At 48.9% G+C, this 87,194-nt stretch carries 88 protein-coding genes, 5 tRNA genes, 5 pseudogenes and 1 other annotated feature (1 of these 99 cut by a window edge); of the genes and pseudogenes, 66 read left to right on the forward strand and 32 right to left on the reverse strand.

Going from position 1 to position 87,194, the window contains the following annotated elements; all coding sequences use genetic code 11:
• The 5 genes from jag to rpmH form a co-directional block, all read right to left on the reverse strand.
• Positions 1 to 18 carry the 5' portion of an RNA-binding cell elongation regulator Jag/EloR gene (gene jag / locus Pmgp_RS00575; RefSeq protein WP_134212020.1) on the reverse strand. Its footprint begins 603 nt before the window's first position, so 18 of the gene's 621 nt are visible here — the first part of the coding sequence; the start codon lies at positions 16 to 18; its stop codon lies off the left edge, out of view.
• Complete coding sequence (locus Pmgp_RS00580) at positions 15 to 683, reverse strand: YidC/Oxa1 family membrane protein insertase (RefSeq protein WP_427909994.1); 669 nt, start codon at positions 681 to 683, stop codon at positions 15 to 17. Before Pmgp_RS00580 ends, jag begins: the two co-directional genes overlap by 4 nt.
• 47 nt (positions 684 to 730) lie before the next feature.
• A complete protein-coding gene (gene yidD, locus Pmgp_RS00585) occupies positions 731 to 937 on the reverse strand; it encodes a membrane protein insertion efficiency factor YidD (RefSeq protein WP_134212021.1) in 207 nt (68 codons plus the stop codon).
• Positions 938 to 944: 7 nt separating this feature from the next.
• A complete protein-coding gene (rnpA, locus tag Pmgp_RS00590) occupies positions 945 to 1,277 on the reverse strand; it encodes a ribonuclease P protein component (RefSeq protein ID WP_134212022.1) in 333 nt (110 codons plus the stop codon).
• Between the two features lie 163 nt (positions 1,278 to 1,440).
• On the reverse strand, positions 1,441 to 1,575 hold the full coding sequence (gene rpmH, locus Pmgp_RS00595) for a 50S ribosomal protein L34 (protein WP_134212023.1): 135 nt from the start codon (positions 1,573 to 1,575) through the stop codon (positions 1,441 to 1,443).
• A 333-nt stretch (positions 1,576 to 1,908) separates the two neighbouring features.
• On the opposite strand from rpmH, the gene dnaA reads away from it, so the two are divergent.
• The 18 genes from dnaA (at position 1,909) to Pmgp_RS00670 (ending at position 18,952) form a co-directional block, all read left to right on the forward strand.
• Positions 1,909 to 3,267 carry a chromosomal replication initiator protein DnaA gene (gene dnaA, locus Pmgp_RS00600; protein WP_134212024.1) on the forward strand — a complete coding sequence of 453 codons (1,359 nt, stop codon included), beginning with the start codon at positions 1,909 to 1,911 and terminating at the stop codon, positions 3,265 to 3,267.
• Between the two features lie 223 nt (positions 3,268 to 3,490).
• Positions 3,491 to 4,600 carry a DNA polymerase III subunit beta gene (gene dnaN / locus Pmgp_RS00605; RefSeq protein ID WP_134212025.1) on the forward strand — a complete coding sequence of 370 codons (1,110 nt, stop codon included), beginning with the start codon at positions 3,491 to 3,493 and terminating at the stop codon, positions 4,598 to 4,600.
• A gap of 22 nt (positions 4,601 to 4,622) precedes the next feature.
• Complete coding sequence (locus tag Pmgp_RS00610; RefSeq protein ID WP_427909995.1) at positions 4,623 to 4,886, forward strand: RNA-binding S4 domain-containing protein; 264 nt, start codon at positions 4,623 to 4,625, stop codon at positions 4,884 to 4,886.
• Between the two features lie 2 nt (positions 4,887 to 4,888).
• Positions 4,889 to 5,995: a DNA replication/repair protein RecF gene (gene recF, locus Pmgp_RS00615; RefSeq protein WP_192902704.1), complete on the forward strand. Its 1,107-nt coding sequence runs from the start codon at positions 4,889 to 4,891 to the stop codon at positions 5,993 to 5,995.
• Positions 5,996 to 6,005: 10 nt separating this feature from the next.
• Positions 6,006 to 6,254 carry an extracellular matrix regulator RemB gene (gene remB, locus Pmgp_RS00620; RefSeq protein ID WP_134212027.1) on the forward strand — a complete coding sequence of 83 codons (249 nt, stop codon included), beginning with the start codon at positions 6,006 to 6,008 and terminating at the stop codon, positions 6,252 to 6,254.
• 55 nt (positions 6,255 to 6,309) lie between these two features.
• Positions 6,310 to 8,223 (forward strand): DNA topoisomerase (ATP-hydrolyzing) subunit B, encoded by a 1,914-nt coding sequence (gene gyrB / locus Pmgp_RS00625; protein ID WP_134212028.1) that lies wholly within the window; start codon positions 6,310 to 6,312, stop codon positions 8,221 to 8,223.
• A gap of 375 nt (positions 8,224 to 8,598) precedes the next feature.
• Positions 8,599 to 8,892: a hypothetical protein gene (locus Pmgp_RS00630; RefSeq protein ID WP_134212029.1), complete on the forward strand. Its 294-nt coding sequence runs from the start codon at positions 8,599 to 8,601 to the stop codon at positions 8,890 to 8,892.
• Between the two features lie 30 nt (positions 8,893 to 8,922).
• Complete coding sequence (locus Pmgp_RS19535; RefSeq protein ID WP_192902705.1) at positions 8,923 to 9,081, forward strand: hypothetical protein; 159 nt, start codon at positions 8,923 to 8,925, stop codon at positions 9,079 to 9,081.
• Between the two features lie 62 nt (positions 9,082 to 9,143).
• Positions 9,144 to 9,284: a hypothetical protein gene (locus tag Pmgp_RS19540; RefSeq protein ID WP_192902706.1), complete on the forward strand. Its 141-nt coding sequence runs from the start codon at positions 9,144 to 9,146 to the stop codon at positions 9,282 to 9,284.
• Positions 9,285 to 9,416: 132 nt separating this feature from the next.
• On the forward strand, positions 9,417 to 11,846 hold the full coding sequence (gene gyrA / locus Pmgp_RS00635; protein WP_134212030.1) for a DNA gyrase subunit A: 2,430 nt from the start codon (positions 9,417 to 9,419) through the stop codon (positions 11,844 to 11,846).
• A 153-nt stretch (positions 11,847 to 11,999) separates the two neighbouring features.
• Positions 12,000 to 12,125, forward strand: a complete 126-nt coding sequence (locus Pmgp_RS20465) for a hypothetical protein (protein WP_282432848.1) — start codon at positions 12,000 to 12,002, stop codon at positions 12,123 to 12,125.
• 116 nt (positions 12,126 to 12,241) lie between these two features.
• Positions 12,242 to 13,126 (forward strand): pyridoxal 5'-phosphate synthase lyase subunit PdxS, encoded by an 885-nt coding sequence (gene pdxS / locus Pmgp_RS00640; protein ID WP_134212031.1) that lies wholly within the window; start codon positions 12,242 to 12,244, stop codon positions 13,124 to 13,126.
• Between the two features lie 261 nt (positions 13,127 to 13,387).
• Positions 13,388 to 13,954 (forward strand): pyridoxal 5'-phosphate synthase glutaminase subunit PdxT, encoded by a 567-nt coding sequence (gene pdxT, locus Pmgp_RS00645; protein WP_134212032.1) that lies wholly within the window; start codon positions 13,388 to 13,390, stop codon positions 13,952 to 13,954.
• A 132-nt stretch (positions 13,955 to 14,086) separates the two neighbouring features.
• Positions 14,087 to 14,308, forward strand: a binding site (T-box leader).
• A gap of 80 nt (positions 14,309 to 14,388) precedes the next feature.
• Positions 14,389 to 15,534 (forward strand): pyridoxal-phosphate-dependent aminotransferase family protein, encoded by a 1,146-nt coding sequence (locus Pmgp_RS00650; RefSeq protein WP_192902711.1) that lies wholly within the window; start codon positions 14,389 to 14,391, stop codon positions 15,532 to 15,534.
• A 6-nt stretch (positions 15,535 to 15,540) separates the two neighbouring features.
• Positions 15,541 to 17,121, forward strand: coding sequence for a phosphoglycerate dehydrogenase (gene serA / locus Pmgp_RS00655; protein ID WP_192902707.1), 1,581 nt, complete (start codon positions 15,541 to 15,543; stop codon positions 17,119 to 17,121).
• A gap of 166 nt (positions 17,122 to 17,287) precedes the next feature.
• A complete protein-coding gene (gene serS / locus Pmgp_RS00660) occupies positions 17,288 to 18,556 on the forward strand; it encodes a serine--tRNA ligase (protein WP_134212035.1) in 1,269 nt (422 codons plus the stop codon).
• A 173-nt stretch (positions 18,557 to 18,729) separates the two neighbouring features.
• Positions 18,730 to 18,819, forward strand: a tRNA-Ser gene (locus Pmgp_RS00665).
• A 38-nt stretch (positions 18,820 to 18,857) separates the two neighbouring features.
• Positions 18,858 to 18,952: transfer RNA gene (locus Pmgp_RS00670), tRNA-Ser, on the forward strand.
• 50 nt (positions 18,953 to 19,002) lie between these two features.
• Here the strand turns inward: Pmgp_RS00670 and Pmgp_RS00675 are convergent.
• Positions 19,003 to 19,911 carry a glycosyltransferase gene (locus tag Pmgp_RS00675; protein ID WP_134212036.1) on the reverse strand — a complete coding sequence of 303 codons (909 nt, stop codon included), beginning with the start codon at positions 19,909 to 19,911 and terminating at the stop codon, positions 19,003 to 19,005.
• Between the two features lie 188 nt (positions 19,912 to 20,099).
• Between Pmgp_RS00675 and Pmgp_RS00680 the strand changes: the two genes are divergently transcribed.
• From Pmgp_RS00680 to Pmgp_RS20470, 5 genes are all read left to right on the forward strand, one after another.
• Positions 20,100 to 20,176 (forward strand) — tRNA-Arg (locus Pmgp_RS00680).
• A 473-nt stretch (positions 20,177 to 20,649) separates the two neighbouring features.
• Positions 20,650 to 20,937 (forward strand): hypothetical protein, encoded by a 288-nt coding sequence (locus Pmgp_RS00685; RefSeq protein WP_134212037.1) that lies wholly within the window; start codon positions 20,650 to 20,652, stop codon positions 20,935 to 20,937.
• Between the two features lie 41 nt (positions 20,938 to 20,978).
• Positions 20,979 to 21,332, forward strand: coding sequence for a DUF433 domain-containing protein (locus tag Pmgp_RS00690; protein WP_243119666.1), 354 nt, complete (start codon positions 20,979 to 20,981; stop codon positions 21,330 to 21,332).
• Positions 21,333 to 21,345: 13 nt separating this feature from the next.
• On the forward strand, positions 21,346 to 21,702 hold the full coding sequence (locus Pmgp_RS00695; protein ID WP_134212038.1) for a DUF5615 family PIN-like protein: 357 nt from the start codon (positions 21,346 to 21,348) through the stop codon (positions 21,700 to 21,702).
• A 243-nt stretch (positions 21,703 to 21,945) separates the two neighbouring features.
• The gene (locus Pmgp_RS20470) at positions 21,946 to 22,068 is read left to right on the forward strand and encodes a hypothetical protein (protein WP_282432849.1); all 123 of its coding nucleotides are present in this window, start codon (positions 21,946 to 21,948) and stop codon (positions 22,066 to 22,068) included.
• A 334-nt stretch (positions 22,069 to 22,402) separates the two neighbouring features.
• Here Pmgp_RS20470 and Pmgp_RS00700 read toward each other — a convergent pair whose 3' ends face one another.
• Entirely contained in the window at positions 22,403 to 24,037 is a 1,635-nt protein-coding gene (locus tag Pmgp_RS00700) for a class I adenylate-forming enzyme family protein (protein ID WP_134212039.1), read from the reverse strand.
• 161 nt (positions 24,038 to 24,198) lie between these two features.
• A complete protein-coding gene (locus Pmgp_RS19545; RefSeq protein WP_192902708.1) occupies positions 24,199 to 24,348 on the reverse strand; it encodes a hypothetical protein in 150 nt (49 codons plus the stop codon).
• 182 nt (positions 24,349 to 24,530) lie between these two features.
• Between Pmgp_RS19545 and Pmgp_RS00705 the strand changes: the two genes are divergently transcribed.
• Together Pmgp_RS00705 and Pmgp_RS00710 are read left to right on the forward strand one after the other, a co-directional pair.
• On the forward strand, positions 24,531 to 25,160 hold the full coding sequence (locus Pmgp_RS00705) for an SLBB domain-containing protein (RefSeq protein ID WP_134212040.1): 630 nt from the start codon (positions 24,531 to 24,533) through the stop codon (positions 25,158 to 25,160).
• 403 nt (positions 25,161 to 25,563) lie between these two features.
• Positions 25,564 to 25,640, forward strand: a tRNA-Arg gene (locus tag Pmgp_RS00710).
• 126 nt (positions 25,641 to 25,766) lie between these two features.
• Here Pmgp_RS00710 and Pmgp_RS00715 read toward each other — a convergent pair.
• Positions 25,767 to 25,946 carry a hypothetical protein gene (locus tag Pmgp_RS00715; protein WP_134212041.1) on the reverse strand — a complete coding sequence of 60 codons (180 nt, stop codon included), beginning with the start codon at positions 25,944 to 25,946 and terminating at the stop codon, positions 25,767 to 25,769.
• Between the two features lie 20 nt (positions 25,947 to 25,966).
• On the opposite strand from Pmgp_RS00715, the pseudogene Pmgp_RS20750 reads away from it, so the two are divergent.
• A pseudogene (locus tag Pmgp_RS20750) lies at positions 25,967 to 26,152 on the forward strand (cold-shock protein); the annotation flags it as partial.
• Positions 26,152 to 26,277 (forward strand): hypothetical protein, encoded by a 126-nt coding sequence (locus tag Pmgp_RS20475; RefSeq protein WP_282432850.1) that lies wholly within the window; start codon positions 26,152 to 26,154, stop codon positions 26,275 to 26,277. The pseudogene Pmgp_RS20750 and the gene Pmgp_RS20475, both read left to right, overlap by 1 nt.
• Before the next feature lie 235 nt (positions 26,278 to 26,512).
• Here Pmgp_RS20475 and Pmgp_RS00725 read toward each other — a convergent pair whose 3' ends face one another.
• Entirely contained in the window at positions 26,513 to 26,833 is a 321-nt protein-coding gene (locus Pmgp_RS00725; protein WP_134212042.1) for a hypothetical protein, read from the reverse strand.
• A gap of 228 nt (positions 26,834 to 27,061) precedes the next feature.
• Here Pmgp_RS00725 and Pmgp_RS00730 point away from each other — a divergent pair, with 228 nt between their 5' ends.
• On the forward strand, positions 27,062 to 27,247 hold the full coding sequence (locus tag Pmgp_RS00730; RefSeq protein ID WP_134212043.1) for a hypothetical protein: 186 nt from the start codon (positions 27,062 to 27,064) through the stop codon (positions 27,245 to 27,247).
• A gap of 24 nt (positions 27,248 to 27,271) precedes the next feature.
• Here Pmgp_RS00730 and Pmgp_RS00735 read toward each other — a convergent pair whose 3' ends face one another.
• From Pmgp_RS00735 to Pmgp_RS19555, 4 genes are all read right to left on the reverse strand, one after another.
• Positions 27,272 to 27,613, reverse strand: a complete 342-nt coding sequence (locus tag Pmgp_RS00735) for a hypothetical protein (RefSeq protein ID WP_134212044.1) — start codon at positions 27,611 to 27,613, stop codon at positions 27,272 to 27,274.
• Between the two features lie 119 nt (positions 27,614 to 27,732).
• Positions 27,733 to 28,383 (reverse strand): PAQR family membrane homeostasis protein TrhA, encoded by a 651-nt coding sequence (gene trhA / locus Pmgp_RS00740; RefSeq protein ID WP_134212045.1) that lies wholly within the window; start codon positions 28,381 to 28,383, stop codon positions 27,733 to 27,735.
• 86 nt (positions 28,384 to 28,469) lie between these two features.
• Positions 28,470 to 28,622: a hypothetical protein gene (locus Pmgp_RS19550; protein ID WP_192902709.1), complete on the reverse strand. Its 153-nt coding sequence runs from the start codon at positions 28,620 to 28,622 to the stop codon at positions 28,470 to 28,472.
• Between the two features lie 27 nt (positions 28,623 to 28,649).
• Positions 28,650 to 28,799, reverse strand: a complete 150-nt coding sequence (locus Pmgp_RS19555; RefSeq protein WP_192902710.1) for a hypothetical protein — start codon at positions 28,797 to 28,799, stop codon at positions 28,650 to 28,652.
• A gap of 184 nt (positions 28,800 to 28,983) precedes the next feature.
• Between Pmgp_RS19555 and tadA the strand changes: the two genes are divergently transcribed.
• The 4 genes from tadA (at position 28,984) to Pmgp_RS00760 (ending at position 31,488) form a co-directional block, all read left to right on the forward strand.
• A complete protein-coding gene (gene tadA / locus Pmgp_RS00745; RefSeq protein WP_207670217.1) occupies positions 28,984 to 29,490 on the forward strand; it encodes a tRNA adenosine(34) deaminase TadA in 507 nt (168 codons plus the stop codon).
• Positions 29,443 to 29,536, forward strand: a tRNA-Ser gene (locus Pmgp_RS00750). The genes tadA and Pmgp_RS00750 overlap by 48 nt, the downstream gene beginning before the upstream one ends.
• Positions 29,537 to 30,044: 508 nt before the next feature.
• Positions 30,045 to 30,926, forward strand: a complete 882-nt coding sequence (locus Pmgp_RS00755) for a helix-turn-helix domain-containing protein (RefSeq protein WP_134212046.1) — start codon at positions 30,045 to 30,047, stop codon at positions 30,924 to 30,926.
• Positions 30,927 to 31,071: 145 nt separating this feature from the next.
• Positions 31,072 to 31,488 carry a fibronectin type III domain-containing protein gene (locus Pmgp_RS00760; protein WP_134212047.1) on the forward strand — a complete coding sequence of 139 codons (417 nt, stop codon included), beginning with the start codon at positions 31,072 to 31,074 and terminating at the stop codon, positions 31,486 to 31,488.
• Between the two features lie 71 nt (positions 31,489 to 31,559).
• Here the strand turns inward: Pmgp_RS00760 and Pmgp_RS00765 are convergent, their stop codons facing one another.
• Entirely contained in the window at positions 31,560 to 31,709 is a 150-nt protein-coding gene (locus tag Pmgp_RS00765) for an aspartyl-phosphate phosphatase Spo0E family protein (RefSeq protein ID WP_134212048.1), read from the reverse strand.
• Positions 31,710 to 31,912: 203 nt separating this feature from the next.
• On the opposite strand from Pmgp_RS00765, the gene Pmgp_RS00770 reads away from it, so the two are divergent.
• The 13 genes and pseudogenes from Pmgp_RS00770 to Pmgp_RS00830 all read left to right on the forward strand — a co-directional run bounded on the left by Pmgp_RS00770 (position 31,913) and on the right by Pmgp_RS00830 (position 44,671).
• Positions 31,913 to 32,596, forward strand: a complete 684-nt coding sequence (locus tag Pmgp_RS00770; RefSeq protein WP_134212049.1) for a response regulator transcription factor — start codon at positions 31,913 to 31,915, stop codon at positions 32,594 to 32,596.
• Positions 32,593 to 34,059 carry a sensor histidine kinase gene (locus tag Pmgp_RS00775; RefSeq protein ID WP_134212050.1) on the forward strand — a complete coding sequence of 489 codons (1,467 nt, stop codon included), beginning with the start codon at positions 32,593 to 32,595 and terminating at the stop codon, positions 34,057 to 34,059. Before Pmgp_RS00770 ends, Pmgp_RS00775 begins: the two co-directional genes overlap by 4 nt.
• Positions 34,060 to 34,317: 258 nt before the next feature.
• Positions 34,318 to 35,721, forward strand: a complete 1,404-nt coding sequence (locus Pmgp_RS00780) for an efflux RND transporter periplasmic adaptor subunit (RefSeq protein ID WP_134212051.1) — start codon at positions 34,318 to 34,320, stop codon at positions 35,719 to 35,721.
• 55 nt (positions 35,722 to 35,776) lie between these two features.
• Positions 35,777 to 36,532 carry an ABC transporter ATP-binding protein gene (locus Pmgp_RS00785; protein ID WP_134212052.1) on the forward strand — a complete coding sequence of 252 codons (756 nt, stop codon included), beginning with the start codon at positions 35,777 to 35,779 and terminating at the stop codon, positions 36,530 to 36,532.
• Positions 36,529 to 37,746: an ABC transporter permease gene (locus Pmgp_RS00790; protein WP_134212053.1), complete on the forward strand. Its 1,218-nt coding sequence runs from the start codon at positions 36,529 to 36,531 to the stop codon at positions 37,744 to 37,746. The genes Pmgp_RS00785 and Pmgp_RS00790 overlap by 4 nt, the downstream gene beginning before the upstream one ends.
• A 320-nt stretch (positions 37,747 to 38,066) precedes the next feature.
• Positions 38,067 to 40,265, forward strand: a complete 2,199-nt coding sequence (locus Pmgp_RS00795) for an ArnT family glycosyltransferase (RefSeq protein ID WP_427909996.1) — start codon at positions 38,067 to 38,069, stop codon at positions 40,263 to 40,265.
• Between the two features lie 119 nt (positions 40,266 to 40,384).
• On the forward strand, positions 40,385 to 40,690 hold the full coding sequence (locus Pmgp_RS00800) for a hypothetical protein (protein WP_134212055.1): 306 nt from the start codon (positions 40,385 to 40,387) through the stop codon (positions 40,688 to 40,690).
• The gene (locus Pmgp_RS00805) at positions 40,680 to 41,093 is read left to right on the forward strand and encodes a GtrA family protein (protein WP_205077896.1); all 414 of its coding nucleotides are present in this window, start codon (positions 40,680 to 40,682) and stop codon (positions 41,091 to 41,093) included. Before Pmgp_RS00800 ends, Pmgp_RS00805 begins: the two co-directional genes overlap by 11 nt.
• A pseudogene (locus Pmgp_RS00810) lies at positions 41,093 to 41,182 on the forward strand (UTP--glucose-1-phosphate uridylyltransferase); the annotation flags it as partial. The gene Pmgp_RS00805 and the pseudogene Pmgp_RS00810, both read left to right, overlap by 1 nt.
• Positions 41,183 to 41,312: 130 nt before the next feature.
• Positions 41,313 to 41,717: a PepSY-associated TM helix domain-containing protein gene (locus tag Pmgp_RS00815; RefSeq protein ID WP_134212056.1), complete on the forward strand. Its 405-nt coding sequence runs from the start codon at positions 41,313 to 41,315 to the stop codon at positions 41,715 to 41,717.
• A gap of 41 nt (positions 41,718 to 41,758) precedes the next feature.
• Complete coding sequence (locus tag Pmgp_RS00820; protein ID WP_134212057.1) at positions 41,759 to 43,414, forward strand: glycosyltransferase 87 family protein; 1,656 nt, start codon at positions 41,759 to 41,761, stop codon at positions 43,412 to 43,414.
• Between the two features lie 110 nt (positions 43,415 to 43,524).
• Entirely contained in the window at positions 43,525 to 43,938 is a 414-nt protein-coding gene (locus Pmgp_RS00825) for a hypothetical protein (protein WP_134212058.1), read from the forward strand.
• Positions 43,939 to 44,080: 142 nt separating this feature from the next.
• Positions 44,081 to 44,671, forward strand: a complete 591-nt coding sequence (locus Pmgp_RS00830; RefSeq protein ID WP_134212059.1) for a hypothetical protein — start codon at positions 44,081 to 44,083, stop codon at positions 44,669 to 44,671.
• Here the strand turns inward: Pmgp_RS00830 and hcp are convergent.
• Both hcp and Pmgp_RS00840 read right to left on the reverse strand, forming a co-directional pair.
• A complete protein-coding gene (hcp, locus tag Pmgp_RS00835) occupies positions 44,582 to 46,135 on the reverse strand; it encodes a hydroxylamine reductase (protein ID WP_134212060.1) in 1,554 nt (517 codons plus the stop codon). The two genes, Pmgp_RS00830 and hcp, sit on opposite strands and share 90 nt — an antisense overlap.
• Positions 46,136 to 46,182: 47 nt before the next feature.
• A complete protein-coding gene (locus Pmgp_RS00840) occupies positions 46,183 to 46,896 on the reverse strand; it encodes an ATP-binding protein (RefSeq protein ID WP_134212061.1) in 714 nt (237 codons plus the stop codon).
• A 111-nt stretch (positions 46,897 to 47,007) separates the two neighbouring features.
• On the opposite strand from Pmgp_RS00840, the gene Pmgp_RS00845 reads away from it, so the two are divergent.
• The 6 genes and pseudogenes from Pmgp_RS00845 (at position 47,008) to Pmgp_RS00870 (ending at position 51,577) form a co-directional block, all read left to right on the forward strand.
• Positions 47,008 to 47,700 (forward strand): Crp/Fnr family transcriptional regulator, encoded by a 693-nt coding sequence (locus tag Pmgp_RS00845; protein WP_134212062.1) that lies wholly within the window; start codon positions 47,008 to 47,010, stop codon positions 47,698 to 47,700.
• A 165-nt stretch (positions 47,701 to 47,865) separates the two neighbouring features.
• On the forward strand, positions 47,866 to 48,240 hold the full coding sequence (locus Pmgp_RS00850; RefSeq protein ID WP_134212063.1) for a GntR family transcriptional regulator: 375 nt from the start codon (positions 47,866 to 47,868) through the stop codon (positions 48,238 to 48,240).
• Positions 48,241 to 48,244: 4 nt separating this feature from the next.
• Positions 48,245 to 48,490, forward strand: a pseudogene (locus Pmgp_RS00855) (ATP-binding cassette domain-containing protein); the annotation flags it as partial.
• Positions 48,491 to 49,010: 520 nt separating this feature from the next.
• Positions 49,011 to 50,465 carry an IS200/IS605 family element transposase accessory protein TnpB gene (locus Pmgp_RS00860; RefSeq protein WP_134212064.1) on the forward strand — a complete coding sequence of 485 codons (1,455 nt, stop codon included), beginning with the start codon at positions 49,011 to 49,013 and terminating at the stop codon, positions 50,463 to 50,465.
• Between the two features lie 367 nt (positions 50,466 to 50,832).
• A complete protein-coding gene (locus Pmgp_RS00865; RefSeq protein ID WP_134212065.1) occupies positions 50,833 to 51,105 on the forward strand; it encodes a hypothetical protein in 273 nt (90 codons plus the stop codon).
• A gap of 259 nt (positions 51,106 to 51,364) precedes the next feature.
• A complete protein-coding gene (locus Pmgp_RS00870; RefSeq protein WP_134212066.1) occupies positions 51,365 to 51,577 on the forward strand; it encodes a YjfB family protein in 213 nt (70 codons plus the stop codon).
• A gap of 88 nt (positions 51,578 to 51,665) precedes the next feature.
• On the opposite strand, the gene Pmgp_RS00875 is transcribed toward Pmgp_RS00870, so the two are convergent.
• The 6 genes from Pmgp_RS00875 to Pmgp_RS00900 form a co-directional block, all read right to left on the reverse strand.
• On the reverse strand, positions 51,666 to 52,373 hold the full coding sequence (locus Pmgp_RS00875; RefSeq protein WP_134212067.1) for an ABC transporter ATP-binding protein: 708 nt from the start codon (positions 52,371 to 52,373) through the stop codon (positions 51,666 to 51,668).
• Between the two features lie 2 nt (positions 52,374 to 52,375).
• Entirely contained in the window at positions 52,376 to 53,143 is a 768-nt protein-coding gene (locus tag Pmgp_RS00880) for an ABC transporter ATP-binding protein (protein ID WP_134212068.1), read from the reverse strand.
• Between the two features lie 26 nt (positions 53,144 to 53,169).
• Positions 53,170 to 54,069, reverse strand: a complete 900-nt coding sequence (locus Pmgp_RS00885) for a branched-chain amino acid ABC transporter permease (protein ID WP_134212069.1) — start codon at positions 54,067 to 54,069, stop codon at positions 53,170 to 53,172.
• A gap of 4 nt (positions 54,070 to 54,073) precedes the next feature.
• Complete coding sequence (locus tag Pmgp_RS00890) at positions 54,074 to 54,949, reverse strand: branched-chain amino acid ABC transporter permease (RefSeq protein WP_134212070.1); 876 nt, start codon at positions 54,947 to 54,949, stop codon at positions 54,074 to 54,076.
• Between the two features lie 111 nt (positions 54,950 to 55,060).
• A complete protein-coding gene (locus Pmgp_RS00895) occupies positions 55,061 to 56,233 on the reverse strand; it encodes an ABC transporter substrate-binding protein (RefSeq protein ID WP_134212071.1) in 1,173 nt (390 codons plus the stop codon).
• A gap of 189 nt (positions 56,234 to 56,422) precedes the next feature.
• Positions 56,423 to 57,304: a DMT family transporter gene (locus Pmgp_RS00900; protein ID WP_427909997.1), complete on the reverse strand. Its 882-nt coding sequence runs from the start codon at positions 57,302 to 57,304 to the stop codon at positions 56,423 to 56,425.
• A 147-nt stretch (positions 57,305 to 57,451) separates the two neighbouring features.
• Between Pmgp_RS00900 and Pmgp_RS00905 the strand changes: the two genes are divergently transcribed.
• Complete coding sequence (locus tag Pmgp_RS00905) at positions 57,452 to 58,210, forward strand: epoxyqueuosine reductase (protein ID WP_134212073.1); 759 nt, start codon at positions 57,452 to 57,454, stop codon at positions 58,208 to 58,210.
• A 7-nt stretch (positions 58,211 to 58,217) separates the two neighbouring features.
• Here Pmgp_RS00905 and Pmgp_RS00910 read toward each other — a convergent pair whose 3' ends face one another.
• Both Pmgp_RS00910 and Pmgp_RS00915 read right to left on the reverse strand, forming a co-directional pair.
• The gene (locus tag Pmgp_RS00910) at positions 58,218 to 59,459 is read right to left on the reverse strand and encodes a multidrug effflux MFS transporter (RefSeq protein WP_134212074.1); all 1,242 of its coding nucleotides are present in this window, start codon (positions 59,457 to 59,459) and stop codon (positions 58,218 to 58,220) included.
• A 60-nt stretch (positions 59,460 to 59,519) separates the two neighbouring features.
• A pseudogene (locus Pmgp_RS00915) lies at positions 59,520 to 59,705 on the reverse strand (PEP-utilizing enzyme); the annotation flags it as partial.
• Between the two features lie 5 nt (positions 59,706 to 59,710).
• Between Pmgp_RS00915 and Pmgp_RS00920 the strand changes: the two are divergent.
• On the forward strand, positions 59,711 to 60,712 hold the full coding sequence (locus Pmgp_RS00920) for an HRDC domain-containing protein (protein WP_134212075.1): 1,002 nt from the start codon (positions 59,711 to 59,713) through the stop codon (positions 60,710 to 60,712).
• A 187-nt stretch (positions 60,713 to 60,899) separates the two neighbouring features.
• Positions 60,900 to 60,992, forward strand: a complete 93-nt coding sequence (locus Pmgp_RS20755; RefSeq protein ID WP_134212107.1) for an SEC-C metal-binding domain-containing protein — start codon at positions 60,900 to 60,902, stop codon at positions 60,990 to 60,992.
• Between the two features lie 37 nt (positions 60,993 to 61,029).
• On the opposite strand, the gene Pmgp_RS00930 is transcribed toward Pmgp_RS20755, so the two are convergent.
• From Pmgp_RS00930 to Pmgp_RS00950, 5 genes are all read right to left on the reverse strand, one after another.
• Positions 61,030 to 62,946: an SWIM zinc finger family protein gene (locus tag Pmgp_RS00930; RefSeq protein WP_134212076.1), complete on the reverse strand. Its 1,917-nt coding sequence runs from the start codon at positions 62,944 to 62,946 to the stop codon at positions 61,030 to 61,032.
• Positions 62,946 to 63,263 carry a TipAS antibiotic-recognition domain-containing protein gene (locus Pmgp_RS00935; RefSeq protein WP_134212077.1) on the reverse strand — a complete coding sequence of 106 codons (318 nt, stop codon included), beginning with the start codon at positions 63,261 to 63,263 and terminating at the stop codon, positions 62,946 to 62,948. Before Pmgp_RS00935 ends, Pmgp_RS00930 begins: the two co-directional genes overlap by 1 nt.
• A gap of 71 nt (positions 63,264 to 63,334) precedes the next feature.
• Complete coding sequence (locus tag Pmgp_RS00940; RefSeq protein WP_243119667.1) at positions 63,335 to 63,622, reverse strand: type II toxin-antitoxin system RelE/ParE family toxin; 288 nt, start codon at positions 63,620 to 63,622, stop codon at positions 63,335 to 63,337.
• 1 nt (position 63,623) lies between these two features.
• The gene (locus tag Pmgp_RS00945) at positions 63,624 to 63,896 is read right to left on the reverse strand and encodes a type II toxin-antitoxin system Phd/YefM family antitoxin (protein WP_134212079.1); all 273 of its coding nucleotides are present in this window, start codon (positions 63,894 to 63,896) and stop codon (positions 63,624 to 63,626) included.
• Between the two features lie 159 nt (positions 63,897 to 64,055).
• Positions 64,056 to 66,713: a phosphoenolpyruvate synthase gene (locus Pmgp_RS00950; RefSeq protein ID WP_134212080.1), complete on the reverse strand. Its 2,658-nt coding sequence runs from the start codon at positions 66,711 to 66,713 to the stop codon at positions 64,056 to 64,058.
• A gap of 755 nt (positions 66,714 to 67,468) precedes the next feature.
• On the opposite strand from Pmgp_RS00950, the gene Pmgp_RS00955 reads away from it, so the two are divergent.
• The gene (locus tag Pmgp_RS00955) at positions 67,469 to 68,749 is read left to right on the forward strand and encodes an AAA family ATPase (RefSeq protein ID WP_134212081.1); all 1,281 of its coding nucleotides are present in this window, start codon (positions 67,469 to 67,471) and stop codon (positions 68,747 to 68,749) included.
• On the forward strand, positions 68,746 to 69,234 hold the full coding sequence (locus tag Pmgp_RS00960; RefSeq protein WP_134212082.1) for a hypothetical protein: 489 nt from the start codon (positions 68,746 to 68,748) through the stop codon (positions 69,232 to 69,234). The genes Pmgp_RS00955 and Pmgp_RS00960 overlap by 4 nt, the downstream gene beginning before the upstream one ends.
• Before the next feature lie 261 nt (positions 69,235 to 69,495).
• Here the strand turns inward: Pmgp_RS00960 and Pmgp_RS20150 are convergent, their stop codons facing one another.
• Both Pmgp_RS20150 and Pmgp_RS20155 read right to left on the reverse strand, forming a co-directional pair.
• Positions 69,496 to 70,401, reverse strand: coding sequence for a PEP-utilizing enzyme (locus Pmgp_RS20150; RefSeq protein ID WP_243119668.1), 906 nt, complete (start codon positions 70,399 to 70,401; stop codon positions 69,496 to 69,498).
• Positions 70,385 to 71,582: pseudogene (locus Pmgp_RS20155) on the reverse strand (PEP/pyruvate-binding domain-containing protein). The gene Pmgp_RS20150 and the pseudogene Pmgp_RS20155 overlap by 17 nt, the downstream one beginning before the upstream one ends.
• Positions 71,583 to 72,160: 578 nt before the next feature.
• On the opposite strand from Pmgp_RS20155, the gene Pmgp_RS00970 reads away from it, so the two are divergent.
• The 10 genes from Pmgp_RS00970 to Pmgp_RS01015 all read left to right on the forward strand — a co-directional run bounded on the left by Pmgp_RS00970 (position 72,161) and on the right by Pmgp_RS01015 (position 87,001).
• On the forward strand, positions 72,161 to 72,820 hold the full coding sequence (locus tag Pmgp_RS00970) for an RNA polymerase sigma factor region1.1 domain-containing protein (RefSeq protein WP_134212083.1): 660 nt from the start codon (positions 72,161 to 72,163) through the stop codon (positions 72,818 to 72,820).
• Between the two features lie 162 nt (positions 72,821 to 72,982).
• A complete protein-coding gene (locus Pmgp_RS00975; RefSeq protein WP_134212084.1) occupies positions 72,983 to 75,316 on the forward strand; it encodes a phosphoadenosine phosphosulfate reductase domain-containing protein in 2,334 nt (777 codons plus the stop codon).
• Positions 75,309 to 76,052, forward strand: coding sequence for a hypothetical protein (locus tag Pmgp_RS00980; RefSeq protein ID WP_134212085.1), 744 nt, complete (start codon positions 75,309 to 75,311; stop codon positions 76,050 to 76,052). The genes Pmgp_RS00975 and Pmgp_RS00980 overlap by 8 nt, the downstream gene beginning before the upstream one ends.
• A complete protein-coding gene (locus Pmgp_RS00985; RefSeq protein WP_134212086.1) occupies positions 76,022 to 80,149 on the forward strand; it encodes an ATP-binding protein in 4,128 nt (1,375 codons plus the stop codon). Before Pmgp_RS00980 ends, Pmgp_RS00985 begins: the two co-directional genes overlap by 31 nt.
• 24 nt (positions 80,150 to 80,173) lie before the next feature.
• Entirely contained in the window at positions 80,174 to 82,441 is a 2,268-nt protein-coding gene (gene pglZ / locus Pmgp_RS00990) for a BREX-4 system phosphatase PglZ (protein ID WP_134212087.1), read from the forward strand.
• Positions 82,442 to 82,506: 65 nt separating this feature from the next.
• Entirely contained in the window at positions 82,507 to 83,916 is a 1,410-nt protein-coding gene (brxL, locus tag Pmgp_RS00995) for a BREX system Lon protease-like protein BrxL (RefSeq protein WP_243119669.1), read from the forward strand.
• 506 nt (positions 83,917 to 84,422) lie between these two features.
• Positions 84,423 to 84,935: an NfeD family protein gene (locus Pmgp_RS01000; RefSeq protein ID WP_134212089.1), complete on the forward strand. Its 513-nt coding sequence runs from the start codon at positions 84,423 to 84,425 to the stop codon at positions 84,933 to 84,935.
• Positions 84,936 to 84,974: 39 nt separating this feature from the next.
• A complete protein-coding gene (gene floA / locus Pmgp_RS01005) occupies positions 84,975 to 85,967 on the forward strand; it encodes a flotillin-like protein FloA (RefSeq protein WP_427909998.1) in 993 nt (330 codons plus the stop codon).
• A gap of 18 nt (positions 85,968 to 85,985) precedes the next feature.
• On the forward strand, positions 85,986 to 86,447 hold the full coding sequence (locus tag Pmgp_RS01010) for a hypothetical protein (protein ID WP_134212091.1): 462 nt from the start codon (positions 85,986 to 85,988) through the stop codon (positions 86,445 to 86,447).
• Positions 86,448 to 86,545: 98 nt separating this feature from the next.
• Positions 86,546 to 87,001, forward strand: coding sequence for a hypothetical protein (locus Pmgp_RS01015; protein WP_134212092.1), 456 nt, complete (start codon positions 86,546 to 86,548; stop codon positions 86,999 to 87,001).
• Positions 87,002 to 87,194 lie beyond the last annotated feature (193 nt).

An 87,194-nucleotide genomic window follows, 5' to 3' on the forward strand; every position in this document is an offset into this window, starting at 1 on the left:
TTTTTCAACAATTTTCACTTCCCGCCAGCCTCCCCTTTAATGGCAACTGTTTGTTTGTTGACGAAATACTGCTGGACAGCACTAGCCACGTTAAACGTCGCCCAGTACAGCGCGAGCCCGGCCGGTACAGTGGCGGAAACCCAGGCGATAAAAACGGGCATAGTGTACAGCATCATCTTCTGGGTCGGGTCGTTTGATGATGTGGTCAGTTTGGACTGCAAGTAAGTGGTAACTCCGGCCAAAACCGGCAGAATGTAATAAGGGTCCTTGTCGCTTAAATTTTGGATCCAAAAAAAACTGGCGTGAGCTGCGTTGGTATATGGAAAACTAAAAAGCGAACGGTACAGGGCGATTAAAATCGGCATCTGAATTAAAAGCGGCAGGCACCCGGCGGCAGGGTTAACGTTGTTTTCTTTATAAAGCTGCATAACCTGTTCCTGCGCCTTTTTCGGGTCCTTGTTCTTCCATTTGTCCTGGATCTCTTTTATTTTCGGCTGGAGCTGCTGCATCGCCAGCATGGACTTCATCTGCTTTTGCGTTAACGGGTAAAGTATCAGTTTTATGAGTATGGTCAACAGTATGATCGCCAGCCCGTAATTGGGCAGACCTATAGCTACGGTAAGGCTGTACAACATTTCTAATAGCCAGGTCATTCCATTAACTATGGCATTAAATATCTCCAAACGGCTTCCCGCCTCCTTTTAAGGCCTTAAAGTCCCAGGGGTTATATTTATACCGGATCGTACCCTCCCGGGTGAAAAGGGTGGCATTTTGATATTCTGATCATTGCCAGCCACAAACCTTTAACAACGCCGTGTTTTTCCACAGCTTGCATGGCGTAATGAGAGCAGGTGGGATAAAAACGGCAGGAAGGTGTTTTGAGCGGTGATATAAACAACTGGTAGATCCTGATCAAGGCAATAAAAAATTTTTTCATTACAAAATCACCTGATAAAAACTTTTTTTAGCAGTTTTAACAAGCTTTCCTCAACCTGCCGGTATTTCAAACTTTCATTATGGCGGCGCGCCAGCAAAACTATATCATAACCTCCTGTAAACTGTTCTTTATTAATTCTGCACGCTTCCTTGAACAAACGCCTGATCCGGTTCCTTTTGACCGCGTTGCCGATTTTTCTGCTTACAGTAAAGCCCAGGCGGCAGTCAGACGAATTATTCGCTAAAAAATATAGCACCAGGTGACGGTCGGCTACCGACTTCCCCCGGCTATAAACATTTTTATAATCTTTATTTTTTTTAAGAACAGTCAGGGCGCTCATTTATTCCTCTTTAAAGGCTGCTTTTTTAACCCGCTTCACAGAATCAATGCTAGAACCTTTTCTAAAATATCTAGATTATCCCACTATAATATTTTTGCCCAAATTTAATACAGGATATACATTTTGCGGCACAATATTTATAAAGGCCACCTATTTAGCGGCCTCACGCGGACAACCTTTTTCTACCTTTTATTCTCCTTCTTTTAAGCACATTGCGGCCGCTACGGGTTGACATCCTTTTAAGGAATCCATGAACTTTTTTGTGTTTGCGCGCCTTTGGCTGGTAAGTCTGCTTCAAAAACTACACCTCCTTTTGTATCCGGGTAAAACGTGTAAAAAACACAGTAAATAGGCACACACAACCCATTATATAACAATCAATTTTCAACGTCAAGGAACAACTTCAGGAGCCTCAAACCCTTTATATTTGTACAAAAAGCCTGTTGATAACGTAAGTAAAATTTGGTATCATTTTATTGCTGATAACAGTTTTGTATTTTTTTTTGCACAGTTATTCCACAGGCATTTTAATAAAAAGTGATCTTACTTGTTAATATCTGCTACTAAAATACCCTCCAAGCAAAAGGAGGCTTTTTTAGGCGTATCAGCATTTTATTGCAGGGGGTTAACCATGGTTAGAAGTGAAGTCCTTATACTTTGGGAACAATCACTTAAAATACTGGAAAAAAAGCTTAATAAAAACTCTTTCGACACCTGGCTAAAACCCCTTAAACCTCTAGGTTATCACGACGGCACTATCATCATCGAGGTGCCGAACAATTTTTCCCGCGGCTGGCTGAGTGACCGCTACGCCCCTCTTTTAAAAAATGTTATGCAGGATATTATTAATCAGGATATTGGCGTGCAATTTCTCCTTTCCAGTGAAATTCCCAATATGGAAACCAACCTGCCCCAAAAAAATGTCGAAAAAACTTCCAGTGATAAGAATCAGGAGGAGTTTTCTTCTATTCCTTTAAACCCAAAATACACCTTTGACACATTTGTAGTGGGCAACAGCAACCGCTTCACCCACGCCGCCTGCCTGGCAGTCGCGGAATCACCGGCCAAAGCATATAACCCCTTGTTTATATACGGGGGCGTAGGTCTTGGCAAAACTCACCTGATGCACGCCATCGGCCAGCATATTTTGAAAACCATAAGTAAAATGAAAGTTTTCTACGTTACTTCAGAAAAATTTACAAACGAACTTATTAATGCTATCAGAGACGATAAGACTGTTGATTTCAGAAATAAATACCGCGGCATGGACATTCTGCTGGTGGATGACATACAGTTTCTCGCCGGAAAAGAACGCACCCAGGAGGAATTTTTCCACACTTTCAACACTTTGTATGAGGCAAATAAACAAATAATTATTTCCAGTGACCGCCCGCCCAAAGAAATACCAACGCTGGAAGACCGCCTGCGCTCCCGCTTTGAGTGGGGTCTGATTACCGACATTCAGCCGCCGGACCTCGAAACGAGGATCGCTATTCTGCGTAAAAAAGCACAGCAGGATAACCTTTCAGTGCCTGATGACACGCTGGTATATATAGCAAATAAAATTCAATCAAATATCCGCATCCTGGAAGGGGCCTTAAACAGGGTTATCGCCCGCGGTTATCTGAACGGAGAGGAAATAAACCCGGAAATGGCCGCGGAAGTTTTGAAAGACATCATTCCCACTAATAAGCCCAGGCCGGTTACGGTCGAATTGATCCAGGAAATTGTAGCTGACTTTTACAATATCCGGCTGGAAGATTTTAAGGCCAAAAAAAGGAACCGGGCTATCTCTTTTCCGCGCCAGATTGCCATGTACCTGTCAAGAGAACTGACGGACCAATCACTGCCGCAAATAGGAAAAGCTTTCGGCGGGCGTGATCACACAACGGTAATCCATGCTCATGACAAAATTAACAATGAATTAAATGAAAACAGTATCCTGCAGGAAACAATCAAAGATTTAATCGGTTTGATCAAAAAGAACTGACAGTAACCTGAATAAAAAGTTGTCTTATTTGTGGGTAACTTTTTTCCAATAAAAACTTTTCTTTAAAATTATTTTATTTCAACAAACTTATAAACAAACTTTTTGCTATAAAAAGTGCAGGGAAAACAGACGGCGGGACTGTTTATCAACATAACCACAGCCCTTACTATTATTACTGTTTAAAAGATCATAATAACAACAATGATGATAGGAGCAAGCAAAAATGAAATTTGCGTGCGACAAAGAAAGTTTATTAAATGCTGTTCAGATAGTGCAAAGGGCGGTTTCTCTAAAAAACCCCCTGCCCATACTGGGCGGTATCAAATTTGAGGCAGAAGATGAAAGAGTCTTTCTGTCAGCCACAGACCTTGAAATGGGAATCCGCTGCTCTTTTCCAGCCCAAGTAACACAAACAGGCAGTTCTATCCTTCCGGCGAAGGTTATCTCAGAGTTAATCAGGCGTCTGCCCGACCTGCCTATTTATATCGAATCAGACCCTTTGACCGGCAGCACCATGGTCAAGTACGGCCAGTCAGAGGCTAATATAAACGGCTATCCTGTTGAAGAATTTCCCGACTTTCCAATGCCGGAAAGTGAGATTAAGTTTATACTGCCGGGTGATGTGCTGCGGGAAATGGTGAGACAGGTTGTGTATGCCGCCGCCACAGATGAAAACAGGCCGGTTTTTACAGGTGTGCTGCTGGAAACAGGCAATGGTGAGATGAACATGGTGGCCACCGATACCCACCGTTTAGCCTGGCGCAAAATTAACCTGGAAAAATACCAGGATCTTAATATAAATTTAATCATTCCGGGCAAAACTCTTAATGAGCTGATCAAGATTTGTGGTTCCGCGGAACAAAATATAGAAATTACAGTAACTGATAATCAGGTGCTTTTCAATAATGGTGAAGTCTGCCTGATCTCACGCCTGATCGGCGGCCAGTTTCCCAATTACCGCCAGGTTATTCCAGGTGAATACATTTCGAGGATTAGGGTATCGACAAAAGAACTGGCGGAGGCGACGGAAAGGGCTGCCCTGCTGACCAGGGACGGCTCGCCGATAATAAGGCTGAAGATCAGCGACAACACTCTGGTGGTTTCAGTTAATACAGAAGCAGGGCGTGTAAGGGAAGAAATTGCTGTTTACCAGGAAGGTGAGCCGCTCCAGTTTGCTTTCAACGCCAGGTACCTGGGCGATGCGCTGAAAACCATCGGCAGCGAGGATGTGAACATCGAATTTACCGGCCCCTTAAGCCCTGGCATTTTAAGACCAGTCGCGGATATAGATTATCTTTCCCTTTTACTGCCGGTCCGTTTGCGCGACGAGTAATCTGAGATAACAGGGACAGGAGTTGCAGCGGCAGGATATGATTGATATGAACGCGCCAGACAGGTTGGTTAAGGTGCCGGTGCAAGGCGAAATAAGACTCGACCGTTTTTTAAAGTGGTCAAATATATCGGCAACGGGCGGTCACAGTAAAATCCTGATTATGAACGGCGAAATCAAAGTGAACGGCGAGGTTGAAACAAGAAGGGGAAGGATGCTCAGGCAGGGAGATATAATAGAATTCAAAGAAACTGAATATTTTGTTTTTTATTCCGGCGGGGAGTGCTAGTTTTGTACCTGAGGCGGTTGTCGTTAACCAATTTCAGAAACTACGAGCAGATGGACCTGGAGCCAGACCAGTTTTTAAACGTTATTTACGGCCCCAACGCCCAGGGCAAAACAAATATTCTCGAGTCTGTTTATTTTACCTGTACAGGAAAATCTTTTCGTACCCAGAGGGAAATTGAGATTATACGCTGGGAGAGCGGCTTCTCCTGTGTCAACAGTTTACTGGAGACACACAGCCGACAATTGGAAATAAGGATATTATTAAAACCCGGCAAGAAAATTATCGAGGTTAACGGCGTTCAAACACACGGACAGCCGCTGGGCTGGCCGGGAGTGGTTTTGTTCACTCCGGACGATCTGGTTATGATTAAGGGGTCGCCACAGGAAAGGCGGCGCTTTTTAGATCTGGAGATAGGCCCGTTTAACCCGCAGTACAGCCACAATCTCAGCCTCTATAACAGGGTGTTGTCCCAGCGCAATAACCTGCTCAGAGAAATAAAAGAAAAAAGAATAAAAACTGACGCTCTGGATGTATGGAATGAACAGCTTTGCCGCTACGGAGCAAAACTGCTTTTTATGAGACTTGAATTATTAAAAGCTCTCAGCCCTTACTTTAACAGTATTCACAGTGATATAACGGGGGGCAAAGAAAAACTTGAACTGAGGTATCTTTCCACTTTAAAGCTGGGCGGTACCGCTGTTGAAGAAGATATTTACGAGCAGTTTATCAGGGAACTCGCAGTTGTAAAAAATGAGGAAATCAGCCGGGCGCAATCGCTGATAGGCCCGCACAGGGACGACCTGTCGGTGCTGATCAACGGTGTGGACGCAAGGACTTACGGGTCCCAGGGACAACAGAGGACCGTGGTTTTATCCATCAAGATTTCCCTGATCATGAATTGGTACAGGGAGATGAATGAATACCCCGTATTGCTGCTGGACGATGTTTTATTCGAACTGGATCACAGCAGGCAGGAGGAACTTTTTAAGAGGATTAAAGGAGTGGTTCAGACTTTCGTCACATCAACCGGCAGGAACAAGCAGGAATTTGAAAATATTTTTGCCGGCCGGTACTTTGGCGTCAAGTCGGGTAAAATAATTACTTTCTAGGAGGAATAGCATGTTTCTGCATCTTGGAGGAGACGTGGTAGTTTCAAAAGAAGATATTATCGCTATTCTGGACGTGCGCACCAGGCAGGCGCCCATCACCAGGGAATTTATTGAAATTGCCCGGGACGAGGGGTTTATTAAAAACATTTATGATCAGGAGAAGGAGAAGTCTTTTGTTATTACCACTAGGGATATCTACATGTCCCCTATATCATGTGTAACTCTGAAAAAAAGAGCCGAGAGCTTTTTAGATTATTAAGGCAGTTTATGAATAAGTGATTAGGACGAAAATGGTAGTAAAGGGGTGATGGTGATTGTCTGCCGCAAATGACAACAACCGTTATGGAGCAGAAGAAATACAGGTTTTAGAAGGTCTTGAGGCTGTAAGAAGGCGCCCCAGCATGTATATTGGGAGCACCAGCACCAGGGGGCTGCACCACCTGGTGTATGAAGTGGTCGACAACAGCATTGATGAGGCCATGGCCGGCTTTTGCAACCGTATCGAAGTAGTTATAAACGAAGATAATTCTATAACTGTTATTGACAACGGCCGGGGCATACCTGTGGACATCCAGCCCCAGGTAGGCCGCCCCGCGGTGGAAGTGGTGCTGACCAAACTGCACGCCGGCGGCAAGTTTGGCGGGGGCGGTTACAAGGTTTCCGGCGGCCTGCACGGGGTGGGCATCTCCGTGGTCAATGCCCTTTCTGAATGGCTGGAAGTGGAGGTCAGGCGGAAAGGCAATGTTTACAGTCAGAAATACCAAAGAGGAGTACCTGTAACCGAGTTAGAAATCATCGGAAAAAGTAAAAGCAACGGGACTAAGATCAGCTTTAAACCCGACCCGGAAATTTTCGAGGAGCTGGAATTCAGCCAGGACACCCTGGCCCAGCGCCTGAGGGAGCTTTCTTTCCTTAATGCAGGTGTTAAAATTATACTCAAAGACAAACGGGCCGGCCTTGAAGTAATATACCAGCATGACGGCGGGATCAAGGATTATATCAAATATTTAAACAAAAACAGGACTCCGCTGCACAACAAACCGATTTACTTCCAGAAACAGCGGGAAGACGTTATGGTGGAAGTAGCCCTGCAGTACACCGACTCCTATAGCGTGGACAGCATTTTTTCTTACGCCAACAATATCAACACTGTTGACGGAGGAACCCACGAGGCTGGTTTTAAAGCAGCGCTGACCAGGGTTATTAATGATTACGGGAAAAAGTACAACCTGCTTAAGAACGGCGCCAGCAACCTGTCAGGCGAGGATATCAGGGAAGGTCTCACAGCTATAATCAGTGTAAAGGTACCCGAGCCCCAGTTCGAGGGACAGACCAAAACAAAGCTTGGCAACAGTGAAGTTAGAAGTATTGTTGATTCAGTCATGGGAGACGGGCTGGGCACATTTTTGGAGGAAAACCCGCCTGTGGCCAGGCGTATTCTGGAAAAGTCGCTCAACGCCTCCAGGGCGCGTGAGGCGGCGCGCAAGGCCAGGGAACTCACCAGGCGCAAAAGCGCCCTGGAAAGCTCAACTCTGCCGGGAAAACTGGCAGACTGTTCTGACCGTGACCCCTCGGTCTCTGAACTGTATCTGGTGGAGGGCGACTCGGCGGGCGGCTCCGCCAAGCAGGGACGTGACAGGCGCTTTCAGGCCATCCTGCCCCTGCGCGGCAAGATTTTAAACGTGGAAAAGGCACGCCTGGACAAGATCCTGGCCAATGAAGAGATCCGGGCTATGATCACAGCCCTGGGCACCGGTATCAGCGAAGAGTTCGATATATCCAAAGCAAGGTACCACAAGGTGATCCTGATGTCTGACGCGGACGTTGACGGCGCTCATATCAGGACGCTGCTGCTTACTTTCTTTTACCGTTACATGCGCCCGCTGGTGGAGGCAGGCTATGTTTTCATCGCCCAACCTCCTTTATACAGGGTGAAGAAAGGTAAAAGCGAAGTATATATTTATAACGACGCCGAGCTGGAAAAACATTTGAACAAGACCGGCAGGGAAGGGATAACTGTACAGCGTTACAAAGGCCTGGGTGAAATGGACGCAACCCAGCTCTGGGAAACAACAATGGACCCTGAGAGCAGGACGGTGATGCAGGTATCCCTGGAAGACGCTGTTGAAGCGGACGCCATCTTTTCCATGCTGATGGGGGACAGGGTGGAGCCGCGCCGGGATTTCATTCAGGAAAACGCCCGGGCCGTACGCAATTTAGATGTGTAAAATATAACTTTTTACAAGATCTTTATCATACACGACAGTTAGAGCAGCTATTCTAACTGTTTTTTTTAATTTTTTGGTCCCTGTTCTAAAAATTTAGAGAGATGAATGTATGAAGAGATTGGGGGAGATAATTTAGTTTAATAACCATATATTGCCAAAAACAGAGTTTGCATCGATGTGTTAGTATTTAAAGCAAAAACGCAGTGGTAATTTATGTAAAATAAAACCTAGCCCGGTTAACTATTAGCGGGGCGGGTAGCAAGATAAACATAAAGGGTTATGAAAGGGGGATCCCGGCGCACACAGGATATATTTTAAAGTTTTAAGAGTGACCGGCTCTTTTTGAATCACAGCAGGAGCGGGGAGAGATTTTAGATGAGAGCTATTACAGTATACAGGCCCAACAAAGCAAAAAAAGTGAAGTCACTATTTTTAATAGCGCTGCTTTTGGCGGCCGCCTTCCTGGCCGGCGCCATTGCGGAAAAAACAGCTCACTTTTTACAGGACGTTACCGCGGCGGCGCCTGTCGCCCTGGACAGGATGAAATCGTTTTTGCGGGAAAGGTTTATTTTTAAAATCAACACAGCGGCGGAACAGCTGAAATGGGCTGCTGTAATCATAATTACCATTGCTAATGAGACGGGTTCTCACGTTATCAGGGGGCCATAAAAGAAAAGCTGGGTTTAAGGAGGTGCTTGCTTGGCGGAAACAAAAATATTTATTGTTTCACGGCGCTGGCCGCAGACATTATTGTGCAGGTTCGGGCGAGGCTTAAGACTCGCCCCCGGCAAGGCAGGACAAAAGATCCTTCGTACGTACGAATTGATTAGAGAAAAACAAACTTACAAAAAAGGTTGAGGTGGTGCAGCTTGATTGTATGAACTTCCCCTCTGCATGGCACACACCGGGGGGGATGCCAGTTGAATAACGCTGCCGGCGCGGTAAAACGGCCTGTTTTTAAAAGGGGTAAAGAGCGCAATACCCCGGGGCGGCTGCCCATGAATTTTGCCTGGCCGCGGGAAAGCAGCTCAAGGAATATTACACAAAGTGTTTTAGATTAAAGCAGGCGTAAGGCCTGTTTTTTTTTAAAACTGATACTGTTCCGGCCTGAATTCATAAAATTGCTTTTACCTGATTATTTTGGTATAATGCCCCTTGGTAAAGGAGCTTTACATATTGGAGGTGACACACCATTGCCGTCCTCAACCGGGAAGGTAATACCTATTGACATAAATGTGGAAATGAAGCACTCCTACCTGGATTACGCCATGAGCGTGATTGTAGGGCGAGCGCTGCCGGACGTCAGGGACGGTCTGAAGCCGGTTCACCGCAGAATTCTTTACGCCATGCACTCTCTGGGTTTGTCGCCGGACAAATCACACCGTAAATCCGCCTACATTGTCGGGGAAGTTTTGGCCAAGTACCACCCCCATGGTGATGTTGCCGTCTATGACGCCCTGGTCCGGCTGGCCCAGGATTTTGCCTGCCGCTACCCGCTGGTGGACGGGCACGGCAACTTTGGCTCAGTGGACGGTGATTCCGCTGCGGCCATGCGTTATACCGAAGCCAGGATGGCCAAAATAACCCTGGAAATGCTGGCCGATATAGAAAAAGACACAGTGGACTTTATCCCCAACTATGATGAAAAGACAGAAGAACCGACTGTACTGCCTTCCCGCATACCAAACCTGCTGATCAACGGGTCGTCCGGCATTGCTGTCGGCATGGCCACCAATATCCCGCCGCACAACCTTGGTGAGGTAATCGACGGCGTGATCATGCTGATTGAAAATCCTGAAGCAGAAGTAAAAGACCTAATGACAGTAATCAAGGGCCCGGATTTTCCCACCGGCGGCAAAATCATGGGCAGGGAAGGTATCTGGAACGCTTACCGCACCGGCAGGGGCAGTATCAAGGTGCGCGCCCAGGTCACTATAGACAAGACTGACAACGGCAAGCAGTGTATCATTGTCAATGAAATCCCTTACCAGGTCAACAAGGCCAGGCTGATTGAAAAAATAGCGGAGCTGGTCAAAGATAAAAAAGTGGAAGGTATCAGCGACCTGCGCGACGAATCTGACCGCCGCGGCATGCGGATTATGATCGAACTGCGGCGGGACGCCAACCCCCAGGTCATTTTAAACCAGCTTTACAAGCACACCCAGATGCAGGAGAGCTTTGGTGTGAACATGCTGGCCCTGGTGGACGGCCAGCCCCAGACACTAGGCTTAAAACAGGTCCTGTTTTACTATCTGGAACACCAAAAAGATGTGATTGTGCGGCGTACCCGCTTCGAATTAAAAAAGGCGGAAGACCGCGCGCATATTGTGGAAGGCCTGCGCACAGCCATCGCCTACCTGGACGAAGTAATCAAAACTATCCGGGCTTCCAGAACTACTGATATCGCCAAGAAGTCCTTAATGGAAAAGTTCGGGCTTTCGGAAAGACAGGCCGAGGCTATCGTGGAAATGCGCCTGAGACAGCTGACAGGCCTGGAACTTGAGAAACTGGAACAGGAGTATAAGGAACTTGTCAGCAAAATAGCCTACCTTCGTTCGGTGCTGGCAAGTGAAAAAAAAGTTTTGGAGATTATCAAGAGCGAGCTTTTAGTCGTAAAGAAAAAGTTCGCCGACCCGCGGCGCTCTGTTATCTCAAATGAAGAAGCGACCGCGCTTGAGGCGGAGGATTTAATCCCCGAGGAAGACGTGGTGATTACCATCACCAACCAGGGGTATATCAAAAGAATACCTCTGGACACTTACCGCAGCCAGCGCCGGGGAGGCCGCGGCGTGATGGCCATGGGCACCAAGACCGAGGATTTTGTGCGTCACCTGTTTATCACCACCACCCACAACTTTTTCCTGTTTTTCACCAACCAGGGCAAGGTCTACCGGCTGAAGGTGCATGAGATTCCGGAAGCGGGGCGCCAGGCCAAGGGTATGGCCATCGTTAACCTTCTTTATGTGGGAACAGATGAAAAGGTTACAGCCGTGATCCCGGTTAAGGAATATAACCCCGATCAGTACCTTTTTATGGCCACCAGGTCAGGCATGGTTAAAAAGACTTCCCTTGATGAATATGACACTTCCAGGCGGGACGGGATCATCGCTATTTCCTTAAAAGAAGACGACCAGTTGGTCGATGTGAAGCTTACCAGCGGCCAGGAGGAAATTATACTGGCCACCAGGCAGGGCCTGGCCATCCGGTTCCCCGAGGAGCAGGTGCGCCCGATGGGCCGCAATACCAGGGGAGTGAAGGGCATCAGCCTGACCAACAAAGATGAAGTGGTAAGCATGGAAACTGCCCGCCCTGATTCGTTTTTGTTTACGGTTACAGCAAACGGGTTCGGCAAGCGGACCATGCTTTCTGAATACCGGGCCCAGACCAGGGGCGGCAAAGGTATTATCAATATTAAAGTTAACAAGAGAAACGGGCCGGTAGTGGCTGTTCAGGTTGTTAAGGGCGATGATGAAATAATGATGGTGAGCGCTGAAGGGATAGCGATCAGGTATAAAGCAGAGGATGTTTCCAAGATCGGCCGCGCCACCCAGGGAGTTACCTTAATGAGGCTTGACCTGAACGACACAGTGGTTGCGGTGGCGAAAGTCCACACAGACGAATAAATTTCTGCCTCTAATAATCAAAGATTTGTTTTGCAAAGCCACCACCAGGGCGGTGGCTTTTGTTTTTTGATTGCAAAAAAAAGAAAAGGAGCATAGGCAAATAATTTTCAGAATATGTTATTATTAACATATATTACCAGTTGGTGGGGAGGGTTGATCATCAAAAAGACATGCAAAATAATCTTGATGCTTGTCCTGACACTTTCCTTGTCATTTGCCGCCGGTGCGCTTTTAAAGAAAACACTTTACTTCATTCAGCCTGTAATTGACCGCCTGTGACTGGTATGCGCCTTGAACGGGCGCTTTTTTTTGCCCCAACAACTCTCTTGTTTTTAAATTTAAATTATTATAGAATAATTTGATAGTTAGAAGAAGCTTGATTGGGGGTATTTTTAGTGGTTAAAAAAGGAACCTGGACAGTAAAAAAAGGCCTTGCAGAGATGTTAAAAGGCGGCGTAATCATGGATGTTACAACTCCCGAGCAGGCAAAAATAGCTGAGGAGGCAGGCGCGTGCGCCGTTATGGCTCTGGAGAGGGTCCCTGCCGATATCCGGGCTGCCGGGGGGGTGGCCAGGATGGCCGACCCGACTATTATCCTGCAGATTATGGAGGCTGTGACCATACCGGTTATGGCCAAAGCCCGCATCGGCCATTTTGTGGAGGCGCAGATCCTCGAGTCCCTTGGTGTCGACTATATCGATGAAAGTGAAGTGCTGACACCTGCGGATGAGAGTTTCCATATAGATAAGAACGCGTTTAACGTACCTTTTGTGTGCGGCGCGCGCAACCTGGGCGAGGCGCTGAGACGCATCGGTGAGGGAGCGGCCATGATCAGGACCAAAGGGGAACCGGGCACCGGCAACGTGGTTGAGGCTGTGCGTCACATGCGCATGGTAATGGGAGAGATCCGCCGGGTCCAGAACCTGCCGGTTGAGGAACTGATGACAGCCGCCAAAGATATGGGCGCGCCCTACGAGCTGCTGAAGCAGGTGGCGGAGTTGGGAAGGCTGCCCGTGGTTAACTTCGCGGCAGGCGGCATAGCCACTCCCGCTGACGCGGCCTTGATGATGCAGTTGGGCTGTGACGGCATTTTTGTGGGTTCAGGCATATTCAAGTCTAAAAACCCCGCTGCAAGGGCCAAAGCCATCGTCGTTGCCACTACCCACTATAATGATCCAAAGATTTTGGCCGAAGTATCGAAAGAACTGGGCGAAGCTATGCCCGGCCTGGAAATACAGACCATCGCCCCCGAACAGCGCATGCAGGACCGCGGGTGGTAAATCGGTCGTCGGTCGTCAGACGTCGGAAAAACAACAAGGACAGGATTAACAGGATTTGAAAAAAGATTAACAGGATTTTAAAAGGCTAAAGAATTAAATAGATTTTAATGATATTTATAGTTAGGCAAAAGAATTTACTGATGGCTTAGAAAAAATTAGTAATTTATTTTTAATAATATTTAAAATCCTGTAAATCCAAATAATCCTGTTAATCCTGTCAAATTGTTTTATTTTTATTTTTTAAGCGGAAGGATGTAACAGATGAAAGTGGGGGTCCTGGCCCTGCAGGGGGCTTTCAGGGAGCACCAGAAAATGCTCGAGGCTTGCGGTGTGGAATCGGCCCAGATTAGAAAACCTGAGCAGCTTGACGGCCTGGCGGGGCTGATTATACCAGGCGGCGAGAGCACTACCATGGGCAAGCTCCTAAATGAATTTAACCTTTTTGAGCCTATTACAAGATTAGGACGGGACGGCCTGCCCATATTCGGCACCTGCGCCGGTTTGATCTTGCTGGCCAGGGATATAGCCGGCTCTGCTCAGCCGCGCCTCGGCCTGATGGATATGCGGGTGGAAAGAAACGCTTTCGGCAGGCAGGTTGACAGCTTCGAAACTGATCTTGACATTGCTGCTGTCGGAAAGCCTCCCTTCCAGGCGGTGTTTATCCGGGCGCCGTATATCCTGAGTGTGGGAAGCGGGGTCGAAGTGCTGGCCAGGTATGGTGAAAAAATCGTTTTTGCCCGTCAAGGCAGGTTCCTGGCGGCGGCGTTTCATCCCGAACTGACAGGGGATAACAGGATCCACCGCTACTTCCTTGAAAAATGCCTGTAGGCAAACTTAAACACTCTAAATATTAAGAATAGCGCGTCATTGACAAACACTATTGCAAAAAGATGTCAGATGTAGTAGTATTTTAGACATATTTAAAAAAACAGCGGATTCACTAAAAAAAGGTGGTCCATTGTAAACCCGGTGAAGGGGTAAAGTAGTCAGTCGAAAACCTTCCAGAGAGCCGGTGGTGGCTGTGAACCGGCAGGATCGGCAGGATGAAAAGGCTCCCCTGAGGGTGTTTGCTGAAAGCAGCAGTAGGCAGACACGGGCAGTTCCCGTTATCACAAGCTCGAGAGGAACGGCTATTGCCGTTCAAGAAGGGTGGCACCGCGGGAGAAACCTCTCGTCCCTGTATTTATTTTACAAGGACGGGGGGTTTTATAATATTTCAAAACTTATTTAACCGGAATACAAAAAGGAGGAGATATTAAATGATGCAAGACAAACATTACCTGATGATTCCCGGACCGACGCCCGTACCGCCGGCGGTAACCGCCGCCATGAGTATGCCTATTATCGGGCACAGGACCGATGCGTTTGCCAAAATACACGAGCGGATCGTAGAAAAACTCAAGTTGGTATTTCAGACGAAAAATGATATCTTTGTGCTGACCAACACCGGCACCGGCGCCCTGGAAACCGCCATCGCCAATACTGTCAGCCCCGGCGACAAAGTGCTGTCATTAATCACCGGCAACTTCGGGGAGCGGTTCGCCAATATCGCCAAGGCGTACAACGCGGAAGTAATAGAAGTGAATTTCGGCTACGGCAATGATGTGGACCTGGCGGTTGTTGAGAAAAAACTTGCTGAACACCCTGACGTAAAGGTGGTGCTGGCGACTCAGAACGAAACCTCCACCGGTGTGTGCAACGACATTGAAGGCATAGGCGCGCTGGTAGCGGAGACCCCCGCGCTGCTGCTTGTGGACGGCGTCAGCGGAGTTGGCGCGATAGAGATTAAAGTAGACCAGTGGGGTGTGGATATGCTCTGCACCGCTTCACAAAAAGCCTTTATGCTGCCCCCCGGCCTGGCCATGGTCAGTGTCAGCGACAAGGCCTGGGAAGTGTCGAAAAACAACAAATCGCCCAGATTTTATTTCAGCCTGCCTGCTTTTAAGAAGGTTTATGACAAATGGAATACCGCTTATACACCGGCTGTGTCGCTTTTCTACGGCCTGGAAGCGTCGCTGGATATGATGCTGGCCGAGGGGTTGGACAATGTTTACGCCCGCCATGCCCTGTTGGCCAAAGCTACCAGGGCCGGCGTCAGGGCTTTGGGATTAAAGCTGCTGGCTGAGGACCGCTGCGCCTCCAACGCTCTTACCGGTGTCTGGGGTCCGGAGGGTATCGGCGCCGATGACCTCAGGAAAATTATCAAAAATGAATATGGTGTCACCTTTGCAGGCGGTCAGGGCGCTGTTAAAGGCAAAGGCTTCCGGATCGCCCACATGGGTTTTTGCGACAGGATGGATGTGATTATCGCCATCAGCGCCCTTGAAATGGCTTTGGCCAAGGCCGGTTACGAGTTCCAGCTGGGAGCCGGCGTAAAAGCGGCGCAGGAAGTACTTTTAGGGAGGTAGTTTTTGATGAAGGTATTGGTACTGGACGGTGTGGAAGAAGAGGGCCTGCAGGCCTTGAGACGGGAACCGGATATTGAGGTTGATATCCCGAATAAATTAACTGAAGACCAATTGGTGGGAATAATCGGCGAATACGACGGGATGATCGTACGCAGCGCCACCAAGGTCAACGCGCGCGTGCTCGAACACGCCACCAAGCTCAAAGTGGTCGGCCGCGCCGGCGTCGGCGTGGATAATATTGACCTGGCCGCCGCGACTGCCAAAGGTGTGCTGGTGGTTAACGCCCCGGGCGGCAATACCATTGCCGCGGCGGAACTGACCATGGCCATGATGCAGTCCCTGGCGCGCAACATACCCCAGGCCAACGCTACCCTTCGCTCCGGCAAGTGGGACAAGAAGTCTTTCATGGGTGTTGAGTTAAGGGGCAAAGTGCTGGGCGTGATCGGCCTGGGCCGGATCGGGTCGGCGGTCGCCAAAAGAGCGCAGGGCATGGAAATGAGAGTCGTTGCTTACGATCCCTATATCACGGAGGAGAACGCGGCCATACTGGGTGTTAAGCTGTTGTCGCTGGAAGAGATCTTCAAGCAGTCTGATTTTATCACCGTTCACCTGCCTCTGACCAGAGAGTCCAAGTACCTTCTGGATGAAAAAGCTTTTGAGACGATGAAGCAAGGGGTAAGGATCATCAACTGCGCCCGTGGGGGCATTATCAAAGAATCGGCGCTGTATGAAGCCATGAAGTCCGGCAAGGTGGCCGGGGCCGCTCTGGACGTTTTCGAAAAAGAACCGAATACCGACAGCCCTCTCTTTGAGTTCAACAACTTTATTGCTACCCCGCACTTGGGCGCTTCCACCCAGGAAGCACAGCTTCTGGTCGCTGTGGATGTGGCCGAGGAGATTGTAGCGGCGCTCAAGGGAGAACCGGTTAAAAACACGGTTAATATCCCGTCGCTAAGTCCTAAAACAATGGCTGTGGTCAGTCCGTACCTCAGCCTGGCTGAAAAGATGGGTAAATTCGTCGCCCAGCTGGTAGCGGGCCGGATTAAGAAAATTGAAATAACCTATGACGGAGACCTGGCCAACCAGGAGGTCTCTCCTATTACCACCGCGGTCATCAAAGGTTTCCTGGACACTATCCTGCAGGAGATGGTCAACTATGTCAACGCGCCGCTGCTGGCCAGGGACCGGGGCATCAGCGTAGTCCAAAAACAGGCGGGGGAAGGAAGCGATTATGCCAACCTGATCACTGTCAAAGCAGCATCGGACAAGGAAGAGCTCAGTGTTTCCGGAACTATCTTCGGGCGTACCGACCCCCGCATCGTGTCCATAGACGGCTACCACGTCGATGCTTTTCCCGAAGGGCATATGCTGTACATTCCCCATATCGACAAGCCAAGGATCATCGGGCCGGTGGGCAACCTTATAGGCGCCCATAACATCAACATCTCGGCCATGCAGGTCGGCCGCTTAAAGATCGGGGGCAAAGCGGTAATGCTGCTGAGTGTTGACGCTCCCGTGCCGGCAGAAACCTTGGCGGAGATTGCCAAAATCGACGGGGTGCTGGGCGTAAAGAATGTAAGCCTGTAAAAAAGGTAAAAGGCTGAGTCTGAGAATAATTGGGGCGCCTGCTTGCAGGCGCCTCAATGTTTTCCGGTGTACCCATAGTTTTACAAGGGCCGGCCCTGTGTAGTATAATAATAGAACTGATTTAGAATATACTGATTATTTTAAAGTACCAATTGGGGGCAAAAATATGCTTGATCTGAAGTTTGTGCGCAACAACCCGCAGGTGGTCCAGGAAGCCCTGGCTAAACGCGGCACTAAAGTAACGCTTGATGAATTTCTGCGGCTGGACGAGGAGCGCCGGGAAAGGCTGTTTGTGGTTGAACAGATGAAAAACAGGCGCAATGTCGTTTCCGAGGAAATAGGCCGCCTGAAAAAATCAGGCAAGGACGCGCCTGACCTGGTAGTGGAAATGCGGGACCTTTCCAAGGAGATCAAAGACAAAGACGAAACAGTCAGGGAATTGGACGAAAAACTTAAGGCTATTCTGCTAGATATCCCTAACATCCCGCATGAATCAGTGCCGGTCGGGGAAAGCGCCGCGGACAACGCTGTTGTACGCACCTGGGGCGAGCCGCGCAGCTTTGATTTTACGCCCAAGCCTCACTGGGATCTTGGCGAGTCCCTGGACATACTTGACTTTGAACGCGGCGGGAAAGTTACCGGGGCGAGGTTCTGCTTTTACAAGGGCCTTGGTTCGCGGCTGGAGCGGGCTGTGATCAGCTATATGCTCGACCTGCACACCACCCGGCATAATTATGTTGAGATATTTCCGCCTTTTATGGTTAATAGTGACAGCATGGTGGGAACAGGGCAGCTGCCTAAATTCGCCGAGGACATGTTTAAAATAGAAAACACCGATTATTACCTGATTCCTACCGCTGAGGTGCCGGTAACCAACCTGTACCGGAATGAAATCCTGGACGGTGAAAAGCTGCCGATACTGCACTGCGCGTACAGCGCCTGTTTCCGGGCTGAGGCCGGCGCCGCCGGCAGGGATACGCGGGGGTTAATCCGCCTGCACCAGTTCAATAAAGTGGAGCTGGTCAAGTTTTGCAAGCCCGAACAGTCTTATGAGGAACTGGAGAAGCTCACCGCTGACGCGGAAAGGGTGCTGCAAACCCTGGGACTGCCTTACCGGACAGTGGTCCTGTGCACCGGCGACATGGGGTTTTCGTCCGCGAAAACATATGACCTGGAGGTTTGGCTGCCCAGTTACCAGGAGTACAAGGAGATTTCCTCCTGCAGTAATTTCGAAGATTTTCAGGCCCGCCGGGCGGGGATACGCTTCAGGAACGGCAGGGGCAAGGCCGAACTGGCCCATACTCTGAACGGGTCGGGGCTGGCTGTCGGCCGGACGGTAGCCGCTATTATCGAGAACTACCAGGAGGCTGACGGGTCGGTTACCATACCCGAAGTCCTGCGCCCGTATATGGGCGGTTTGGCCAGGATTGGCTGAAACACAGGAGAAGACTGGTTTTAAGGCAAGTTTATTGACATGGTTTTTGATCTATGTTAGACTTTATAATGCGTTTAACGAGCATAACCGGTCACTTAAATTGAAGGAAATCGCCACAGGCGATTTCCCACAAGCAATCCAACGACTTACGACCAACGACTAACGACTAAAATGGAGGGGTGTCCGAGCGGTTGAAGGAGGCGGTCTTGAAAACCGTTGGTCCTTGACGGGTCCCGTGGGTTCGAATCCCACCCCCTCCGCCAGCACCTTTTAGGCAAGAAAAAGAGAAATTAAATTTTTTGGAGAGTTGGCCGAGTAGGTTGAAGGCGCTCGCCTGCTAAGCGAGTATACGGGCATAAACCTGTATCGAGGGTTCGAATCCCTCACTCTCCGCCATAAAGATTTTAAGGCGCGTTTCCACTGGTAAATGTGCCTTTAATTTTTTACTAAAAATTAATTTTAAATTTTTTCATAAACCAGTCGTCGTCATACTTGCGCCTGGCCAGGTATTGACTGCGCTGCTGCAGGGCGCCGCCCCTCAAAACACGCTGGTTTATCATTTGGGAGGAGCCGTTGCGCTCCACTAAACGCATGACCTTTTCAACCCGTTCATTATTGAAGTGTGAATAGGCCATGCGCAGCATGTTGTAAAGAAAGTGGTCCATTTTAACCGGGTAGGGGTGCTTTTTGCGGAACAGGTGCAGTACTTTTACCGAGGGATTCACGCCAAGCCTGAAGCCAAAAAGCCACATTTTGAGTGATAGTTCCACGTCCTCAATCCCCCAGACAATGAACCCGTGGTCAAAGCCGCCCGCTTCCCAAAAAGCTCCGGCGCGCACCGCCACACAGCCGCCCGGCAGGAGAGGAGCCGCGCCTGGCTGCATTTGACGCGGCGGTGGCAGCCAGGCGACCTGGAGTTGTTCGTCCCAGGTTTGTCCATAACCAACGGCCGCAGGGTTTTCCAGGGCGCCTATAGCCGGCGCCACAGCGTCAAACAGACCCTGTTTTAAAGGCTCCAGCAGGTTATCCAGCCAGCCCGCCGGCACTGTAATATGAGCGTCACAGAAGATTAAATACTCACCGCGGGCTGCAGCGGCGCCGAGGTTTCTGGCCTGCGCCACTCCCAGCCCGGGGGTGGGAATATAACGCAAGCTGCCGCAAATGCCGGTTTCTTTCAGGAAATCGCCGCAGCCGTCGTCTGACCCGTCGTCGACAACCACAATCTCCAGCTTGCCCGGCGGCGCGTCCTGAGACGCCGCCAGGATCGAGTCTATAGTCATTTTCAAGTTTCGGCCTTCGTTTTTACAGGGGATGATCACCGATGTCTCCGGCCGTAAATGATCCTGCTTAAGCATGTTTCACCTGCTTTATAAAGGTTCTCTAACATTTTATTTGCGAGGACCGTCAGGTTGACCGGATTATAAAAATTTTGTAAAAGCAATTAGCCAGCAAGTAACATCACTGCCAGAGAACATTGCCTTGACTAGTCATAGCGATTTTGTTAAAATGGAACTTGCCATATGAAAGAGGCTCTTTATAAAATGCGCCTGTAGCTCAGCTGGATAGAGCGTCTGACTACGGATCAGAAGGTCGGGGGTTCGAATCTCTCCAGGCGCGCCAGAAATTTAAACCCCAAAAGGGTTTTATGCAAATAAGTATGCCAGTAGAATTGTCTGACAACTTAAAAGCAAAAACCAGGGGCTGCCACCCCTGGCTTGTATCTCTCGAGGTCCTTGCCTTTGGGTAGGGACTTTTACATTAACTCAACGAGTATTTTATCTAACTTTTCAGCGGTCTGTGTTTTTTCCTCTTCAGGCATGAACTCGGCATAGATATCCATTGTTGTAGCATATTTCTCATGGCCTAATAGTCCTGAACATTTTTTGCTTTTTCGCCGGCCTGGATAAGAAGGACGGCTACGGTATTATTAGAATAAAATTTAGATGAAACCAATTCTCTATAAAACTATAAAAAGAACAGTAAAACAGAGATAATGAAAGCATTATGCCGATATCTCTCTCCAAATCGTTCTGGAGTTATTTAGCAAAACTTGTTAAAATCAAAACACTAAAATTTTTAAGGAGTGCTCAATATTGGCAAAGATCACTTTTGATTCTGTAATAACAGAAATTAGATATCCATTTCAAACTTTGTTCTTGGATTACAAGGGAAGATTAGCGCACTCTTTACTTGAAATATTTCCATATGTAAAAACCACTGATAACCATAACGAAATAATAAACATGAGAAATAATGAAGGGGCAAGTCTTAAATTAGCACCTGACATGTCTGGAGTAATGATAAGAGATTATGATGGTCTTGATAAATATTGTGATTTTTTAAATAAGGTATTGGAAAATATTTATTATTATTTAATTTAACTCTATTAGTTGATGGAAAAAATAGGAATAAAAAAAGAATAATGAAGCAAAGGGCTTCTGAATATACATTCCCTACAACTTGTGAGTTTGGGGTGAAATATCAAGTGCCTAAAAATGATTATGATTTTAATGACAACAAAAAAGAAATGGTTTATAGGCAAATTTTGGTCGATCGAGCGGTAAAGCTTGGGGGTAACATTGTTATCAAGGAAGATATCATGGGAGGTACTCCAGTAATTAAAAATACAAGGATACCGGTATTTGTTATTCTTGATTACCTTGCAGGTGGATTAACCGTTAATGAAATAGTTGAGGAATTCCCTCATTTAACAGAAGAAGATATTAGTAATGCCTTATTATTTGCCTCAGCAATAGCGGATGTAGAAGATAAGTAGTGAGGGCTTCCCTATGAGATTCTTGCTGGATGAGTGCATTTCCCCTAGGACATGTAGTATGTTAAAAGGTAAAGGGTTTGATGTAGCTCATATTCACCCAAACGATATATCATCCGCAGTTGGTGGAACTGATGAGCAGGTATTCATCTTGGCCCAAAAAGATAATCGTATAATTATTACACTAAATAGAAAACATTTTTATTCCTTTGATGCGAGTAAGTGTGGAGGTATAATTTTGGTAAAAGTAAACCCAACAACTCCAGCCCAAGTTAATTTAGCTATAGAAAATTGCCTGGATACATATGCTCCTGAGGATTTAAATGGTAAAACTTTAATTATAACAACAACAAATGTTAGGGTTCTAAAATAACACAACTATTAAAGGAGAAGATGAGTGTAAACTCATCTTTTCTCAACAATTAGCCTTTTTATTTGCTCCCTACTGTTCACGGCACCTCTTGCGGTACGGCGCCAGGGTCCCCCCAGGGGGGCAAACACGCAGCAGGATCCGGGTCTGAAAATGAGTAGATACGGATACCTGGTAAGTCTGTCGAACTGGTAGATACTTACAGGTGGTTCTTAAAAAGTATATCGCGTTGGGGGTTAGGCTCTTGTGCGACCGGGGACTACCGTTTTGTTTTTGACCATGGCGGGTATGGCCAAGGATAAGCTGCCCTGCTTTGAGGGTGACGCTACAGGGTGGCGCAGGACGAACGATAATCAACGGGTAATGTGATTGGGCTTTAGAAGTGTTTTGTATGACGTTGAAACCATTTACAATGAAGCTTGAAAGCAGTGATATCACTGTTTTAAGGCTCCATTTTTATATGCCAACAGTTAAGCCATTATGCCAATAGATATGCCTGTACACATGAAAATAGATAAGATCAACTAATATTAAACCTTATAGTACTAAGTAACTATTTCTCGTTTTCGTTTCTTAGTGGCGATCAAAAAGTAACTTTTGTTTCTTTTTTAATTAATTGAATCTCTCCATGCGCGCCAAAAAAATAAGCTTCCGGGGTTTCCTCGGAAGCCTTTTCTATGTTCTTAGGGGTAGCTTGAGTTTTTTAATTCTGGGTTTGAGCAGCTACTAAGCTGCCGCCGCAATATTTTGCGCGCAGTTTCGGCTTTTCAATTTTACCGGTTGGGTTGCGCGGGATCTGATCAAAGATAATCTTGCGCGGTCGTTTATAGCGCGGCAGGGAAGAACAAAATTGCATTATATCGTTTTCAGTGCACTCATGATCCGGCTTTAATTCTATGATAGCCGCCGCGATTTCACCCAGTCGCTGGTCCGGCAGGCCAATCACCGCAACATCTTTAATAGCCTCGTGCCCGTGTAGAAAATCTTCAATTTGTACCGGGTACAGGTTTTCGCCGCCGCTGATAATCACATCTTTTTTCCGGTCAACTAGATAAATAAAACCTTCTTCGTCCATACGCGCCATATCTCCGGTAAAAAGCCAGCCGTCTTTAAGCACAGCCGCGGTTGCCTCCGGGTCGTTATAGTAACATTTCATCACACCCGGGCCTCTTACAATCAGTTCTCCCACTTCTCCCTGCTTCACAGGGCTGCCTGACTCGTCAGCGATCATTGCTTCCCATTTCAGGCCTGGCTTGCCAATTGCGCCGACTTTGTGGATGTTTTCTATACCAAGGTGGACACAACCCGGGCCGATCGATTCGCTGAGCCCGTAATTGGTGTCATACAAGTGGTTGGGGAAATATTTCTTCCAGCGGTGAATCAGGCTGGGCGGGACAGGTTGCGCGCCGATATGCATCAGTCTCCACTGGTCAAGTGTATAATCCTTTAGATTGACTTCTCCGCTTTCAATAGCGTCCAGAATGTCCTGCGCCCAGGGGACCAGAAGCCAGACTATGGTAATCTTTTCATCGGAAACCGCTTTCAGGATCCATTCTGGTTTAACTCCCCGCAGCAAAACAGCTTTGCTTCCCGCCAGCAAACTGCCGAACCAGTGCATCTTAGCTCCGGTATGATACAGCGGCGGGATACACAGGAAATTGTCCTCCCGTGTCTGCCCGTGGTGGTTTTGTTCCGTATAACAGGAAGATAAAAGGCTGCGGTGATTGTGGAGAATTGCTTTGGGGAATCCTGTGGTTCCCGAGGAAAAATAGACTGCGGCGTCATCCTCATCTGTAAGTTCGATTTGCGGATCTACAGTGGAGCAGTCTGCAACCAGGTGATAGTAGCTTTCCGCAAAGGTAGGGCAATCCTCTCCTACAAAGAAGAGCATTTGAACTTTAGGAATCTGGTCGATAACCGTTTCCATGCGGCCGATGAATTCCGGGCCGAAGACCAGTAAGTCAGCATCCGACAGGTTCAGGCAGTATTTTATTTCCTCGGCTGTATAGCGAAAGTTTAAAGGCACCGCCACAGCTCCTGTTTTAAGGACACCGAAATAAATCGGCAGCCATTCCAGGCAATTCATCAGCAGTATAGCAACTTTGTCTCCCTTTTTTACACCTCTCTCCAGCAGGAGGTTGGCAAACCTGTTTGCTTTGTCGTCAAACTCACGCCAGGTGATCTCCCGCCGGAATTTGGCCACCGGGTTTGTTTCAATCAATTCGTAATCGCGCCATGTTTTACCGCGCTTTTCCTTCAGCTCCGGATTGATCTCGATTAGGCTGACCTCATCACCATACAACCGGGCATTGCGGGTAAGTATTTCTGTTATGGGCATCTTCGCTTTCCTCTCTGACTCTTTTTATAATTAATTATATTAACTCCTTCGCTATCGCAACGTTAATATTATGCCTCACAATATTGTGTTTGTAAATCCTTGCAGACTAATTATCCAACGATTAACCGTTAGCCGGTTAAATCTATAATAAAAGACCCGGGTTACTCGTCCCCGGGTTTTTTATAGTCGTTGCCTGTTTTTATTCTGCCGCCAAAAACCCTGTACCCGCTGAAATAATACCAGAAAAGCATGACCGCTACAGCCAGCACTAAAAATGCAACAGCTATGATGAAGCCAAGATTGTTATACAAATTTATTTTAAACAGCCTCCTGTCTTTGTAAAAAATGTGTGATTTTATTATCCCCTGGCGGCTTCTTTATATACGGGAGCTATCTGCCAAGTCTTCTCAGCCGTAAAGAAACACTTTTTGAGTAAAGCTCTTATTCTTTTCAGAAAAAAGGGGTTTTATTTAGAGTAGAGAATTTATAAACTATGATCAGGCCGGAAAGAGAACTAAGAACACTAAAAAGAAAAGAATTCTTGAGGAGAAAACAAATAGTCATATCTTTAATTATGGCTGTTATTTTTATTGGCGGGGGATACTGGTTAGGTCAGATCAAGGAAAAGGCTGCCGGCCAATTGAAAGAGGAGAGCAAAAACGGTAAACTGAATGTCCGTGTTTCAGGGGCTGTTTTGCAGCCGGGCACCTACCATACATCTCCCGGTTCGACAGTGTTGGAGGTTGTCTTTTTGGCCAGTCCAGCCGAAGAAGCTGATTTAGATGCTTTAAACCTTGCAGCCGAGGTTTACGACGGGCAAGAAATCATTGTCCCCCTCAAGCCGGCTGACCAGACCGGCCCGGCAGCAAATGAAAGCCAGCCTGTAAAACAGGGAGGTTCTGATTCTTCTGGAAGCCCAGGGCGAAATGTTTTTTCACCCCCATCGGGAACAAGCTCTAAAGGATCCGGCGCCACCGGCCAGAATGGTTCGAGCTCAGCAACACCCGCTCCTGCACAAGCACCCGCCCCCACCCCTGACACCGGGTCCAAATCACCGGTGTACGGCACGGAACAACAATCGGGTGTAAGTAGTAAGGTTTATGACAGTAAAAAGGGAAATTAGATCAAACAGATAATACTTATTTCATCTTAAAAAAGCCGTAGACTTTAGCGGATTACTGAAACATGTTTTTTGAAAAATTCCGGGAAATTTAAGGGTTTTTGTTGGAAAAAAATTAAACAATTTTAATTGTATTTTAATGGAATTTTAATTTTTCCACTGTACACTAATCAATAAATATATTCCGGAGGGGTTGTTAAGTGGTTAGTGTGCTCATTCTCGCCATCCTTGTAATAACTTTGGTAGGTATCCTGGGATCAGTTTTTTAGAAGCCACCAGAGTGCTTCGCAGCAGGAAGGGAACCGTGCAATTATTTGCAGGGTTCTTTATATTTGCCCCGGTATCCTTGACAAAGGATTCTCCACTCCGCTATACTATATCATGTTCCTATGTCCCAATTTAATGTGCGCCCGTAGCTCAGGCGGATAGAGCAGCGGTTTCCTAAACCGCGTGCCGGGGGTTCGAGTCCCTCCGGGCGCGCCAGAAAAAGTAAGCCCCGCAAGGTTTTGCGGGGTTGTTTGTTTTTAGGGGGAAGCAGTAAAATAATAAAAGTGTGCCAAAAGTGTGCCAAAGTTTTTAAAGAACTAATTTTTTAATAAAAACAGCATGCTAATTCGCCTGCTCATTTTGTTTCCTTGTGATATTTTGGTAAACCTGTTCAAGCCTGTCAGCCGCCTCTTTGTCGGCGCTCTTTAAGTAGTGGCCGTATAGGTCCATTGTGGTTGATATGTTGGCTAATTTCAGGCGGGCTTTGGCCTGTTCTTTTTTGAACTGCCTGAGTATATCCACCAGGAAAGGGGGGCTTCGGTTTTGTAGCAGTAGATGGGGGGCATAAAGAATGCTTCTTTCATCTCAGCGAACTGGTCAAGGTCCGCTTCGAAGACCTTGAAGAAGGAACCCCGGTAACTTTCGTTATTGGAGAAAGGCGCGGACGGGTTTGTTGCATGGACGTGCGCGTTATGCGCGAAGGTATTTCAGGGGGGTGTGATAACTGATGAAACTAACCCCGGAGCAGGAGAAGACCGCTGAGAGTATTGCGGAATGGAAGGATCGGCTGGTAAACATGGGCCAAGAGGCTTTTTTACACGGAATTATTTACACTCCCTTTGCTTTCGAGTAGACACGCCACAAGCCTTTTTAAGATCAGCAAATAATCCGGTAAGACCTTTGGTCAATCAATTACCTCACGTGTCTTAGAATCAATCCTGGCGTGTTTGGCTGCCCTTCCAGACCGCATATAGAACCCCTGTTTGGTGTGAGTGAAGTGGTTATCTTATGAAATCCGACATCGCTGTCGTATTTGATTGTCCGCCCGGCGAACGAACAAAAAACCCGGCGCTATGGCCGGGAGGTTATTATAGCGCTGTCTTTTTCTCCTGGACAGTGAGGCGGTTATCCAGCCTTAATATATCGTCCCACACAGCATGGACCTCTTTCTTGATGGTAGACACATCCTGCTGGAGTTTTCTTTGGCCCTTCTCCAACTTATCAAGACGCTTATTCACCTGCTGTAATTCCTGGTTGGCCTGCTGCTGGCCTGCTTCTAATGTGGATAGCCTTTCATTAATGGGTTTTAGTTCTTCTTGGACGATGGTCCGGACTTCTTGCCTGACCGTGTTCATTTCCTCCTGGATGACAGTGCGGAGCATGCTTACCAGTTCATTATTATCCGGCATGAATATCTCCTCCTCTTGGATATATTACCATAAATAAACGTAAGTTGAATAACCCAAATATCATACCTCACAGGAAATATTTTTTTGATTTATCCCTTTTCTGCCGGCAAACCTGCCAACGCTGGCATATTTGACCTGTCGTTATTTGCAGGGATAAATAAATTTGTCTGAGCTGGTTAAAATAAAAAAGTTATTGAGCGGAATGAACTAAAAAAGAAGGTGTGTAAATTGAAAAAAGAATTCGAGCCTAAAAAAATACCCGATAATCCTTTAACAGAAAACCCTTATGACTATAAAAAGACAAAGAAACAGTCCCTGCCCAAAGAAGATACTCATCCAGGCGCCGGCCTGCGGCAGCTTAATGGCAGGGCGGATGAAATCAATGCTAAAGCCCTGCTGGGTGAAAACGATTAGCTGTTGTTCAAATCCAACAAAGAATCACTTTTTTTTCTTAAAAAGCTTCTGCCACCAGGGGATGTGGACTTTATGCTGCTGCAAAAGCATTCTTGCCTGAATCCTCCGCATGGCCCGCGTTATTTCCCGGTCTCTCTCTTCTAATTTCTTTTCTAAAAGGGAGATACGGCTGTCAAGGGTATCTTCAAACATTTTCTGTGATATTTTCAAAAAGACACTGGCGGCATAAATGTCTATGGTCGGCACCACAGCTTTTAAAGAAACCTCTTCCGGCGCCGTGTTCGCGTTTGATACGAGCGCTTCTCCCGCTGGGTCATGCACTGCTTTTTTTTCGACCGGTATATTTAGCGGTACCATGTTTCCCACAAAAACATACCTCCTCTTTTTGCAATAAATATAAAGGTTCGCCGCCCATCTGGGAATTCCTTCCAGATAAACAAAAAAGACTGCGATTAGCGCAGCCTTTTTTAATATACCGGGCTGTTTTAAAGCGGGACAAAATAGCGGACCATCATGATGAAATGAATGATGCTTCCAGCCATGACAAACAGGTGAAATATTTCGTGGAAACCAAAACGGTTGGGAAACAGGTTGAAGCATTTGGTGGCGTAAATCACAGCTCCAACAGAATAAGCCACTCCGCCTATGAACATCAGGTAGACTGCCCCGGCAGGCAAGTTGCCGATCAGGTGTATAAAAGGCACCAGGGCTATCCAGCCCAAGGTCAGATAAAAGACAGTGGAAATATAGCGTGGGACCTGAATAAACCAAATCTTCATCAGAATGCCGGTAAAAGCCAGTGCCCAAACCGAGCTGAGCATGGCCCACCGCCACGTTCCCGTCAGCCCGTAATAAAACACGGGAGTGTAAGAACCTGCGATCAGCAGGTAGATGGCGATATGGTCCAGCTTTTTCAGGATTAAACTTTTACGCGGCGTTGTTTTTACCCAGTGGTAAACCGAACTCGCCCCGTACAGCAGAATAATGCTGACCCCGTAAACAGTCATGGTTATAAGCTTGGGGGTGTTGTACCTGGTCTTAATAACCAGAAAAACCAGGCCGCCAATGGACGCGAGCAGAGTGACGAAGTGGGTTAAGGTGTTTACCGGTTCCTTCATTCCCCAAAATCTTTTCATGTGCTTGGCCTTCCCGCAGGTTGGATTTATTAATATATCTTAAGTTTAGCACCAAAAGGAAAATTGATCCATAGGGGCTGCGTTAATTACTTGCTGCGCATCCGGCTGCTTCTAAAATAAAGGTACAGGATTGAAGAGACTGCCAATAAGATTACAATGGTCAGAAGCATGCCTATATTCTGATCCAAAGCCGGGTTACTGCGCCAGTCCGATGTGAAAAAGGGCAGCGCCAGGTACAATTCAGCAGCACCTCCTTGCAAAAATTTTCAGCTGGGGTCGACTTCATCAAATGATAAAGCTGTGACGCGGGTGAAGTTTCCTTTTTGCTTATCTTTTTTACTGGCGCTAAGTTCCAGTTTGGCATCATCTCCCGGGGCAAAGGAAGGTTCTTGGTCAGGCTTTTCTTTTTTTTGCATGGCGTTGCCTCCAATATTTATTTTTTCTGATTTACAAAAAGTGTTGCCCTTTAAATTAATTTTATGCCTGCTCTTATTCACTCCACCAGGCTTGACACGGTTTGACGGGTTGTGCTAAGCTAATAAGGCGCCGGGAACCGGTTAGCCGGTCTGCGGTGTCATTTTTAGTAAAGGGGCATACGTTGTGGACCACGCCGGATTCATGCGTGAAGCCCTGCTGGAAGCTGAAAAAGCTTACCGCCTGGGGGAAGTACCCGTTGGCGCAGTTGTGGCGCTGGGAGACGAAATTATCGGGCGGGGGCATAATTTGAGAGAAATTATGAAGGACAGCTCCGCCCACGCCGAAATGCTGGCCCTGCGGGAGGCAGCGGGTCGCCTGGGGGACTGGCGGCTCAGCGGGACTATAGTTTACTCTACCCTGGAGCCGTGCCCGATGTGTGCCGGGGCGCTGGTGCAGTTCAGGGTAAAAACGCTGGTTTACGGCGCCGCCGACCCGAAAGCCGGGGCGGTTGATTCAGTGATTGACGTGGTCAGGCAGCCGCGCTTTAACCACCAGGTTGAGGTTGTGGCCGGCGTACTGGAAGAGGAAAGCCGCAGCCTGCTGCAGCGGTTTTTCCGGGAATTAAGGGAAAAGAAAACAGCCGGAGAGATGGCCGAGCTGGTCGAAGGCGCTCGACTCGAAATCGAGTAGGCTGTGATGAGCGGTCTCAAGGGTTCGAATCCCTTTCTCTCCGCCAGAAATGATAAGAAACAAGGGCCTCTCACGTTTGATGGCGAGAAGCCCTTGTTGATTTTTGGGCGGATTTGTGGATGGCAGCCGACGGTTAAGTCGGCGGCTGCTGCCGGAAAGGAGTACTTGTTACAAGTTATAAAGAATATATAAATCAAAAAGTCAAGCCCGACCCCAACGACCAGTTGCAGGCTTTAAAAGCTTCGAAGGGTAGGAAATACCTTACGCGTACTGAGTTGCAGGGAGACGCGTTTTCAGTTTTCAAGGTCCTGAGGATTAGGCCGCCTTTACACATGCAGCCAGTTAATGCTCAGTGGCCAACATCCAGTAAATGGTAAAGTGTTGACAAACATCTTCTTTGTGCCTAAAAGTTCGGTATCTATGCAACTTCTCAGATTCGGGTTGTCAAATGTGAGTTAAACGCTTACTTGCGTCCGGTTTTTTAAGCTATGCTGGTATCACCCCAAATAGTATAATATAATATGTAAAACGAATTAATTCAGGGATGTTGGCTTATGATGGAACAACAATTAACAAAAATTCTGGGTGCGGTGCCTTTTCCTTTTTCCATATCTGACCAGGAAAAAACCGTACATGTATATTATAATTCTTCCATGGCAGTAATGGATACCAGACAAGAGGGTGTGGATTTCCCTCTGGATTCACATGAACATGCCAGTTATGAATTTTTCATGCCCATATCCTCTTTAGCGGTTATTAAGTTGGAAGAAGATATTTTTCCAGCGGAGTTTTGTAAAGTAATACCTATAAATGCCGAACAGACTCACGGCTCAGCCGGATATTACAAAAACTGCCGTTGCTTTGGTTGGCATATTGATGCTGACTTGATTAAAAGCCTGGCGGGTTCGATGTATGGTAAACCGCAAGTAACTTTCTCCAATGATTTTATCCGGGTTGGCAAAGAGGTTAATTTATTACTCCGCTGGTTTATGGAAGAATGCAAGAATAAGCAGGCGGGCAGCTGCTTTATCTTGGATGCGCTCGTTACTCAACTAACCATAACTCTTTTACGGCAGGTTAAAAACAGTTGTTCATACATGGCTGAAAAAAAGGTATTAAGCGCTAAGCCCAATATTGAACGGACTATTGAATATTTACATGACAGCTACCGGTCCCACTACTCCTTACAGGACGTAGCCCGCATTGCCAACATGAGCCCCTATCATTTCATACGGTTGTTTAAAAATCAGACCGGCAAAACACCTTATGCTTATTTATTGGATATAAAAATAGAAAGGGCCAAGGAATTGTTAAGAAGTAAAAAATATACGGTTACTGAGGTTTGTTTCTTGTGTGGATTTAATAATGTCAGCCACTTTGCTACGCTGTTTAAAAGAAAGGTGGGGGTGTCTCCGTCCGAATACAGCAGGCTATAAAAAAATTTGCAGGCAGGGACGGCAGTTGTGTGAGCCGTCCCTATTTATATTTAGCAATAAGAGAAAATAGTTTTGCAATATTTAAAAGCCAACCGGATATATGGATGCTACATTTAAAATAAGTAAACTGATAAGAGGTAATCTATTGAACAAGCGGTTTGTATCTATCCTGCTGGCTTTAATGCTGACGTTGGCGATGGCTTTACCGGCTATGGCGGATGAGGCCAGCACTATAACCCTGCAGGCTACACCCGGGACTGAATGTATTAATCTAAGTTGGACTCCGGCCCCCGAGACCAGTGGGCTTAGCGGTTATTATGTCTACCGCTCAACCCAACCAGGGTCTGCTTCGGGGACACCGGCTCATGACTTCTGGTTGACTACGACAACATTTACTGATCGTAACGTTGAAAAAGGGGTAATTTATTATTATACGGTGCGTCCGGTTTATGGTACAACTATTGGTTCTCCCTCTAATGGAGTGCTGCAATGGCCGGTATTTCAGGAGATCCCCTTGGTTGTTTTTTCTTACCTTTGGTATTCATTAGTGCAGCTGTATTAAAATTCGGGGTTGGTTTGAATATAATAGCCATTCCTGACCTCAGCAGCCCAGTTCATTAAGCACAGACCGCCTTACATGGCGGTCTTGTGATACAGAACAATCAGTTGGTCAAGATCTCGACTTATTGCCAACAAATCATCCGGGCTGCAGCCGTATTCAGATAATATGCCCATGACCCGCCGCAGCCTTTCAATCTCTGTAAGTATTTCCAGACCTGACATAAGGCCACCCCTTTTAGTGATTTAGTGAAAATATTCGCCATGCATATGTAAATTCCTGCACAATTATGGAATAATTATTCTAATCCTGGCATTAAATTTTTTAAATAAGCTGTTATTCAACAAATTTTCAGTTCTCACTCAGTAGGATTTCAGTTATAAACGGGATAATATTAACAAGACAACTGGAAGGTGGTTGTTCAGGAATGAAACAGTTAAAGGGCATCAAAATACTGCTGGTGGACGATGAGCCGAACATACTGGAGTTTTTGGAACTGGGCCTGCGGAACGAGGGGTTTGACGTGCAGACGGCCCAGGACGGCATGGCGGCTGTCACCATGATCAAGCAATTCCAGCCGCATGTGGTTATTCTCGATGTGATGATGCCCGGCATGGACGGCTTTGAAGTATGCCGGATGATCAAAAAATCGGAGAATGTGGCGGTAATCATGCTGACAGCCAAGGACGAGGTGGATGACCGGGTCAAGGGCCTTACACTCGGCGCTGATGATTACATGGTCAAGCCGTTCAGTTTCGAGGAACTGCTGGCGAGGATTTATGCCAGGATCCGCAATCAATTTCCCAACCTGTTCGGGGAAGTGGTAATCGGGCCGTTTCTTATCGACGACCGCCGCAAAGAAATCAAGCTTAATGACCGGGTGCTGGAACTGTCTCCCACAGAATACGAGCTGCTTAAATTTTTAGTTCTCAACCACGGGCTGGTTTTAAGCAAGACAATGATCCTGGATAAGGTCTGGGGCTACGATTTCGGGGGGGAGGACAACATCGTCGAGGTGTATATCCGCTCCCTGCGCGACAAGTTAAACGATAAGGACCACCAGCTGATCAGGACCCTGCGCGGAGCGGGATACCGGGTTGACCTGCCATGAACCGGAAGATAGCCCAAAGGTTCAAATCCTTTTTCGCCCCCAATTCACTCAGGATCCAACTGCTGTCCCGCTCGCTGCTGATCCTGGCTGTTCTGCTTGCGCTCATCGGCCTGTTTCAGTATGTTTTTATGCGGGATTTTATTTATAGAAATAAAGCTAACAGCATGCAGAGCCAGATCGCGTCCATTTCTCCCGCCGCCTGGCAGCGTTCCGGCACAGGTGCGGATGATATGCGCCAGGCGCGTTTATTTATTCCTGAGGCCGAGCTGGTGTTTATAGACCTGCAGGGCAACTATTCCGTGCTGTCCAGCGGGCATGGCGGCATAAATCCTCCCAGACTGGATGCGCAGGAGTACCTGGATGTGCTGGGAAAAAAACCTGGAGCGGAGCCGCGGTCCAAGCCGAGAATAAACTACAGAATTGTTGACTCCGGAGGATTAGAACAATTAGTAGTGTTGCAGCCGGTTTTTGATCACGGGCAGCTTCTCGGCCTCTTGCAGATAAGCACGTTGACCAGCCCGCTTAAAGAAGTGCTTTTCCGGCAATTGCTCATCTTTTTAGTCCTTTCCCTTATGGCCATGCTGATTGGCTTACTCGGCTTTTTACCTATCCTTAAAAGGACGCTGGACCCCTTATCCAACATGGTGGATACCGCCGGACAAATCGATGCGGGTAATTTGGCCAGGCGCTTTCCGACCCGGCAGGGTCAGGTGGAAATAGACCGTCTGGCGGAATCTTTTAACGGGATGCTGGAAAGGCTGGAAGCCTCTTTTGAAGCGGAGAGGGAGACCAAGGAACAGATGCGCCGCTTCATATCGGACGCCTCACACGAACTGCGCACGCCGTTAACCTCTATCCGCGGTTTTTTGGAGGTGCTGCTGCGCGGCGCGGCCAATCAGCCCGAACAGCTGCACAAGGCTTTAAAAAGCATGCACAGCGAATCAGTACGGCTTACTAAACTGGTGCACGACCTGCTGCTCCTGACCAAACTGGACCGCACCCCCCGCATCGAGCTTACAGAGGGCATGCTGGACACCGTGCTGCGGGACATGGAGCCGCAGCTGCGCATCCTGGCCGGCGGCAGGGAGCTAAGCATGTTGATTGAACCGGACCTGAAATGCAAATTTGATTCCGATAAAATAAAACAGGTGGTTTTGAATCTGTTTCATAACGCGGTGCAGCATACAGACCCGGAAAAGGGTTATATCAAAATAGCGCTGGTTAAAAAGGATAGTGGTGTGCAGCTGTCCGTACAAGACAATGGGCCCGGCATCAGTGAAAACCACCTGCCGCATGTCTTTGACCGCTTTTACCGCAGCGATTCCTCCCGGACCCGCAAATACGGCGGCGCCGGTTTGGGTCTGGCCATTACCAAAGCCATTGTTAATTCCCATGGAGGGACTATCAGCGTGGAAAGCAAAGAGGGAGAGGGTTGTACCTTTTATATATGGCTGCCCGAATAACCGGATGTTTTAAATAACAGATTGCCTTGACGGCGTTCACGCGCGTTTTTGCCCGCGCTGGACGCCTTTTATTATTGGTTTTTACTGTGTCCATGCCGCTGCTTTTTCAGCTTATGTTCAGTTTTCGTTAAGGGACAATTCAGGTAAAAGAGGTAATATTTTTAAGAGTGACGTGGTTGAAAGGAGGAAAAGGTTAATAAGACCGGATTAATGTCATCAGATAATGAGAATCAGCAAATACACCGAGGGGAATCAGTCATGCGCAAGATATTGAGCCCAGTCTTAACAAAACTTAATAAGCTTCCCGCGAAAAGAAAAAAAATACTTTTACTGGCAGTTGTAATTGTTATAGCAGGGGTTGCCGGCTACAACTTTTTATGGGGATCTAAAAAAACAGCGAGTAATTACATAACCAGCACCGTTAAAAAAGGTACAGTCGCCAATACCATTCCGGCGACCGGCACCATAGAGCCGGTAAGCACCGTTTCCTTAAGCTATGAAAACGCGGAAATCATCAAGAAGATATACGTCAAGGTCGGCGACCACGTGACCGCCGGGCAGCTCCTGGCTGAACAGGAGGAGGACGACCTGCAGGCGGAGGTGACCCAGAGCTCGGCCAGCCTGAAAAGCGCCAACGCCAAGCTGAACGACCTGCTGGACGGCGCGACCGAGGAAGAAATAATTAAAGCCGAGGCCAGTGTCAACACCGCCCAGTCGGCATATGACCAGGCCAAAGCCAACCTGGAGAGGTACCAACAGCTCTTTGACGCGGGCGTTATTTCCAAGGCCGACCTGGATTCGTACAACAACAGTTATATCAGCGCTGAGAGCAACCTGAGGCAGGCCAAGGCCTCGCTGCAGACGACCCTGAATGGCGCCACGGCGGCGGATATAGCCGCGGCGGAAGCCTCTGTGGAAAGCAGCAGCGCCCAGCTCAAGATGAAGGTGAAGAGCCTGGAGGGGGCCAAGATGACCAGCCCGATGAACGGTATCGTAAGCGCGATCAACGGGGGTGAAGGACAGCGGGCCACCGCCAACAACAACAGCACCAGCAGCGGCAGCGGGTTTATAACGCTTATTTCTGAAGCGCTGCAGGTGGAAGCCCAGGTTAACGAGGCTGACATCGGCAATTTGGCCATCGGCCAGACCGCTCAGCTGACGGTCAACTCATTCCCGAACAAAACCTTTACCGGCAAGGTCAGCAGCATCTCTCCCGTGGCAACCACGGTGTCAAACGTGCAGGTATATGACACAGTTATTCAACTGGATGAAAACCAGACCGGCCTGAAGGCCGGTATGCCCGCCACCATAACCATAATCGTTGAAAAGGCCGAAAATGTCCTTACCGTTCCCAAGGGCGCCGTCACCTATGCCGCCAAACAGGCGGGCGCGGGTAATAACGGCCCCGGCGGCGGCGCCAATGTCATTGTCATGGATAAATCGGGCAATATGACAACCAGAAAAGTGGTGCTGGGGCTTTCTGACTCAAGCAGCTACGAAGTTAAGGAAGGGCTTAATGAAGGTGAGACGGTGGTAATCGGCGTTGGCGGGACTGCCAGTAATACGGGCACGGGCTCAAGTTCAAGCAGCAGTAAGAGCAGCAGCAGCAACAATAAAAGCTCAGGCGGTTCACCTTTGATGGGAGGAGGGCCGCCGCGATAAGCTTGGCTTTAAATCCGCCTTACTCTGACGCAAAAATAACTTAGGATGGTGTGATATGTCCGGGAAAGCAGCAATCTTGATGGAAGACATCAAGAAAACATACGATATGGGAGAAACTCAAATCTTCGCCTTAAAGGGTGTCAGCTTAAACATACAGGAAGGCGAAATGGTTGCCATCATGGGTTCTTCCGGTTCGGGCAAAAGCACCCTGCTCAACCTGATCGGCTGTTTAGACAGGCCGACCGGGGGGACCTATTACCTGGACGGCGAGAATGTTTCTGATTTAGATAAAGATCAGCTGGCGGCAATCCGCAATAAAAGGCTTGGCTTCGTATTTCAGGGTTTTAATTTGCTGGGAAGAGTGTCCGTGCTGGCTAATGTTCAACTGCCGCTGGTCTATGCGGGCACAGGGAAAAAAGAGATGGAGGACAGGGCCAAAGAAGCTTTGGCCTGGGTGGGCCTGGCGAGTTATACCAGGCATTATCCCAGTCAAATGTCGGGCGGCCAGCAGCAAAGGGTGGCCATCGCCCGGGCACTGGTGAACAATCCTTCCCTGATCCTGGCGGACGAACCTACAGGCGCTCTTGATTCGAAAACAAGCATTGAGATAATTTCAGTAATTCAGAGGCTGAATATCGAAAAAGGCATTACTGTAGTGATGGTTACTCACGAAAAAGACATCGCCCTTTACTGCCGCCGCCTGATCAATTTAAAAGACGGCCGCATCATCGGCGACGAACCTGTGCTGAACCGCAGGGACGCTGCCCGGGACCTGTCGCTATTGGCGGAAGAAAGGGGGGCGGCGAGTTGAACTTTACAAACAATTATGAAGTGGCGCTGAACGGAATTAAAGCGAATAAAATGAGGTCTTCCCTGACCATGCTCGGCATTATCATCGGTGTCGCCGCCGTGATCATCATGATTTCGGTGGGGCAGGGCGCCAGCAAGAGGATTTCCGACCAGATTTCCAGCATGGGCTCGAACCTGCTCATGATTTACTCCGGGTCCAGCGGGGGGCCCATGCGGGGCGCTTCCGGCAGTGTCAACAGCCTAACCCTGGATGACGCCGAGGCTATAGGCGAACTGGACCAGGTGGCCAACTCGGTGCCGGAGCTGAGCACCAGCGGCAACGTGCAGTATGGAAACCAGACCTGGACCTCCACTGTGGACGGCACCACGCCGGAAATGCAGGAAATTAAACAATGGACGCTCAGTTCAGGCTCGTATTTCAGCGATGAAGACGTGACCAACGTAAGCATGGTGGCCGTCATAGGCAGCACAGTCGCGGAGAACCTTTTTTCGTCCGGGACCGACCCGGTGGGCCAAAGCATCACCATAAATAAACTGACCTTCAAAGTTGTCGGGGTGCTGAACTCCAAAGGCGCAGCCATGATGGGGCAGGACCAGGACGATATAATCTACGTGCCGATAACCACGGTGCAGCTGAGGATGGTCGGCTCAAAATATGTCCGGACCATCAACGTCCAGGCTGCGAGCGAGAACAGCATGTCCTACGTCCAAAGCAATGTGGAAGAACTTCTGCGGCAGCGGCACCGTATCAGCGATACGGAAGAAGATGACTTTAATGTGCGCAACCTGACTTCAGTGCTGGAGGCGATGGAAACAGCCACCGGCACCATGACCATGCTCCTGGCCAGCGTGGCTGCCGTATCCCTGCTGGTGGGCGGCATCGGGATCATGAATATCATGCTGGTTTCCGTCACGGAGAGGACCAGGGAGATTGGCCTGCGCATGGCGGTAGGGGCAACCGAAAGCAACATCCTCAACCAGTTCCTGGTGGAGTCCCTGGTGCTTTGCCTGGCGGGAGGCGTCCTGGGCATTCTCACCGGAGTGGTGGGCGCCAAATTAATTTCGAAATTTGCCGGGTGGAACACCTATATAACTATGTATTCGATTCTATTGTCAGCGGGCTTTTCCGCGGTCATCGGCGTTTTCTTCGGCTATTACCCCGCTAAAAAAGCGGCTGGCCTGGACCCCATTGAAGCTCTTCGCTTTGAAAAATAATTCATGAAACGTTCGGTGAAAAGCTCTCGAACGGTGAACAGTCTGTCAAATCAGTACAACTGATGCAGTAAAAAAGGAAAAGTTCATTGTTTTTGTCTGTTATGTTAAGGATGGCGGCATTTATTCCACAGTTTACACTGTGATATGAATGCCGTTTTTGCTCACCGGCGCATTTTCAGTGAGCTTTCAGCCAATATTCAATCAATGTTCAGTTGCGGTTAAGGGTTAATTCAGTTAATCAGGGTATTATTTATACCAGTAAAAAGAACTGAAGTCACAGGTTGTTTTCTGACAGGACATATGGAGGGGGGAACATGACCGTGGAACCGAAACAAGGTCAACGCTTCGATTTAATATTGCTGGGAAATGCCTTACTGGCCGCTTTTTTGAATATCTACAACATCTGGAATAACCTGTACGCCAACGCTTACTATACTACAGCCGTAACCAGTATGCTGCAGAACTGGCATGCTTTTTTCTACGCGTCTTTGGATCCGGGCGGATACGTTACGGTGGATAAACCACCGGTTACCTTCTGGGTCCAGACAGCCTTCGCCTATGTCTTCGGCGTGCACGGGTGGAGCGTAATCCTCCCGCAGGCTCTGGCCGGCGTTGGTTCCGTGCTGCTGATGTATGTCCTGGTCAAGCCCACTTTCGGCAGGACAGCGGCCCGCCTGGCGAGCCTGGTTATGGCCTGCACCCCGGTCGCTGTCGCGGTGAGCCGGACCAACAATATTGACAGCTTACTGGTATTTACGCTCCTGCTGGCCACCTTCCTGCTGCTGCGGGGGATCAGCAGCAGGAAGGCATGGTGGGTTCTCGGCGCCTTTGCCGTAATCGGTGTGGGCTTTAATATGAAAATGCTGCAGGCTTACATGGTAGTGCCGGCTTTTTACCTGTTCTACCTGCTGGCTTTCAAAGGTGAATGGAAAAAGAAACTGGCCGTCCTTGCCGCGGCAACGGTTGTTCTGGTTGGGGTCAGCGTTTCCTGGGCGGTCGCGGTCGATTTGGTTCCGGAGGAAAACCGGCCCTACATCGGGGGCAGTCAGACCAACTCAGTACTGGAGCTGGCTTTCGGCTACAACGGCATAGCCCGCCTGAAAGGCATGGGCAGGGGAGACGGCGGCCCGGGCGCAGCGCCGGATGCGCGGCAAAATCAACAGAATGAGGCTTCCCGCACGGAGCGGGAACAGGCTCAACAGACCCAGCAGGATGAGAGAAATAGAGCACAGCAGCAAATGCCGCAGGAAGGTACCAATAACACGTCCAACCAGCAGCAGATGCCGCCTGATGGAAACAATAACATACCCAACGAGCAGCAGGCGCCGCAGGGCGGAAGTAATATGCCCGGCCAGCCGCCGGCCGGCTACAATATGGCGGGCGGCTACGACCCGCGGGCTGAAGGAAGGCAGGGTCAGATGCCCAACCCCGGCGGGGACGGACCCCAGGGAGCCCGGGGCGGCGGTATGTTCAACACCGGCAACGCCGGCCCGCTGCGCCTGTTCCAGTCGGAACTTTCCGGCCAGATCAGCTGGCTGCTGCCCTTTGCAGCCTTCGCCTGTGTTGGTTTGCTGGCGGGGATGCGCAGGAGACAGCCTCTCACCGCCAAACAAAATGAGACTCTCTTCTGGCTGGCCTGGCTGCTCCCGGGTATGGCGTTTTTCAGCGTGGCAGGCTTCTTCCATCAATACTACCTGATTATGCTCGCCCCCCCGATCGCCGCGCTGGCAGGAGCGGGCTGGGTTGAGCTTTGGAACCAGTATCGCGGCAGGGAAGACTGGAAAATGTGGCTGCTGCCTTCAGCTGTTCTTGCCGCCACGGCATTCCAACTCTATATACTGTATCCCTACCAGAGGACGATCGGCACCGGCTGGTCCGCCGGCATCGGGGCTGCGGGAGTTGGGCTGGCGCTGGTGTTGTACCTGGCCGCTAGAAAACAGAAACTGGTTGCGGCGGCGGCAGCAGCGGGCATGCTGGTATTGCTCGCCGCGCCGTTGTACTGGTCGGCAACGCCTATTTTGTACGGCGACAACAGCCAGCTGCCGGCGGCCGGGCCGGGCCAGATGGGCCCCGGCGGCCAGAGACAGGGCAGAGGCGGCGGCATTAGCTCCGTTGTTGATACCAAGCTGTATCAATATGTAAAAAGTAATAATACCGGGGAGACTTACCTGTTTGCCACCAGCGACACCGGCACGGCCGAATCATATATCATACAAACCGGTGAGGCTGTCATGCCCATGGGCGGGTTTAACGGTTCCGACCAGATCCTGACGGTGGAGAAACTGGAAAGGCTGGTGGCGGAAAAGAAAGTGAAGTTTTTCCTGATCGGCTCCGGCGGCGGGGGCGGCGATAGGGGCGGCTCCAGCGAGGTGACGGACTGGATTCGCGCCAACAGCACAGAGGTCCCCAAAGAAGAGTGGCAGGACAGCTCTTCTGTCCAGGGCGGCCCGCAGGGAAGCCCTCAGGGTGGCCCGATGGGCGGGGGCAACGACAGGACATTATATAAAGTCAACGTGTAACCATTTTCATTGAATTCATTGTGTCGCTCAGCCAAAAAATTAACGGGGATGAGAAGTGATGAAAAGAAAAATCCGGTACTCCATAGTCATTCCGGTCTATAACGAAGAGGCGGTCATAAATGAAACCTACCTATAAACCTTTAAAATTGTCCACTTATCTGGGTTTTGCGGTCACACTGGCAAGTTTTGTCTACCTGGCCATCTCACTGGGGCAGAGATTGTTCACCGCCAATACAGCTGCCGGGTCGCCGCTTATGGCCTGTCTGGTGCTGCTTAACGGCGTAACCCTGATCATCCTGGGGATCGTCGGAGAGTATATCGGCAGAATATACGACGAAACAAAAAACCGTCCTTTATACATTCTCCGCGGCAGGACCGGGGAGGAGCAGGCCAGGTCCAAAGGGGTGATCTGGAGTGTCCGGTAATAAGCACAGTATCATACAGATTCTGCGTTTCTGTGCTGTGGGGCTGGGCAACACGGCAGTCGACTTCACCATGTTTTTTATCCTGACCATGGGCGGGGTGCCGTACCTGCCGGCCCAGGTGCTGGCTTACGGAGCCGGTGTGGTGAACAGTTACTTTTTCAACCGGGTGTGGACATTCAGGGTGGCGCGCAAAAGCAGCCTGCCGGAATTTGCCGGCTTTGTCACCGTAAACGTGCTTTCCCTGCTGATGTCAGCCGGCCTGCTGTTTATCCTGCATGATGTGAATCATCTGAGTCTTTGGCCCAGCAAGATATTGGCCACGGGCGTAAGCGTTTTTGTGAACTATATGGGCAGCAGGCTTTGGGTATTCGCCGAAAACCAGAGAGCCAGGGGTGAAGTTTAATGAAAATAAAAAAAGCGGTCATTCCCGCGGCGGGGCTGGGCACGAGGTTTTTGCCGGCCACCAAGTCCCAGCCCAAAGAAATGCTGCCGTGCTGCTTGGGGATGAAGAAAAACAACTCAGCAGGCATACAGGCAGTTAAAACAATGAAAGTTTGGAGGAGGTGAATGATGTGCTTGGATAATAGATGGTTATTACTAATATAGTTACCAGGAGGAGATCATGAAAAAAATTCGCAATCTTCACTTGTGGATTGGTTTGTTTACTTCTTTATTGATACTCATAGAGGCCGTCACAGGTCTTTTGATGGTGGAACCCTGGCTTATGGGCGCCGGCAAGCCGGCGGCGGAACAGCGGGTAATGCTTGAAGGGCAGGCCCCGGGCGGTGCCGCCGCAAAAGGGGGAGCGCCAGCGGAGGGGGTGCAAGCAGGCAAGCAGTTTAACCCTAACGGCCAGGGAAGCAGTATCACGGCATTTGTGAAAAACCTGCACGCCGGCAGGATCGGCGGCGCTGATGTGTCAATTTTACTGGATATGGCGGCGCTTGGCTTGATTATCATGACAGTAACCGGGATGGTGCTCACAGTAAAGGCCTTAAAAAGGCAGAGGGCCAAGCCCGTAAGATAAACACGCGGCGGGGACTGCGGGACGTTTGAAAGGAGCGCGAAATGGCGGTTTTTAAGAAACATGCAGTTACTATATGCTTGGTGTTAATAATTTTAGCCGCGGCAGCTTTATGTGTTTATGCCATTGCGAATTATCATGGCAGTACCGCCCAGTCCCAAAACTTGGACGCGCCCCGCGGTACCCTGCAAGGTGAAAGAAACCGCCCGGGTGAGCTGCCGGAACAGGCACAGGGCGCGAGAAGACAGGTGGATAATGCCAATCAAACACCGGGCGGCCAGGCTGCGGACCCGGCCCAGCGGCAAAGAAACCGGCAGCCTGACGCGGCTAGCCAACCAGGCGGTCAGCTGCCCGGCCAAGATGCTGGTCAGCAGGCGGGGCCCGCCGGCGGGCGCGGGTTTGGGGGAATAAACAGTGCGGCGGCTAAATATGCCCCGTATCTGCTGGGCTGCTCTGCAGGGTTCTTATTTGTATTTGTGGCGGCTTACTGGCTTCTAAACCGTAAAAAATTAAAAATTGAGCCCGGCCATGTGAAAATATTGATGCTGACCCTGCTTGTCGCCGGGCTGCTTTTACGGGTTGCCGCCGCCACACTGATGGACGGGCATAATGATATCAATATCTTTAAGGGCTGGGCTTCCGCCGCGGCCAATAACCTGATGCAATTTTACGCCGGTTCCCGGACGAGCGACTACCCGCCATTATATATCTATATTTTATATTTAATCGGCAAGATCGCCGCCCTCCCCGCGGTGAGTCCATATTACACGATACTATTGAAACTGCCGTCAATGGCGGCTGATATTGTCACGTCATACCTGATTTACAGGCTGGCCGGGAAATACCTGAGCCTGGAAACCAGCGTTCTGTTAGCAGCTTTTTATGTTTTCAACCCGGCTGTTTTTATTAATTCGACATTCTGGGGGCAGGTGGACTCGTTCTTCACCATGATAATTGTGACGGCGGTTTACCTGTTGTCGGAAAATAGAATTGGGCTTTCCGCAGTCATGTTTACAGCCGCGGTATTGATGAAACCCCAGGGTATTATCTTTCTTCCGGTGCTTTTCTTTGAGCTGGTCAGGCAGAAAAGCTTTAAAAACTTTCTTAAAGCGGCAGTATGGGCTTTATGTACCGCCGTGGTCATTATACTGCCATTTGCCTACAGCAAAGGTGCGCTGTGGATTTACAATCTTTTTGCCAAAACCACAGCCGAGTACCCCTATGCCGCTGTAAACGCTTTTAACCTTTTTGGTTTGCTCGGAAAAAATTATGTCAGGGACGCCACTGCCCAGTTTTTATTCAGCTATCACAGCTGGGGGATGATTTTCATTGTCCTGACCACCTTGCTGGCATGGTTTATCTACATTAAGGGAAACAGCAGAGTCTTTGCCTCAGCCGCGGGCCTGCTGCTGATTACAGGGGTATTTAATTTATCCACCAGGATGCACGAGAGATACCTTTTCCCGGCTGTCGCCCTGTCGATTTTAGCTTTCATTTATCTTAAGGATAAAAGGCTGCTGGTTTTATCCGCCGGGTTCAGCACGACCGTCTATCTCAACACCCATTTTGTACTCTTTAAAACCAGCGGCATGAATGCGGTGACTTACGGCCCTGCGCTGGTAATCACCTCGCTGCTGAATGTAATGTTGCTTATCTACCTGGTTAAAGTTTTATTCGATATTGCTGTCAGGAAAATTTAACACCCCTGAAGATATTATAAAAAATTTAATAAATTTTTTATAATATCTTTAAAAGCAGTTTAAAAATTTCTTTTAAAATGACCTCACTACAAACAAGGAGGTTGTTTTTAATGAGCAAGATCAAGGTTTTGTATGATGTGGTCGCGGCTATTAAAGAGAAAGAGTCTTGCAGCGGAAATCTTAACGTGGAGGCAAAAAGGGACGGAGTTAAAATCTTCGGACTGAGCAATGATTTCGAGAAAAACCTGGGAGAAGGCAAAACAAAGGCAAAGATTTCCCTGGAGGTTGATTGCGAGGGGAAGAAAGTCAAGCATGAAAGCAGTACTGAATTTGCATGCGCAGAAGCACACGCTGACAGGCGGCATGATATCCTGCGGCACATGATTTCTCACCATCACCGCGGCCACCATTTTAGCCACGCTCCAGTGGATGATTGCCATGCGGGCAGGCGCTGCGGGTTCAAGGAAAAGCTCGATAAGCTGGCGTTTATGACCTGTGAGGGAAAGACGCGCACGTGTTATTAATGAATTGAAAACAGCGCCAGCAGCACTTGGGTTATAATAAAAAAAAATCATGAAAGGATAACCATTATACTGGGAAGAATAGAAAAAACCAAGGCAGTACTGGAAAGAAAAAGGATTGAAACGCGGCAAGGATGATTGCTATATGGATAAGCGTGATAAATTCAAGAAAATTTTTCACGAACTAAGATGCCACCACAAAAGTCATGAAGAATATAAACACATCTGTGACAGATTTGAGCAGCACCGGATGTACCGCCGGGAATTTCACCGCATGCACAGATCTATGAGGTATTTTCGCCCCTTCGCTTTATTGTTGAACGCGCTGATCATCTATTTGTTGTTTAAACTCACAGGTATGAAAACTTTTGTGTTCATTATCGCTGCTCTCCTCGTCGCGAAGGAAATTGTTCAGGTTTTGTTTTTAATCAGGTTGGAAAAGCGCGTTTTTAAACCGATTGAAGAGTTGAAAAACGGGGTGGAGGAGCTTATAATTGTGGGTGCGAATTTATTCGCACAATGCTGCATTTTATCGAAAATAAATTCGGCGCCAGCGCGCCTTGTTCGATTGCAATCGAACCTATGGCTTTATAAACAACCGGGAGCCGGAGAAGTTTTCTCCGGCTCCGGTTGTAAATTGCTTTTATTAACCAAGGATGGCCTTCAGGTCCGCGTCAGGTGTGCTGATTGGCTTGATGTTGAATTGCTCGACCAGCGCGTTGAGCACGTTCGGTGAGATAAACGCCGGCAGGGTTGGGCCAAGGTAAATATTTTTGATGCCCAGCGACAGCAGCGTCAGCAGGATAGCCACCGCTTTCTGCTCGTACCAGGAGATGACCAGCGTCAGGGGCAGGTTGTTGACCCCGCAGTTGAAGGCGCCGGCCAGGGCCACCGCCACCTGGACGGCGGAATAGGCGTCATTGCACTGGCCCATGTCCATGATGCGCGGCAGGCCGCCGATTTCACCGGTGTTGAGGTCGTTAAAGCGGTATTTGCCGCAGGCCAAAGTAAGGACGACAGTGTCTTTAGGTGTCTTTTTGACAAAATCGGTGTAGTAGTTTCTGCCCATCTTGGCGCCGTCGCAGCCGCCGACCAGGAAAAAGTGTTTGATGGCGCCGGCATTGACTGCTTCGATAACCTTTTCGGCAACTCCAAGCACAGTATTGCGGGCGAACCCGGTCATAAGCTCAGTGCCGCCGTTAATGCCTGTAAATGTCCTGTCCTCCTGCCAGCCGCCGAGTTCGAGGGCTTTGTTGATGACAGGGGTGAAATCCTTGGTTCCGTTTTCCCCGCTGATGTGTATAAGGCCGGGATAGCCGACGGCGTCAGTGGTGAAAAGTCGGTCCGCGTAAGAAGCCCTGGGCGGCATCAGGCAGTTGGTTGTATAGAGAACAGGCGCCGGTATGCCGTCGAATTCTTTTTGCTGGTTCTGCCAGGCCGTGCCGAAATTGCCTTTCAGGTGCGGGTATTTCTTCAGTTCCGGATAGCCGTGGGCGGGCAGCATTTCCCCGTGGGTGTAGATATTAATGCCCTTGCCCTCGGTTTGCTCAAGCAGTTGTTTCAAGTCATACAGGTCGTGGCCTGTAATTACGATGAACGGCCCTTTTTCAACGGAAGTTGGGACCTTCACCGGAACAGGGTGGCCGTAAGCTGAAGTGTTGGCCTCATCCAGCAGGGCCAGGCACTTGAGGTTGACTTGACCAAACTCCATCAGCAGGCCCAGCCACTCCTCAACAGAATGGTCTTCGCCGACAGCGCGCAAACCTTTGTAGAGCCAGGCAGTGACTTCATCGTCCTTTTTGCCCAGCAGCCAGGCGTGCCTGGCGTATGCCGCCATACCGCGCAGCCCGAGCAGCAGGGTGGAGCGAAGGGACACCACGTCCTGGTCTCCCTGCCAGAGGGTCTCCCAGTCCAGGTCGGCCGCCCCGCCCAGCTTTGCTTTGGCGGCCTCGACCTGGCTTTTGAACTCGTCAATTCGCACAGCGTCGAAATTAACATTGGTGAGTGTGGCGAATAGCGCCTTCATCACCAGCCCGCCGGTCGCCTCGTCCGGGGTCTTCCCCTGAGCGGCCCGGGCCAGCCCGACCAGGGCGCAGGTCAGCTGGTCCTGCTTGTCGGCCACCTCCGGCTGCTTGCCGCACACGCCTACTTTAGTGCAGCCTTTACCGCCCGCTGTTTGCTCACATTGAAAACAAAACATGATCAAATCCCTCCTTTGGTATTCACTGGTATTTAATAGGGTTTAGCCTAATCTTCCGCAATTCTCCCGTCGGTGGTTACAGTAACCACGCGCCACGGTATCATTTTCCCGCTGTTAGTTAGGGCCTGTTTTACCGCGTTGACAATACCGCCGCAGCAGGGTACTTCCATACGAAGCACGGTGAAGCTTTTGATCTCGTGCGCCTGCAATATGCCTGTCAACTTTTCGGCGTAGTCTACATTATCAAGCTTCGGACAGCCGATCAAGGTGATTTTATTGCGCATGAATTCATTGTGGACATTGGCATAGGCGTAGGCTGTGCAGTCGGCGGCCACCAGCAGGTGCGCATGATCAAAGTAAGGAGCGTTTACAGGCGCCAGCTTAATCTGACAGGGCCACTGGCGCAGTTGTGATGCCGCCGGGGCAAATCCCTGCGCAGGCGCAGCTGTCTCTTTCCTTTCGATGGCCCGGGCCTGGGCGCCAGGGCAGCCGCAGGCCAGTTTTTCGGCCACCGGTTTTTGATGTTCTGCCATGTGCTTTTTAACAGACTCCTCATCAAAAGCATCGGCTTCGCGCTCCTCAATGGTGATGGCTCCGGCCGGACATTCCGGCAGGCAGGCGCCAAGGCCGTCGCAGTAGCTTTCAGACACAAGCTCCGCTTTGCCGTTGATAAGCTGCAGGGCTCCTTCGTGACAGGCTTCTACGCAAAGGCCGCAGCCGTCGCATTTCTCCCGGTCAATCCTGACAATTTTTCTGATCACTTCCAGCGACCCCCTTTATAATGTTTTTCTTGCTTCTTTTGTAAAGTTATCTTATGATATTGGGAGCACAAAATCGGTAACCAGGGTTACCAAAATACAAGGTGAGTGAAAATGTTTAAGAAATGGCTGAAAGTTTTTTCTCAGTGCGACTTATTCAAGGGTATAAATCCCGAGGAATTGAACCTTGTTTTCAACTGCCTCAAACCAAAAGTGAGCAACTACGAAAAAAACGACTGGGTGGCTGTCGCCGGTGAAAAATTTACCGGCCTGGGGGTTGTCCTTGCCGGTGAGGTGGTGGTGGTCAAGGAAAACGCGGCCGGCAACAGGGTGATTATAGCGGTGAACACCCCGGGGGAGATGTTCGGCGAGATGGCCGCGTTTTCAGGTGAAGGTGTGTGGCCTGTCTCGGTGACGGCCAGGACCGCGTGCACTGTCATGTTTTTACCGGCGGGAAAGATCGTCGGCAACTGTGAAATGTTATGCGCCAGCCACAGACTGCTGGTTACCAACCTGCTGGAGATCGTTTCACATAAAGCGCTCATGCTGCACCGCAAGGTGGAATACCTGGCGATTAAGAGCCTCAGGGGAAAGATAAGCACATTCCTGCTGGAAAATTACAAAAAGATGGGCAAACCCACTTTTTTATTACCACTGAAAAGGAACGAACTGGCAGATTTCCTGAATGTTTCCCGGCCGTCGCTTTCCCGTGAAATGTGCCGGCTGCGGGACGAAGGTGTGATAGATTTTCACCGGGAGTCTATAAAGATCAGAGAAGTAAATGCTTTAAGAAATATGGCTGAATAGAAGCAAAGCGATCGAACATAGCAAAGACGGCTGCCGAAATAATGGCGGCCTTTATTAATTTAAAGGTAAAAAGTTTCTACTGTTGACAAAAACACTGTTAAAATATATACTGTATATATCGTATATATACAGTATATATTTTAAGCACATGGAGGGTAAGAATGAGTGAACATAATTATATCCAACTCGTCTCAGGAACCCATTTACGAGCAGATTTACAAACAGATTAAGAACAGCATTATCATGGGAGAAATAAAGACCGGCGAACTGCTGCCTTCCATCAGAAACCTGGCGCGGGAACTGCAGATCAGCGTGATCACAAGTAAAAGGGCATATGAGGAGTTGGAGCGGGACGGTTTCATCGAAACAGTACCTGGCAGAGGTTCCTATGTTTCGGAACAGAGTGCCGAGATGCTTAAAGAAAAAAGGATGAGGATGGTCGAGGAAAAATTGTTTGAAATTGTGTCTGACAGCAAAATGCTAGGGATCAGTCTGGCTGAACTGCACCAAATGCTGGATTTGATCTTTGGGGAGGAGTAGCGTGATGGAAAACATACTGGAAGTGAACAACCTTTCAAAAAAATTTAAGGACTTTAACCTGAACAAGATATCATTCTCCATCCCTTACGGATATATTATGGGTTTTATTGGACCTAACGGGGCGGGGAAGACAACCACCATCAAGCTGATTATGAACCTTTTAAATAAGGATGGGGGTGAAATCAGGGTGTTTGGCCGGGATCACCAGGAGTTTGAAAAGGAAATTGTTCTTTGGTCCCAGTATACTTTTCGGCTATTTTACAAATAGTCAAGAACATCCTTTAAGCAAAACATTATTGCTTTATACCAGCGAAAACTTGTTGGTGGTTTACCTGATAGCTATCCTTATTACTCTCATTATTCTGGCAGTTTCTTTTGTCATATCCCTGAGAATATACCTGAACAAAGATCTATAAACGGCTCAGCCGGGACTGTTTTGATACTTTTCGCCATACAATTCACCCTAATTCTGTAAAATTTAAGAAAAAAGAAAGAAATTAAATATAAAAAATTAATTATTATCAATTATTGTTTACATTAGTCATCTGATAGCCATTAAAATACGAGGAGGTATGTAACTGCTTTAAAATAGATATACAGAATTACACATTTAATAACAAACCATTATATAGATAAACCATTGACACGAACACCTGTTTTGATATAGTAATGGTAGGGAGTGGTGTCAATGGATAAATTATCAATATCGTCAGGTAATAAGAATATCAAAAATATAATCAAATTTAGAGGATTTAAGGAGGTGATTGCCGGTGAAAACCACGGTTAGAGGCGTCATCCTCCAGTTAACGGAAATCCAAAGAATCTTCCTCGATAATCTGATGGGCCGCTATTGCGCCGCCGTAAGGTGGTCATTTAAGAGACTTATGGACAATTGGAAAACCCAGGATATACGCCTGGCGGTACAGGGCAAGTTCAGCCTCAACTCCCGCCAGGCCAACGATGCGGTTCACGATGCCCAGGCAACAATAAAATCACAGAAAGAGCTGGTTAAACTAAATCACGCAGGCGCCGCAAATAAAGTGGAATTCACCCAAAAGCGCCTGGAGAAAGCCAGGTCTTCCGGAAAAAAAGCCAAGCTGCAAAGACGCCTGGACAAAGAAGAGAGGAAGTTGGCATTCTGGCAGAAGCACCTTGATGCCGGCACGTTTCCACCAGTGGTGTTTGGCGGTAAAAAACTCTTCCATAAACGCTGCAAGGGTAACATTACTCACGAAGCATGGCAGGAAGCCCGGAGCAGCCGCTACCTTTCCAGGGGTGACAAGACAAAGGGCGGCAACCTGAACATAAGGCTGTGCATCAAAGACGGCAACATCTACCTGGACATAGCCGCAGAGCCGGTCGAGACAGAAAAGTCCGTCCGCTACAGCCGTATCACCCTCCCGGTCTACCTAGCCCATAAGCCTTCCAAGAAGACCGGTTTGATCAACGGGCGCAACTACCGGCAGATGGTGTTGGATTACCTTAAAACCGGCAGCGCCTATCAAGTGGAAATCATCCGGGAGAATGGCCGCTATTACATTCACGTAACCATCGAAGAAGAAATACCCGTACCATATATCCCCCATAGCGGAGTTATTGGCGTTGACACCAACCCGGAGGGATTGGGCATAGCCCGCGCCGACTGCCTGGGGCAGTTCAAAGAAAGCCTTTGGTTAGCACAGAGCGAGTGGACATATGCCCGGAGCAACCGGCGGGACAACCTGATCGGTGGGGCCGCGTCACTGGTGGTGAAAATGGCGAAACAGTTAAATTGCGCCCTTGCTGTTGAAGATCTGGAGTTTAAAAACGACAAGTCCGTGACGGCCAAATTCAACCGGATGAGCCACGGGTTCGTCTGGTCGAGCTTTTTAACAAAGGTAGAACGCAGGGCCGCCCGCGAGGGAGTGCCCCTGGTAAAGGCGCCGCCGCCCTTCACGTCGATAGTCGGCATACTTAAATATCAGCAGCAGTATGGGATCTCCAACCACGAGGCGGCGGGATATACAATAGCCAGGCACAGCCTTGGTTACAGCAACGAAAAGGTTCCTAAACAATTGGTACAAAAGTTTATCAAGAAAAGAGATACCTTCGCGTCGTTAACCAACTGGAAGCAATGGAGTTCAGTCAAGAAAGCGATAATCGCCGCAATTAAAAAACAAGCCAAACAGGAGGTGAAAAGCCTGGTTTCCTGGCAGCACCACAGAAAACAACTGATAGCAGGGTAAACCCTTTGCCATAAAGTTTGCGTTGCGGCACAGTACACGCAGTGAAAGGCTGTTGCCGCGAGTAACGATCAGGCGGTGGGTAACACCCCTTTCGGGCAGGACCCAGCACTCAACCTAATACTTGATAGATTACCTCCTTAACGGAAAGATAAAACCTTCTCTAATTTTCTTATCTGTCAAACGCTAGGTTGAGTGCTGGGGCGGTGAACCGTAAGGCGAGCCACCCGGAATATGGACGAGAGTCCATAGCTCAGCAGTTGAATCCTGTGACGCTGCCTCCCGTTAGTCGGCGGGAGAGAAATCTAAATATATCTGGATTATCCTGTATAAATCAGATATGTCTAGTTTTCAGAAACCAGGTGCTGGTGTGAACAAGGATGAACTAAGATGGATGCTTTCTGAATTGACTGAAAAAAACGCTGTAATCAGAGGTTACGCGCAAATGGCCTTAGAGTGCGATCATCCTGAGTGGGCGATGAAGTACATTTTTTCGATAATTCAACATATTGACAAGCTGACTGTTCTGACTTCGATTATAACAGACCTCTATCTGACCGGTAAAGATGACGGCTGCGACACCGGCGACGCGGCGGCTTTAGCCAGTATTGCCGCCAGAGCGGAAAGTATTAAGCTGCATTAACAGTACTTGATAACCATGTTACAATGTACAAGTATTCCACATTTACAGAAGGATACGATCTTAATCAATTACATTACATAATTCAGTACGGGAGGTTAAGTACGGAAAGCTGCTTTTGAGACGGTTTATTGAACTGTTTAATTAAAACGTACCGTGATCACTGTTCGGTTGAGGTATCCTTTGCCGGGTACGTGTTGCTTTTGGCTAATTATAGAGCTAAAGAATCTGTAACTTTATACGATTTATTATATATCAGGATATGAAGGGGGGAACTGAAACGGATGCTGACGTTTTAAGCATTGCGGGGACCTACTCCATGCTGAAAATGGTGCAGAATCAAGGCGCGGTGCAAACGCTGGTCCTGCGCAAAATTATGGACCGGCAGGAGACGGCCATGCAGGGAGTGCTGAACACAATGCCACAGGTATCCAACCCTCCCGATCTGGGAAACAATATTGACCGTTATGTCTAACGGTCGGAAATGCCAAAGGAACGGGGACACTTCTCTATAATAGGCATTCCTTTTTGGATGAGAAATGTCCCCGATTGGCTCGATTGTTTTACTCTCCCAAATAACACTTTCTGACTTCGGGGTTGTCGGCCATCTCGGCGGCGGGGCCTGAAAGGGCTATTTCCCCTGTTTCCAGCACATAAGCGCTGCCGGCAACGGAGAGAGCCATGTGGGCATTCTGTTCCACCAGCAGAATGGTCGTCCCTGAGTTGTTGATTTCCCTAATGATCGAGAATATCTCTTCCACCAGCATGGGGGCCAGGCCCATGGAAGGTTCGTCCATCAAAAGGAGCTGCGGCCTCGACATCAGAGCCCGGCCCATCGCCAGCATCTGCTGTTCGCCGCCGCTTAGTGTCCCGGCAAGCTGGCTCTTTCTTTCCTGGAGGCGGGGAAATCTCTTAAAAACATTGGCCAGGGATTCTTTGGCCTCCTGGGAACTGCCGCGGGAATACGCTCCCATTTCCAGGTTTTCCAGCACGGTTAGCCTGGTAAACACCCTTCGCCCTTCGGGAACCATGGAAATCCCCATGCCCACGATCTTGTAAGGCGGTACCTTGTTGACAACAGTCCCTTTGTATTCAATCCGCCCGGACTGAGCGCGCACCAGCCCGCAGATGGTCCTCAAGGTAGTGCTTTTGCCGGCCCCGTTGGCGCCGATCAGGGCGACTATTTTTCCTTCCTCAACTTCAAAGGAGATGCCTTTTAAGGCCCGGATGCCGCCATATGAGACATGCAGGTTTTCAACAGCTAAAAGCATGATCAGCCCACTTCCTTCCCCAGGTAGGCGGTGATAACCGCCGGGTCCTTCTGAACCTCCGAAGGAGTGCCTGAGGCGATTTTGCACCCGTAGTCAAGCACGTCGACACAATCAGAAATATTCATGACAAACTTCATGTCATGCTCCACCAGCAGGATGGTCACGCCGGTTTGCCGGATGTTTAAAATCATCTGCATTAATGTTTGTTTTTCCTGCGGGTTCATGCCTGCCGCCGGTTCGTCCAGGAGCAAAAGCACAGGTTCGGCGGCAAGCGCCCTGGCTATTTCCAGGCGCCTTTGTTCACCGTAGGAGAGGTTTCTGGCCTGCTCATTCTTTTTAGCGGTAAGCCCGACCAGATCAAGGGCTGACAGGGACTTTTCCGCAATAGTTTTTTCCTCCCGCTTTATCCCCGGGTGGCGGGTCAGCGCGCCGAAAATACCCCCGCCGGCGCGGCAGTGGCGGCCGATCTTGACATTATCCAGTACTGAAAGGTTTTTAAACAGGCGTATGTTCTGAAAGGTCCGGGCAATGCCCAGGGAAGTGATCGCGTAAGGCTTCAGGCCGGTAATGTTCTGGCCTTTAAAGGTGACCTTGCCCCGGGTGGGAGTGTAAATACCCGTGATAACGTTAAAAACCGTGCTCTTGCCGGCCCCGTTGGGCCCTATCAGTGAGCCGATCTTTCCTTCTTCCACCTGCATGTTTAACTCACTGACAGCGATCAGGCCGCCAAATCTAATTGTCATATGGTCAAGTTCAAGTAAAACAGGCATATATACACCTCTGGTTCACTTTGTTATTAACTGTCCCCGGATACAGTCCCCTTGCCGGCGCCGCGCGATCTGAGACTTCTGAAGACCCGCACCAGATCCACATTTCCCAGCAAACCGTACGGGCGGAAAATCATCATCAGGATCATCAGGGCGCCGTAAATCAACATGCGGTATTCCTTGACAAAGCGCAGGAACTCGGGCGCCAGGCTGAGCACGGCTGTGCCCAGGATAGTCCCCGGGATGCTGCCAAGGCCGCCCAGCACCACGAAGTTCAAGATGTCGAACGACCTGGAGAATCCGAAGTCTGAAGGGTTCAAGTACTGCATCATGTGGGCGAAAAGAGCCCCGCTGACACCGGCAAAAAAAGTGCCTACCGCGAAAGCCTTGATTTTGTACCAGTAAACGTTGATGCCCATGGTTTCAGCCGCTATTTCGTCCTCCCGGATAGCTGCCAGCGCCCGGCCAAAACGTGAATTTTGGATGCGGTACAGGCTGAAAACTGTCAGCACAACCAGGATGTAAACAATGGCTATATTGGTTTCCTTGGGTATGCCCCCAAGCCCCATGGCACCCCCGGTAATTTTCGTGTTTATAAAAACAATCCTGACGATTTCACCAAACCCGAGTGTGGTAATACCCAGGTAATCCCCCGTCAGGCGCATGCTCGGGATCCCCAGCAAAATTCCAAACAGGGCGGCCAACAAACCTCCAACGAGCATGTTCAAGAAAAACGGGGTATGCAGGTAAATGGTCATTAAAGCGGAAGAATAAGCGCCGATACTCAAAAAAGCGGCATGACCGAAGGAAAACTGACCTGTCACACCCGTAATAAGGTGCAGTCCTAGCGCGGCAATAAGGAAAATTCCCATCATGGTCAGGACCTGGTTATAATAAGGGTTGGTGAGGATACTTAAAACACCTTCCATCTGCCTACACCTTCCTCTGAATGGGATGCCCCAAAAGGCCGGTAGGCCTGAAAAGCAAGATGATGATTAAAAGGCCAAAAGAGATAGCTTCCTTGTAAGTGTCAAATCCCGCGGCTACGCCGAAAACCTCGGCTATGCCCAGCAGCAGGCCTCCCAGCATTGCTCCGGGGATACTGCCGATCCCCCCGACAACCGCCGCACAAAAAGATTTAAGGCCCACGGTGACACCCATGAAAGGGTTGATGGAATTAAAATACATGCCCACCAGCACCCCGCCGGCGGCGGCCAGGGCGGCGCCCGCGGCAAAGGTGAAAGACACCACATGGTTAACGTTGATGCCCATCAAATTCGCGGTTTCATAGTCCTCGGAGGTAGCCCGCATGGCTTTGCCGATTTTAGTGTACTTGACTGTGATTTCAAGAAAGACCATCAACAGGCTGGCAACGATCAGGATTACAACCTGAATCAAGGAGAACTTCACCGGGCCCAGCGCATAGACTGTATCCTGGATCACGTGGGGGAAACCGAGCGGGTTGGGGTCACCCTTGATCAAGGTGACCAGTGTCTGCAGGAATATGGAAACGCCCAGGGCGGAAATAAGGGGGGCGAGCCTGGTGGAGTTGCGGAGCGGGCGGTAGGCCACCCTTTCAATCAGCACCGCCAGAGGGATGCAGACTGCCATTGCCGCCAGCAGGGCAATAAAGAAATTGACTTTGTATACGGCAACCATAATCAAGCCCACAAAAGCACCGATCATGTAGACTTCCCCGTGGGCAAAATTTATCAGCTGGATGATGCCGTAGACCATGGTGTAACCCAGGGCGATCAAAGCATAGGTCGCGCCGAGGGTCACCCCGTTTACTAGCTGCTGAAAGAACATTTATAAACCTCCTGATTCAGCCGCGGCACGCGGCAGAGGACGTAGATACCTGGGCAGCCTGCCTGTTTTTACAGGCAGGCTGCGCGGCACTGAATTAGATGAAATAAAAATCTAGGCTGTCGGTATTACAGTTTTAACAACAAATTCCGAGTTTTTGACTTCCTGCAGGTAGACAGGGCTCTTGATCGGTTCGCGGTTGGCGTCAAAAGTGATCGTGCCTGTCACGCCCTTGAAATCTTTGGTTTTGGCCAGCGCTTCTTTAAACACAGTCGGGTCGGCGCTGTTGGCCTTTTTCATGGCCTCGGCCAGCATCATCACAGCATCGTAGCCCTGGGCCGCGAACATATCCGGCTTGCTGTTGTTGTTCTTGGCCTGGTACTTGTCAATAAACTCCTTGGTTATGCCGACGGCGTTTTTCGAGTCCACTGCGAAACCGGCGTAAACCATGCTGCCTTCAACCGCTTTTTCTCCTAATTGATAAAGTTCCTGGCCGAGGAGCCCGTCACCGCCGGCCATAACCTGGTTCAGGCCCTGCTTGCGCATTTCTTTCATGAAAAGCGCGCCCTCGGTGTAGTAACCTGTAAAGATGACACCGTCGAAACTCTTCTGGCTCAGTGAGGTAACCTGAGCGCTGAAGTTGGTGTCTTTTTCCATAATGCTCTGCTCCGCCACAATCTCAACGCCGTATTTAGCCAGCGCCGGTTTGAAGATGGCAGTCAGGCTTTCACTGTAGGACAGGCCGGTGGTGGTTACCAGGGCCACCTTTTTCCACTTGAGTTCTTCACTCAGGTACTTGGTGACAGCCGGGGCCGCAACAGCGTCCAGCAGCGTGTCACGGTAAATATAGTCGCCGATTTCAACAACACCGGTGCCTACGGCTCCCGCTGAAAGGAGCACTACCTTGGCCGGCTGGCAGATTTGGGCTGCCGTCTTGGTTATGCCTGTGGTCGGGTCGCCGACTATCGCCACAACTTTCTGGGTAATCATTTTCTGGGTTACATTGGCGGCCTCGCTGCTGTTGCTGCCGTGGTCGCCTTCAACAATTTCCAGCTTTTTGCCCAGAACACCGCCGGCTTTGTTGATATCATCCACCGCCATCTGCATACCCTTAAGGGTCTCAATGCCATAGTGGGCGTGGGCGCCGGTTTTTCCTCCGAGGAAACCTATCTTGATAGTGTCTCCTCCCGCAGCCTTGGGGGCATCCTTGGAGCCTCCGCAGCCGGCCGCCAGCAGCGCCACAGCCAGCAGCGCAACCAGCGCGAACAAGTAAATTCTTTTCCTCAATTCTTTAATCTCCTCCTTGATATATTTGGCACTTTTTTGACAGGTTCACCTCCCGCAAGTCCAGAATTAAAAATAAAATAAGTCATAATTTCAACACTTTTTACCCTAATCCTTCTTTCTTTGGCATAGAGGGGAAACCTTGCTTTAAGAATCCTGGAACCTTTACTCGTAGATTAGACTTTGTAAAAGCTAATTTCTCACAGAGGAAATGAAGACGCAAAGGCCGAAAATAACGGTAATACCGCCGGCAACCTGCAGCAGGCCGGGTATCTCCTGAAAAATAAAATAGGCCAGGATTGTCGCCCCTACAGGTTCGCCGAGTATACTGACTGAAACCACCACGGCCTTAACATAACGGAGCGCCCAGTTAAAAACGGTATGGCCTAAAATAGTGGGGACAACGGCAAGGGCGAAAAACCAGAGCCAGTCAAAAGCGGGGTAAGGATAAAACCGGGTTCCGGCCGCCAGGTTGAAAATGAGCAGAACGGCCGCGGCAGAGCCAAATACCACAAAGACATAGGGAAAAAGTGAGAGCCCGGACCTTAATTTACGGCCGATCATAACGTAAACAGCCACAAAAAAAGCCCCGCTGAAAGCCAGGATGTCTCCTTTTAAGGCCGTACCGCCCAACTGGAAATCGTTGATGCCGATCAACACGCTGCCGGCCAGGGCTATGGCCGCCCCCGCCAGACCTCTAATGCCGATCTTCTCTTTCAAAAGCAAAACACCGCCTGTAACGACGAAGAGGGGCTGCATCGTAACCAGCACAGTGGAACTGGCGACGGAAGTATAATTAAGAGAGGTTATCCAAACAGAAAAATGCAGGGCTAAAAAAGCGCCGGCAAGCGCCGCCATACCGAGATCCCGCCTCTTGATGCCCCTGAGTTCTTGGCGGCCGCCGGCATTCAAGGCCAGCGGGGCAAGCAGGGCCACCGTGAAGGCCAGCCTGTAAAACGCTATCACCAGCGGGGGGGCGGTGGCAAGCTTGGTGAAAATGGAGGAAAAAGCGACTGCCGCCACACCCAGTAATACAGCCGCAAGAGGGTTGATTAAAGATTCTTTTCTTTCCACAGATATCTCCGTTTGTCGTTTTATTATGAATTCTCTGCCTGTTGTCCGGTTTCCTTTATAAAATCACAATGGAAACAAAAACCAAGTTTTTTTCAGAGGCTAATATATAAGAGCTTTAAAAGAATAAATACTTATCGGGGGATTCTAATGAAAGCATTAATTAAAGATGTGTTAGGCAGAACAGTATCAGAAAACGGGAGACAGGGCCTCTACCGCGGCCCGCTTACCGGATTTGCCCGGGCGGATGACCCGCTCTTCAGTGAATTAAAACAGGCGGTCGGGACCAGCCACCTGCTTCCTTCTGATATTCTTGCCGGAGCGAAATCGGTGGCGGCTTTTTTCATCCCGTTCAGCAAAGAGCTGGTTGAGGTAAATAAAAAGCACGCCTACGTTGCCAGGGAATGGGCGGAGGCGTACATTGAAACAAACAGGCTGATCAGCCTTTGCTGTGAGAGGCTGGCGGAAGCGTTGGCGGCTGAAGGGGTAAAGACAAACTGGCAGCAGCCCACCCATAACTTTGACCCGGAAAAGCTCATTTCTTTCTGGTCCCACAAGCATGTGGCCTATATCTGCGGCCTGGGCGCCTTCGGCCTGCACCACATGCTTATAACTGCCGCCGGCTGCGCGGGACGCGTCGGCAGCATTGTTATGGACCAGCCGATAGATCCCACACCCCGCCCGGAAACGCAGTACTGCCTTTTTCACAGCGGCGGCAAATGCCTTGCCTGCGTCCGGAACTGCCCCACCGGCGCCCTGACGCGGGAAGGGCTGAACAAGCAGAAATGCTATGAGCGCTGCCTGGAAGTCGACGCTTACTACAGCGACCTGGGTGTCTGCGACGTCTGCGGCAAATGCGCCACCGGGCCGTGCGCGGTAAGGGAACTGCAACCGGGGCAAGGTGTATAAACAGTCTTTACCTGGCCTGGCGCGCCGGCGCCGCGGCGAAAGCATCAGGGACCTGTTTGATAAACGGTTTTTTAGAAAACAGCAGCCAGAACGCCCCGCCTGTCAGACCGGTTAAAAAGTTCATAATACCGAGCGCGAAAATGGTATTGGCCCAGTCCAGAGAGATTAAAAACATCCCTAAACTGCCCATCAAAAGGGCGCAGCAGCCCATGAGCGAGGAAGCTGAACCGGTGTCTTCACGCTGTTGCTCCAGCATCAGGTTGGTGCCGGGCGGACGCAAACAACTTCCGGCGATGGTACACGGGATCAGCGAGACGGCGAACAGCCAGGGACTAAAATTGCCCAGGCCGCGTACCAGCAGCCCGCCCAGGGTCATTGCCGCAAAACAGGCGATAATAATTGAACTGCGGTAAAACCGCCTGGATAAATTTATGTACAGCAGCGGGCCAAGCAGCAAACATAGCGCGTTAAGGGCAAAAAAATAGCTGTACACCTGCTCGCTCAGCCCAAACCATTTGATATAGATATAGGACGAAGAGGCTACAAAAGACAGCATAGGTATGCTGCATAAAGAAAAAACCAGGAGCAGGGATGCAAATCCAGGATTTTTAAGCACTGTTCCCAGGCGGCCCATCGTCTGAAATATGGTGCCGGTATAACGTACTCCTATGGTTTCTTCCAGGGCAGCGCCGCCTGCCAGGGCTAAAAGCCCGGCCCCGGTCAGAATCCAGAAGACACCCCGCCAGGTGGTAAACGTCAGCATAGCGGCGCCCAGCACCGGAGCCACCGCCGGAGCAACCACCACCATGGAATTTACCAGCGCCAGGAAGGATTCACGCTTCCTGCCGTCATAAACATCTTTGACGATAGCTGTCGCCACCGCAGAAGCCGAACTGCCCCCGGCAGCCTGAAAAACACGGAAAATAATTAACTGATAAATATTCCCGGCGCATGCGCACATAAGACTTGCCGACGCATAGATAATCATGCCCGCCAGCAGTACAGGCCGGCGCCCGTACTTATCGCTTAACGGTCCCCAGAACAGGATCCCGGCGCTGTAAAAGATAAAGAATAAGATTAGAGTGAGGTTGACTATGTTCACCGGAGCGTGAAAATAGTTCGTCATGCCCGGTAAAGAAGGTAGATAGAGGTCGGTGGACAGCGGAGTGAAAGCGCTGAGAAATGCTATGAGCGCCACCAGCCCTTTCTGACCAAGGCGCTTTTGCTCTTTGTTTTTATAAGTGCTCATTTTTTAAGTTTTCGGTAGCTGGATGAAAGATTCCTTCATTCTTTAAAGGAGAAAACAATCTTACAAAATTTCCACAAAGCCTTCCGTTCCGTTGACCCGGATGTTCTGCCCGTCTTTGATCAGCTGCGTGGCGTTCTCCACCCCTACCACCGCCGGAAGGCCGTACTCGCGCGCAATCACGGCGCCGTGCGTCATCAGCCCGCCCACTTCCGTAACGAGGCCTTTGATCGATACAAACAGCGAGTCCTTCAGTGGTAACACAAAAACCCTCCGGTACCTGTATCCCATCTATCGGGCCGGCTGGCGTGTTCATTGTTGAAACCAAGGCCTGGCAGGGTGCCTACAACGGGTACAAAGACCAGTGGCGGAGAAGAGAAGGCAAAGACTGGGTAGCCTGTGACAGCCCGACCAAACAGAATTTAAGGCACCTGATCCTGATCAGAAAATGGATAGAGGGTACCGGACTGATCAAAGTTGACAAGCACCCGGACGAATGGATCAAGGCGGGAGTAGTGTTTACCAAGGCTTCCTGGGTAAAAGCCAACCAATGCTGCATGGATGTTTTCGATGGTCCGGCCAGGCTGGTGGAGCATATCAGGAAGAATAACGCGGCTATTTTATCCGCCAATGATATAGACAATATCACCAGGCTGTTTGTCTACCCAAGAGTCGCCAAGGCATATCTCAACAGGGAAGTAAAAGTAATGGATGTAGAAGAAAAGCCCGGCAGGGTGGCAGAAGTTGAGACGTCATACCAGACAGGTGATAATAACCAACCGAGGGTAAGAGAGGGTAAAACCAGAAACGGCAGGAAGTTTATCAAGATCACCGGAGAATACCAGCAGGCTGAAGAAGTTAGGCAGAAATATCTGGATAACGGGATCAAGGTAGGCTTGCTGAGTAAAGATAAATCCAACGAAGGTGAATACTACTTTTTCATAGAGGAAGATCTGCCGGTTCAGGAAAAACTGGCAAAAGAACAGGTGGCTGTTGCCAAAGAAGAGGTTAAGGCGGGCAAAAGGAAGGACAGGGAACAGCTGATCAAGGAACTGAAAGAATTCAGGCTGATGAAAGCAAGGGAAGAAAATATTGCAGCTTATATGATTTTTAACAATGAAGAGATGGAAGCGCTGATTTCGGCTTACCCGGCTAATGAGGGAGAATTGTTGAAGGTGAAGGGATTTGGGAAGAAAAAGGTTGAGAAATATGGGGAAGGTGTTTTGAGGATATTTGATATTAATTCAAAGAAATAGTAGGTGCTCTTATGTTAAAATTGTTTATAGTAAAAAGCCGATTTAGTTTTATATGAAATAACTTAAAATGCTGATAATAAACGCAACGGTAGGTTTTGCGATGAATGGGTACCGTCTACCGGGGTGGTACTAATAGACATTGATGAGCGAATAAGTATAAAGAAAAAAATCAGGAGAAAGAACATGTATCAAATTATTACAGCAAAGGGAGAAAGTCGGCCGGAATGCTCCGTGTCCATGCGGCAGTGGTAAGAAATATAAAAATTGCTGCCTTCAATAGATGTAATGCAATGATCCCTGTATATGGTAAATTAAGACTACCCGATCCCCGCTGTCCTGATTTCCTCCATCAAGGCACGAAACCGGCGATATTCCGTCATTATTTTACTGTGAAAAGCTGTCCACATCTCCTCGTTTCCGGATAACCTGCACACTTCCCTTAATTCCTTCATCCACCTGGCCGCCCTGGCGTATGCCGGGCGATTTTTGTTGCTGATATTATTTAACGCTAATTCACGGTAAACAGGAATCAGTTTTTCCGGCGCATCTTCTTTCATTGTCTTGAAAAGTTTGATCAGTACCGGCTCGTCCACTTGGATCCGGGCCTTGTGTTTGACAAATACGGACCAGGCTTTATCGATATCAACCTGGTGGTTAAGATATATACTGATTAAAAGTATATATTCTTTTTTTTGCTCCAAGTGCTCCAGCCATCTTTGGATTTTAGCTTCTTTATCAGCGTCATATTTTATGAGAGCGGCGTTTCGTTTGAATAAGTCAAAGTCGGGGTAAAACAGGAACCATTTTTCGTACCAGTCTTTCATCCCCTGCATGTTACCGGTTTTTTCGTACAAACGGATAATCCGCTGGTAATCGTGGGGATGGATCATGGCGCGAGTGTTCAAGATGGTATGCATGGCCACAATCGCATCAGGCCAGCGCTCTAAATCTTCATAATATCGTACAAAACTATAAGCTACGGTAGCCTCGGGCTGAGATGAGCCTTCAACAATGCCCGCGGTTTGTTTCGCCTCTTCTTCCAGGCCCAAGGATAAACACAACTCCACCCACCAAGACACTAAAATACTGCGGTGTTTTTCATCAGCCAGGCGGGTGCTCTGTAAGAAGTCCTTGTCGAGCTTGATGATCCTTTCCTTTAGATGCCAGAGATACCGTTTATCCGGGATACAATTATTCAAAACAGAAATCCACGCCGATAAATCGTCCAGTTTTTTGCATTGAAATACAATCCAATCAATGAGTTCTTGTAAGAATGTTTGAGCTTGCTGGTCATGAAGCTGGTACTCACGTACACGTTCCAGCGCTTCCCAAAGGTAATCCTCAAATTCCGAACAAAAGTCAACGAGTTCGCTTTCGCCGTATTCATCATCATACTTGGCGATCCAATCTTCCAGTTCGATCGCCGCGACCAGCAATCCCACAGTTCCGGATATGTAATGTTCTACAGTAACCAGTTTCAATAATTCCTCGCCATACCGGTGCAAAATTTCCAAACCTTTGGTGAAATCCCATTCGGTCATATTTGTGTAGTCATCATAATAGCGCCCATCTCCATAGCTGTTATCGTCGTCTTCATCAGAAGTCTCTATTTCGCTGAATAGGGATTCGCACTGTTTTAAAATGGCGGGAAATTCTTTTTGATAGTAGGCGAGCGAGCTGTACAGCCCCATCCGGCGAATCCGGTCCGAATGTAAATTTACGTTTCGTTCACGCTCAGTGAGGATGAGACGAAGTGTTTCCTCTGTTGATGGCTCGATTTCCACCAGCCGGGTTATGGTTTCCAGCAAATCGTCTTTCTCCATGTTTCGTAGGAGTTGTTGAAGATCGTTATCTGGTTGACGGACTGGCTGTTGTTCCAGGGTTTCGGAAGTATCTGCCTCATCGGATGCTCCCGCACGGGAAAATCCTGCAGGTTCATCACAGTCCGGCTGTTCGGCGCATTCACGGGTAACGTAATAAACGACTGCAGCCATATGTTTGCAGTAGTCATCATAAGGGCAGCCGCACCGGCTTTTGCTGAAATCAGTCATATGAACCTGAACTTTATAATCTCCGTAATTGCCCAGGACGGTGGCATGTATCCATGGTTCCTTGATTCGGACATCTTCCACCAGCCCTTGTTTGTAATAAGCAAACCCTCTGTTTGCTATGTAATCCTGAATAAACCTGTTCATCCCGGTCAATAATGGCTTGAAATCATGGCGTTCTTTCATTATTCTTCACCCTCATACTTGTCCTTGTCTTCCCCTGTCCATTCCGAATGGACTCCCAATCCGCGAGCGTCAAAAGATTCATCTGGTCTTCCCGAGGCATCCCTGCATCTTTTAGTATAATAATATTGGATTGCATCGTTATAGTATGCGGCAAGACCGGGAGCATACTTCTCGTAATATGCGGTAAATCTCTCGTCGGCTACATACATCTTGCCCAAACCGCTTAAAGCTTCAAGTGAACACTCATAAAAATTATCGCTGATAAATTTCCTTGACCTGTCGACTATCTCCTGTACCCGTGGATCGTCATGAGGCACTTTGGCATATTTTTTTCAATATATAAAAGAGGCAAGCAGCATACTTACTCCCTTGACAAATCATTCTCTTCTCACAACATCCACTCGTACTGCCGCTTGCCGTAAAGTATCCGGCGTATCTGCACCGTATCGCCTTTAACAACATAAAAAACCATATAATTGTCCACAATCAAGGTTCTGTAACCTCGCAGCCTGAGCTGCGGGTCTTTCAGGAGAGGGCGCCGCTCAGGCATTTCGGCAAGGCTGCCGATTTTTTCAACTATCCTGTCGTAGTATTTAATTGCAGCGTCCGGCGACAGAGTATTGAGGTAAGCCACAATGTCGTTTAAGTCCTGCTGTGCGGCAGGATATATTTTCACCTTATATTCTCCCATGCACGTTAGCTCTCAGCTTCTTGGCAAATTCAAAAAAGTCCTTGCCTTCAACGCCATTTGCAATTTCAGCTTCAGCTTCGGCGAGCTTTGTATATAGCTCAAGCTGTGCTTGTTGTCGTTCATAGACTTCAATGCTCATAACCACCATATCGCCTACGCCGTTTTTGGTTATGAATACCGGCTCACGAGCATTGTGGCAAAACTCGGAGATTTCATTCGCATTATTTCTAAGGTCTGAAATTGGTCTTATTTTCGGCATTTCTCGTGCTCCTAATCTATCAATATTTATGATGATATTATATCAGAATATTGAGGGTTAGCCAATGTTACGTAAATAATTACCAGGCTGTGAATGCCGTGATAATTGCAGGTTCGATTTTAATCGAACAGAGTTTTAACATCTGCCGGCGGTACTTTGTTACGCATCCTGCTCCATGATCTCAACGAACCCCTGGGTTCCGTCCACTCGTATCTTCTGGCCGTCCCGGATTTTACGGGTCGCGTTATCCAGCCCGACCACCGCGGGAATGCCGTATTCACGGGCCACCACCGCGCCGTGGGTCATCAGGCCGCCGACTTCCGTCACCAGGCCGGCCGCCAGCGGGAACAGCGGCGTCCAGGCCGGGTCGGTGTAAGGCGCCACCAGTATATCTCCCTTATCCATTTTAGCCTCTTCCAATTTTAATATCACCCGGGCGCGGCCTTCGGCCTTTCCCGCCGAAACCGGGCTCCCCGCCAGCGCGCCCGGCGGCACGTGGGCTCCCGGTTTGGCGGTTATTATTTCTCCTTCGCTGGTTATGGCCCGGGGAGGGGTCAGCTTCTCATCGCGCTGGAATTTTTCTTTGCGGCTGGTGATTAAATCCCGGTCCAAGCGGCGCGATTCTAATACTTCTTTGATTTCCCGCAGCGACAGCCAGAAAACATCTTCGGGATGCTTCAGGATTCCGTCCATGGCCAATTCGGCAGCTTCTTGCAAAATAACCTGCTTGATTAGATCGAAATTCAGTATAATAAAATATTTGGGATGTTCCCTGATTCCAATCAAAGAGCGGTGAACCTTAATCAGCCGCCGCATAATCCTGGCCTTAAAGAACCCCAGGGGCTTTTCCCTCAGTCGATCCAGCAGCCTGCCGGCGGCAAGTTCAGCCTCCTTTTTGCCCGCCAGAAAATCAAGGCGGTGCTGCCCGGGCCTGACACCTTTAATATGGCTCAGGATGGCGGGGACCAGCTGGGTCGGAACCTCTCGCCAGCGCGGCCGGGTCAGGTCGATTTCTCCCGTTCCCCGCATGCCATACCGGTTGAAAAAATTCAGGAAAGCAGGCAGGACGTCTTTTCCGCCGGGAACAGTCTTTAAGTCCTCAAGAAATGTTTCGTCGTTCGCATGCTCCAGGTACTCGATCACAGCCGGGTGATTTCTTACTTCATCAGCCACGTCTCCCAGCGCCAGTCCCATTTCAGTCGTCACATTACCCGGCGGGGATTTGCTGATGCCGCCCAGCTCAGCCGTGTCGCCCAGCCACTTGCGGGACAGGTTCTCTATAAGCTTGTATGTGATAAGCGCGGTCGGTAAATATTGGGCAACCTTCACAATAGTCATCGTGAGGATGCTGTTAAGCATTTCCTGAATCCGCGTGATCCTCTCCGGGCCGGACACTTCTTGTAGTAGTTTTCTGTTTTCCCCGACTTTTTCAGTGATAAACCGGTTCATCATATCAATGGCCTGGTCATTCTCACGGTAAAGGATATTTTTTAGGATGGCAAGCGCCGTCGGGAAGGCTTTTCTTACAAGAGAGAATTTAATTCTTCTGTTGGGCCGCCCCGCTGTTCGGAATTCTTCTCTATCCATAAAGTCCCGCACCGCCCGGCTGAATAATTCATCCAGGTTGAGCAGTATTTCGGGCAGCCGCTTCCTTAACTGTGGATATTCAAGCAGACGGGTGATCGCGTCGGAATACAATCTTCCGCCGGCTTCCACCAGAAGGTCGCTCTCTCCCAGCGGCGAACTTTTGCCCAGGGGGAGGAAAGTCCTCAGCACCGATATACCCAGGGGCTTGATGACCTCGGTCATCATTTGCACATGGCCGAAAGACAGGAAAAGGTGAATTTTATCATCGGTAACCGGCGGAACGGGGTAGAGTGTGGTAATTGGCCGGCTTTGCAGAATAAATATTTCGCTGTCAGCCAGGCACCACTCTATATCCTGCGGGCTGCCGAAATGTTCTTCAATGCTTCGTCCCATCCCGGCCAGTCTGACCGCCTGTTCATTAGACAAAGACGGAGTGGTCCGCTGGTCGCCTGTAAGCTTTACTTTGTCTGTGCCGCCCTCAGGCCTGGCATAGATGGCGATTTCTTTTTTGGCGATTTGCTTTTTAATTATTCCGCCGGCTTTCACCTGGTATAAATCAGCCGAGACTATGCCCGATACCAGCGCTTCTCCCAGGCCGAAGCTCGCGTCAATGGACACGATCCTCCGGTTGCCTGTCACCGGATCGGCTGTAAACATGATCCCTGACACTTCGGGAAAGACCATCTGCTGCACGACTACGGACAAAAACACCGAACGGTGGTCAAAACCGTTCTGGGCGCGGTAGACGATAGACCGGTCGGTAAACAGCGAAGCCCAGCATTTCCGCACAGCCTGAAGCAGCTGATCAGCGCCTTTCACATTCAAGTAGGTCTCCTGCTGGCCGGCAAAAGAAGCAGTTGGCAAATCCTCCGCCGTAGCGCTGGACCGGACGGCATATTCCCGATCTTCCCCCGACTTTTGCCAGCCTTCGATGATCGCCGATTTAATCGTTTCGGGTATGGTAATGGAAAGGAGGTGGTCCCGGACCCGCTGCCCCAGCTTGCTGATTTCGTCCAGTTGATCAGGCTGTAACCGGTCAAGCAAATCCAGCAGTTCATCCATCTCATGGCTTGCCGCGATGAAATCCCGGTAGGCTGATGTAGTAACGCAAAATCCCCGGGGAACGGGAAATCCCGCTTTGCTCATTTCCCCCAGGTTGGCGCCTTTTCCCCCGACATCGGGCAATCGGGTGCTGTCTATCTCATTGAAGTGAAGCACATATGGGTTCATATTAACCCACCCCTTTAGAGTATATGAAATACTACATTCATATGTTTTCATAATAACCGATTCGTATTCTTTAATGTAAGAGATATAGAGACCATTGGGTTGATAATTGTCAGCAGCTTGTCTGAAAAAACATTTTGGGGATAAAAGTGGCTATTATTAATTTAATATGCAAGAAGCTAATTAAAATATGGAAAAAAATCACTAAGACAGTAATCCTCCATAATATCATTATTAACAATTTCAGTAAATTGAAAAGCCATTCATTTTTACAGACGAGTAACGTTTAATTGTAATTAATGATTTTTTTCAGGATTATTGGAATACAAGAAAGAAAAGGAAGGTTTTGTCTTTTTTATGTCGAAAGCAATCTTGATATCCGTTTATTCCCATATTAATAATATCGACTATTTAGCTGGCAATGATATTATCTATATCTGTTGACTCATAATGAAAGGAAGGGTTATATCAATTTGTTTAAAGCGTTATTCTCACAATGTTGGGTTCCCTGTCATGATGGGGATGGCTCTTGTCTAACAAATACCTTTCCACACAGCGGCAAACTTAGAAGCTACATTGATAATGGTCTAAGCCTATGGCCTATCCAAATTCTCCATTATGCTTCAGTGCATTATGAAGAAATATGGAATTTTGCGAAAGAAAAATGTTTAATAAAAGTGTGAAGAACTTAACATATACTAAACGGAATTATTGTATGTGCTCATTTGTTAAGAATTGGGAACCGGAGGTGAAGGAAATTGCTCAGCCAGCTAAGGTTTAAAAAATTTAAAAGTTTTGCCGATGCCACGATGCCAGTCGAACCGATCACTATTATGATTGGGGCCAATGCCAGCGGTAAAAGCAATGCCATTGACGGATTACAAATTTTATCCGGACTGGCTACAAACCGTGAATTGGTAGACATTTTGGACGGCATCCGGGGCCAGGAGCAGGGCATAAGAGGCGGAAGCAGGGGAGCGCCGAGATATGACAGTACCTCTTTTGAATTAGGTTGTTCCTTCAATTACGCGGAATATAACCTTGATTATGAAATAAAAATTGGCGTGAAACCAAGAGTATGGTTGTTAAGCGAGTCCTTATACAAGAAAGTGCCCAGGACGAAGCAAAAGAAGCAACTCGTTTACCGGACATCTTCACCTGATGAAAAAAGCGGTGACATCCAGGTAGTTTTTCATACAAACCAGCGGGGAAGAAACCCACAGGTTCCCTTTTTGAGAAATCACTCTATCTTAAGCCAGATTCCTGGGCGTTTTCCTGCTGACTCCAATGCGGCGCCAGAAGTAAGAAAAATCTTTGACAAAGTTACCTCAACCCTGAGGGGGATTCTCATCTTAAATCCGATTCCCCACTTGATGAGAGATTATGTGCATCGTTCCAGGACTAAAATTGTGCCCACAGCCGAGAATTTATCCGCTGTAATAGTCGAATTGATAAAGAACCGGGACACAAAACAGTTAATACTCAGATACCTTCAGGATTTTCCCGAGCAGCAAATTGTGGACATTAAGGTTTTGGACACTCCCACCGGAGACGTAATGCTCAGCTTTATCGAGCAGTTTGGTATTGGTACAAAACCTATTGACACCAGGGGTATGTCTGACGGAACGCTCCGTTATTTATCGATACTGGCGGCGCTGGTGGGCGAAAAGCCCGGGACCACGGTTGTGGTTGAAGAAGTGGACAACGGCCTTCACCCTAGCAGGGCTTATAAGCTGATCGGCGCTTTGAGGGAACTGGGCAAAAAAAGAGGAATAGATGTAATTGTCACCACCCATAATCCTGCTGCATTAAATGCCCTGGAAGCGGAAGATGTACCGGGAGTAGTGGTATGTTATCGGGATGCTTTTGACGGTGACAGCCGGTTTATTTCCTGGATGGATTTGCCCAATTATCCTGAATTGATGGCCAAAGGGAGAATAGGGGACATTATTACGCAAGGGCTGGTCAATTTACAGTCTGCCACTGCAAAAAAGAAGGAGGACCTGATGCAGTGGGCCGAAGGGAGACTGGGTAATTGAGGCAGGTACATTTCGTAGATACTTCCATATTATGCTGTTTACTGAGGGTTCCCAAATTTTGTGATGATAAATATATGGAAGTGGAGGAGGAGCTTTTAAGCATTATAAACCGGAGTGAAACTTTAATTCTGCCTATTGCCAGCATTATTGAAACCGGCAACCATATTGCTCATATAAGCGCTGGCAATACAAGGCGGTTAATTGCCCAGAAGTTTGCTCAGTACTTAAGAGATACTGCGGATAATAAGGCTCCCTGGAGTTTAATTAATCTGGAGTGGACACCAGACGATCTGAGGAAATTCGCAGAAATGTTTCCCGATCAGGCTATGCGACAGGTGGGTTTTGGCGATATGTCCATCATTGACGCTTATGAGGATTATATAAGACGGACCCCCGGAGTATCCGTGAGAATCTGGACAACGGATAAACACTTAATGGCATATAGGCACGATGCGCCTGTGATAGGCCGTAGAAGCAGATGTTAGTAAGTTGATTGGTAATAAACTAATGCTCGCTTCCAAATACGCTTTATGAAAGGGCTCGTGGCATGGTTGCAGGACATCGAGTCTGAGCAGGTTGTAAACGAGAAGCTTTTTCAGATGATCCACTATTAATCGGTTTTTGATTTCATCTTGCTTGTTCAAAATGACATAAAAAGCAGAATTACCGTCCAATTATTGCTGTGCATAAATGGTTTGCCAGATGCCCCGGTACTTTATTCTTTTTTCCATAGATCTGTTCAACTATTATAACTGATTTTTTTTATAATTATCAGGACATTTTTCTAATAATACCTGTACAAAGCCCCGGGTGCCGTCAACACGCACATATTGGCCGTCCTTAAGTGTTTTGGTAACATTGTCAATTCCTACTACAGCGGGAATTCCGTATTCCCGGGCAATGACCGAGCCGTGGGTCATCATGCCGCCGACCTCCACCACCAGAGCCTGGGCTGAATGGAACAAAGGCGTCCAGCCCGGATCGGTAAAAGGCGCGACTAAAATATCTCCTTTATTCAGTTTAGCCTCTTCCGGCTTATAGACTACCCTGGCGTATCCCTCGGCGACGCCGGCGGAAACCGGAGTACCTACTAACGCGCCTTCCGGAGCCTGGACACCGCTCCTTACCCCGGTGAATATTTCGCCCTCGCTGGTTATAACCCGGGGAGGGGTAAGCCTCTGGTACTGTTCGAACGCCCGTTGGCGAGATCTAATCAGAGCTTCGACATTCCCCGTAAACCGGTTTTCCTGCAAGTCCACCAGTTCATCGAGTGAAAGATAGAACACATCCTTTTCCTGCTGTAAAATCTTCTTTTCCTGCAATGATTTCGCCAGTTCCAGGATGGCCTGCCGGTAAATGCCCAAAAGCCGGACGAGGGCGTATTTGGGGAATTCACGGAGGCCGGCCGTATTTCGATAAATTGAAATAAACCTGGATAAGAGCCTGATTTTCAAGACTCCTGCAAAGGTCTTCCCGGTACGGGCCAGGATGAATTGCACGTATTCATCCGCTTCTTTCTGTCCCTGCCTGAATTTTTCCCGGTGTTCACCATGCCTATTGCTTTTCATGTGGTTTAGAATTGCCGGAACAATCATGGTCGGGGCTTCCCGCCAGCGCACATTGGAGATATCGATTTCACCAGGGCAGCGCATGCCGTACAGCTCCATGAACCGGTCCAATTTGGTCTTGAAAAACTGTCGTATCGAAAAAGAGCCTTCCACCCGCTTCCAGCACGATGGGACTTGGGGAGCGACGTGATTCTTTGCCGAACGGAAACATTGTCTGCCACAATGAAATTGCCAGCGGTTTCATGGCGTCCATCATCATCTGCATGTGCGCAAATGAATAAAATACATGGAATTTACCATCATCCACTTGGGTGACGGGGTAAAGAGAAGTAATGGGGCGGCTTTGCACAATAAAGAACCTGTTGCCGGCCAGGCACCATTCGATGTCCTGTTCCGAACCGTAATGTTTTTCTATCCTTTGGCCGAGACCGGCCAGCTCTAATATTTTCTCATCGGAAAGGGCCGGTTGGCCCTGCAGCCCGGAAGGAAGTTCCTTAACCGCGGTTCCCCCTTCCGGTGTGGGATAAATTACCTTCTTCTTTTCCGCAATTTGCTTTTTAATGATCCGGCCTTTCAGGACCTGGTATAAATCGGCCGACACAATACCGGAAACCAGGGCTTCCCCCAGTCCGAAGCCGGCGTCAATGGAAACGGTACCACGGTGGCCGCTAAGCGGATCGGCGGTAAACATGATCCCGGACACATCCGGGAATACCATCTGCTGCACCACCACCGACAAAGAGACTGAGCGGTGATCTAATCTGTTCCTGGCCCGGTAGGCGATGGCCTGATCAGTAAACAATGAAGCCCAGCATTTTTGCACCGCCTGCAGCAATTGACCCAGGCCCTTCACATTCAAGTAGGTCTCATGCTGACCGGCAAAGGAAGTTGTGGGCAGATCTTCGGCTGTGGAACTGGAGCGGACGGCATAGGCCTTTTCTTCCCCGGTCTTTTTTTCACGCGTCAATAATCGCCGCTTGTATCCCTGCGGGTACGGTCAGGGATTGCAAATGATCCCGGACTTGTTTTCCCAGCTTGCTGATTTCCCCCAGTCGATCCGGTTGTAATGTCACGAGCAATTCCAACAGTTCATCCATCTCCGGGCTGGTGGCCAGGAAATCCCGGTAAGCGGATGTGGTTAGGCAAAAGCCCGGGGGAACAGGAAATCCCGCTTTGCTCATTTCCCCCAGATTAGCGCCTTTTCCGCCCACCTCAGGCAAACTGGAACTATCTAACTCATGGAAATGCATTATATATCCGCTCATATATGGAAAAGCTCCTTTGAGTAATATGAACTATTTTCATTACAAGGGAGTAAGACTTCTTGAAGGTTAGTATTGCCCGAAATAGCCGGAAAGTCTCAAGTATCTCAGGTAACCATATATACTATTGCCATCCCGGCAAATCATATTGGAAAAAAATCTGTATCGACATGCTTCGACAATATCTCTAAAGGAAATTTACAGCCGATGATGGAAATCCTCTTAAAATGACTAATCTTGGAGGATCTTCTTTTTATGGTCGTGTGAAAGCCAATGAATGCTGCATGGAAATCTTCGATGGCCCGGCCAAACTGGTGGAGCATATCAGAAAGAATAACAACGCCGTTTTATCCGCCAACGATATAGACAAATGGCACTTTACGACTGCAATTGCTTAGTGTTAAATGCAGAAAAATGTCAAAAAGAGAAGAATGTTTAAGGTAAAATGTTTCATTGCCAAAGAAGAAGCATTAGTAAATAAGTCAGAGGTAAAGAAATGTGATTAGGTATAATAAGGATTGTAGTTGTGATCTAAAAAGTTGAGGCTTTGATCTCCTAACACCCTATTGAGGGATAAGGAAATGGTTGACAGTGAATTTATTTTTGAAAAATGTTTACATGATTTACAAAGACATAGTAATAAGTTGCATGGTTATATAACCTATAATGATATCGCAGAGGTTTTTGCTGCAAGAAAACTTGATACGACTATTGAGGCAATTGACCGTATTTGCGAATTATTAGAAAAAGAAGAAATCAAAATAGTTGACCATATTCCTGAAGATATTGTTTTAAGCAAAGGAACCGCCCCTTATCAAGAGAATAATATATATCGGAATAATAAAACGCGTCCTTTGTTCCGGCCACTTCACTTTCTATGTGATTCTTCCTGCGATCCTTTTCAGGATATTCTTTATTGTTCTGAAAAAACCATTGATTATCTTTTGGACTTAGCCTTAATAAGCGATGATAGTTTAACTTTTCAAGACATCTTTAAGGTTAAAGAAGATTTTAACTTATCTGAAAAGGAATTGTACTATTTATGCGAATTCATTTCCTCATATGGAATTGAAATTCAGGTATTAGACAATATCTTTGAAAGAACCAAGTATATTGACAGGCAATATAGCGAATATGGTGAAATTGAATTTGGGGAACCCAACCTTTTCTATAACGACTTTTATATTGATTGTTATTTAAAGTATGTGCTTCGCTTAGAGAGAATACTTCAAAAAGGGTAATGCATGCTAAAACCGAAGTTTGTCAGAATCTTTTCATTGTCATTGTAAATATCTTTTCTGGGAAGATTTTATGTTTGTTTCTTTTTCAAATTGTGATGTGACAGCAACATTGAATTTTAGGTTGTCAAAATAAATGGCGTATTAGAGGGCTGATTTGATTTAATGTACGACGTTCACTGGGATATTGAGACCGGCGGCATTTTGCTTAAAGATACCAGAAACGAAGGGATCCGGGGCGAAGTGCGGCCTGTATTTTATGAAGAACTGGAAATTTTGGGGTTTAGGGAACAGTGGAGATATCTCCGTGCCGATGAGCCTTATTTATGGGCTGTGGGGGGAAGGAAATATTTTTACCGCGGGGAACTGGTGGCGGAGGCCATAGGAGGCGGCCTGTATTCCCGGCCGGAAATCAAATACTATCAAACAGGTTTGGAATTAAGGCCTGTTGATATTCCGGCCATGCTGGCTAAAAACGGGCAAGTGCTGGAAGGCATGGTCCAGCAGGCAATTAAGTTTATTTACAACACTTACCGCAGGTACAGGAAAAGAGTGGATATCACGGCCGTTGCCTTTTCGGGCGGGAAGGACTCCCTGGTCATGCTGGACCTGGTGCAGAGGGCTTTGGCGCCCGATGAATTTGTGGTGGTGTTCGGTGACACCACGATGGAGATTAAAGCTACTTATGAAGCCGTGGACAAGGCGCGGAGGCGCTGGCCCCACCTCAATTTTTACAGTGCCCGGAGCAGCAAGGACGCGCGGACCTTGTGGCGGGAGATGGGGCCGCCCAGCCGCATCCACCGCTGGTGCTGCGCTGTCCATAAATCAGCCCCCACTTTGTTGCTGCTCCGCGAACTGGCGCAGAAACCGGCCGTGCGGGCGCTGATTTTCGACGGGGTGCGCCATGAGGAAAGCGCCTCCCGCGCCGGTTACCTGGCTGTCACCGACGGGGGCAAGCACAGGATGCAGACCAACGCCAGCCCGATCATTGACTGGAACGCCGGGGAGGTCTACCTGTACCTTTTCAGCCGCCGGCTGATGCTGAACCGGGCCTACCGGTACGGGATCATGCGAGTGGGCTGCGCAGTATGCCCATCGGCATCACTTTGGAAAGAAATGGTTAGTAGCTGTGTTTACGAAAAAGACATGGAAAGTTTCATTGATGCGCTGCGCCAGTACGCTGTCAGCGCTGGAGTACCTCCTGGCCAAATTGATCAATATCTACAAGAGGGCGGCTGGAAAGGGCGGGCCGGCGGCCGTTTTCTGGAGGCGGGAGGCAACAGGGTCATAGAAAAGTGGGAAGGGGAAAAGGTCAGGTATACCTTGCGCCGTCCGGAGGAAGACTGGCAGGCCTGGGCCAGGGCTTTCGGCCCGCTGGTGCTGACCGGCGAGGACAGGGGGTACATAGAAAGGGAAGACGGCTTGTACCCCTACCGGATTGCCAGGCTAAACAGCAGTGTGGTTGTTGATCTGGGAAGAATAAGGCCGGCCGACCGCTTTCTCATCAGCAAGCTGCGGGCGGTGGCTGCCAAGGCGGCTTACTGCAGGCACTGCCGGGCCTGCGAGGTGGAGTGCCCGACGGGAGCCCTGGACACACGGGACAAAGTTACGATTGACGATGAGAAGTGCATTGCCTGCGGGCAGTGCCTGCACCTGCGCGGCAAGGTCTGCCTGGCTGCCAAATCATTGGTGGTAAGCGGGGGGGATGGTATGGCGATGAACGCAAACAAGGCCAGCCTGCATTCATATCAAACATTTGGGATGCGTAAAGAATGGCTGGCCGAGTTTTTAAGGTCTCCGGGCACATGGGTGGAAAACAACAGCCTGGGCAACCGCCAGTTCGAAGCAATGGTCATGTGGCTGAAGCACGCCGAAATCATAGGCGGGGACAGGAAAAGCGGGTGGAAGCTTACAGTGTTCGGGGAGCGGCTGCGCTCTCTGGGGGCCGACAGTTCCCTGACCTGGGCGGCGGTATGGACAAACCTGGCGCGGAATTCCACGCCCGTGCAATGGTACGTATCGAACATACCGTGGCTGACCTCGGCGACCAAAAAAGAACTTGTAGATAAGGTGGGCGAGCAGTACACATTGAGCGCCAGCACCCGTGAAAACTCCATGACAGCCCTGGCGGCCCTTCTTGCCAAAACCCCGCTGGGCAATGAGCTCGGCCTGGGCGTGGACACCAGTCCCGGCAGGCGGGCCGGCGGCCCATTGTACAAGCGGGGGTGGGCGGAGCCGCACCCGGTGGCGGTGCTTTATTCCCTGTACCGGTACGCCGAGCGGGTGGGGCGCTATGAATTGACCGTGGGCGAGCTTTACGGGCAGGCCCCGGAAGGGCCTTACACCCTGTTCGGGATTGACCGGGAGAAATTGAAACTGATCCTGCAGGGTTGGTCTTCCCGGGGGACGGGGTGGATTAAAACGGATTTGGTCCGGGATCTGGACAACATTTTTCTTGACCGGTCCCGCCTGGCCTGCGAGGTGCTCCGGCTTGAATAAAGGTGAAGCTGAAAAGACCGGCTGGGCACGTCATCAACATTTTGGTTTAAGGCGGGAGTGGCTGGAGCTTTACCTGGCCGATAAAAAAGGCTGGCCGCAAGCGGGCCTGCTGGGCAACCGGCAGGTCGACGCGCTGAGGGTGTGGCTGAAGACAGCCGGCCTGGCCGACGGGTCCGGCCGGCCCACCTGGCTGGATGAACTCTTTACTGCGCGGGGGACAGGCTCTCTTGAACTGTGGGAATTGTTATGGGTCAACGTGGTCTTTAACTTCCCCACGGCTGGCTGGTATGCGCGCCTGGGGCCGGGGCAGCGGACCACGAGCGAATTGCGCTACCTCTTGCAGGCTGCTTTACCGCTAGCGAATTGGACAATTTCCAATGCGGTGATGGAGCTGGCCGGTCTGCTGGAGCGGACGCCGGTGGGGCGGGAGCTGGGCCAGGGCGAGGTGAGCGGGGGACGCCCCCGGCGGTTGACCAGGCGCGGCACAGCGCCCACTGACGCCGCCATCATGATGGCCGTGGGCAGGTTGTATTTGAAGGAACAACGTTCGTGTTTAAAGTGGGATGACGACCTGATCTGGCCCTGGACCGTCTTTGGCTGCGGCAGGGAGGCCGTGCTGGCGAGGCTTTTCGACCTGCAGCCAGGCAGTTTGGAGCTGAACGAGACAGGAGTGATCATCCGGAACCTGGACAGGGAGTGGTGGGAATGTGGCAGTATTCTGACTACCTTGCGGTAAGCAAGGAATTTATTCCAGTTTTCTCGGCCGAAGTGGATAAAAACCACAAGGGCAACTGGAAGTTTTTTATCCCTCACAACGCCATGCATGACATCCTGCAGAAGCTGATCAAGGCGCTGGAACGTTCAAGCACCGGGGACAACCGTTCCTTATGGCTGACCGGCGCTTATGGCACGGGGAAGACATTCGCTTCTTTTGTGCTGAAGCACTTGCTGGAAGATGATATTTCTGAGATCGAGGATTATTTTCAAAAGCACCAGATCATTACTCCCCTTTGGCTGAGGTTCAAGGCCTTGCGGGAACGCAACCGCTACCTGGTGGTATACCGCTCCTCATCGGCGCACATCACCTCCAACCGCCGCCTGTTGCTGGAAATCCAGGAAGCTATTAAAGAACAGTTAAAAGCCCGGGGTTATAAAAGCGCTTTCAACCAGGGGATTCTTGACACAGTTTTAGAAAAGCTTTCAGGAGGGTTTTTTAACTGGGAATGGGCTTTTGACAAGTACCGGAACCGGTTTATGACTGTGAAGGAAGCCGCGGAGGTTCTGGAACGTCTGCGCAACGGGGATATGGCCATGGGGGAAAAAGTGGCCCGGGTAATGGAAGAAGAAGGAATTAGCCTGGCCGATACGCCTGATGACGTCAAGACCTGGATAAGGGAAGTAATTGCTGAAAACAACCTTCAAGGTATTGTATTCATATGGGATGAGTTTACCGAGTTTTTCGCCAACAATGTCCCGGTAACCTCCCTGCAGGAATTGGCCCAGGCCGCCGCAGGCATGCCCTTCTACATGCTTCTGGTCACCCACCGGGCCTTAAACCAGTTTGCCCGCATCGACGACGACACCAGGCAAAAACTGTTGGACAGGTTTCATAATTGCCAGCTGGAAATGTCCCCGGTGACGGCTTACCGGCTAATCGGCAATGTTATTGAAGCGCATCCCGGGACAAAGAAAGAATGGGAAAACCGCCGGGAAAGCTTGTGGGGACAGGTAAACAGGATCATGGTTTATATTAACCTTTTAGGGGAGAGTGTCCGCAAGGAAGAGGTAAAGTCACTGGCGCCGATTCATCCTTTTACAGCCTACCTTCTGGCGACAATATCCAGCCTGTACAGCTCCAGTCAGCGCACTTTGTTTCAGTTTTTGAAAACGGAAGAGACGAGTTCTTTTCAATGGTTTATCAACAATTACCCCCGGAATGACTGGTACTGGCTGACGCCTGATTTCCTTTGGGAGTATTTTTTTGAGAACACTAAAATTGAGGCTGCGGATTCTATTAATGATATTTTGAGTTACTATAATACTGTTAAAAGCAGCCTGGCTGTGGAAGACGAACTGCCTGTTTTCCGGGTCATGCTGCTGTTAACGGCTTTGTGGCGGCAGACAGGCGGTACGAACAAATTGCTCAAGCCTTCTTTGTCTATTTTGCAAAGGATGTTTTTGGGTACGGAACTCAATCAGAGAATGCCTCAGATAGCGGATGGAATCTGCTCGAAGGGCATTATGCATCCCTTGGCCTTAGGCAGTGACTGCGAGTATATCATCCCGACCATGACCATTGACCAGGAAAAACTGAAAAGAGCGCGGGAATGGGTGGAAAAAAACCTGAGCTTTGAAAAAATGATTAACCCTGACGGGCAAACAGTTCATTATGCGTTTAATTTGCAGAATTTGATACCGCTACAGGGGGCCGGGGAAAAACGACATCCCGTGCAAATGATTTCGGCGAAGGAATTAAAACAGCGGGGCGAGCGGGCTGTCCGGGACATTGAAAAAGCTTTTGAGATCGCTGCGGTGGTGGTGCTGGCCCAGGAAGACGAGCATTTAATCGATACGGAACAAAAAGCTGGCGAAATCTCCAGGGAGTTGATCAGCCACGTCATTATCATTGCCCAGTCTTCCTTTGGTAAAAAACGCTGGCAGGAATGGTCGGAATGCCGCGCCAAGGGCCGCTACGCTGAAGACGTGCGGGACGTCAACAACAAGCGTGTCTATGAGAATAAAGCTATAACAATGAACACCGACTGGCTGAGAGAAATAAAAGCCGGCAGGTTCCGCGCATTTTTCCGGGGGAAACAAGTTGAACTGGCCGGCAGCGACGCCATAACCGATTACCTGGAAGAAGTGTGTATGACGGTATTTCCTTACGGCCCGGAAAACTTAAGTAAAGTCAGGACGTTATATACCAGCGCCTGGGGTAAAACCGGCGCCGAAATTGGGCTTAAGGTGGCTTCCGTCATATCAAGGCCATACAAGGACGTGGTGGACGAGCTTAAGAGCCAGGGGCTGTGGGAAGACACCAGGGTATTGTATGCCCGGCCCGATCACCCGTTAGGGATGATGAAATCAAAAATAACAAGCGTTATAAAGGAAGCTACAAGCATTGACCTGAAATCATTGTGGGAGGGAATGGAGGAGCCCCCGTTTGGTTTGATGCCTTCGCCAATAGGCATTCTGCTGTTCGCCTTTTTATTGAGAGATTATGCCAGCGGGTATTACTATTCGGACGGGATGAGCTCATATCCGCTGAACCCGAACAAACTGGCGGAAATAATCGATGCTGTCATGAAGAACGCCCGGTTGTCGGAAAGCTATTCGATCCGGAAAAGGTCGTACGCGGCAGAAAAGTTCTGCCGGATGATCCAGGAAATGTTTAACATTGACCCGGAAAAGGCATCTTATCCGGAAGAAGCGAGGAAAAATACACGTGTTTTCATAAGCCAGCTTGGCTATCCCTTGTGGTCGTTAAATCACTATGTTTTCAAGGAGCACGGCGACAGCGTTTTTACAAGCAGTATCTGCGGGGCAATCGAGGCAATTAATGATATGCTTGACCTAAACCTGGATGCGATGGATGACCGGGAATTAGAGGAAGTATATGAACGCGTAAAGCCGGCGCAACGGGATTTGATAATGCTTATAAATAGAAGAAACCTGCAGGAAGGTTTGAAATTATTCTGCTTCAGCCAGGAAGGGCGGCTGGAAGCGCTTTTAAAAGCTCTTAATCTTGATGTATCCCAGGTAACCGCGAAATTGAAAAGTTTGTTAAATGAGGAAGTGTGGCTTTGGCAGCAGGAAAGAGTTAAGGAAAAAATACCGGATGTTGTCCTTGAGCTTGATTTGGTTGAAGCTTTAAACCAGTTAAGTGGAACTGCCGCTAAAAACTTGAATGAAGCGAGGCATTATTTCCGGACGGGGCGGTTGAAGGGCAAGTTTCCGTTCTTTATATACAGAGTAGATCAACCCCATTATATTACAGAAGTGGTGGGTTTTCTCCACAACTTTGTCAATCATCCTGATATTAATGTACGGCAATATAAATTTTACCCTGATCAAATCCGCAATCACCTGGGAGAATTAAGGACATTATTTAAGAATGATCTTAAATTGCTTGCCCGGCTTACAGCCAAGTATTGCGGGGGTGAGCTCGCTGATAGTGACATCGAGGCGCTGTACCAGGCTTTGCCGGACCTGTCAGGGGCATCTGACGAAGGTTGTGTAAAAGAAGCAATTATTAACGCTCTCGAGGCTCAATCTAAACAAAAGAGAATCAAGGACTTCAGGAATCTCTGGCGGGATCTCACAGGAACCAGGTCTCCTTTTGACTGGAGCGAAAAAAAGCGTATTCCGGTCCAGTGGGTTTTAGAAGGCAACAGTAATCATACTTTTCTGCAAAAAGCCGGGGCAATTGAAAGATTGTCCAATCAGGGGATTGAAGAAATAATTAGTTATATTGAATCCCATAGGGATGAGATTGCCGTTTTAAATGATGCTCCCTTTGTTCAAACGCAGTTCATTAAGGTTGCGGCCGGGGATTATGCCGGTCTGGTTGAACAGACCGGTATGGTTGCTGACTTGCAGGAATTTATTTATCAGTCGCTTAAGGGAAATGTATATAGCTGGCCGCCGAGATTAGGTGAAATTAACCGGCTCATACGGGATTGGGTAGGGAAACATTACAAAAAAACAGCGTATCAAAGGGTTCTCGAGATTATTGATGATTTTCCGGCCGCTGATATTAAAGAATTTGTTAAACAGTTAGCTGAAGATGCTGTTGTTGGGGCAAGGTTACTGCAACGCGTGAGACGGGAATAAAGTTTTTGCGGGGAGATAAGATATATGTTTTTCTCGGAAGTTAATAGTCTGATTGATTATTTACGGGAGGAAAAAAACGAAAAACACCGTTTTGCCACCAGGTTTATCACGGTTCAAGAACAAAAGGTTTGGAAAGAGCTTATCTCAAAGCTGTACTATGAGGTTGACCAGAGTATCCGTTTATCCGCTATATGCAGCGGTGAAGATCTTTTTCCGGATAACGAAAGCATACTCGGAGCTTTAAAAAGCATAGCGGGTTCCGGTAAACTCATAATGATCTGCCCTATTGCGGAATGCGCAAGGCTTTATCCTGAAAACGGCGAAATAATCCGCTATCTGGCCGAGTGGCCCGCGGGGAATGTAGCGCGGGTATATGTGCCGCTTTTGATGGCCGGGGATATACTTAATAATCAATTAAACAGGGTTACGCGTTACAAAGCGGGAATTCTTCCTGAAGTCTGGACAGTCCACGGGGAAGACCGCGTGGAAGTCATTGTTGCTCCTTTCCGTGGCGCCGGAACGTGGGATAGCCGCGTTAGAACCGGGATTAAAAGTTACCTTGAATTGTGGGAACACGGCGGATCTCAAAAGGTATGGCTGGAGACAAAATGGGCGCCTTGTTTGCCGGCCCAGCAGATTAGAAGTGATTTTCGCGTCCGTTTGTACTCTTCAGGTTTTGATTTTGTCCGGGAGAACTGCTTCTGGGAAGGTTTACGCCTGGAATGGGGCAATTCTTCCCAGTGGGAATGGCTGGCAACCAATATACAAAGTGGAGAAAGCTTTGATAAACTGGCAAGCCGGCTGGTTGGATTTAAGGAGTATAACTCCGGCCGGCTTTTTGCGTTATGGAGAACTCTTCCAGAAGATATGCGCTGGCTGGTCTGGTTGTGGAGTAAAAAGAAAGCCGAACCCGGAACCTATCTTCATCATGTAATGCAAAGCAGTTCCGGGGTAAATTTGTTAGCTCGGGATATTGCGTTGGGTATTTTTTCAGCCGGAAAAAGCGTCATGTTGATACAAGAAAGAAAAGAGTTGTTGCATTTCCTGGGAATAAATCACATGCCCGCCGGATTTTGGGACAAGTTTAACAGCCTGACTGATGACCTGGACAAGCTTGCTGTGTTAACCGATATTTCGGAGGAAGAAAGGCGCAGTATTGTACAAAGTATTAAAAATATATTGCAATTAAAAGTGGAAGGAATGTTATGGCGGGAGAAACTGGAGTGCGTCTATCCAGTGTTGGCCTGGTATTTGATGTCTGTTGATTTTCAGGATGATTTTCTGAACGAATATTTTCACTTATATATCAGGTGCCGGTTGACGGATCAATTAAACGACGAACTGGCGGCAAAAGCACGGGAAGGCGCAGAGAAACAATTGATCTGGAATTACCCGTCCCGTGAAGAAATACTGACCCGGATAGACGCTGATTCGAAAAAAGTATTATGGGTAGACGGCTTAGGATTGGAATGGGCCGGATTAATTACCCAATTGCTGATGGAAGCAGGTAATTTAGAAATTGATGTTAAGGTCGCCAGGTCGAATTTGCCTACTACTACGGAAGCAAACAGGTGTTGGGGTGAAAATGACGAAGTGGAACGCGGCCTGGACAATATAGCGCACCATTATGATTACAGGTTTCCCAATGCTTTAATCGAAGCTTTTGAAGTAATTAAAAAAATCGTTACCAAGATAATTACTTTAACCCAGCGTTATGAGTGTGTTGTACTTACCGCCGATCACGGTTTAAGCAGATTCGCCGATAAAGCCGGAAAGGTCGAAGCGCCGGAAGGAACAGAGATACAACAATATGGGCGTTACGGAAATGTCGGCAGCCTGCAATACCAGCCGCAACCCGACAGCGGATGGATACTTGACGGCTCTAAAGCTATCATGTTGGTTCATGAGAAATTCGACGGGTCAGGCACGTCGGCTGGGGAAGTGCATGGAGGAGGCACTCTGGAAGAATGCCTGGTGCCTGTAATTACTGTTCGCAAGCCGGATCGGACAGTAACAACAGCGTTTGAACTTATTACTGGCATTGTAAGGATTAATCCAAGGGGTAAAGGCGAACTGATAATAAAATGTAACAGAGCAATATCAAATGTAAAACTTAAGGTGGCGGGTCAGTGGTTGAGCGGCGAAATGTTAACTGCCGGTAAGTGGCGCTTTATTTTGATGGATTTTAAAAATGGAAAGTATACCGGCAAAATTTATTGTAATTACAGACTTGCACAGGAGTTTGAGTTCAGTGTTATGAAGGGCTATATTGAGGATGATTTGGGAATATGAGGTGATATTAAACCGTGTCCGACATGACAATAATTCAGGACAAGTTGAGATTTGCCTTTCAGGATATGGTGGTTTATAAACATCCGACTCAAAATAAATTTTTTGCTTCTCTTAGTATTCCGTCATATATGCGGGATTGGCTTGTGATGCGCTTTGCCGGAAATGATGGAAAAGTGAATATGGATGAGGTTTCCGAATATGTTAAAAAGAATATTCCTGGTGAAAAGGACTGGGAGTTATTAAAAAGTAATATGATTAAAGGTGGGCAAAGAGTAAGATTTTTGGCGAAAATCCGCGTGGAATTAGATGTTAAAACCGGGGAAGGTCTATTCAGCCTGCCCGATCTGGGGTTCCCGTCCCGTAAAAGTGAAGCGATTGTACATGACAGGGTGTTACGTCAGAATGAAGAAGACCTGCTTTCCTCACATGAAACCTGGGGTGTTATTGAGTGTGAATGGAACCCGTTCGGTTTAAGCGGGAAAGATAAAGACGGGGCAATTTACTTATGCGATTTCAGACCTTTCAAACCATATAAGGTAGATTTGGATTTCTTTAGGGAGATGCGGGCGGAGTTTTCTCTTGAAGAATGGTTAGATGTTTTGTTATTGGCTGTGGACTATAATCCAATTGGTTTTCTTGATACTAAACAAAAGCTGACTTTATTAAGCCGCCTCCTGCCGTTTGTTGAAAAGAGGATTAACCTGGTGGAACTGGCTCCCAAGGGGACAGGTAAGTCTTATTTACTATCGCAAATAAGCAAATATGGATGGCTGGTAAGCGGTGGAAGCATCAGCAGGGCCAGACTGTTTTATGATATTAGCCGCAGAAGCAGTGGTTTGGTCAGCAGGTATGATTATGTGGCTTTTGATGAAGTGCAGACCATCAGTTTTCCAGATATTAATGAAGTGAGAGGCGCCTTGAAAGGTTATCTGGAGACGGGAGAATTTCGTGTTGGAGACAAATTCAATACGGGAGACGCAGGTTTGATTTTAATGGGCAATATTTCTGATAACAGAATGAACGAAAGTGCGAACATGTTTACTGAATTACCTCTGGCCTTTCAAGAATCGGCGCTCATAGACCGGTTTCACGGGTTTATAAAAGGCTGGAACATTCCACGGATGAGGGAAAACATGAAAGCGGAAGGATGGGCGCTTAATGTTGAATATTTTTCTGAAATCATGCATGCTTTACGAGAAGAAATAATTTACCGGGCTATTGTTGATGAACTTCTTGATGTGCCCAGGGGTTCAGATACCCGCGATACAGAAGCGATTAAACGTATCTGTACCGGTTTTCTAAAGCTGTTTTTTCCAAATATTAAATCGGTTAAGGATATAAATGCAGAAGAATTCACCACATTTTGTCTCAATACGGCTAAACAAATGAGGGGAATAATTAAACGGCAGCTTCATTTAATGGATAGCGAATACCGGGATGGTATACCTGATATAAACTGCTTAATAAATGGGTGAAAACATAATATGGCGAATGTGTAATCTTGGTTTTGGGGATTGGAAATGTAAATAATTTTGTGTAGCGCGGCCGGGCAAGGTCGCTAATTCTAGTGGGTGGAGTCCCACCAAGGTAATGCCTAACCAGCAGCCCTGTAGTCAGTCCTTGGAGACACTCAGGCAACTGAACGTTTTAAGCGTAGGACGGCAAAATAACGGGCCGAAAGCAAACGCTGAAGTGATTGAGCCCCGAAATATTAATTGAGAAAGGCCGATGTGATTACACACACAGAAGGCAACATCAGTGCAGACGCTATGATGAGTCTTCACTGGCGCTCCGGGGTCTAAGAACTTGGCACGTTAAACATTGAGAATTAGCGGTAACCCGGGAGACCCTGTCTCTTCCTAGATACAGGTATGCCCTACAAGCGACAACCAAGCAAGGAAGGCAAATGAGAGGCAGGGAGTCTGATGACTGAATAGAACAAATTAAAGCATGACCCTGATACAGGAGGTGGCAGTTAACCATGTCCCCGGCTTTAGTCAATTGGCTGGCCTATCTCGCGTTTTTGCTGGGAATAATAGCATTTGTGCTGGAAGCTCTTGTTTTCCCCGGTTTTGGTGTGTCCGGTATCGTGGGGATTATTTTGGTGGGCTGGGGGGTGCTGCTGCTCGCGGTGGATGTCACTCAGGCAACGGCGGCCCTTGTTGTGGCTCTCATAGCCACTATAGCTGTTTTTTTACTGGGGCTGCGTTTGATGTCCCGCTATAACATGTGGTACAAGTTGACCCTGCAAAACAAGCAAAACAGTAAAGAGGGATATGTCGCCCCCGCGCCGGAACTGAGCCTTTTTGCCGGTAAGGAAGGTATTGCCCTGACCCCTCTCAGGCCCGCGGGTTCGGCGGAGGTGGAAGGGCGCCGCCTGGATGTGGTGACTGAAGGAGAATTTATCCGGGCCGGTACGCGGGTCAGGGTGGTAAAGGTGGAGGGCACGCGGGTTGTGGTAAAGGAGACAGCTGCTGTTGAACAATCTGACTGATAAAAATATGAAGGAGTGATGGATGTGGGCGCAGGAGCCATTGCAACCCTGCTACTTATTTTTTTGGTTCTGATCGGTGTTGTGGTGATTTTTAGCTTTATTCCCGTTGGCTTGTGGATTTCAGCCCTGGCGGCCGGGGTCAGGGTGGGCATAATTACCCTGATCGGCATGCGCTTCCGGAGGGTGCCGCCGGCCAGGATCGTGAACCCGCTGATTAAAGCCGACAAGGCCGGACTTAACATCAGCGTGAACCAGCTTGAGGCGCATTTCCTGGCCGGAGGCAATGTGGACAGGGTGGTCAACGCTTTAATTGCCGCGGAGCGGGCGGCCATACCGCTACCTTTCGAGCGGGCGGCGGCTATCGACCTGGCCGGCAGGGAAGTTTTTCAGGCCGTGCAGATGAGCGTGAATCCCAAGGTGATTGAGACCCCGCTGGTATCGGCGGTGGCTAAAGACGGCATAGAGGTCAAAGTTATCGCCAGGGTTACCGTACGGGCCAACATCGACCGTTTGGTCGGCGGCGCAGGCGAAGAAACCATCCTGGCCAGGGTTGGCGAAGGCGTGGTCACGACTGTGGGAAGCGCGGAGAGCCACAAGCACGTGCTGGAAAATCCCGACTTGATTTCCCGGACTGTCTTGAGCAAGGGGCTGGACGCCGGAACAGCCTTTGAGATTCTGTCAATTGATATCGCGGATGTGGACGTTGGGCGCAACATCGGGGCGCAGCTGCAAACCGACCAGGCCGAGGCGGACAAGCAGATTGCCCAGGCCAAGGCGGAGGAACGGCGAGCCATGGCGGTGGCCAGGGAGCAGGAGATGAAAGCGTCGGTTCAGGAAATGCGCGCCAAGGTGGTTGAGGCGGAGGCCCAGGTGCCCCTGGCCATGGCCGACGCCCTGCGCGAGGGCAAGCTCGGCGTGATGGATTATTACAATCTGCAGAACATCCTGGCGGACACCCAGATGCGCGACTCGCTTGCGAAGATGGGCCAGGGCAAGGGTGAAAGCGGGCCGCTAATGCCTGACAAAAAGTAATATTAAGGGCGTGTCGCTGTGAAATACATTTGGCTTGTTATCATGCTGATGATTATCGTGAGGAGTATTTGGCTCCAGAGAAAGCGTGCCGCATCCCGGGGCAAACTTGACGCGCCCCGGGAGGATCTGTCCTTTGACGCGGAGGATCTGTTTTTTGAAAGCTCTCCTGCCGGCGAGCCGTGCGAAAGCGGGCCGGAGCTGGACTTGCCGGAAGATCCGGCCGGGCTTGGCGGTGATTCAACCAAAGTTAGCAATGATTCCGGATATGAAGGTAAACTGGAAAAGCCAGCCAGGGAGCGACGTCCCGATCGCTGCGGTAATATGGACTCACGCCGGGAGCCGCACGGGCGCTGTGGCGGGACGGAACTGTTTGATGGCGGCATAGGCCAAAGGGAATTCATTAAGGGAATGGTCTGGTCTCAAATACTCGGTCCCCGCGGCGGGATACAGGCGAGTAAACGTTTCAGGCATAGATATTAACAAAGCATTAAAAACTGCTGCCTTCAATAGATGGAGGAATAATCTGCAAGACATTTTTGAAAAGAGATGCAGGGATGTTATGAAGATGAGCAGCGGTATTGGCTGGGGCCCCTGGCGCTGAGGAATTCATGCAGTATTTTGCGGATGAAGCAAAAGATGAAGGCGGACTCCCTTTAATCAACCTGCCGGACAAGCCGGTAACGAAGCGCAGGGGAAAAAAGACCGGGCAGGATGGAACCGAAGGGAAACCATTTTCGGAAGAAAAGTTGTCCAGGGCACAGGACCTGATCTGCGAGGCCTGGGAGATATTGGACAGGGACGTGCGTCTGGATATGGCCCGCAAGTCGCTGTCCATGTCCCCATACTGCGCGGATGCTTATGTCCTGCTGGCCATGGAAAGTGACTTTCCCAAGGAGGCGCTGGAGTTTTATCAAAAGGGTGTCCGGGCGGGACGGTTGGCCCTGGGGGACAATATGTTTAAAAAGTATGCCGGCCATTTTTGGGGATATATTGAGACCAGGCCGTATATGCGCGCCCTCTACGGTCTGGCGTAGACCCTTTGGAAGGTGGGGGAGCGGGCGGAGGCCATCGTTCATTTCAGAGAAATGCTGAGCTTAAATCCTAACCCGGACAAGCCGGAACCAATAGGATTTATTAAACCCATGTCGAAATACTGTGCAATCATAACAGCGACATAGGGGAACGTACAATGTTACTTACCGAACGTTACAAAGACAAGATTGAAGG

The organism is Pelotomaculum propionicicum, from assembly GCF_004369225.1.
Lineage (GTDB): Bacteria > Bacillota > Desulfotomaculia > Desulfotomaculales > Pelotomaculaceae > Pelotomaculum_B > Pelotomaculum_B propionicicum.

Coding starts and splice junctions, on each gene's coding strand:
- yidD (WP_134212021.1), bottom strand. CDS start 937: ATGAAAAAATTTTTTATTGCCTTGATCAGGATCTACCAGTTGTTTATA.
- rnpA (WP_134212022.1), bottom strand. CDS start 1,277: ATGAGCGCCCTGACTGTTCTTAAAAAAAATAAAGATTATAAAAATGTT.
- dnaA (WP_134212024.1), top strand. CDS start 1,909: ATGGTTAGAAGTGAAGTCCTTATACTTTGGGAACAATCACTTAAAATA.
- dnaN (WP_134212025.1), top strand. CDS start 3,491: ATGAAATTTGCGTGCGACAAAGAAAGTTTATTAAATGCTGTTCAGATA.
- remB (WP_134212027.1), top strand. CDS start 6,006: ATGTTTCTGCATCTTGGAGGAGACGTGGTAGTTTCAAAAGAAGATATT.
- Pmgp_RS00630 (WP_134212029.1), top strand. CDS start 8,599: ATGAGAGCTATTACAGTATACAGGCCCAACAAAGCAAAAAAAGTGAAG.
- pdxT (WP_134212032.1), top strand. CDS start 13,388: ATGAAAGTGGGGGTCCTGGCCCTGCAGGGGGCTTTCAGGGAGCACCAG.
- Pmgp_RS00650 (WP_192902711.1), top strand. CDS start 14,389: ATGCAAGACAAACATTACCTGATGATTCCCGGACCGACGCCCGTACCG.
- serA (WP_192902707.1), top strand. CDS start 15,541: ATGAAGGTATTGGTACTGGACGGTGTGGAAGAAGAGGGCCTGCAGGCC.
- serS (WP_134212035.1), top strand. CDS start 17,288: ATGCTTGATCTGAAGTTTGTGCGCAACAACCCGCAGGTGGTCCAGGAA.
- Pmgp_RS00675 (WP_134212036.1), bottom strand. CDS start 19,911: ATGCTTAAGCAGGATCATTTACGGCCGGAGACATCGGTGATCATCCCC.
- Pmgp_RS00690 (WP_243119666.1), top strand. CDS start 20,979: ATGAAGCAAAGGGCTTCTGAATATACATTCCCTACAACTTGTGAGTTT.
- Pmgp_RS00695 (WP_134212038.1), top strand. CDS start 21,346: ATGAGATTCTTGCTGGATGAGTGCATTTCCCCTAGGACATGTAGTATG.
- Pmgp_RS00700 (WP_134212039.1), bottom strand. CDS start 24,037: ATGCCCATAACAGAAATACTTACCCGCAATGCCCGGTTGTATGGTGAT.
- Pmgp_RS00705 (WP_134212040.1), top strand. CDS start 24,531: ATGATCAGGCCGGAAAGAGAACTAAGAACACTAAAAAGAAAAGAATTC.
- Pmgp_RS20475 (WP_282432850.1), top strand. CDS start 26,152: ATGAAACTAACCCCGGAGCAGGAGAAGACCGCTGAGAGTATTGCGGAA.
- Pmgp_RS00725 (WP_134212042.1), bottom strand. CDS start 26,833: ATGCCGGATAATAATGAACTGGTAAGCATGCTCCGCACTGTCATCCAG.
- trhA (WP_134212045.1), bottom strand. CDS start 28,383: ATGAAAAGATTTTGGGGAATGAAGGAACCGGTAAACACCTTAACCCAC.
- Pmgp_RS19555 (WP_192902710.1), bottom strand. CDS start 28,799: ATGCAAAAAAAAGAAAAGCCTGACCAAGAACCTTCCTTTGCCCCGGGA.
- Pmgp_RS00755 (WP_134212046.1), top strand. CDS start 30,045: ATGATGGAACAACAATTAACAAAAATTCTGGGTGCGGTGCCTTTTCCT.
- Pmgp_RS00765 (WP_134212048.1), bottom strand. CDS start 31,709: ATGTCAGGTCTGGAAATACTTACAGAGATTGAAAGGCTGCGGCGGGTC.
- Pmgp_RS00770 (WP_134212049.1), top strand. CDS start 31,913: ATGAAACAGTTAAAGGGCATCAAAATACTGCTGGTGGACGATGAGCCG.
- Pmgp_RS00775 (WP_134212050.1), top strand. CDS start 32,593: ATGAACCGGAAGATAGCCCAAAGGTTCAAATCCTTTTTCGCCCCCAAT.
- Pmgp_RS00780 (WP_134212051.1), top strand. CDS start 34,318: ATGCGCAAGATATTGAGCCCAGTCTTAACAAAACTTAATAAGCTTCCC.
- Pmgp_RS00785 (WP_134212052.1), top strand. CDS start 35,777: ATGTCCGGGAAAGCAGCAATCTTGATGGAAGACATCAAGAAAACATAC.
- Pmgp_RS00800 (WP_134212055.1), top strand. CDS start 40,385: ATGAAACCTACCTATAAACCTTTAAAATTGTCCACTTATCTGGGTTTT.
- Pmgp_RS00815 (WP_134212056.1), top strand. CDS start 41,313: ATGAAAAAAATTCGCAATCTTCACTTGTGGATTGGTTTGTTTACTTCT.
- Pmgp_RS00820 (WP_134212057.1), top strand. CDS start 41,759: ATGGCGGTTTTTAAGAAACATGCAGTTACTATATGCTTGGTGTTAATA.
- Pmgp_RS00825 (WP_134212058.1), top strand. CDS start 43,525: ATGAGCAAGATCAAGGTTTTGTATGATGTGGTCGCGGCTATTAAAGAG.
- Pmgp_RS00830 (WP_134212059.1), top strand. CDS start 44,081: ATGGATAAGCGTGATAAATTCAAGAAAATTTTTCACGAACTAAGATGC.
- hcp (WP_134212060.1), bottom strand. CDS start 46,135: ATGTTTTGTTTTCAATGTGAGCAAACAGCGGGCGGTAAAGGCTGCACT.
- Pmgp_RS00845 (WP_134212062.1), top strand. CDS start 47,008: ATGTTTAAGAAATGGCTGAAAGTTTTTTCTCAGTGCGACTTATTCAAG.
- Pmgp_RS00870 (WP_134212066.1), top strand. CDS start 51,365: ATGAAGGGGGGAACTGAAACGGATGCTGACGTTTTAAGCATTGCGGGG.
- Pmgp_RS00875 (WP_134212067.1), bottom strand. CDS start 52,373: ATGCTTTTAGCTGTTGAAAACCTGCATGTCTCATATGGCGGCATCCGG.
- Pmgp_RS00880 (WP_134212068.1), bottom strand. CDS start 53,143: ATGCCTGTTTTACTTGAACTTGACCATATGACAATTAGATTTGGCGGC.
- Pmgp_RS00885 (WP_134212069.1), bottom strand. CDS start 54,069: ATGGAAGGTGTTTTAAGTATCCTCACCAACCCTTATTATAACCAGGTC.
- Pmgp_RS00890 (WP_134212070.1), bottom strand. CDS start 54,949: ATGTTCTTTCAGCAGCTAGTAAACGGGGTGACCCTCGGCGCGACCTAT.
- Pmgp_RS00905 (WP_134212073.1), top strand. CDS start 57,452: ATGAAAGCATTAATTAAAGATGTGTTAGGCAGAACAGTATCAGAAAAC.
- Pmgp_RS00910 (WP_134212074.1), bottom strand. CDS start 59,459: ATGAGCACTTATAAAAACAAAGAGCAAAAGCGCCTTGGTCAGAAAGGG.
- Pmgp_RS00930 (WP_134212076.1), bottom strand. CDS start 62,946: ATGAAAGAACGCCATGATTTCAAGCCATTATTGACCGGGATGAACAGG.
- Pmgp_RS00945 (WP_134212079.1), bottom strand. CDS start 63,896: ATGCCGAAAATAAGACCAATTTCAGACCTTAGAAATAATGCGAATGAA.
- Pmgp_RS00950 (WP_134212080.1), bottom strand. CDS start 66,713: ATGAACCCATATGTGCTTCACTTCAATGAGATAGACAGCACCCGATTG.
- Pmgp_RS20150 (WP_243119668.1), bottom strand. CDS start 70,401: ATGCGCTGCCCTGGTGAAATCGATATCTCCAATGTGCGCTGGCGGGAA.
- Pmgp_RS00970 (WP_134212083.1), top strand. CDS start 72,161: ATGGTTGACAGTGAATTTATTTTTGAAAAATGTTTACATGATTTACAA.
- Pmgp_RS00975 (WP_134212084.1), top strand. CDS start 72,983: ATGTACGACGTTCACTGGGATATTGAGACCGGCGGCATTTTGCTTAAA.
- Pmgp_RS00985 (WP_134212086.1), top strand. CDS start 76,022: ATGTGGCAGTATTCTGACTACCTTGCGGTAAGCAAGGAATTTATTCCA.
- pglZ (WP_134212087.1), top strand. CDS start 80,174: ATGTTTTTCTCGGAAGTTAATAGTCTGATTGATTATTTACGGGAGGAA.
- brxL (WP_243119669.1), top strand. CDS start 82,507: ATGGTGGTTTATAAACATCCGACTCAAAATAAATTTTTTGCTTCTCTT.
- Pmgp_RS01000 (WP_134212089.1), top strand. CDS start 84,423: ATGTCCCCGGCTTTAGTCAATTGGCTGGCCTATCTCGCGTTTTTGCTG.